This is a genomic window from Duodenibacillus massiliensis (genome assembly GCF_900128485.1).
In the GTDB taxonomy this organism is placed as follows: domain Bacteria; phylum Pseudomonadota; class Gammaproteobacteria; order Burkholderiales; family Burkholderiaceae_F; genus Duodenibacillus; species Duodenibacillus massiliensis.
On sequence record NZ_LT635861.1, the window covers coordinates 1 to 114,873 of the forward strand.

99 protein-coding genes and 3 pseudogenes (1 of these 102 only partly in view) are annotated in these 114,873 nt (G+C 56.5%); 59 read left to right on the forward strand and 43 right to left on the reverse strand.

Going from position 1 to position 114,873, the window contains the following annotated elements; translation table 11 throughout:
• Together BQ7486_RS07435 and BQ7486_RS07440 are read right to left on the reverse strand one after the other, a co-directional pair.
• Positions 1-459 (reverse strand): transposase (locus tag BQ7486_RS07435; RefSeq protein ID WP_420865555.1); only part of this gene is annotated, 459 nt, incomplete at its 3' end.
• Positions 460-619: 160 nt separating this feature from the next.
• Positions 620-1,858 carry an MFS transporter gene (locus tag BQ7486_RS07440; RefSeq protein WP_084765807.1) on the reverse strand — a complete coding sequence of 413 codons (1,239 nt, stop codon included), beginning with the start codon at positions 1,856-1,858 and terminating at the stop codon, positions 620-622.
• A 397-nt stretch (positions 1,859-2,255) separates the two neighbouring features.
• Between BQ7486_RS07440 and sstT the strand changes: the two genes are divergently transcribed.
• A complete protein-coding gene (gene sstT / locus BQ7486_RS07450; RefSeq protein ID WP_022372367.1) occupies positions 2,256-3,515 on the forward strand; it encodes a serine/threonine transporter SstT in 1,260 nt (419 codons plus the stop codon).
• A 172-nt stretch (positions 3,516-3,687) separates the two neighbouring features.
• Entirely contained in the window at positions 3,688-5,526 is a 1,839-nt protein-coding gene (gene recQ, locus BQ7486_RS07455) for a DNA helicase RecQ (RefSeq protein WP_074009577.1), read from the forward strand.
• A gap of 1 nt (position 5,527) precedes the next feature.
• Here recQ and BQ7486_RS07460 read toward each other — a convergent pair whose 3' ends face one another.
• On the reverse strand, positions 5,528-6,088 hold the full coding sequence (locus tag BQ7486_RS07460; RefSeq protein ID WP_074009578.1) for an NAD(P)H-dependent oxidoreductase: 561 nt from the start codon (positions 6,086-6,088) through the stop codon (positions 5,528-5,530).
• Between the two features lie 180 nt (positions 6,089-6,268).
• Between BQ7486_RS07460 and BQ7486_RS07465 the strand changes: the two genes are divergently transcribed.
• The 3 genes from BQ7486_RS07465 (at position 6,269) to BQ7486_RS07475 (ending at position 7,525) form a co-directional block, all read left to right on the forward strand.
• Entirely contained in the window at positions 6,269-6,520 is a 252-nt protein-coding gene (locus tag BQ7486_RS07465) for a helix-turn-helix domain-containing protein (protein ID WP_074009579.1), read from the forward strand.
• Positions 6,521-6,612: 92 nt separating this feature from the next.
• Complete coding sequence (locus BQ7486_RS07470; protein ID WP_074009580.1) at positions 6,613-7,071, forward strand: hypothetical protein; 459 nt, start codon at positions 6,613-6,615, stop codon at positions 7,069-7,071.
• A gap of 166 nt (positions 7,072-7,237) precedes the next feature.
• A complete protein-coding gene (locus BQ7486_RS07475) occupies positions 7,238-7,525 on the forward strand; it encodes a hypothetical protein (RefSeq protein WP_074009581.1) in 288 nt (95 codons plus the stop codon).
• 98 nt (positions 7,526-7,623) lie between these two features.
• Here the strand turns inward: BQ7486_RS07475 and BQ7486_RS07480 are convergent, their stop codons facing one another.
• Together BQ7486_RS07480 and BQ7486_RS07485 are read right to left on the reverse strand one after the other, a co-directional pair.
• Positions 7,624-8,184 carry a superoxide dismutase family protein gene (locus BQ7486_RS07480; RefSeq protein ID WP_074009582.1) on the reverse strand — a complete coding sequence of 187 codons (561 nt, stop codon included), beginning with the start codon at positions 8,182-8,184 and terminating at the stop codon, positions 7,624-7,626.
• Between the two features lie 350 nt (positions 8,185-8,534).
• The gene (locus tag BQ7486_RS07485; RefSeq protein ID WP_074009583.1) at positions 8,535-10,346 is read right to left on the reverse strand and encodes an aryl-sulfate sulfotransferase; all 1,812 of its coding nucleotides are present in this window, start codon (positions 10,344-10,346) and stop codon (positions 8,535-8,537) included.
• A 149-nt stretch (positions 10,347-10,495) separates the two neighbouring features.
• Here BQ7486_RS07485 and BQ7486_RS07490 point away from each other — a divergent pair, with 149 nt between their 5' ends.
• Positions 10,496-11,422 carry a LysR family transcriptional regulator gene (locus tag BQ7486_RS07490; protein ID WP_022372361.1) on the forward strand — a complete coding sequence of 309 codons (927 nt, stop codon included), beginning with the start codon at positions 10,496-10,498 and terminating at the stop codon, positions 11,420-11,422.
• A gap of 3 nt (positions 11,423-11,425) precedes the next feature.
• Positions 11,426-11,881 (forward strand): GNAT family N-acetyltransferase, encoded by a 456-nt coding sequence (locus tag BQ7486_RS07495; protein ID WP_143183110.1) that lies wholly within the window; start codon positions 11,426-11,428, stop codon positions 11,879-11,881.
• 59 nt (positions 11,882-11,940) lie between these two features.
• On the opposite strand, the gene BQ7486_RS07500 is transcribed toward BQ7486_RS07495, so the two are convergent.
• Positions 11,941-13,764 (reverse strand): aryl-sulfate sulfotransferase, encoded by a 1,824-nt coding sequence (locus tag BQ7486_RS07500; protein WP_074009584.1) that lies wholly within the window; start codon positions 13,762-13,764, stop codon positions 11,941-11,943.
• A gap of 159 nt (positions 13,765-13,923) precedes the next feature.
• On the opposite strand from BQ7486_RS07500, the gene BQ7486_RS07505 reads away from it, so the two are divergent.
• On the forward strand, positions 13,924-15,180 hold the full coding sequence (locus BQ7486_RS07505; protein ID WP_074009585.1) for a LysR family transcriptional regulator: 1,257 nt from the start codon (positions 13,924-13,926) through the stop codon (positions 15,178-15,180).
• Positions 15,181-16,600: 1,420 nt separating this feature from the next.
• Here BQ7486_RS07505 and BQ7486_RS11940 read toward each other — a convergent pair.
• Positions 16,601-16,765, reverse strand: coding sequence for a hypothetical protein (locus tag BQ7486_RS11940; RefSeq protein ID WP_154666316.1), 165 nt, complete (start codon positions 16,763-16,765; stop codon positions 16,601-16,603).
• A gap of 127 nt (positions 16,766-16,892) precedes the next feature.
• On the opposite strand from BQ7486_RS11940, the gene BQ7486_RS12385 reads away from it, so the two are divergent.
• The 6 genes from BQ7486_RS12385 to BQ7486_RS07540 all read left to right on the forward strand — a co-directional run bounded on the left by BQ7486_RS12385 (position 16,893) and on the right by BQ7486_RS07540 (position 21,265).
• On the forward strand, positions 16,893-17,021 hold the full coding sequence (locus BQ7486_RS12385) for a hypothetical protein (RefSeq protein ID WP_268874086.1): 129 nt from the start codon (positions 16,893-16,895) through the stop codon (positions 17,019-17,021).
• Positions 17,022-17,266: 245 nt separating this feature from the next.
• Positions 17,267-17,929, forward strand: a complete 663-nt coding sequence (locus tag BQ7486_RS07520; protein ID WP_074009588.1) for a thiol:disulfide interchange protein DsbA/DsbL — start codon at positions 17,267-17,269, stop codon at positions 17,927-17,929.
• Positions 17,930-17,954: 25 nt separating this feature from the next.
• Entirely contained in the window at positions 17,955-18,626 is a 672-nt protein-coding gene (dsbI, locus tag BQ7486_RS07525) for a protein-disulfide oxidoreductase DsbI (RefSeq protein WP_074009589.1), read from the forward strand.
• 304 nt (positions 18,627-18,930) lie between these two features.
• Complete coding sequence (gene metC / locus BQ7486_RS07530; protein WP_074009590.1) at positions 18,931-20,118, forward strand: cystathionine beta-lyase; 1,188 nt, start codon at positions 18,931-18,933, stop codon at positions 20,116-20,118.
• 241 nt (positions 20,119-20,359) lie between these two features.
• On the forward strand, positions 20,360-20,809 hold the full coding sequence (locus BQ7486_RS07535; protein ID WP_143183112.1) for a MarR family winged helix-turn-helix transcriptional regulator: 450 nt from the start codon (positions 20,360-20,362) through the stop codon (positions 20,807-20,809).
• Between the two features lie 75 nt (positions 20,810-20,884).
• Entirely contained in the window at positions 20,885-21,265 is a 381-nt protein-coding gene (locus BQ7486_RS07540) for a cupin domain-containing protein (RefSeq protein ID WP_074009591.1), read from the forward strand.
• Positions 21,266-21,311: 46 nt separating this feature from the next.
• Here the strand turns inward: BQ7486_RS07540 and ade are convergent, their stop codons facing one another.
• Positions 21,312-23,072 carry an adenine deaminase gene (gene ade, locus BQ7486_RS07545; RefSeq protein ID WP_074009592.1) on the reverse strand — a complete coding sequence of 587 codons (1,761 nt, stop codon included), beginning with the start codon at positions 23,070-23,072 and terminating at the stop codon, positions 21,312-21,314.
• A 161-nt stretch (positions 23,073-23,233) separates the two neighbouring features.
• Between ade and BQ7486_RS07550 the strand changes: the two genes are divergently transcribed.
• Positions 23,234-23,803 carry a substrate-binding domain-containing protein gene (locus tag BQ7486_RS07550; RefSeq protein ID WP_074009593.1) on the forward strand — a complete coding sequence of 190 codons (570 nt, stop codon included), beginning with the start codon at positions 23,234-23,236 and terminating at the stop codon, positions 23,801-23,803.
• Between the two features lie 248 nt (positions 23,804-24,051).
• Positions 24,052-25,341, forward strand: coding sequence for an ATP-binding protein (locus BQ7486_RS07555; protein ID WP_204207008.1), 1,290 nt, complete (start codon positions 24,052-24,054; stop codon positions 25,339-25,341).
• A gap of 7 nt (positions 25,342-25,348) precedes the next feature.
• Here BQ7486_RS07555 and BQ7486_RS07560 read toward each other — a convergent pair whose 3' ends face one another.
• Complete coding sequence (locus BQ7486_RS07560; RefSeq protein WP_074009595.1) at positions 25,349-26,431, reverse strand: hypothetical protein; 1,083 nt, start codon at positions 26,429-26,431, stop codon at positions 25,349-25,351.
• Positions 26,432-26,734: 303 nt separating this feature from the next.
• Between BQ7486_RS07560 and BQ7486_RS07565 the strand changes: the two genes are divergently transcribed.
• Positions 26,735-28,126 (forward strand): RNA-binding domain-containing protein, encoded by a 1,392-nt coding sequence (locus tag BQ7486_RS07565; protein WP_143183113.1) that lies wholly within the window; start codon positions 26,735-26,737, stop codon positions 28,124-28,126.
• Between the two features lie 88 nt (positions 28,127-28,214).
• Here the strand turns inward: BQ7486_RS07565 and BQ7486_RS07570 are convergent, their stop codons facing one another.
• Positions 28,215-31,970: an SNF2-related protein gene (locus tag BQ7486_RS07570; protein WP_074009597.1), complete on the reverse strand. Its 3,756-nt coding sequence runs from the start codon at positions 31,968-31,970 to the stop codon at positions 28,215-28,217.
• Between the two features lie 243 nt (positions 31,971-32,213).
• Complete coding sequence (locus BQ7486_RS07575; RefSeq protein ID WP_074009598.1) at positions 32,214-32,678, reverse strand: hypothetical protein; 465 nt, start codon at positions 32,676-32,678, stop codon at positions 32,214-32,216.
• 117 nt (positions 32,679-32,795) lie between these two features.
• On the opposite strand from BQ7486_RS07575, the gene BQ7486_RS07580 reads away from it, so the two are divergent.
• Positions 32,796-33,098: an ATP-binding domain-containing protein gene (locus tag BQ7486_RS07580; protein WP_084765815.1), complete on the forward strand. Its 303-nt coding sequence runs from the start codon at positions 32,796-32,798 to the stop codon at positions 33,096-33,098.
• Positions 33,099-33,153: 55 nt separating this feature from the next.
• Here the strand turns inward: BQ7486_RS07580 and BQ7486_RS07585 are convergent, their stop codons facing one another.
• Complete coding sequence (locus tag BQ7486_RS07585) at positions 33,154-34,596, reverse strand: aspartate ammonia-lyase (protein WP_074009599.1); 1,443 nt, start codon at positions 34,594-34,596, stop codon at positions 33,154-33,156.
• A gap of 136 nt (positions 34,597-34,732) precedes the next feature.
• On the opposite strand from BQ7486_RS07585, the gene BQ7486_RS07590 reads away from it, so the two are divergent.
• Positions 34,733-35,695 (forward strand): LysR family transcriptional regulator, encoded by a 963-nt coding sequence (locus BQ7486_RS07590; protein WP_074009600.1) that lies wholly within the window; start codon positions 34,733-34,735, stop codon positions 35,693-35,695.
• A gap of 89 nt (positions 35,696-35,784) precedes the next feature.
• On the opposite strand, the gene rbr is transcribed toward BQ7486_RS07590, so the two are convergent.
• Positions 35,785-36,327, reverse strand: coding sequence for a rubrerythrin (gene rbr / locus BQ7486_RS07595; protein WP_074009601.1), 543 nt, complete (start codon positions 36,325-36,327; stop codon positions 35,785-35,787).
• Positions 36,328-36,692: 365 nt separating this feature from the next.
• Between rbr and BQ7486_RS07600 the strand changes: the two genes are divergently transcribed.
• Positions 36,693-37,727, forward strand: coding sequence for a type II asparaginase (locus tag BQ7486_RS07600; protein ID WP_416336984.1), 1,035 nt, complete (start codon positions 36,693-36,695; stop codon positions 37,725-37,727).
• Between the two features lie 116 nt (positions 37,728-37,843).
• Here the strand turns inward: BQ7486_RS07600 and eutH are convergent, their stop codons facing one another.
• Entirely contained in the window at positions 37,844-38,944 is a 1,101-nt protein-coding gene (gene eutH / locus BQ7486_RS07605; protein WP_022373229.1) for an ethanolamine utilization protein EutH, read from the reverse strand.
• Positions 38,945-39,017: 73 nt separating this feature from the next.
• Complete coding sequence (gene argH / locus BQ7486_RS07610; RefSeq protein WP_074009603.1) at positions 39,018-40,529, reverse strand: argininosuccinate lyase; 1,512 nt, start codon at positions 40,527-40,529, stop codon at positions 39,018-39,020.
• Between the two features lie 136 nt (positions 40,530-40,665).
• Between argH (BQ7486_RS07610) and BQ7486_RS07615 the strand changes: the two genes are divergently transcribed.
• The 4 genes from BQ7486_RS07615 (at position 40,666) to BQ7486_RS07630 (ending at position 45,305) form a co-directional block, all read left to right on the forward strand.
• Complete coding sequence (locus BQ7486_RS07615; protein WP_084765817.1) at positions 40,666-41,688, forward strand: LysR family transcriptional regulator; 1,023 nt, start codon at positions 40,666-40,668, stop codon at positions 41,686-41,688.
• Positions 41,689-41,811: 123 nt separating this feature from the next.
• Complete coding sequence (argH, locus tag BQ7486_RS07620) at positions 41,812-43,317, forward strand: argininosuccinate lyase (protein ID WP_074009605.1); 1,506 nt, start codon at positions 41,812-41,814, stop codon at positions 43,315-43,317.
• A gap of 222 nt (positions 43,318-43,539) precedes the next feature.
• Complete coding sequence (locus tag BQ7486_RS07625; RefSeq protein WP_022372811.1) at positions 43,540-44,502, forward strand: agmatinase; 963 nt, start codon at positions 43,540-43,542, stop codon at positions 44,500-44,502.
• Between the two features lie 515 nt (positions 44,503-45,017).
• Positions 45,018-45,305: a hypothetical protein gene (locus BQ7486_RS07630; RefSeq protein WP_204207009.1), complete on the forward strand. Its 288-nt coding sequence runs from the start codon at positions 45,018-45,020 to the stop codon at positions 45,303-45,305.
• Positions 45,306-45,441: 136 nt separating this feature from the next.
• Here the strand turns inward: BQ7486_RS07630 and BQ7486_RS07635 are convergent, their stop codons facing one another.
• Positions 45,442-46,482, reverse strand: a complete 1,041-nt coding sequence (locus tag BQ7486_RS07635) for a threonine aldolase family protein (RefSeq protein WP_074009606.1) — start codon at positions 46,480-46,482, stop codon at positions 45,442-45,444.
• A gap of 211 nt (positions 46,483-46,693) precedes the next feature.
• Here BQ7486_RS07635 and BQ7486_RS07640 point away from each other — a divergent pair, with 211 nt between their 5' ends.
• Both BQ7486_RS07640 and BQ7486_RS07645 read left to right on the forward strand, forming a co-directional pair.
• Positions 46,694-48,853 carry a flavocytochrome c gene (locus tag BQ7486_RS07640; RefSeq protein ID WP_074009607.1) on the forward strand — a complete coding sequence of 720 codons (2,160 nt, stop codon included), beginning with the start codon at positions 46,694-46,696 and terminating at the stop codon, positions 48,851-48,853.
• A gap of 195 nt (positions 48,854-49,048) precedes the next feature.
• A complete protein-coding gene (locus BQ7486_RS07645) occupies positions 49,049-49,441 on the forward strand; it encodes a nucleotide pyrophosphohydrolase (RefSeq protein ID WP_204207010.1) in 393 nt (130 codons plus the stop codon).
• Positions 49,442-49,634: 193 nt separating this feature from the next.
• Here the strand turns inward: BQ7486_RS07645 and BQ7486_RS12390 are convergent, their stop codons facing one another.
• The 4 genes from BQ7486_RS12390 to BQ7486_RS07665 form a co-directional block, all read right to left on the reverse strand.
• Complete coding sequence (locus BQ7486_RS12390) at positions 49,635-49,769, reverse strand: hypothetical protein (protein ID WP_268874087.1); 135 nt, start codon at positions 49,767-49,769, stop codon at positions 49,635-49,637.
• A gap of 313 nt (positions 49,770-50,082) precedes the next feature.
• The gene (locus BQ7486_RS07655; RefSeq protein WP_022373767.1) at positions 50,083-50,322 is read right to left on the reverse strand and encodes a hypothetical protein; all 240 of its coding nucleotides are present in this window, start codon (positions 50,320-50,322) and stop codon (positions 50,083-50,085) included.
• Positions 50,323-50,370: 48 nt separating this feature from the next.
• Positions 50,371-51,843: a cardiolipin synthase gene (cls, locus tag BQ7486_RS07660; protein ID WP_074009609.1), complete on the reverse strand. Its 1,473-nt coding sequence runs from the start codon at positions 51,841-51,843 to the stop codon at positions 50,371-50,373.
• On the reverse strand, positions 51,840-53,693 hold the full coding sequence (locus BQ7486_RS07665) for an ATP-binding cassette domain-containing protein (RefSeq protein WP_022373765.1): 1,854 nt from the start codon (positions 53,691-53,693) through the stop codon (positions 51,840-51,842). Before BQ7486_RS07665 ends, cls begins: the two co-directional genes overlap by 4 nt.
• Before the next feature lie 271 nt (positions 53,694-53,964).
• Here BQ7486_RS07665 and BQ7486_RS07670 point away from each other — a divergent pair, with 271 nt between their 5' ends.
• The 6 genes and pseudogenes from BQ7486_RS07670 to BQ7486_RS11730 form a co-directional block, all read left to right on the forward strand.
• Positions 53,965-54,555, forward strand: coding sequence for an ATP-binding protein (locus BQ7486_RS07670; protein ID WP_268874099.1), 591 nt, complete (start codon positions 53,965-53,967; stop codon positions 54,553-54,555).
• A 538-nt stretch (positions 54,556-55,093) separates the two neighbouring features.
• Positions 55,094-59,461 carry an autotransporter domain-containing protein gene (locus tag BQ7486_RS07675; RefSeq protein WP_074009611.1) on the forward strand — a complete coding sequence of 1,456 codons (4,368 nt, stop codon included), beginning with the start codon at positions 55,094-55,096 and terminating at the stop codon, positions 59,459-59,461.
• 313 nt (positions 59,462-59,774) lie between these two features.
• Positions 59,775-60,149, forward strand: coding sequence for a COG3415 family protein (locus BQ7486_RS07680; protein WP_074010084.1), 375 nt, complete (start codon positions 59,775-59,777; stop codon positions 60,147-60,149).
• Between the two features lie 673 nt (positions 60,150-60,822).
• The gene (locus tag BQ7486_RS07690) at positions 60,823-65,253 is read left to right on the forward strand and encodes an autotransporter domain-containing protein (RefSeq protein WP_074009613.1); all 4,431 of its coding nucleotides are present in this window, start codon (positions 60,823-60,825) and stop codon (positions 65,251-65,253) included.
• 310 nt (positions 65,254-65,563) lie between these two features.
• The gene (locus tag BQ7486_RS07695) at positions 65,564-65,926 is read left to right on the forward strand and encodes a helix-turn-helix domain-containing protein (RefSeq protein ID WP_074009614.1); all 363 of its coding nucleotides are present in this window, start codon (positions 65,564-65,566) and stop codon (positions 65,924-65,926) included.
• An 88-nt stretch (positions 65,927-66,014) separates the two neighbouring features.
• Positions 66,015-66,257 (forward strand): annotated as a pseudogene (locus tag BQ7486_RS11730) (IS256 family transposase); the annotation flags it as partial.
• Between the two features lie 297 nt (positions 66,258-66,554).
• Here BQ7486_RS11730 and BQ7486_RS07705 read toward each other — a convergent pair.
• Positions 66,555-68,408: a type 1 periplasmic-binding domain-containing protein gene (locus tag BQ7486_RS07705; RefSeq protein ID WP_074009616.1), complete on the reverse strand. Its 1,854-nt coding sequence runs from the start codon at positions 68,406-68,408 to the stop codon at positions 66,555-66,557.
• Here BQ7486_RS07705 and rsmI point away from each other — a divergent pair.
• Positions 68,407-69,366, forward strand: a complete 960-nt coding sequence (gene rsmI, locus BQ7486_RS07710; protein WP_084765822.1) for a 16S rRNA (cytidine(1402)-2'-O)-methyltransferase — start codon at positions 68,407-68,409, stop codon at positions 69,364-69,366. The genes BQ7486_RS07705 and rsmI overlap by 2 nt on opposite strands.
• Here the strand turns inward: rsmI and BQ7486_RS07715 are convergent.
• On the reverse strand, positions 69,363-69,728 hold the full coding sequence (locus BQ7486_RS07715; protein ID WP_074009617.1) for a hypothetical protein: 366 nt from the start codon (positions 69,726-69,728) through the stop codon (positions 69,363-69,365). The two genes, rsmI and BQ7486_RS07715, sit on opposite strands and share 4 nt — an antisense overlap.
• 277 nt (positions 69,729-70,005) lie before the next feature.
• A complete protein-coding gene (locus tag BQ7486_RS07725) occupies positions 70,006-70,518 on the reverse strand; it encodes a Fur family transcriptional regulator (RefSeq protein WP_074009619.1) in 513 nt (170 codons plus the stop codon).
• 74 nt (positions 70,519-70,592) lie between these two features.
• On the opposite strand from BQ7486_RS07725, the gene BQ7486_RS07730 reads away from it, so the two are divergent.
• Entirely contained in the window at positions 70,593-71,483 is an 891-nt protein-coding gene (locus tag BQ7486_RS07730; RefSeq protein ID WP_074009620.1) for a metal ABC transporter solute-binding protein, Zn/Mn family, read from the forward strand.
• 541 nt (positions 71,484-72,024) lie between these two features.
• On the opposite strand, the gene BQ7486_RS07735 is transcribed toward BQ7486_RS07730, so the two are convergent.
• The 5 genes from BQ7486_RS07735 to folE2 form a co-directional block, all read right to left on the reverse strand.
• A complete protein-coding gene (locus BQ7486_RS07735; protein ID WP_022372430.1) occupies positions 72,025-72,786 on the reverse strand; it encodes an SDR family oxidoreductase in 762 nt (253 codons plus the stop codon).
• Positions 72,787-72,809: 23 nt separating this feature from the next.
• Positions 72,810-73,454: a thiol:disulfide interchange protein DsbA/DsbL gene (locus tag BQ7486_RS07740; protein ID WP_022372431.1), complete on the reverse strand. Its 645-nt coding sequence runs from the start codon at positions 73,452-73,454 to the stop codon at positions 72,810-72,812.
• A 30-nt stretch (positions 73,455-73,484) separates the two neighbouring features.
• Complete coding sequence (locus BQ7486_RS07745; RefSeq protein ID WP_022372432.1) at positions 73,485-74,066, reverse strand: SPOR domain-containing protein; 582 nt, start codon at positions 74,064-74,066, stop codon at positions 73,485-73,487.
• Between the two features lie 15 nt (positions 74,067-74,081).
• Entirely contained in the window at positions 74,082-75,812 is a 1,731-nt protein-coding gene (gene argS, locus BQ7486_RS07750; RefSeq protein ID WP_074010086.1) for an arginine--tRNA ligase, read from the reverse strand.
• A gap of 255 nt (positions 75,813-76,067) precedes the next feature.
• On the reverse strand, positions 76,068-76,871 hold the full coding sequence (folE2, locus tag BQ7486_RS07755) for a GTP cyclohydrolase FolE2 (protein WP_022372434.1): 804 nt from the start codon (positions 76,869-76,871) through the stop codon (positions 76,068-76,070).
• Positions 76,872-77,199: 328 nt separating this feature from the next.
• Here folE2 and BQ7486_RS07760 point away from each other — a divergent pair, with 328 nt between their 5' ends.
• The 10 genes and pseudogenes from BQ7486_RS07760 (at position 77,200) to BQ7486_RS07800 (ending at position 86,523) form a co-directional block, all read left to right on the forward strand.
• Positions 77,200-77,595, forward strand: a complete 396-nt coding sequence (locus BQ7486_RS07760) for a hypothetical protein (protein WP_022372435.1) — start codon at positions 77,200-77,202, stop codon at positions 77,593-77,595.
• A 251-nt stretch (positions 77,596-77,846) separates the two neighbouring features.
• Entirely contained in the window at positions 77,847-78,011 is a 165-nt protein-coding gene (locus BQ7486_RS11945; protein WP_154666317.1) for a hypothetical protein, read from the forward strand.
• A gap of 15 nt (positions 78,012-78,026) precedes the next feature.
• Positions 78,027-79,448: a hypothetical protein gene (locus BQ7486_RS07765; protein WP_074009621.1), complete on the forward strand. Its 1,422-nt coding sequence runs from the start codon at positions 78,027-78,029 to the stop codon at positions 79,446-79,448.
• Complete coding sequence (locus tag BQ7486_RS12505; protein ID WP_074009622.1) at positions 79,449-79,670, forward strand: MerR family DNA-binding transcriptional regulator; 222 nt, start codon at positions 79,449-79,451, stop codon at positions 79,668-79,670. It begins immediately after the preceding gene.
• Positions 79,671-79,868 (forward strand): annotated as a pseudogene (locus BQ7486_RS12510) (hypothetical protein); the annotation flags it as partial.
• 276 nt (positions 79,869-80,144) lie between these two features.
• Positions 80,145-81,122, forward strand: a complete 978-nt coding sequence (locus BQ7486_RS07780) for an HlyD family secretion protein (protein WP_074009623.1) — start codon at positions 80,145-80,147, stop codon at positions 81,120-81,122.
• Between the two features lie 2 nt (positions 81,123-81,124).
• Positions 81,125-82,828 carry an ATP-binding cassette domain-containing protein gene (locus BQ7486_RS07785; RefSeq protein WP_074009624.1) on the forward strand — a complete coding sequence of 568 codons (1,704 nt, stop codon included), beginning with the start codon at positions 81,125-81,127 and terminating at the stop codon, positions 82,826-82,828.
• Positions 82,825-83,916, forward strand: a complete 1,092-nt coding sequence (locus BQ7486_RS07790; RefSeq protein ID WP_074009625.1) for an ABC transporter permease — start codon at positions 82,825-82,827, stop codon at positions 83,914-83,916. Before BQ7486_RS07785 ends, BQ7486_RS07790 begins: the two co-directional genes overlap by 4 nt.
• Positions 83,913-85,013 carry an ABC transporter permease gene (locus BQ7486_RS07795; RefSeq protein ID WP_074010087.1) on the forward strand — a complete coding sequence of 367 codons (1,101 nt, stop codon included), beginning with the start codon at positions 83,913-83,915 and terminating at the stop codon, positions 85,011-85,013. The genes BQ7486_RS07790 and BQ7486_RS07795 overlap by 4 nt, the downstream gene beginning before the upstream one ends.
• Before the next feature lie 172 nt (positions 85,014-85,185).
• On the forward strand, positions 85,186-86,523 hold the full coding sequence (locus tag BQ7486_RS07800; protein ID WP_074009626.1) for an ATP-binding protein: 1,338 nt from the start codon (positions 85,186-85,188) through the stop codon (positions 86,521-86,523).
• An 87-nt stretch (positions 86,524-86,610) separates the two neighbouring features.
• Here the strand turns inward: BQ7486_RS07800 and BQ7486_RS07805 are convergent.
• Positions 86,611-87,168, reverse strand: a pseudogene (locus tag BQ7486_RS07805) (DUF4143 domain-containing protein); the annotation flags it as partial.
• Between the two features lie 314 nt (positions 87,169-87,482).
• Here BQ7486_RS07805 and BQ7486_RS07810 point away from each other — a divergent pair.
• The 5 genes from BQ7486_RS07810 (at position 87,483) to BQ7486_RS07830 (ending at position 91,173) form a co-directional block, all read left to right on the forward strand.
• Positions 87,483-87,956 (forward strand): nitrous oxide reductase accessory protein NosL, encoded by a 474-nt coding sequence (locus BQ7486_RS07810; RefSeq protein WP_074009628.1) that lies wholly within the window; start codon positions 87,483-87,485, stop codon positions 87,954-87,956.
• A 33-nt stretch (positions 87,957-87,989) separates the two neighbouring features.
• Positions 87,990-88,490: a nitrous oxide reductase accessory protein NosL gene (locus BQ7486_RS07815; protein WP_235836771.1), complete on the forward strand. Its 501-nt coding sequence runs from the start codon at positions 87,990-87,992 to the stop codon at positions 88,488-88,490.
• Positions 88,490-89,398, forward strand: coding sequence for an ABC transporter ATP-binding protein (locus BQ7486_RS07820; protein ID WP_074009630.1), 909 nt, complete (start codon positions 88,490-88,492; stop codon positions 89,396-89,398). The genes BQ7486_RS07815 and BQ7486_RS07820 overlap by 1 nt, the downstream gene beginning before the upstream one ends.
• Complete coding sequence (locus tag BQ7486_RS07825) at positions 89,385-90,206, forward strand: ABC transporter permease (protein ID WP_074009631.1); 822 nt, start codon at positions 89,385-89,387, stop codon at positions 90,204-90,206. The genes BQ7486_RS07820 and BQ7486_RS07825 overlap by 14 nt, the downstream gene beginning before the upstream one ends.
• Positions 90,207-90,342: 136 nt before the next feature.
• Positions 90,343-91,173 carry a MetQ/NlpA family ABC transporter substrate-binding protein gene (locus BQ7486_RS07830; protein ID WP_204207011.1) on the forward strand — a complete coding sequence of 277 codons (831 nt, stop codon included), beginning with the start codon at positions 90,343-90,345 and terminating at the stop codon, positions 91,171-91,173.
• Positions 91,174-91,267: 94 nt separating this feature from the next.
• Here BQ7486_RS07830 and BQ7486_RS07835 read toward each other — a convergent pair whose 3' ends face one another.
• Entirely contained in the window at positions 91,268-91,807 is a 540-nt protein-coding gene (locus BQ7486_RS07835) for a hypothetical protein (RefSeq protein WP_074009632.1), read from the reverse strand.
• Between the two features lie 86 nt (positions 91,808-91,893).
• Entirely contained in the window at positions 91,894-92,079 is a 186-nt protein-coding gene (locus BQ7486_RS07840) for a hypothetical protein (RefSeq protein WP_074009633.1), read from the reverse strand.
• A 128-nt stretch (positions 92,080-92,207) separates the two neighbouring features.
• On the opposite strand from BQ7486_RS07840, the gene BQ7486_RS07845 reads away from it, so the two are divergent.
• Entirely contained in the window at positions 92,208-93,809 is a 1,602-nt protein-coding gene (locus BQ7486_RS07845) for a zinc ribbon domain-containing protein (RefSeq protein WP_074009634.1), read from the forward strand.
• Here the strand turns inward: BQ7486_RS07845 and BQ7486_RS07850 are convergent.
• Both BQ7486_RS07850 and BQ7486_RS07855 read right to left on the reverse strand, forming a co-directional pair.
• Positions 93,735-93,971 carry an AAA family ATPase gene (locus BQ7486_RS07850; RefSeq protein WP_084765825.1) on the reverse strand — a complete coding sequence of 79 codons (237 nt, stop codon included), beginning with the start codon at positions 93,969-93,971 and terminating at the stop codon, positions 93,735-93,737. The genes BQ7486_RS07845 and BQ7486_RS07850 overlap by 75 nt on opposite strands.
• A 111-nt stretch (positions 93,972-94,082) precedes the next feature.
• The gene (locus BQ7486_RS07855; RefSeq protein WP_143183118.1) at positions 94,083-96,593 is read right to left on the reverse strand and encodes an AsmA family protein; all 2,511 of its coding nucleotides are present in this window, start codon (positions 96,591-96,593) and stop codon (positions 94,083-94,085) included.
• A gap of 412 nt (positions 96,594-97,005) precedes the next feature.
• Here BQ7486_RS07855 and BQ7486_RS07860 point away from each other — a divergent pair, with 412 nt between their 5' ends.
• The 7 genes from BQ7486_RS07860 (at position 97,006) to BQ7486_RS07890 (ending at position 102,275) form a co-directional block, all read left to right on the forward strand.
• A complete protein-coding gene (locus BQ7486_RS07860) occupies positions 97,006-97,335 on the forward strand; it encodes a DUF6110 family protein (protein ID WP_074009636.1) in 330 nt (109 codons plus the stop codon).
• Positions 97,336-97,464: 129 nt separating this feature from the next.
• Entirely contained in the window at positions 97,465-99,819 is a 2,355-nt protein-coding gene (locus tag BQ7486_RS07865) for a heavy metal translocating P-type ATPase (RefSeq protein ID WP_074009637.1), read from the forward strand.
• A 20-nt stretch (positions 99,820-99,839) separates the two neighbouring features.
• Entirely contained in the window at positions 99,840-100,364 is a 525-nt protein-coding gene (locus BQ7486_RS07870) for an HMA2 domain-containing protein (protein ID WP_022372703.1), read from the forward strand.
• A gap of 234 nt (positions 100,365-100,598) precedes the next feature.
• A complete protein-coding gene (locus BQ7486_RS07875; RefSeq protein WP_235836800.1) occupies positions 100,599-100,778 on the forward strand; it encodes a transposase in 180 nt (59 codons plus the stop codon).
• The gene (locus BQ7486_RS07880; RefSeq protein ID WP_074009639.1) at positions 100,696-101,331 is read left to right on the forward strand and encodes an RNA-guided endonuclease InsQ/TnpB family protein; all 636 of its coding nucleotides are present in this window, start codon (positions 100,696-100,698) and stop codon (positions 101,329-101,331) included. The genes BQ7486_RS07875 and BQ7486_RS07880 overlap by 83 nt, the downstream gene beginning before the upstream one ends.
• Positions 101,332-101,427: 96 nt before the next feature.
• The gene (locus BQ7486_RS07885) at positions 101,428-101,832 is read left to right on the forward strand and encodes a hypothetical protein (protein WP_074009640.1); all 405 of its coding nucleotides are present in this window, start codon (positions 101,428-101,430) and stop codon (positions 101,830-101,832) included.
• A gap of 149 nt (positions 101,833-101,981) precedes the next feature.
• A complete protein-coding gene (locus BQ7486_RS07890) occupies positions 101,982-102,275 on the forward strand; it encodes an ATP-binding protein (RefSeq protein WP_074009641.1) in 294 nt (97 codons plus the stop codon).
• Positions 102,276-102,406: 131 nt separating this feature from the next.
• On the opposite strand, the gene BQ7486_RS07895 is transcribed toward BQ7486_RS07890, so the two are convergent.
• The 3 genes from BQ7486_RS07895 to aspS all read right to left on the reverse strand — a co-directional run bounded on the left by BQ7486_RS07895 (position 102,407) and on the right by aspS (position 105,729).
• Complete coding sequence (locus BQ7486_RS07895) at positions 102,407-102,784, reverse strand: helix-turn-helix domain-containing protein (RefSeq protein ID WP_022372701.1); 378 nt, start codon at positions 102,782-102,784, stop codon at positions 102,407-102,409.
• Between the two features lie 131 nt (positions 102,785-102,915).
• The gene (locus tag BQ7486_RS07900) at positions 102,916-103,824 is read right to left on the reverse strand and encodes a radical SAM protein (RefSeq protein WP_074010089.1); all 909 of its coding nucleotides are present in this window, start codon (positions 103,822-103,824) and stop codon (positions 102,916-102,918) included.
• Positions 103,825-103,926: 102 nt separating this feature from the next.
• Positions 103,927-105,729 carry an aspartate--tRNA ligase gene (gene aspS / locus BQ7486_RS07905; protein WP_022372699.1) on the reverse strand — a complete coding sequence of 601 codons (1,803 nt, stop codon included), beginning with the start codon at positions 105,727-105,729 and terminating at the stop codon, positions 103,927-103,929.
• A gap of 481 nt (positions 105,730-106,210) precedes the next feature.
• Here aspS and BQ7486_RS07910 point away from each other — a divergent pair, with 481 nt between their 5' ends.
• A complete protein-coding gene (locus tag BQ7486_RS07910; RefSeq protein ID WP_084765827.1) occupies positions 106,211-107,593 on the forward strand; it encodes a phosphomannomutase/phosphoglucomutase in 1,383 nt (460 codons plus the stop codon).
• A 314-nt stretch (positions 107,594-107,907) separates the two neighbouring features.
• Here BQ7486_RS07910 and larE read toward each other — a convergent pair whose 3' ends face one another.
• The 5 genes from larE to aroD form a co-directional block, all read right to left on the reverse strand.
• Positions 107,908-108,738 carry an ATP-dependent sacrificial sulfur transferase LarE gene (larE, locus tag BQ7486_RS07920; protein ID WP_074009643.1) on the reverse strand — a complete coding sequence of 277 codons (831 nt, stop codon included), beginning with the start codon at positions 108,736-108,738 and terminating at the stop codon, positions 107,908-107,910.
• Positions 108,735-109,487: a nickel pincer cofactor biosynthesis protein LarC gene (gene larC / locus BQ7486_RS07925; RefSeq protein WP_074009644.1), complete on the reverse strand. Its 753-nt coding sequence runs from the start codon at positions 109,485-109,487 to the stop codon at positions 108,735-108,737. The genes larE and larC overlap by 4 nt, the downstream gene beginning before the upstream one ends.
• Positions 109,488-109,512: 25 nt before the next feature.
• Positions 109,513-110,193, reverse strand: a complete 681-nt coding sequence (gene larB, locus BQ7486_RS07930; RefSeq protein ID WP_074009645.1) for a nickel pincer cofactor biosynthesis protein LarB — start codon at positions 110,191-110,193, stop codon at positions 109,513-109,515.
• 138 nt (positions 110,194-110,331) lie between these two features.
• Positions 110,332-111,612, reverse strand: a complete 1,281-nt coding sequence (locus BQ7486_RS07935; protein WP_022372693.1) for a nickel-dependent lactate racemase family protein — start codon at positions 111,610-111,612, stop codon at positions 110,332-110,334.
• A gap of 202 nt (positions 111,613-111,814) precedes the next feature.
• Entirely contained in the window at positions 111,815-112,597 is a 783-nt protein-coding gene (gene aroD / locus BQ7486_RS07940; RefSeq protein ID WP_022372692.1) for a type I 3-dehydroquinate dehydratase, read from the reverse strand.
• A gap of 176 nt (positions 112,598-112,773) precedes the next feature.
• On the opposite strand from aroD, the gene BQ7486_RS07945 reads away from it, so the two are divergent.
• The gene (locus BQ7486_RS07945) at positions 112,774-113,172 is read left to right on the forward strand and encodes an RNA-binding S4 domain-containing protein (RefSeq protein WP_204207012.1); all 399 of its coding nucleotides are present in this window, start codon (positions 112,774-112,776) and stop codon (positions 113,170-113,172) included.
• 58 nt (positions 113,173-113,230) lie between these two features.
• On the opposite strand, the gene BQ7486_RS07950 is transcribed toward BQ7486_RS07945, so the two are convergent.
• Positions 113,231-114,535: a tryptophan--tRNA ligase gene (locus BQ7486_RS07950; protein ID WP_074009646.1), complete on the reverse strand. Its 1,305-nt coding sequence runs from the start codon at positions 114,533-114,535 to the stop codon at positions 113,231-113,233.
• Between the two features lie 96 nt (positions 114,536-114,631).
• Positions 114,632-114,873, reverse strand: the 3' portion of a protein-coding gene (gene pstB / locus BQ7486_RS07955) for a phosphate ABC transporter ATP-binding protein PstB (RefSeq protein ID WP_022372689.1). 541 nt of this gene lie beyond the right edge of the window; only the last 242 of its 783 coding nucleotides appear in the window; its start codon lies beyond the right edge, outside the window; it ends in the stop codon at positions 114,632-114,634.

Sequence of the window (114,873 nt, forward strand, 5' to 3'; positions counted from 1 at the left end):
GGCACTCACTTCAACGTGGTACTGACTTCTGATGAACTCAGAGATTTCACGGGTAGACAATCCGCGTCCATATAAATCGATGATGGCGTCATCGAAGTCATTGAAATGCCGTGAGTGCTTGGGTACCAGGCGGGGAACATAAGTCCCCTTGCGATCGCGGGGAACCTGGATTTCTATATCGCCTTGATTGCCGTGAAGCGTTTTCTTGCTGTACCCATTGCGTTTGTTTTCAACGCGCTCAGCCGACGATTCCTCTTCGTTGAGATTTTCGTCTTCCTGTGTCAAATGGTGCTCCAGTTCCCCTTGCAGGGCGGCGTTGATGAAGCGTTGGGCTACGATCTTCATCGCTTCGTTGAAATGAGCCTGCGTTAAGGCCGTTAAGCCGCCGGCTTCCATCAGTTGCTCTGCAGCATCGTTCAGAATGGCCTGCTGGTCGGTAAATTTTACGGTGTCGTTTATTTTGGGTGTACGGTGTGCCACGGTGATTCCTTTCGCGCCCTACGGGAGCGCTATTATCGCTTGGACACAAAAAACATTACATCCTCGAAAAACCGGAGAAAGACGAAAAACCCGAGAAGGCTGAAAAGGCCGAAGAACCGGCGAAAAAAGACGCCGCGTCTTAATCGGTTTCCCCCGTATCGTCACCGGCGTACGGGGGTATTTCTTCGGTGTCTTTCACAGCCGCCGCAGCAATGAGCGAAAGGCCCATAAAAAGCGCACAGGCAAAGTAGGGCATGCCCGCCGTAAAAGCAGCGGGGGCGTTTGCGGGAAACATCAGTAACGGCGTGCCGATTGCGGGCGCCACGGCCCCCGTGAGGGAATTGAGTGAACTCACGGCGCCGATCGTTGTGCCCTGATGTTCCGGCGCGGTTCTGCGGCTGATATCCCCGGTGATCATGGGGCCTGCGGCGCCTGAGACCGCGTACAGGCAGCAAAAAAGCGCCGCCACAAAGCCGTTACCGGTGAGTGCCACCACGGCTAAGGCTGCGGTCCCTGTGGCAAGCGCCGTAAAAACGATTTTGCGGGGTGTAAGCCGGATCACAAGGCGCGGCAGGAGCCACCCCTGCACAAAGGAGATGCTCAACCCAAGAGCAAAGACCGAAAGGCCGATTAATAACGGCGTAAAGCCGTAGCGGTACTCGGTGTAAAGCGCCCACGTGCACTGCAAGACGCCGGTCGCAAGGCTTGAAAGCGTGAGAACGGTGACAAGAAGCCGGTTTTGCGGCATCCGGATTAAGGCCCAGACCGCCGCAAAGGGGTTGTTGCGTTTAAGGGAGAGAGGTGCCGTGTCGCGGGTTTTAAGGGATTCCGGCAGGACAAAGGCGCCGTAAAGGAAGTTGGCAAGGCAAATCACGGCCGCGCACATAAAGGGAAAGCGCACATCAAACTGTCCGAGTACGCCCCCGAGAGCGGGCCCCAGCACAAAGCCGATACCGAAAACCGCACCGATTTTCCCAAAGCCTGAAAAGCGCTGAACGCCCACCGTGACGTCGGCGATATAGGCCTGCGCGACCGTCATATTGGCGGAGAGCATCCCGCCCAAAATGCGGCTTCCTAAAATAAGCCAGAGCGACGTGGAAAACGCGGGCACCGCAAACATGAGCCCGAGCCCCAGAATGCCGCCCAAGAGCACAGGGCGCCTTCCGATGCGGTCTGAAAGGGCTCCGAGTAACGGTGCACTTAAAAACTGCATCACGCCGTAACTCAACATAATCGCGCCGTACCACGTCGTCTGCAGATCGCGCGTGACGGCAAGCTCTCCGATTAACCGCGGCAGCACCGGCACAATAAGGCCGATACCGAGGGCATCCAAAAAGATGCACACGAGAATAAAGCCGATACGCGGTGTGACGGGCATGGATTAACGGGACAATGAAGCGGTCGCAATGCGCCTGATGATAAGAGCTTTCGGGATGAAAAGAAAAGCGGACGGATTTGCCGCGGCCCTGTGTCCCGAACGGTCCCGGAAAACACGCGAAAAGCGCGTATTTTCTAGGTCAGAGTGCCTATTTTGCGCGTGTTTTGTTGCTTTTGTCTGTTGTAGTGACGTATTCTCCCTGCATTGAAACAATTTTTAAGCACGCAGGTGATCCTGCCGGCAGTTGTTGCAGGTGCGCTCTTGAAAAGGAGGGCCTGCACTCTGACGGCGGGCGGCGTTGGTTTATGCCGAAGACGGTGCACGGGGTGTCAGATTCTCATTCCGCGGCCGGCTTTTTCCCTGAGACGTGCGGTTTTACCTCTGACGGAAAATAAAAATGAGTGAAGTCAACAGAAAAACCCTGATGCACCGCGCCATGCCGCTAATCTTGGGAGGGTCGCTCGTCAAGCAGATCCTCGTTGCTTTGGTGCTCGGTGCCCTCACAGCCTACTTTGCCCCGCAGGCCGCCGTGAGTCTCGGGTTTCTTGGTACCGTGTTTGTCTCGGCCTTAAAGGCTGTGGCGCCGGTTCTGGTGTTTGTGCTCGTGGTGGCCGCTGTCGCGAACCAGGACGTGCACGATGAAACGCATATGCGTCCGATCGTGGTGATTTACCTGGTCGGCACTTTTGCCGCCGCCGTCACAGCGGTTGTGGCAAGTTTCCTTTTCCCGGTCACAATTGAACTTGTGACCGAAGGCGCGAAGGCCTCTGCGCCGGGCGGCATTCTCGAGGTGCTCCGCAACCTCGTGATGAGTATTGTTGATAACCCCGTGCACGCCCTTTTAAACGGCAACTACATCGGCATTCTTGCCTGGGCCCTCGGTATGGGTATCGCCCTTCGTAAGGCTAGTAACCGCTCGCGCGAGATGGTTAACGACATCTCCGACGGCGTGGAATTCATCGTGCGCGTCGTGATCCGCTTTGCGCCTGTCGGTATTTACGGGTTGGTTTCCAACACCTTTGCCACGGCCGGTTTTGCCGCGCTGGTGGGCTATGTGCAGTTGCTCCTCGTTCTCATCGGCTGCATGCTCTTTGTGGCACTGGTCCTGAACCCCCTCATCGTCTGGTTCTGTACGCGCCGCAATCCCTATCCCCTCACTTGGATGACCCTGCGTGAGTCCGGTGTGACCGCGTTCTTTACGCGTTCTTCGGCCGCGAACATCCCGGTGAACCTGAACCTCTGCCGTAAGCTCGGGTTACCGGAAAGCACGTTCGGTGTGTCGATTCCCCTGGGTGCCACGATCAACATGGCCGGTGCCGCCATCACGATTACGGTTTTGGCGTTGGCTGCCTGTCACAGCCTCAACATTCAGGTGGATGTGTTCACTGCTATTCTTCTCTCGGCGGTCGCGGCGCTCTGCGCCTGCGGTGCGGCGGGTGTGCCGGGCGGGTCGCTTATGCTCATCCCCTTGGCCTGCAGCCTCTTTGGCATTGATAACGGTACCGCCATGCAGGTTGTGGCCGTGGGCTTCATTATCGGTGTGCTGCAGGACTCCGCGGAAACGGGGCTCAATTCTTCTTCGGACGTTCTCTTTACGGCGGCAGCCTGCTTAAGAGCCAAGCGCCTGCAGGAAGAAGCGGCCAAAAAGCCTCTGTAACTTGCTGAAGTGTCTCCCCTGACGGGAGGCCGGACCGGCACGGTTTTTCCGAAAATTTTCGGGTGAACGTGCCGGTTTTCTTTTTCTGTCTTAAGACGGCAACGGGGGCGGCGCAGGTACAATCCCGTCCGTCATCGTTGGGGACCCACGGCCCCTGTTTTCGGAGAGCAAATTGGCGCAGACGGCGCAGGACATTCTGGAATCGGTTTTCGGCCTCACGGCGTTTCGCGGCTTTCAAAAAGACGTCATCGAAACGGTGGCCGCGGGCGGCGACGCGCTCGTACTCATGCCCACCGGGGGCGGCAAAAGCCTCTGCTACCAGATTCCGGCGCTGATGCGCTCCGGGATGGCTGTGGTGGTCTCGCCCTTAATTGCGCTCATGGCCGATCAGGTAAGGGCCCTCTCCGACGCCGGTGTCAAAGCCGCCTACATCAATTCCACGCTTGCCTGGCCTGAGGTTGCCGACATCAAGCGCCGTGCTGCTGCCGGTGACGTCGATATCCTTTACGTTGCGCCCGAGCGATTGGTGCTCGAAAGCACGCTGCAGTTTTTAAGTACGGTTAGGCTTTCGCTTTTTGCAATCGATGAAGCGCACTGCGTGAGTATGTGGGGGCATGATTTTCGCCCGGAATATGCGCAGCTTTCGGTGTTAAGGCAGCGGTGGCCCGAGGTGCCCCGCGTTGCGCTAACCGCCACCGCAGACCTCGCGACCCGGGAAGAAATCTGTGAGCGGCTTTTGGTCAATCCCAAACGCTTTGTCGCAAGCTTTGACCGCCCCAACATCCGCTACCGGATTGTCGAAAAAGATCATGCGCAGCACCAGCTCACGCACTTTATTGAAGATGAGCACCGGGGCGAAAGCGGCATTGTCTACTGTCTGTCGCGCGCCAAAGCTGAGAGCACGGCCGAAAAACTCGTGGCCCGCGGGATTAATGCCCGGGCGTATCACGCCGGAATGGACAGTCAGATGCGCCACGACAATCAGGCGTGGTTTATCAATACGCCCGGCGCCGTGATCTGCGCAACGATTGCTTTCGGTATGGGTATTGACAAACCCGACGTGCGGTTTGTCGCACACATCGATATGCCCAAAAGCATTGAAAACTACTTCCAGGAAACGGGGCGGGCGGGCCGCGACGGCAAACCCGCGCAAGCCTGGATGTGCTACGGGCTCGCTGATGTCGTAAACCAAATGCGCTTAATCGAGATGAGTGACGCGGACGATCTCTACAAACGCCGCTCGTCCATTAAGCTTGACGCGATGTTGGCGCTGGCCGAAACCGTGCACTGCCGCAGAAAGCTGCTTCTCAATTATTTCGGCGAAGAAGCGCCGGAGACCTGCGGCAACTGCGACAACTGCCTCGAGCCCCCTGAGATTATCGATGCAACGGTCGCCGCTCAGAAACTCGTGAGCTGCATCTGGCGTTGCAATAAACTGAGCGGCCACACCTTCGGCGCGCGGCATATCGTGGATGTACTGCTGGGTAATCCCACCGAAAAAGTGTTCGCCGAAGGGCATGACAAGCTTTCCACTTTCGGTATCGGCAAAGACTTGGATCCGGATCAGTGGAGGCGTCTTATCCGCCAACTCATTGTCCTGCGCATTCTTACGGTGGATGCGGAGCGCTACAGTGCCCTTGCGCTTGCAGGCGGCCGGGCCTCCGAGCTTCTCAAAGGAAAAATCCGCGTGACGATGCGCAAAAACGGCCTGACGGCAACGAAAGCCAAGTCAGGCCGGCGCGGGAACAAAGAAGAATGGAACCCGTCCGAAGAGACGCGCCTTCTTTTTGAGGCACTGCGTGCCTGGCGGCTTGAAGAGGCCCGCCGGCTCGAGCAGCCCGCGTACTGCATTTTCTGGGACTCGGCGCTCAAAGCAATTGCGCAGGCTAAGCCCGGGACAATCGAAGAGATGCGCCGTATCGACAGGATCGGAAACGGCCGGATCGAAAAATACGGCGAGGCCCTGCTTGAGGTCATCAAAGTCTTTGAAGCCGACGACACCCGCCTGTGATTTACGCCGCTTTCGTAAGAAGCGCGGCGAGTGCCTCACTGTGCGCTTGAGCGCGCGCTTTGATGCCCTTTAAGTCGTCTTCTGTGGAGACGCCTTCGATAAACATCATGCCGCCCGAAAAGACCGGATCGGTGTTTCGCATCCTGCAGTAGTGGGCCGTGAGAAAAAGCGGCGCGCACATAGCCTTGACGGGAGTGCCGTCAATCACGGGGTTCTCAGAAGAAATGTCTTCGCCTGCGGTAAAGGAAAAGACGGCCAGTTTGTCTTTTAACGCCGTGCCGCTCGTGCCGTAGGCAAAGCCGTGGGTGAGCACGTCGTCAAACCACTGTTTGAGAAGCCCCGGCACCGAGAACCAATAGAGCGGGAACTGAAAGACGATGATGTCGTGATCGGTGAGAAGTTTGTGCTCAAGCGCGAGGTCAAAGGCTCCGTTACGGCAGCTGTCCGCAATGTTGTGTACGTTGATCTCAGGGAGGCGCCGCGTGACTTCTGCGATGATGGCGTTGTTCGCGACAGACTTTGCGGGATTCGGGTGGGCGTTAATGAGCAGAATCTTGGACATTTCTGTTTTTTGGGTTGTGTTTGTAATGGAACGTATTGTGCCTTGTTCCAAGGTTTTGCCGCCGCCTGATCTTGGCAAAAGTGTCTGCGTTTCTGCCGGAATTCAAAATATCACTATGAGTAATATTTTCAAAATGTTCGTTATAGTGATAAACAGAGTTTTCGGAAAGAGGTTATCCGTATGCCGCTGCCCGTTATTGTTCGCCTCCCGAACCAGATGTCCGTGCTTTTGAGGGCGCGGAGAAAGTACCTGAGAATTACTCAAAAAGATGTTGCTTTCAGGTTGGGTATCACGCAGCCTCGGGTTTCCTACCTTGAACATCACCCGCAGGCAATCAGTCTTGAGCAGCTGATGCGCTGGCTTTGGCTGCTCGACATAGATTTGGCGCTTTGGCCGCGCGAGAGGCAAGAACACGTGGAGACGGAGCGGTGAGTGTCAAGTGAGCTTTCGCCGATTTTGTTCCTAAAAAGTAGGTTGTAGTCTGAGCTCGGTGAGGGCTTTGCCCTCTCGGCCACCGCACGAGCATGTACTGGGGTGCGCATCTCGGGACCTGCTACGACCTGCAGATGGCTGACGTGAGAACCCGCGCCTTTGTGTCCTACTTCTTTGACGCGCGTGACAAAGAAGACTACGAGCAGGCTCAGGGCACGGCGTCTGCCCCCCGCTTTGACTACGACGGCTTAAACAGCCACCGTATCCAGATCGGTGGCTTTGCCGAATGCGCGCTTTCTGACGCCTTCCGCCCCTATGTGGGTCTTACCTTCGAACAGATTCTTTCTGCTGAAGCCAAGAGCAGCGCAACGGACGCTCAGGGAAGCCTTGCTCTCCGGGGCTCCGACATGGAAGGTAGCACCGGTATTGTTTCTCTCGGCTGGACCACAGGTAACGCTGCGGACGGATTCTCCTTTGAAGCCGGTCTTAACGGCTGCTTCGGCGAACGGCGCGGTGTGACCGGTCCGGTGCAGGCGAACCGGAGGTTCTGACCGACAATTTCTCCTTGATCAAACTCTGAAATACACTCGGTTCGGGCACACGGGGCACATAAAACCTGTGTGCCCGAATTGTTTCTGTTGTGTTGCGGCGTTATGCCGGGCGTTGCGGCGGCTGTGATTTCGTAGAATCAGCAAAGAGATACCGCAAGGACACGCGATGGCAGAACCCGCTCAGAAAAACAGCAACAGCAGCAGAGACGCTCAGTGCGCAGCAGGCGGCTTTTGCACGGCGCTTTCAGTGGTTTTTCGTCCGTTGGTGTGGCTCATTAAAGGACTCCTTTCCGTGCTGGCCGCCGTCTCTCACGTGCGGGATTTTCTTGTCTTTGTTGCCCAAGTGAGTTCTCTGCCGGTCCGGATGGCCGTCTACTGCGGGATGAGTGCCGTCATCGTGTTTTTCTTCTGGACGGCGGTGAAGTGGGGCCTGACGGCCGCGGGCATTCTTTAACCACGGATGAAAATCGTCCTTCCATGAAAAAAGAGCTCTGACTTCACAAAAAATCAGAGCTCTTTGACTGCCGGCACAAAGACCGGTACAGGCAGCGGTTACTTGATGATGCCGCAGGCCATGCGGGCGCCGCCACCGCCGAGCTTGGCGGGATGGTCGTGGTAGTTGTCACCGCCCACATGAATCATGAGAGAGTGGCCCTTCAATTCATTAACGCTCTTGAGTTTCGGGGCAAGAACCGGCGTCACAGCCGTGCCGTCCGCGGCAACAAAGAGACCGGGAAGGTCACCCTTGTGGCCGTTCTTATCCCACGGGAAGGAGTGCACGCCCTTCTTTTCCGGATCCCAGTGGCCGCCCGCCTTCATCCCAAGACCGTCGTCCGTCATGCCGCAGTCCGGATTTTGGTGCACGTGAAAGCCGTGCATGCCGGGGGTGAGGCCTTTCAAATTCGGGTAAAGCGCCACACCGAAGGGGGTGTTTACAGCCACCACGCGGCCCACGGCGGTGTTGCCGTCTTTGCCGAGAAGGTCAATGTTGATCACAACCTTTTCCTTGGCCGTCATCGGGTCGTAGAGCTTGGTCTGATCAGCGTCAGCAAGCGCTGCGGTTGAGGCCGCAAGTGCCGAGCAGAGCGCGAGTGTCTTGAGTGCGTTTTTCATTGTTTTTCCTCATTTGTCTTCGCAGTACCGGAACTTCCGGCGGGGGAGGCAGCTGCACTGCTTTTCTTGAAAAAATTAAAACAGAGGAAACTGAAATGAAACTTAAAAAAAGCGGAGACAATGGCGGATATTGGCTGAGCCGATCGGCCGCAAACCCAGTCTCATCAAGCCTTGGATGGGGGTTCGTCCGTGATGCGGGACCCTTAAGGTATCAATGTGTAAGATGCAGAAAAAAGATCAATCTGCGATCCGGATGTATTTGCCGAAAAAATCCCGCCGCGGTTAAAAAACCGGGCGGGCAAAAAGAGGAGAAAGTGACGGCGGGGCCCCTTGAGAGCCCCGGGGGTTTCTTACTGGTTAAAGGCCTTCTTCACATCAACCGGAAGCGCGCGGTAACCCATCGTGCTCTTTAACTGAATTTCAACAGAAGGTTCCTTAGCACCCCACTTGAATTCATTGATGATGGGGTTAGGCGCCTCCGTGGCGAAGTTCTTGAAGTTAAGACCGGCGGTCGCGGAGTACACAAAGACCGAGTTCTTGTCCTTTTCGTACTGCGTCACAGAGGTAATCGGGCTGTACCACTCAAAGCCGCGGTCCTTGCCGTATTCCCAGACTTGCTGAATCGTCATCTTCTTCTGATCGATCTTGTAGATGACGGCACGGCTGTACTTCATTTCAGGAAGCGGCGGCTGCTCCATGCCGCGGGCGTCACCGTTGTCAAACACCGAGAGATAGAAGGTGTTCTTGTCCGACATCTCGTCGATACGCCAGCCGGTGTGCTGAGTCCACGTCCAGTCAAAGCCCTGTTCGCATTTGCTGCCTTCGCACTTAATGGGATTACCCTTGGCGTCAACCGGTGTCAGAAGCTTATCCTGATAAGGTTTCTTCCAGCCTTCATGGGACGCCACGATCCACTTCACCTTCTTGTCGCGGCCGATCTTCACAAGCGCTGACTGATGGCGGGAAGAAATAATGATGGAGTCGTCGCTCGGGTCGTAGTCAACGGAATTGACGTGCGCCCAGTTGCGGCCCGCACCCACACCCGCGATATCGCCGAAGTTGTTGTTCTTATCCATCGCAACGAGTTCTTCCGCGGAAAGCGTCTTACCTTCCTTCGTGGCGTCAATATTTAAGCACACGGCACCCTGGTCCATCGCCTTAATGACGTTGTCGCGGTAGGGATCGAGAATCTCAAAGAGACGGAATTCATCGACGGCGTTACCGTCCTTGTCGACTTCCAGAATCACGTCGCGCACGGTGTGCACGCGCTTACCGTCGGGGCGCCGGTAGTCAGCTGAGGAAACACGCAGGAAGTAGTGGCCGTTTTGTGCGGGATCCATGGCGTGCGAGAAGTCCGCGTAACCCGCAGGAAGCCTGCGGTTAAAGACTTCGCGGCCGAGAAGGTCGTACTTGGCGTAGCGCTGGCCGTAGCCGAAGGTAAGCATCCCGTCCGCGGTCTGATGAAAGCCCATCATGATGCCCGCCTTGTAGATATTTTCCGGGTCGTAAATGGGATCGACGTACATGTACCAGCGGACTTCGCCCTTGGTGTCAATGATGGCGTTTTGCGGATAGTAGTTCCATTCGAGAGCGCCGCCCATCGGGTTATTCCAGACGACACGGGCGAGTTTCCCGCCCGTGGAAAGGAAGTTATTGATGAAGTAGAGGCGGTCGGAGAATTCCGGCGCGACCTTCTTTACTTCGGTCTCAAACATATTCTTGTGCTGCGCCTGAGAGCCGTTGATTTCGGTGTAGACCGCGGGAGCGTAGGTGCGGTAGACCTCTTTTTCAACGCGCTTCGTTTTCTTGCCGTCAACAATGGTGTAGGAGACTTCGATGGTGTTCACGTAGTCCGGATACAGACCGAAAACGGGAATGCCGGCGTGGGTGCGAAGCGCCGTGTCGCTTACGTGATACTTGATTTCCTGACCGCCCTTTTTGGGAACGATGCGCACCGTGGCGTCCTTTAAAACATAGCCGCCGTTTTTAATGACGGCTGTCAAGGGCGCAATTTTGTAGGGGTTGCCGATCAGTTCGCCGATCTGGCCCTGGGTGACATAGTGCACCGTGGGGCCGCTCGAACCCCCGCCCGCGAGCGTAACGGCGGGTGCGAGAAAGGCAGCTGAAACAAGCGCTGCAGCGGCTTTAACGGAAAAGGACATACGGGACATGGGTTGTCTCCTCATGAGTCTTTCTTTGGTGATGTGCGTGGGCTTAATGCCTGGGTGTTAGGTTAGATATCGCCCTGATACTCTGCTATTGTGAATTTCCGCGTCCGAACAATCAGAATCGGAATTGGCCCGTTTCTTCCATGAAAAAAGAGAATCTTGACCGCGAGGCGCTTTTGCTCCTGAAAGCCCTTGTTGAAACCCAAAACCTCGTGCGCGCGGCGCAGTCGCTTGATATGCCCGCAGCAACCGCTTCAAGAACGCTCGCAAGACTCAGAGATCTTTTCGGCGACACGCTCTTTACCCGCTGTGCCGGGGGCCTTACGCCCACCGCGCGGGCCCTGGAACTCGCGGCAAAAGCACAGGCTGTGCTCTCTGACATGGAAAAGCTTCTGGAACCCGCCGTTTTTGATCCGGCAAGCCTCAAGCGGAGTTTCCGGATTGCCTGTGTGGATCACGGGGTTTTCTTTGTGGCGCCCGCCGCGGCACAGACGGCGCGGCTGGCGCCGGGCGTGGAACTTGAGATTGTGGAATTTGCCAATAACTGGGCTTCCGACCTTCAAAACGGAGAGCTTGATTTTGCGATTTCCCCGGTGGATGAGATCCCCGCGGACTGCATGAGTCTCACGCTCGAGCACTGCCGTTCGGTTCTTTTGATGAGGAAAGACCATCCCCTGGCGTTGGCCTGCCGCGCAGCGGGCAAAGGCCCGAGCCTTGAAGACATTCTGAAGTTTCGTTTTGTGGAGCTTGTCTTTCGGCCGACGTGGCTCTACCGGCGCATGATGACCATGGGGCCTGAAGCCTGGCGTGAGCGCTCGGTTGCCGTCAGGACTCCGTACTTTTTCAGTGCCGTTGAGATGGTGAAGCATTCGGACCTTCTTTTGAAGGCTTCCGAAATGCTTGCTGACACCGTTTTGCCCGGAGGGTCCCTGGCCGCTGTGCCGGTTCCTGACGTCCTGCACGCCGACTTTGAACCCAAACTCATCTGGAACCGGCGTACGCACACGGACCCGGCAGCGCAGTGGCTGAGGTCCCTCATTGCCGGATCCGTCAGCCACAAAACGTCATAAGCCATGCACGCGACCGATATCACAGTCCGGGAAGTCACTGAACGCAAGAACAAACTCATTGCTGAACTCACCGCCCCTTGGGAGGCTTCCGTAAGAGCCACTCATACCTTCCTGACGCCCGAAGGCATCGCCGAAATCAGGGGCTTTGTGCCTCAGGCTTTCCGGGCCGTGGCGCATTTGGTTGTCGCAGAACGCTGGGGCCGCGTGCTCGGGTTTGCCGGGGTTGAGGGAGAGCGCCTTGAGATGCTCTTTTTGCTCCCTGAGTTGCGGGGTGAGGGCCTGGGACGGGTGCTTTTGACGTTTGTCGCTGAAACGTACAGCGTGAACGAACTCACCGTGAACGAAGATAACCACGAGGCCGTGGGCTTTTACGAGCACATGGGGTTTAAAACGTATAAGCGCACAGACACGGATGAAGAAGGGAGGCCCTATCCGCTTCTTTACATGCGGCGGGCATGAAAAATCCCCTGCAGGGCTCACCGGCAGGGGATTTCAGGTGTCAGGTCATTGACGCAGGATTACTGCGAGAAAGCCTTTTTCAGATCCACGGGCATAGCCTGATAGCCCGAGGTGTTTTTGAGCTGGATTTCGACGGACGGCTCTTTTGCACCCCACTTGAATTCATCGATGTAGGGGTTCGGAGCCGACTCAAAGGCACCTGTCTTAAAGTTAAAGTTTGCACCTGCGGTGGCTGAATACACAAAGACCGAGTTCTTGTCGGGCATGTATTCGGTAAGCGACGTCACCGGGCTGTACCAGGCGTGGCCGCGCTCTTCACCGTACTGCCAGATCTGCTCAACCGTCATCTTCTTCTGGTTGATCTTGTAGATCACGGCGCGGCTGTACTTCATATCCGGCAGCGGTGGCTGTTCCATCCCGCGGGCGTCGCCGTTATCAAAGACTGAGAGCGTAAAGATATTCTTGTCGGACTTACTGTCCACTCTCCAGCCGGTGTGCTGCGTCCACGTCCAGTCAAAGCCTCCTTCGCATTTGCTGCCTTCGCACTTGATGGGGGTACCCTTGCTGTCAACGGGCTTAAGAACCTTATCGGCAAAGGTCTTCTTCCAGCCTTCCGACGACCCCATGATCCACTTCACCTTCTTGTCGCGGCCGATCTTGATGAGCGCCGACTGATGGCGCGAAGAAATGATGATGGAGTCATCTGTCGGGTCGTAGTCAACGGAATTGACGTGCACCCAGTTGCGGCCCGCACCGGATCCCACGATGTCACCGAACTTGTCGCTCTTATCCTGTTCGGCCAGCTGCTCGGCAGACAAGGTCTTGCCGGCCTGGCTTGCGTCGATATTGAGACACACCGCACCCTGATCAAGGACCTTGAGAACGTTGTCGCGGTAGGGATCGAGAATGTCAAAGAGGCGCCATTCGTCAACGACGTTACCGTTCTGATCGACTTCGATGATGACGTCGCGCACCGTGCGCACGTGCTTGCCGTCAGCGCGGACGTGATCAGAGGATGCAACACGCACGAGGTAGTGCCCGTTTTGCATCGCGTCCATAGCGTGGGAGAAGTCGTTGTAGCCGTCAGGGAGTCTGCGGTTAAAGATCTCGCGGCCCATAAGGTCGTACTTCACGTATCTCTGGCCGTAGCCCCAGGTAAAGGCGCCGTCCTTATTCTGACGGAACCCCATCATGATGCCGGCACGGTAGATGTCGTTGTTGTTGTAGATCGAAGAAGGCTCCATGTACCAGCGGATTTCGCCCTTGGTGTCATAGATCGCGTTTAAGGGATAGCGGTTCCATTCCAGAGCCCCGCCCATGGGGTTGTTCCACACCGCGCGGGTGGAATCCGGTGTTGCCGCGATCATGTTGTTCACAAGGTAGAGGCGGTCGGAAAAGGCCGGATCCATCTTTTTGACTTCGGCCTTGGGGAAAGCCGAGTCAACGCCCGCGTAGCCTGCCGTGCGGAGGTTTGCGGGGCCCGCGTAGATGTGGTACTTCTCGTTGGTGACCTTTTCGCTCTTGCCGTTCGCGAACTTCGTGTAGGAGACTTCAACGGTGTTGCGGTAGTCGGGATAAAGACCGAAAACCGGAATGCCGCCGTGGGTGCGCACCTGGGTGTCGCTCACCTTGTACTTGATTTCCTGGCCGCCCTGCTTGGGGACGATGCGCACAGTGACGTCGGTTAAGGTGTAGCCGCCGTTACGGATCACGGCTGTTAAGGGCGCAATGCCGTAAGGATTCATGTTCACCGCGCCGATTTTGCCGGTGGTGGGATAGGTGACGTGGGGGCCTGAGGCGCCGCCGATAGCAAAGGCGCCGGAACTCACGGTTAAGGTCGCAACGGCACAGGCTGCGCTCAGAAATGTCTTTTTGACCTGCATGGAGATTGTCTCCTTTGGTTGGAAGTGAAGTGCTTTAAAGCCGCCAGAGACCGGGGGAAGGGAAATCGGTCGGATCAGCGCGCCTTAAATGTTGAAAACGAGTCTAAAAGTGAGTGCCCGGCGTTACTATCGAGAGATACGGCATCACTCTTGCAAAAAATGACGAACCAATTTTTAGAAAATGAAAAGCTCGGGGCCTTAACGCTTGAAGACCTCGTCTTTTTCGTGACGCTCTGCGAGGAGCTCTCGCTCTCGGAAACCGCCAAACGCTGCTCGCTGAGCCTTTCAGGCGCCTCGCGCACGATGAAAAAACTCCGGGAGGTTTTTGACGACAAACTCTTTCTGCGCTCGATGCCGGATTCGATCGCCACAGAGCGCGCTCTGGAGCTCTATCCCTTGGTGAGCGACATCGTGGAAAGGGCCGGGGCGCTTACGCACTCCGCCGTGTTTGATCCCGTGAAACTTACGAAGACCTTCCGGATCGGAGCGGTGGATAACGCGCTTTTTGCGGTGATGCCGGAAGTGGTGAGGGTGTTTTTCAAGGAGGCCCCGCACGCAAGGCTTGAGGTCGCGCAGGTGGGCTCCAACCTTCTGGCTGAACTTGAAAACGGGCATCTCGATTGTGCTGTGTTCCCTTCAACGCTCACGCTGCCGCACGGCTACGGGTCTTTGCGGCTTTATCCCGTGAAGTACGCGCTCTGTGTGAGAGAAGGCCATCCGCTTCAAGCGCTTTATGAAGAAAAAGGGAAGGTGACGACAGACGACATCGCAAAGTACCGCAAAGTGAGAATCTCCAACGAGTCCGCTTCACAGACCTCGTTTTATTCGTTGGACGAGCGCACCTACCTCGGGGAAGACGTGCAGGACTGCGCGGTGGTGGTGCCGTACTTTCTGTCAGTGCCGACAATTCTGCAGGAAACAGATTTCACCGCAACGCTTCCGATGCAGACAGCGCTCAGAATGCAGCAGACGATTAAAAGCCCCTCGAAGGTTATTACGCATTCCGGTGTGACCGTTGTGCTCGTAAAAAACCGCCCATACAACAATTGGTTGCTGAGCGGCTATCGGAACGAGACAACGGGTGACACCGTGCCGGCCTTTGACGTCCACGGAGCTACTGACTCTCGCCCTACACCTGGCCGAACGAGAGGAGGAGCCGTTGCTGATTCCTATGAGACAATTTTAGGGGCCACGGTTCTCACCGTCAAACGTTCCGAAGACGGTTCTATCCAAGGTGTTTTCGATCCGGCAAGCGGTAAGTCTTACCTTATTGTGGTGATTCCGGCCGAAGTTCCTTTGGACAACACCAAGGGGAGGGAGTTCTTTTACACGCAGTTGATCTGGCACGAGCGCGTCGCGCGCGATCCGGCCATGCAGTGGTTCAGAGGGCTTTTTGCGGCCTACGCCACTGCTTAGCAGCAGTGACGGGCTAACGCCGGACAAAATGTTCCTGCCGGGGTGGGTCAGGTTTTATGTCGTTTTTGGGATCAGCTTCTGTGTCGCTTGACAGGTTGAGACGAAAAAAACACAGGCAGGAAAGGCAAAAACCGGGGATCGGCCGGTATGGCTGAGGTTTTAAAGCAGAAAAACGTGCGGCGCCGGTCCGGACTGGGCCCGGCGGCCCGAAAAAATTATTTGCTTGTTGTCTTCCGGCTGCCCCGACTCAAAAAAGAGTCCGCCGTCTTTCGTCTTTTTGTCATGGATCCGTCAGAGCCCTGCCATTGGGCTGACACAGCAGCATCGCACAATGCAGCACACACAGGCAGAAGATCCCAATACAACCGGTGTGCCGCCGAAAGGACAACGCCTCTGCCCGCTGCCGCGGTGTTTCGGCACGGCGTATCCGGTTTAAGCATCAAACCCAAAAAATGAAACGTCGTCTTTTTATCCAGTCTGCGCTCGGCGCCTTCTTTATTCCCGCGGCCGCTAAACAACTCGCGCTTGAAAGCGCGGGGTTTCCTGACACGGTGCAGGCTTTCCCGTAACAGGCAAGGTTTTTGAGGCCTTGTCTGCCCGGGCGTCCCCTGCACCACAGGAACATTTAAAACGCAACCGCTCTACGGCTACGGGCTTCATCAGCTCGATCCGTCGGTTCCGGCGAAGGACTGCTNTAGACAATCTTTTTTCCGGCGGCTTTAACGGTGCCGTCCGCGTTGCAGCACTCCCGATTCGTGTCTCTGCGGGAGCGGTCCATGGCACGTAAAAGACGCGCAATCTCCTTTTCCTGAGAGACAGTGCCCGCGCTTACCAAAATCTTTTGCTGCCACTCGGGGCTGTAAAAAGTCATGGTCCTCGGGCCCGGATCAACAGCCACCTTGAGATCCTTGGGAGCATAAACGTGCTTGACGGGCGGTACGCCTTCGACAATGAGCTGAACAAAGTAGCGCATACGGCCGCGGATCATCCGCCGGACAAGACGGCAGTATTTGACACGCTTAAAACCGGACGGATCTGTTGCTGAAAGAAGAGCTTCTTTCTGCCAGGCATCCGGCGCTTCAGCCTTTATCACCAGATCCAGAACCTCGAGCGTCCACGTCTTAGCCTTCCAACGCAACCCTGTTTTGTTTGATTTTCCCTCAACGCTGTGCAAGCCCCGTTTAGCACTCTTAAACCGCGGCTGACCGCCCTGATGAAGCAGCCAGCGCTCAATGCCCTGCCAGACACGTGTGGCAATTTTCTGCGCTTCGTTGATGCCGATGCGCTTTGTAAAGCCGCCCTTGGCACGGTGCTCTTTCACGACATCATGCAGGGCATACTCGGAAAGGCGGGCGGACTTCTGAATTTCCTTAAACCGCTTGTTGCGGTCTTTGCCCTTGGGCATCGCGGCCGTGAGCTTTCATGCTTCAGTGCTTTTTATGGCGCGCACGCGTTTCTTTGCTGTTCCAAGAACAGCATTGAAGAGCTGGCGTGCATCGGAGAAGTAGGTCTCCAGTGCACTTTCCTGATCCTCTCCGATTTTCAGGCCCAGCTCGATGACAAAGGACGGTGTGCGCGATTTCATAGCGGCTGAATATACCTTAAGCGAAAACTATGTGCATGGTTTGGCTGCGTTTGCTCCAAGATTAAAAAATTTCGAAAGCCCGCATTCCTCCCGGGGCTCAAGCCCCGGGCTTCCTGCGGGAAATTCAGTGAACCAAGGCATGGTGGAGCGGTCGCTCCCGCACAATGTGCTCGGCATCGTGAGCGTGGACCGCGATCACAATGTGTACGTTCAGGGTATTTACGACGAGAGAAGTCACGTCTGCAAAAAGGCCTGAGCGGGTTGAGTGCGGCTGATGTGCTGCGCACACGGGCACTTACGCTTTAGCGCGTGATTATCAAAAAAGAGGCGGCTTCGGTCGCTTTTTTCATTTTTTGAATAATCGTGTTTCGGTTTGCGGATGTTGCTCGCTGTAATCGTCAATTTCGCAAAACGGGTCCTGCACCTAAACTGCCCGTACATAAAAGCACACAGCGTAAGCCTGTGTGCGGTAACCGACATACTTCAAAGGATAAGCACATCATGCAGCGCAGAACTCTCGTGGCCGCCGCGGCCGCTTTCGGACTGACTTCCACCGCACTTTCGGCCTTCGCCGCCGAAAAGGGCACCCAGTATGTGGTGCTCGATAAACCGCTCCCGAACGCCGAAGGCACGCTCATTAAGGTCTTCTCCTACGACTGCCCGTTCTGCTACAAGTACGACGTGGGTGTTGATCCGCGGGTGCTGCCGCGCATCGAAAAAGAGGTGGGCTTGAAATTTAAGCCGATGCACCTCGAAACCAAGGGAACCTACGGCCGCTGCGCAAGCGTGTTTCTTGCGATGTGCATGCTCCGGGACGAAAAAGCCGGTGTTTCCATTGAAGACAAGAATTCGCTCTTTAAGAAAGCCAAGGACGCGATCTACAACGCCTACCACCGTAAGCAGGAGCGGTGGACGGCCGGCGAATCGGCGTTTTTGAAGACCATGACCGACGCCACGGGCCTCACCGCCGCCGACTACGAAGCCGCGAAAAAGGATGCTGCCGTGACGGCCTTGGCCGACAGCTGGAAGGTCACCTATGACGTCGCGAAGATCCAGGGTATTCCCGCTTACGTTGTCAACGGCAAGTACCTGATTATGACCAAGAGCATCCGTAACTTTGACGGCATGGTCTCGCTTGTGAAAGAACTCGCGGCCATGAAGTAAGCCGGTGGCGCAAAGGAGAAAAACTATGCAATGCATGTCTTGGTCGGGGCGCCTTAAGGCCGATCCCGTCGGAGAAATTGCCCGTTGGTCAGACATGCGCTGGCCGTGGTTACTCATTATCTTTTTAAGCTGCGCCCTCGTTGTGATTGCGCACAACGTGTTTCAGGTGTGGCTCTACATGAAGCCCTGCGAGCAGTGCGTCTACATCCGCTTTGGGTTCCTGGTGGTTGCTTTGGGCGCTTTGATTACCGTCATTAATCCCAAAAACCTCATTCTGAAGCTCGTCGGGCTCGTGGTGAGCGTTTACGGGGCGGTCTACGGCCTCATGTGCTCCTTTAAGCTCTCGGCCATTCATCACGCGATTCACGGTGACGATATGGAGGCGGTCTTCGGGATGCAGGGGTGCTCTCTGGAACCGAAGTATCCCTTCGGGCTTGCGTTGGAAAAGTGGGCGCCGGACTGGTTTTTGCCCACCGGTGACTGCGGCTACGACACGGCGGTGGTGCCTGACGGTACGGTGCTTTCTTCCGCGCAGCAGTTTTTGATCAACATGTATAACAGCGCCGACAGCTGGTATCTGATTCCGGCCTGGAAGTTCATGAGCATGGCGCAGTGCTGCATCCTCGCTTTCGGTGTGGCGCTCGTGATGGTCGTGGTTTTAACGGGCTCTTCGTTCTGGAAACGCTTTAAGGCCTGAAGACCGCATTACGGACGTAAAGCTTCTCAGCGCCGCTTTCCTTTGCCGGGAGCGGCGTTTTTGTCGCCGGCTGATGCGTAATCTGTCGAATCTAACGTTAGAAACGTTAGATTAGGCCGTTTTTTGTCAGATTAGGCGTTAGAAAAACCAGCCGTGACCGGTTTGTGAAATGGGTCGGATCATTGTGAAAGAGATCGGGCAGCATGGTAAAGACGCAGTCTCGCGGTAATGCCTCAAAAGTGCTCAGGCGCCGCCGTTACATTTGGCTGTATCCTTTCCGGACTTGTGTCGTAAGGAACTTTTCATGACCAACAAAACGCCGGGCGACAAAACGTTGCTCACGCACGCAGGGCGCCCTTTTAATCCGGCTTTTCCGTACGTCAATCCCCCGGTGGTGAGAGCTTCCACCGTGCTTTTTGAGTCCGTGCACCGCATGCACGAGTGCGAAGCGCACCGCAATACCGGCATCAAGGACTCCCCCACTTACGGGATCTGGGGCACACCCACGCATGAAGCGTTTTATGAGGCTTTAAAAGCCCTTGAGGGCCCTGAAGCCGTCGGCGCCTGGGCGTTTTCAACGGGGCTTGCGGCCTGCACAGTGCCTCTGATGGCTTTTGTGAGCGCCGGAGACCATGCGCTCTTTGCCGACACGGTCTACGGCCCCACGCGCGACTTTGCCGAAAACGTGCTCACGCGCTTTGGGGTGGAGGTGGAGTTTTACGAACCCAGAATCGGCGCCGGGATTGAAAAGCTCATCCGCGCAAACACCAAACTCGTGATGATGGAAACGGTGGGTACGCACAGTTTTGAGCTGCAGGACGTGCCCGCGATTGCCGCCGTGTGCCGTAAGCACAACGTCATATCCGTCATTGACAACACGTGGGCAACGCCTCTGTACTTTAAGCCCTTGGATCACGGCGTTGACATGGTTATCCACGCAGCAACGAAGTACATTGCGGGGGCTTCTGACCTGATGATGGGCGTGGTGATCTGCAACAAAAAAGCCTGGAAGCCCGTCTTTCAGCTTGTGGCCGACACCGGTCAGGCAACGCCTTCGGACGACGTTTATCTCGCGTATCGGGGACTGCACAGCATGGCCGCGCGCATGAAGGCCGCGGAAGATGGCGCCGCTCAGGTTATCGCCTGGTTTAAGGCGCAGCCTGAAGTCGAAGCCATTCTCTGGCCCGCAGACCCCGATAGCCCCGACTATGCGCTCTGGAAGCGGGACTATAAGGGAGCGTCACCCCTGTTCGGTGTGCGCTTTAAGCCCGAGTGGGCGGGGAAACTGGAACCCATGGTGGACGCCTTAAAACTCATCGGCCGCGGGTACTCCTGGGGCGGCTACGAGAGTCTTCTCGTGATGAGTTACGGAAAGCGCACGACCGGGAAGGTTCCCTTTGACCGGATGATCCGCATGGCGGTGGGCCTGGAAGATCCGGCGGATCTCATTGCGGATCTCGAGCAGGCGTTTGCAGCGTTAAGGAACCACTGATTTCCAACGGCCGCAGAACACGTAAGCCGCTGTGTCGGGTGACTGACAGAGCGGCTTTTGCTCTCCTCAGAGGATTTTCGCGGGAGCGGGTTAGCGCCGACTCTTACCAACTTATCCGCGGTTATCCGAGAAATCCATAAAAACCCCGGCAAACCCGCTGAATTCCGTGCTGATTTCCATTGAGCTGTCGGTCAGTCAGGCGAACTTTGCGGTTTTTCTTTGCTTCCGCTATATTGTTCGTATGCGAACAAATAAACATACACCGTCACCGGCCCAAGAGCTGCCGCGAAAGATCGCCCGTCTGCATGCTTTGACGCGCGCCCGTATCGAAGCGCTTTTGGCCCAACACGGCATCACCGATATTGAGCCCTGCCACGGGGATATTTTTACGGTGCTTTTTGCCGAGAAGAGCCTGCCGCTTACGGAACTCGCGGCAAAAACGCACCGCTGCAAGTCAACGGTTTCGGTGATGGTGGGGCGCCTGGTGAAAGCAGGGTGGCTTCAAAAAACAGCTGATCCCGAGGATGCGAGGCGCATAACGGTCGCTTTAACCGAGAAGGGCCGAAAGATTGAGGGCATTTTTGAAGCGGTGTCTGAGGCGCTTATCAAAGACCTTTCCGCCGGTTTTACCGAAGAAGAGCTTCGGGTCTTCGAGGGGCTCATGGACCGGATGTCGGGTAACTTTTCCTGAAAACCAATTTTTTTCTTTAACTACATTGTCTGCGGTCATTTTGTTCGCAGACGAACAATTTAGGAGACCATCAAAGTGACAAACAACAACTTTGCACTGCTGCACACGGGTGATGCAGCCCGTCAGGAACTGCATGACGCGCTGGGACTTACGGGCTGCGAGGTATCGGTGAATACGCTGCCCGCGGGCGCCGGCATTCCTTTTGTGCACGCGCACACCAAAAACGAAGAGGTTTACGGCGTGTTGGCCGGAAGCGGTGAACTCTGGCTTGACGGGGAGACGCATCCCGTCATGAAGGGCGATTGGTTTCGGATTTCGCCTGCTGGTAAACGCGCTTTAAAAGCGGGAGCGGAAGGCATGAGCTACATCTGCATTCAGGCTAAGGCCGGAAGTCTTGAGGGCTTTACTGCTACGGACGGCGTGCTTTGCGAGGAAAAGGCTCCCTGGATGAAGTAAGGCCGGGTGAGGTTAAGAGCGGGGAGCCTGGATGCTCCCGTTTTTGTCAGACCTCAACCGTGGTAAACGCAAAGCGCGTCACATCAAAAAGTCCCATATCGGTGAGCCTGACGGCCGGAATGACGGGTAAGGCGGTAAAAGCCATCGTCATCACCGGGTCAATGCCTTCGGCAAAGTCAAAAAGAGAACGCAGTTTCGCGTAAAACGCCGCTTGTTTTTCAATAAAGACTTCGGCTGTCTCCGTTGTCATGAGACCGGCAACGGGAAGCGCGAGCAGCGCTTCAACGTGCCCCTTTTTCACCAAAACCATGCCGCCTCCGGTACAGCGAAGTGCTTCAGCCGCCGTGAGCATATCCGCATCGCTGCCGCCCGCGATGATGAGGTTGTGGCTGTCGTGGGCGACGGTGACCGCAACGGCGCCGTCCATGCGTGCATCTTCCCGGATGTAACCCGAAAGGATTGCAAGACCGCGGTTTCCTGTGGCGTGATGCCGTTCAATGACGGCAAGCTTCACCAGGCCCGGATTGCGGGCGGCGTCAAAACGGCCGTCTGAGGTCACCACGGGCCGGATGTCTTCTTCGGTGAGAAGATCGTTTGGCACAAGCCGGATCACACGCGCCTGCCTGCCGGTGAGCGGGAGTGCAAAGGTCTTTTCTGAGAGCGGCCCGGTATTGACGCGCGAGAGCACGGTGTCGGGAATTGTTTTGACGGGGGCTTTCCAAATGATCTGGCCCTCTTGTGCGGCAAGGCGGCCTTTTAAAAACACGTCCGTTACGTTGAAGTCCGTGAGGTCGTCGACCACCGCAAGATCAGCGCGCCAGCCCGGTGCCACGGCTCCGACTTCTTTCAGACCGTAGTGCCGTGCGGCGTTAATCGTCGCCATACGTACGGCTTCCATGGCGGGAAGTCCTTCCTCAACCGCGATTCTGAGGTGCTTTTGCATGTGCCCGCGTGCCTTGACATCGCAGGCGTGCGCGTCGTCGTTACAGAAAAGGCAGGATGCGGCGTTCTCCGGCGTGACGGCTTTCAGCAGCGTTCTGAGCGTGCGTGCTGAAGACCCTTCGCGCAAGTTAACGGCCATGCCGCAGGCAATGCGCTCTCTTACCTCCTCAGGCGTGGAACACTCGTGATCGCTTGTGATGCCGGCCGCGGCAAAGCGTTGCAGATTAATGCCTTTGACGCCCGGCGCGTGACCGTCCACAGGCCGCCCCAAAGACCGGGCAAGCGCAATCTTTTTGAGTAGTTTTTCGTCGCCCGCCAACACCCCGGGTACGTTCATGACTTCGGCCAGGCCCAGTACCGTGGGATCGTTAAAAAAGGGGGCAAGATCGTCGGCTTCAAGCACGGCGCCAGCGTGCTCAAAGGGCGTTGCAGGTACGCAGGAAGGCAGCATGAAGCGGATGTCAAGCGGGCAGCCTTCGGCGTTTTCGATCATGAAACGGATGCCCTCGGTTCCCAGTACATTGGCAATCTCATGGGGATCGGCAACGACGGTCCCCGTGCCTTCCGGGACAACGAGATCGCTGAAATGCGCCGGCGTGAGCATCGAGCTTTCGATATGCACGTGCGAGTCAATAAACGCAGGAAGAATGGTTTTTCCGGTGAGATCGACGATTTCTCTGGCTTTGACGCTGCCCGTGGGAACAAGTCCCGTGATGCGGTCACCAGTTATGAGCACGTCGACTCCCGTAAGCCACACGCCGTTAAAAACATCGGCCGCGACGGCCCCGGTGAGACAAAGATCCGGCAAGCTGGCGGCAAGGCGCGCTTGGAGGTTGCGGACGGCGGGGGTGAGGGTGTCGGGCATGGCGGAGTCCTTGGGGAGGCCGGGGCGGACGCCGGCGGATGGTTTTTTTGCTGGTGTGGCAGAGGTTGTCGCCTTAAAAACAGGCGGCTGCCGATGCTGATGAGAGTATATGCAGTCTGAGCCTCAACTGACGCAGGCCTGACCGATAAGAAGCGCAATCCGTGAAAAACCTTCTGCCGCTTGTGAGCGGCATCACCGCGACGACCAGTACGTCACCGCAGCTGCTGGAAAGTCTGCAGAAGCGCGAAATCGATCTTGCCTTTGTGACGGGCGCGTTTTCTGAGGTGCAGGGTGTTGCCAGAGCGCTCATTTACGAGGATGACGCCGTGATTGTGCTTCCGGCAGACCTGGCAGCACAGAAAAAGGGCCCCTGGAGTTGGGACGATCTGCGCTTTTGCGGTCTGCCCTTAATCCGTTTTGTCCGCGAGGGCGGTGGCGGCCGGCTGAACGAAAGTTTCATCAGCACATTGGGCTTTGATTTTCCTCAGCGCATCGAAGTCGACAACAACAGCACGATGCTTTCGCTGGTGGAAAAAGGGGTGGGGTGGGCGCTTGTTGTCTCCTCTGTCTTCCGGCAGTACCCCGATGACAACGGGCGGCTGTATGTGCAAAGGCTTCCTGACGCACAGTTAAAGCACGCAATCTATCTGATTTCCCGTGAGCGGAAGATGCCCGAGACCGTTGAAGCCGTGGCATCAGAGGCAAGGAAAATTACGCTGAAAGTCGCTTGAAAGAATGTAGAGATAGGATAAAAAGTCCCTTGAAAAAATGTTTATTAGTAGCTGAAAGTCGCTATAAAAAGTGTTTGATTTGTATGAAAACTCCATTGAAAAAATGTAAATTTGATACGAAAAGTCGCTATAAAAAATGTAAGATTAAACAAAAAGTCGCTTGAAAAAATATTAAATACATAGTTAATTTATTGATAATAGACTGTTTTATTCGTATGTCACTGAAGAGAAAGATCTACTCGAAGTTTTTGGAATGGAAAAGCGATCCGAATCGGATGCCGCTGGTTGTCAAAGGGCTGAGGCAGTGCGGAAAAACCTACTCTGTGCTGGATTTTGCGCGCAAAAATTACACTCATGTGGTGTATTTGAATTTTGAAGCCTATCCGCAGTTAGGACAGGCGTTTGAGGGGACGCTGGCGGTTGACCAGATCATGATGATGGTTTCAGCGCAGTTGGGCAAAACTTTAACGCTTGTTCCCGGTAAAACCGTCATCGTCGTGGATGAAATTCAGAAGTGTCCGCAGGCGCGTACTGCACTGAAGTTTTTTAAGATGGACGGGCGTTATGACGTTATTGCCACAGGGTCGCTGCTCGGCGTGAACGGTCATGGTGATGACGCGTCATCGATACCGGTTGGCTATGAGACGACACTGACGATGCGGCCGCTGGATTTCGAGGAATTCCTTTGGGCTAACGGTATTCCTGAAGCAGCGGTCGGAATGCTTAAGAATGCTCTGGTATCTGAAACGCCGGTGCCGGAGCCGTTACACGGACGGATGCATGAGCTCTTGCTTCAGTACGCGGCAATCGGAGGAATGCCGGCTGTTGTGGATGCCTTTATTACAACGCACAACATGAGCCTGGTGCTGCAAAAGCAACGTGATCTGCTTAACTCCTATCGCGGCGATATGACGAAATATGCGCAGGGTTCTGACAAGACGCGCATCAAGGAGTGCTTTGACTCCATTCCGAGGCAACTGGCTAAAGAGAACAAGAAATTTAAGTATTCCGAGGTGAAAAAGGGGGGACGCGCCAGCGAGTACCTCGGCACGCTGCAGTGGCTTGAGGATGCGGGCCTTATCCATCGCTGTCGTAATGTGACCATCACGGAGTTGCCGCTGGAGGTTTTTTCGATGGAGGACTGCTTCAAGGTCTACCTGGCGGATACGGGGCTTTTTATCGGGATGCTTGAAAGGGGTACGGCAGCCGATATTCTGACCGGAAATCTCACGGGCAGTAAGGGGGCTATTTTTGAGAATCTCGCAGCCGATATTCTTACAAAAATGGGCAGAAAAATTTATTACTTCCAAAAGACCTCAGGTCTGGAGGTGGATTTTCTGATCCGGTACAAAGGTAAATGTGTTCCGCTTGAAGTGAAGGCAACGAGCGGTAATGTGAAAAGCACAAAGACGATTCTCAAGCACCCGGAAAAGTATCACGTGGAGAGTGCAATTAAGGTCGGACGCTATAACGTTGGACGAAACGGCAATATTCTGACCATACCTTTTTACATGCTCTTTTTGCTCACGGATTATTGACGCGGCTTCAGCTCGTGAAGGCAAGAACCCAGCGCCTGAAAAACGGATCCGTGAGCTCAAACGCTTCATCGGTTTTCGTGATGTCTTCGGAACGCATGAGTTTGGAAAGTGCACTGTAGGTGGTGCTTGTCGGGCTGCTTCCGTCGTTAACCGGACGCCCGAAAAGCGCAGTATCTCTGATGACGCGGCGGTCAGTCAGCGTGAGGGAAGTCCAGAGCACCAGATAATTCATGTCGTGCCCGGAGACGACTTCAGCCACAGCGGCTTCAAGCGCACCGTCTTGCAGAGTGCGTCCGTAAAGACTGAGTTGATCAAAAAGGGCAGCTCCCAGTATCCGTGTGTAATGCGGGTGGCCGTGCGTGATGTTGAAAAGTTCCTGTGCGGTTTTGCGGGCATCTTCTCCTGCAACGGGGCTGAGTAATTTTGCGAGGCAGACAACGCTGTCTTTCCGCGCGGGGGATTTAAGTGCAACAACGTCAGCCAAGCTGTAAAAGGGGCCTTTGGGCTTAGTGAAGAGATCCGCGGTGAGTGCTTGCGAATACACGCAGAAAACACAGACCGCATGCCTGAGTTTTGAAAGTTCAGAGCTGAGTTTTTCGGTTGGGGCTTTGCCAAAGAGAAGGACTTCGGCAAACTCGTCAAAGATTACGGTGAGGCCCGGTTTTTCGCGGCCGGCGGCGTCTATCAGACGGACGGCGTCTTCTAAAAGCACAGTGCCGTCCGATGTTGCAGGGAAAGTGACGCTGAGCCTTTCCGGGGTGAGCTGAAGTGTGATTTCGGGTATTACGCGAAAGTGCGCGAGAAGCCGGGAAAAGCTGCGGGACTCAACACTTTGCAGTACGGCCTGCACGATGAGTGCTGCAAATGTCTGTGTGCTCACCGCTTTTTGCACACGCACCGTGACGGCGGGCAGTTTGCGGTCGGCGGCGGTTTTTTCAACAACCCTTACTGCACCGAATCCGCGCGGGGCCGTGAGAGCGAGATGCCTTCCGGACACAAGAGCGGCTGAAAGGGCTTTGTGTTCTTTTTCGCGTCCGGGAAACGAGAGGGTTTCAAGAGCGTCATCGGAGCGGAAGGGATTGACGTACATATCGCAATTTTTCGTAACGAACTTCTAAGGGTTAATCCTATCGAAAAATTTCGATATCCGGGATGGTTTGGAAAGAACAAACCCGAGCAAGCTTTCCGGTGTCGGCAGCTGCTTATGACTGCTGTTATGTTTATCTAATCATATATCTAATTGTTATCTCATCACAAGATATTTAAATACTTGTATTAAACAGTTTTGTATGTTGATATAATGGAATAAATATATTGTGATTATCTAATCATAATGTTGTGATTAGATCGTGATTATATTGGTGGTCTGACGGAAGCTCTGGAAGTTGCTCCTTTGGATTTGAAGCTTGGTACTGATATGCGTCGGGAAGATCTGAATACTGAATTTAAGCGGCATTATGTCGATGACATCAAGGCAACGGTTATCGCGTTTGCCAACACGCAAGGAGGATATCTGTATGTCGGTATCGAGGATGACGGGACTGCCTGCGGAGTTTCGGATCCTGACGGTGCCGTTCTTCAGATTCAGAATGCACTGCGGGATTCGATCACGCCGGACGTGATGGCGTGCGTCAATTGCCGCGGAGAAGAAATTGACGGCAAAGATGTTGTTGTCGTTGAGGTCAAACAAGGAAGTCAGAGACCTTACTTTCTCAGGGGCAAGGGACTGCGTCCGGAAGGTGTCTTTGTCAGGCAGGGACCGTCAACTGTTCCGGCAGACGTCAATGCGATCAGGGAAATGCTGATGGAAACCGCAGGAAGAGTTTTTGAGAAAGAGGTTTCCTTTGAGCAGGAGCTCTCCTTTGATTACACATCGAGATACTTTGCTCAGGCCGCGGTTGCCTTCGGGGATCAGCAGAAAAAAACGCTCGGTCTGGTTAATAAAAACGGGCTTTACACAAATCTTGCGCTGCTTTTATCCGATCAGTGTCCGTATTCCCTGAAAGCCGCGGTTTTTCAGGGAACAGACAAGATGATTTTTCGTGACAGAGCCGAATTTGAAGGCTCCGTTTTGGAGCAGTTTGACAAAGCCTTGGCTTTTTTGGAGAAACACCAGTCAAAGCGTTCTGTTTTTCAGGGCGCGAAAAGAATCGATATACCGGACTATCCGATGATGGCCGTCAGAGAAGGACTCACGAATGCTGTTGTGCACCGGGAGTACGCAAGTACCGGGCCGATTCTGATGAGCATTTTCTCTGACAGACTGGAAATTCTGAATCAGGGCGGATTGCTGCCGAACTTCACAATAGATGAAGTTCTCAGAGGGGTATCTGAGCAACGCAACGAAAAGCTGGCAGCCGTGTTTTACCGCCTGGGACTGCTGGAAGGCTACGGGTCCGGTTACAGCAGAATGCTTTCAGCCTATGCCGGCACGGGGAAGAAACCGGAAATTTCCGTCACGCGCTTCAGTTTTATGCTGACTCTGCCCAATGTGAACGGCGGTTTGGAGGATGTAAGCGGACGAGCGGTTATCCGGGAGCAGCCGCAGCAAGTTGTGCCCGCAGTTTCGCTTGAAGATCTCTCCGAACGGGCAAGAGAGCGGATGCAGAAGGTTCTGCAGCGCTGCCGTCAACAGCCTCAGATAACCCGCGCGGAGGCGCAGGATTTGTTGGGCGTTTCGCAGAGTACGGCAACACTGCTGCTTAACGCCATGGTGCAGCGCGGGCTGCTGGTGTCTGTTGGTTCAGGACCAACGAAGGCCTATCGCCCGACTGGCTTGGCTTAAGTACATGCGACAGTCTGTCGGTGGGGGATGACGGAGATGAATCCCGTCAGCTTTCCCACCGGAAACATACCGGACTGAAGGTTGAGGATCAGTGCGTCTGCAGCGTAAAGATTTCCTGCAGTTCGTTCTTGGAGAGATCTCCGATCCAGTTTTCGCCGGTCTCAACCGTCATCTCTGCCAGGGCCTTCTTGGATTCAATCATCGTGTTGATCTTTTCCTCAAAGGTCTCGGCGGAAATAAAGCGGTAGACGTTCACGGAAGACTTCTGCCCGATACGGTAGGCGCGGTCCGTGGCCTGGTTTTCCACGGCCGGGTTCCACCAGAGGTCGTAATGGATGATCGCGGTGGCAGCGGTGAGATTAAGCCCGGTGCCTGCGGCTTTGAGCGACAGGATAAGCACCTTGTCGCTGCGGTTAGTCTGAAAGCTGTCGACAATTGCCTGGCGCTCTTTCTGGGCCACACCCCCGTGAATAAATTTCGGCGTGCTGCCTGTCTTCTCGCCGATCCACTTCTGCAGCAGTTTCCCCATCTCCCGAAACTGCGTGAAGATCAGTACCTTGCGCCCTGCGGCTTCGAGATCCTCGAGAATTCCGAAAAGCCGCTGCATCTTGCCGGAATACTCCGCGGAAGCGTAAGAGCCGTCCTTAGCGTACTGCGCGGGGGCATTGCAGATCTGCTTAAGCTTCATCATGAGCGTGAGAACCATCGCACGGCGCTCCATGGGACTCATGCCGTCGTTAATCTGTTCAAGCGACTTTTTAACGACCTTGTCGTAAAGAAGCGCCTGCTCTTTGGTGAGCGTGCAGTATTCATCGGTCGAAATCTTTTGCGGCAGCTCAGGCGCAATCGCCTTGTCGGTTTTGAGCCTTCGCAGAATAAAGGGCGCCGTGACGCGCTTAAACTGCTCGGCCGTTTCTTCATCGTGCTCGATTTCGATGGGCTGCGCGAAGGTGTTCTTAAAGCCCGTTGCGGAGCCGAGAAGCCCTGGGTTGGTGGCTTCCATGATGGACCAGTATTCCATGAGCCGGTTTTCCACGGGCGTGCCGCTCATCGCAACGACCCCGTCAGCCTTGACGGTACGCACGCTCTTAAAAGTGGAGGTGCGGTAGTTTTTGACGGCCTGGGCTTCATCCAAAATGAGAAGCCGCCAGGCGCGCTCCGCAAGCGTGTTGACGGAAGACCTGAGCGTGCCGTAGGTCGTGAGCACTGCGTGCACCGTCTCTTTTTCACCGGGCAGCGCCCGGCCCGGGCCGTAGTAGACGTGCAGTTTAAGTTTCGGCGCAAAGCGCGCGGTTTCTCTCTGCCAGTTGGTGATAAGTGACGTCGGCACCACAATGAGCGCGGGTTTGCCTTTCAATTCCCTGCGGGTGCGTAAACCTTCAAGAAGCGTAATCACCTGCAGCGTTTTTCCGAGCCCCATGTCGTCAGCAAGGATCGAACCGATCCCGATACGGACATTGCGCATCATCCAGCGGTAGCCCCGTTCCTGATAGGGCCTGAGTGTTGCTTTGACGGTTGCGGGAATGGGGGTGTCGGTTTCTTTAAGCAGCCTCTGAAGCGCCGTGCGCACGGCCTCGGTGAGCTGAACCGGGCTTGAATCCATGTCGCCCGTGAGCGCTGCGCGCAGAATCGCCATTTTGGTGAGGCCCTGCTTTTGCGCCTCGATGCGGTTGCGGATGCGGGTAAGTTCCTTTTCATCCACAAACATAAAGCTGTCGTGAAAGCGTACGACGCGTCCGGCCATGGCTGAAAGCGCTTTGAGTTCTTCGCACGAAATCGCTTCGCCGCCCACCGCCACCTTCCAGTCAAAATCCAGCAGGTCCATAAGGCCCATAAAGCCCTGCGACACATCCCAGTTTTCCGCAAGGTCAATCTGCATCGTGGCCTGAGGTGCGAGAAGCTTTCTGAGGCTCTTCGGAAGAATCACCTTGACGCCCAGAAGCCTTAACTGCGGAATCGCTTTAAAGAGAAGGGGCGTCAATTCCTGCATCGTCACAAGCGTCGTCTCCGAGCCCTTTCGCAGAAGGTCGGTGAGTTCCGCACAGTGGTTGCTTAACCTTGCGGCCGTGCGCATCGCGTCAAAGCGGACCGGCTTAAAGGCGGGGTCGGCCAAAATGCGCTTCAAAGTGGCATAACCCGCGCCTACCGCGCCTCCGCTGGAGTTTTCGTCCATCGACAAAAACCCGAGCTCAACCGTGAGGGGCTCTTCAGCGGCCTTATCGGTGTCGTGCGCTTCGCTTCCGTGCCAGGGATCGCGCACCGTGAGAACTGGTTTTAAGTGCACGGCAACAGAGGCCGTACTTTGCGCCAGGGGGCTCAACCACTCGGAAAGCCGCAGGCGCAGCGCCGTGTTTTCGGGGTTTTCGAGCGTATCGGTGTAGTCCGCGGCAAATAGCGCCGTGTTGTCGGGCAGCAGCGTCTCGCCGCGAACCTTTTCAAAGCCCGCGCGCACGAAGCTGTCGATGAAGATCCCCAGAACAATTTCGCCCATGGTGACCGCACTCATCGCGTCCGGGCGCCCGAGGATCTCAAGCCAGGGTTTGTCCACCCGCAGAAAAAGCGCACCGAGTTCCCGGGTGAGCTCCCGGATTTCAGGGGACGTGGTCGCGGGAATCCAGCGCACCGCAAAGCAGCCTTCGGCGGGCTCATAAATCTGCGGCATCGCAGCCTGAACCATCATGAGTTTTGCCGCCAGCACCCAGGCGTCGTAGAAGGCTTCGATTTCCTCGGCTTCGCTGTCAAGTTTCTTCGCGTTTAAAAAGCCCGAGAACATCTCGTGCACGCGCACGGGGCTTCCGTCCGGGCGCATGTCACCGACGCGGCAGGACACAAGTTTCCCGCTTTCGTGGTCAAATTCCTGCCAGTAAAGGGTTTCGGAGGTTCGCACCGCGCCCCAGGTATTGACCGAAATCAGTGCTGCGGGGTGCTCTTCGTCGGACACGAAAACGGGCGGAGTGTGCTCCGAGAGTTTTGTGAGTTGCGCTTTGGCAACCTTGGCCGCTGCCGTGAGCACCTTTCTCACCGTTTCCCGCAAGTTTCCGCCCACGTAGCCCGCGGGCTTTTCTGAGAGGAGCGCGAGCTGCGCGTCCGGTTCAAACGCGGGCGTCTTAAAGGTCAGCGCCGAGAGGCTTCTCAACCAGTCTTCCTTGGTTTCGGCTTCGGTGGGGGCGGACCAGGTGTTGTCGTCATCGATGTAAAGATCGGTGATGTTGCTGTCCTGCATCACCGACGCATCAAACGTGCCGGCCGCATCGGACGGATCGGCGCGCTTGAGAATATCGCGCCAGGCGGGTAGTTCCGAATTGAGTGCCCGCCCGATTTCTACGCCTCTTAACGCCAGTTCTTTTGTGAGGTCAATGCCGCGCAGCGCAAAGAGAATGAAGGGATTGGCATCGATCTCCTGGCTCATCTTGTAAATGACCGCCGCGATGTGTTTGCAGGGCACCGCGCTGTCCGGGCACGAGCACTGCATGTCCATGTCCCGCCAGCTCGCGGGAAACAGGCGGATCCCGATCTTTTCGCATAAGGGGAGGATGTCGGGTGACAGTTCGCGCGCAGAGAGCTTGGCAAGAATGAGGGGCGAGGACGCGACGGCATCAAGCAGCTTTTCGCGCTGCTCGCGGGAGATTTCGGGGAGCTTCAGAGTTACCGTATAAAACGGATCGTAGTGCCCGATAACGCGCGCCTTGACGGCGTGCTGTTCAAAGTCAAGCCGGAAGGATTTGACTTTGCCGGTGTTGGCGTAGGTTTTGCCGCGGGGGATGCGGTTGGCGTAGTCGATGTGCGTGAGGGCGTTGAGCCACTGCTCGCCCCACCAAGTGGTGCCGTATTCGGTGCGTGCCATGAGTCGGAAACCGGTTGTCGAAAGAAGAGGGCTGCACGGGGAAAAGCCGTGCAGGAGAAAGGGAAAGTCGGGGGTATTGTAAGGGGACGGTGGGATGCACGGGAATAAAAACCATGTGCACGGCAGACGGGGCGGACAGACTCGTTTGCGGTAAGAAGAGAAACGGGGCAAGTACGGGAGTTCCAGGCTTCAGGCTGAGGCACCGGTAGATGTCAAGTCTTCTTTCCGCTAATTTACAAATTTTTATATGTGTGAGTTCTGAGGGGCTCTGCCCTCTCCACCTTCGGCGGATTCACCCAGAGTTTTTTGGCCTGTAGAAAAACTTTTGATGCAGCTGTGCAGCACCGTTCGCGCAGCAGAGGTCGTTGCGCGAACGAGCAATGTGACCTTGTCGCCAGCATCCATACCGGTGTGCTCAATTAAATATTTTTCAAGATTGAAATAAAGTCCTTCCGAGGCCGGATCGATGGGGAACGTCGGCTTATCGCCCATGGCGGCCATTTCCTTGGTCGTTTTGAGGATTCTCACAGCAGCATCTCTATCAATAATTCCGGCTCGGGCGCACATGACCACATGAGCTTTGTTCATGTCGAGATAGGTCTGATAAGAATGAGCCACTTCATCGGGGATGCCGGGCTGGTTTATGTACTTGACCATGCTTGCCGCGGGGGCTTTCTTTAGTTTGCCGCGCATGTTGAGCTGTGCCATTTCATCCTCACTTTTTCGGAAACAATCCGATGCGATTAAGGGTTAGAGGCTTTTGGTCTCCTTCTTCGGCATTTCAACAGCATGCTTGGACTTCTTTTCACAGTATGACTAAATATCATGGAGAAGCATTCCACGGTCGAGGAACTCACCGCCAACTTTGACGGGCGGCGGGTTGTTTATCCCTATTCCGAAATCGATGAGCTTGAGCTGTGTTACGCAACGACGATTCATGAGTCACCGGGGAGCGAATACCCGATCGTCGTGATGCTCAAGCGCAACCTGATCTACACGGGTGTGACGCGAGGGAAAAAGCTCGTAGTGATCGTGGGGCAGAAGCGGGCCTTGGCGATGGCTATGCGGGGAAAGCAGACGGTGAAGCGTTTGATGGGCCTATCGCATTGGTTGAGGTGCGGTGAGTAAAGAAAAGCCGCTTTGGATTTTCACCGAAGCGGCTTTGACGTCAGGGCGTGGGTGCTCAGGCAACCGTGCCGATTTCCTTTCTGTACTGCGCGATCACGCGGGCCATGGCGGAGGGATCAGCCATCAGCGCGGGATCAATAAGGACTTCGGCCTGCTCGGCCGTGAGAAGCCCCATGTCAACTACGGCTTTTTTGACCGTGCAGCCGTGTTTCTCGCAGTAGTGTGCCGTGCGCACGCCTTCGGGGTAACCGAAAAGGGCTGCAACGACCGTGGAAAGCGCAATCGAGGTTTCGGCTTCATGACGGCAGCGATCAACGTTGGCGGTGATGCCGTCCACGCAGTGAAGTCTCAGAATCGGCAGTTCCCGTTCCACGAGGTAAAGGCTCTCAAAGAGGCACTTGTAGAAAGTGGCGTCCCAGACGTTGAGGTCAAGTTCGCCTTCGTCGATTGCCATCGAGATGGCTACATCGTTGCCACAGACCTGATGTGCGATCTGAATGGCCATCTCAGGGACCGTCGGATTGATTTTCCCGGGCATGATGGAGGATCCGGGGGAGAGTGCCGGCAGATTGATTTCCATCCAGCCCGCGCGCGGACCGGAACTCATCAGACGCAGGTCCTTGGCGATCTTGGAGAGCGTCACGGCAAGCGTTTTGACGGCTCCGGAGACGGTGAGCATGAAGTCGGAATTCTGAAAGCCGTCAAAGAGGTTGTCCATCGGGCGGACCGGTTCGCCGATGATGGTGGAAATGTGCTTATAAAAAGCCTCGCGGTAGCCGGGCTGTGCTCCGAGACCGGTGCCCACGGCATTGCCGCCCATGATGAGTTCAAAGCAGCCGGTACGCACAGTTTTGAGAGCCTGAGCCTGACGTTTCAGGACAGAGGCAAAACCGGATAATTCCTGACCGAGCGTGACGGGGAGCGCATCCTGCCAGCAGGTGCGGCCGACTTTGACAATGTCCTTAAATTCACGGGCTTTGGCTTCAAAACTCTCTGCAAGTTTTTCGGTTTCGGTGATGAGGGCGGCAAGTCTGGGCGCCGCGGCCAGATGTGTTGCCGACGGAATCGTGTCGTTTGTGGACTGCGCCATGTTGACGTGTGTGTTGGGATGCACGGCGTCCTGCCCTTTGTGTCCGGTGAGAATTTCGTTGGCGAGGTTGCCGAGCACCTCGTTGACGTTCATGTTCACGCACGTGTAGCCGCCGCCCTGCCACATATCGAGCGGAAACTCTTTTTCAAAGCCGCCGGCGATCACACGGTCGCAGGCTTCGGTAATAGCGCGCGCTTTTTCCGGCGCGAGAGCACCAATCTCGGCGTTAGCCAATGCACAGGCTTTCTTAATTTGGCAGAGCGCTTTGTGCATGTCCGGGTAGGTGATCACGGGAAAGCCTGCGGTGCCTGAAACCGCAAGCATGCGGGTGGTCTGAATGCCGTAGTAGCGGTCGTCGGGAATTTCCATCGTGCCGAGACAGTCGCGTTCGGTGCGTTTTTTTTTCATGGTGGTCCTCTTTGTGCGGGTTGTCGGACAACGGTTGCCGGCCGGTATGCGGGCATTGTCGGTTTCTTTTGTATTGAAGCCAAGAAAGCACAGGAATAAACTCGGCCAAGTTAAGTTTTTCTAAACATAGTGCGCTATGTCATCCGATCCGGTTGATCTGCGGCAGCTCAGAATTTTTCTGGCGGCAGCCGAACTTAAAACCTTTGCCAGGGCCGCCAAGATGATCGGCGTGACGCCTTCGGCCGTGTCTCAGACCGTGGCAACACTGGAAAAGGATCTCGGCACGGCGCTTTTTGAGCGTGATGCAAGGCCCCTGAGGCTTACCGCTGCCGGCAGGCGCCTTGCCGCTGACGGTGCGCCGCTCATTAACGCAGCGGCTGCCCTGCGCGAGAGGGTAACCTCCAAAGAGCTTGCCTTTGAGCGCTTAAGGCTCGGGCTCGGTGAGTCGGTCGCAGCCACCGTCGGCCCTTGGTTTGTGCGCCGCATGAATGAGAAGGTGGCGTCCCTGACGGTGTATTCGGAACTCTCCCGCCCCCTGGCGCGAAGACTTGAGGCCGGGGCGCTTGATGTGATTGTCTGCGCGGGGCCGGGGCTTGAGGGGGATGCCTGGCGCAGACTTCCCGCCTACCGTGAGGATTTTCTGCTGGTAACGGCCAAGGGCGTCCGCATGCCCGCAACACGCAACGCATTGCGTGAGCTCGCGCAGACCGTTCCCTTTGTCTGCTACAACACGGAGAGTTCGGATCAGGTGCGCGTGAACCGTATTTTGGCCGCAGCCGACGTCCGGCCCGCACGGCGCATTGCCGTTGCTTCAAGCTACGGCGTTGCGGGACTGATTGCGCAGTGCGCGGGCTTTGGGATTCTGCCGCCCACGAATCTCTGGTGCGGCAGGCAGTTTGTTGAGGGTGTTGCGTTTGCTCCGTTACCTGAAATGCCGGCCGCCGAGCGTGTGATGTGGTGTGTGGGGGCTGTTAATCAGCCGGAGATTCTTGAGGTTGTCCGCGCAGAAGCCGAAGCCGTTATGCGGGACTGCATGATGCCGGAACTTGCAAAGGCTGCGCCAGGGCTTGAAACGCACGTGCGGTTCGGGCAGACCTAGCGCTCCGGCGGATGCCGGGCTGCCGGAGATCAGCCGCACATCCGCCAGGGGACCTTTTCTGAGGCAGACGGCGGCTGATTTCGGAGTGATCAGTAATTTTCAGCGTGAATCTGCTGATAGGACTGCGGGTGCGCACAGATCGGGCAGACCTCTGGCGCTTTTTTCCCGATGACCAGGTGACCGCAGACACGGCACTGCCACATGACCTCTTCGCTCTTTTCAAAGACCTTCTGCATCTGTACGTTCTTTAAAAGCTTGAGGAAACGTTCCTCGTGTGCTTTTTCGATGGCACTGACACCGCGGAATTGAGCGGCCAGTTCAGGAAAGCCTTCTTCCTCCGCTTTTCGGGCAAAGCCCTCATACATATCGGTCCATTCGTAGTTTTCGCCGTCGGCCGCGGATTTGAGGTTGGCAGCCGTGTCACCGATGCCGTTTAAATGCTTGAACCAAAGCTTGGCGTGCTGCTTTTCGTTATCCGCGGTTTCTTCAAAGAGGGCGGCGATCTGGTGATATCCCTCTTTGCGTGCAACCGCTGCAAAGTAGGTGTATTTGTTGCGGGCCTGTGATTCGCCGGAAAAGGCTACCCAGAGATTTTTCTCCGTCTCAGTGCCGGTGAGTTTTTTCGGATCCATGTGTTTCTCCTGTGGTTTTTTAAGCGGCGTTACGCCGGTTGGCCGGACGGCTGTGTTGTTTTTTCTTTGCCGTCAGCGGGGAATTTTCTGGGAATGATCCCGTCTGCGGCAGGCTTTCTGCCACAGAGAGAATGGGGGATTATTGATTTTATAAATATCAATAATGTTACGTGCCTCCGTTGGGGTGTTCCGCACATATTGATGACGTCAGGATGTCTTCGGGTGCTTGAAGCAACCGGGAAATCCGCTGTGTCAGCGTTTCCCTGCGCTGATACTCAAAGACCATCTTTAGGAGCATTTCCATGAAACTCAAGAACGCCCTGGTTGCAACGCTTATGGCAGCAAGTGTCTTTACCCTGGCACCGATGGATATGTCTGCTGTGGCAGCAACCACGCAGAATGTGAAGGCGGAAAAACCGAACGTTTATATCCTCGCTACCGGCGGCACGATCGCCGGTTCTGCCGCGAGCAACACGCAGATGACGGGCTATAAGGCAGGCGCTCTCGGCGTGCAGACGCTGCTCAATGCCGTGCCTGAAATTCAGAAGGTTGCCAACTGCACGGGTGAGCAGATCGCGAGCATCGGCTCTGAGTCGATGACGGTTGAAATCTGGCTCAAACTTGCCAACCGCATCAATGAACTGCTTGCCCGCAAGGACGTTGACGGCATCGTGATCACGCACGGCACGGATACGCTGGAAGAGACGGCTTACTTCCTTAACCTCGTGGTTAAGAGCGATAAGCCAGTAGTGATTGTCGGCGCCATGCGCCCGGCCACGGCTATTTCGGCTGACGGTCCGGTCAACATTCTCAATGCCGTTACGCTCGCAGCTGATGAATCTGCCCGCAACCGCGGCGTGATGATTGCGATGAACGACAACATCAACGGCGCACGTGATGTGCAAAAGAGCAATACGCTGCGCGTAGATACTTTTGTGAGCCCGGAACTCGGCTATCTCGGCTACTTTGAAGGCGGCAAGCCCGCGTTTTATAAGAACACGACCCGCAAGCACACGCTGCAGACCGAGTTCGACATCAAGGGCTTAAAGACGCTGCCCCGTGTGGATATCGTCTACTCACATGTGGAAGACGACGGCAAGATGGTTGAAGCGGCCGTGAAAAACGGTGCCAAGGGCATTATTCATGCCGGCACCGGTAACGGCTCCATCCATGCCAATACGGAACCCGCGCTGTACGCCGCTGCCAAAAAGGGCATCGTGGTTGTCCGCGGCGCCCGAGTGCCCAACGGCCCGACGATCGAATCGCTCGAGGCCTGGGATAAGGCAGGCTTTGTCCACGCCGGAACCCTTAATCCGCAGAAGGCCCGTATTTTGCTGCAGCTCGCGCTGACAAAGACCAATGATCCCAAGGAAATCTCCCGGATCTTTGCGACTTACTAAACGAACACTTCTCGGAGCCCCCGGGGTGCCCCAGGGGGCTTTTTCCCCGGACACAGCAGTTGGGTGTCCGGTTTTTTTTAACCCCGCAACCGTTACCGGCGGCGGGGTTAAGACAATCAGGCTGCGGGGGCTGTTTCCTCCGGAGAGGGCGAGAGAACTTCGAGACCCAAGGCGATGAAGACCGCGGCCACGGCAGCGAGCGCCTTGCCGGCAATCAGGGGTTCAATACCCTGCGGGTAGTAGGCCGCCATAAAGCCCAGATGATCACCCAGCATGCAAAGCACAGGACCGCTGAAGGCGGAGGCAATAACTTTGCCGCGGTTGGTCATGTTTTCAATCATGGCGTACATCGGCAGCGGATTGGCAACGGAAACCAGCATTCCGAGGGCTGCCGTATCGTCAATGCGCATGGTGCGGGCGAACAGATGCAATACCTTTGTTCCGTAACGCTTGATGAAAAGAACCATGGGATAGGCGCCCGCGAGCATGACGCCGATCTGACCGATGATCGTGAGCTGCGGATCAATTTTGGCCATCCCGGGGATGATGGTGATTGAAAAATAATGCTCCAGAGCGGCAGCGGTGAGAAGCAGTGCAAAGATACCGACAAGGACGCGCCCGAAACCGATGAAAAAGCGGATGGTCGGTTCTCTGAACACAATCAGAAAGAATGCGAGCACAACGGCTATGCCGAAGGCCGGAGCCCCGAGGGTGAGCACGGTGAGCGTATCGTAGCCTCTGACCCAGGCAACGCCCAGCATACTGAGGGGCGAAGCGATAATGCCGGCGACAATGCCTTTGGCAATAAAAGGCCGGCTTTTTTGCGTGGCCATGGCAAGGGAAATCGGCAGCGGCATGCAGATGATGCAGGCCAGCGTGCTGCAAAGCCCGATACCGAAGATTTCAACGGCTTCCGGATGTTTGGCCAAGGCCTGCGCCAGAGGAAGTCCCCCGGCGTCCACCCCGAGCAAGATACCGGGGAAAAGCGCGGGGTCGGATCCAATAGAGAGAAAAAAGGACGAGAGCGCAGGCCCGAGCGCCGTACCTAATGCGGGCGACACACACATGATGCCGACCATCACAAGCGCAAGGGGCCCCATGGTGTTGAGCCCGTTTTCAAACTCTTTGCCGTAGCCGAACTTTCCGTCAAACAGCGCTTTGTCAACAGCGCCGATGACCATGAAAAATGCCATGATGCCGACAATGATCTGGTCCATGACGAGGTTCCTTCAGTGAGAAAAAATCCGCGGGCTTGTCTGAAAGTCCGCGGATGAGATCAGCTTTTAACGATTACACGGAGGCAATCAGCGCATCGACTTCGCGGTTCATGGCGTCACGGGCGGCCGTAAGGCGCTCTTCGTGCGCGGTGATTTCCGCTTCGTCACGGGTAAGAGCCGCTTCAATCACAGAGAGCTGGCGGTTGACTTCCTCGGGTGCGGTACCGCCGATCACGGTCTTGGAGTAAGCGTTTTTCACCGGATCCAGCGCTTCCTGAATCTGCGCATCCGTGATGCTGAGCTCTTTGCTGAAGAGTTCACGGCTGATACGGTTAAGCACCGTGGAATCGATGTCTGTTGCCTTTTTATCCGATTCGGTGAGGTAGCCCACAACGTGCGCAACGATTTCGTGAGCGGCCCGGAAGGAGAGCTTTTCATCGCGCACCAGCGTATTGGCAAGTTCCGTGACCGTGCAGAAGTTCGCTGCGGCCGTGCGGCGTGCACGGTCTTTGCGGATTTTGACGTCCTTCATCGAGACGTCCAGAAGCCGGATAACGCCTTCAATGTCCTTAAGGCAGGGCCAGAAGTTGCTGATGAGATCCATGGATTCCATGGTAAAGGCATAAGGAACGCCCTTATACGTCATCCAGGCAGCGTCCTCGTAGCCCTTGATGCGTGCCGTAAAGCTCGCGGAACTTTCAAAGGTCCACGGATTTTTCTTTTGCGGCATGATCGAGGAACAGACGGCAACTTTATCGGCCACTTCCACATAACCGTAGTCCGGCGTTGCCCAGATACGCATGTCGGTAGTCATGCGCACCAGGGTGCTTGCCAGGATGGAAATGTCAGCCATGATTTCCAGCAGGTAATCACGCGAGCAGACGCAGTCCATGGAGTTTTCAACCAACCCTTCAAAACCGAGAAGTTTGGCGGTGTAGTTACGGTCAATATTCCAGGTGGTTGAACCCATGGAGCCGCCGCCCAAGGGATTGAGGTTGGTGCTTTCCCAGGCGTGTGCCAAGCGCTTGTAATCGCGGGTGAGCGCTGCGGAGACTGCGGAAAGGTAGTGAGCAAAGGTGATGGGTTCAGAGGGTTGCAGATGGGTGTAGCCTGACATCACGGCGTCGGTGTTGCGGCGCGCTACCTCAAGCAGCGTACGGCGCAGCTTGTTGATGAGTTTTTCAAGTTTGAGAAGTGCATTACGGGTGACCATACGGTCGACCGTGGCGTGCAGATCGTTGCGGGAGCGGGCCGTGTGCTGCTGGCCGCCAACTTCCATGCCGACGCGGCTGATGAGATAGTTTTCGAGGTTAAAGTACATTTCCTCGAGTGCCGGCGTGATTTCAAACGTGGGCTTGTTGCCCATCGCGGCCATTTCTTTGGCGACCGTCAGGATTTTTGCGGCGACTTCCCGGGTAATGATCCCCTGCTTGGCAAGCATGAGAACGTGCGCCTTGTTGACATCGATGTAGGACTGGTAGGAACGCTCGATTTCCTCATTGGTGAGCGTCGGGGCAACCATGATTTCTGTGACTTCGGGGGCGGGCGGCTCCTTTAAGCGGCCGCGTTCAATCTGCTGAGACATTTTTTACCTCAATTTTTCAGACACGATCTGCTGCAGGATCGTTACAGTGAGCATCTTTGCGGCTCACCCAGCGCTTGTCCAAGGTCATCAGACATTATTATTAACGGGTATTGCATTCGGTTATTCTCTCTTTGCCATGAGTACAGCAACATCGTCACGGTGCTCGTCCGAAGCCGTGGTATTTACACAGAACATCCGGATTTTTTATGCTGTGAGCCTGTGTCACAGCTTTACGGCAGCGGCCCGGCAGCTCGGCATCACACAGTCAGCCGTCAGTCAGGGAATAGCGGCACTGGAAAAGCAGCTTGATCTGGAGCTTTTCGACCGCACGCGAAGGCCCCTTGCTCTGTGCCCGGAAGGACAGCTTCTACGCGACCTTGTGGCACGGCAGATGGGGGAAGCCGATACGGTGATTGACGTCATACGCACACGCAACTTCATCCCGAATACGATCAGAGTCGGCGTGGTGGAGTCGGTGGGACGCCGCATCGCCGTCCGTCTGGTGCAGGAAATGCTTGTGAGAGGCAGAAGAATCGAGATCACGACGGGGTACGCCGATGATCTCTACGAGCAGCTCTTTCAGGACAAACTCGACTGCATCATCGCCAACGGCTTTTTCTTTGATGCACCCAACCTCACGCACCGGTTCCTCTTGTCAGAGCCCTATGTCGTTATGCTTCCGGCTGAAGTCGCCGGAACAAGAACGGAATGGAGTTGGGAGAGCCTCAGTCTATGCGGCGTGCCGCTTGTGCGTTACGCCGGAAGCACCCGTGCCGGTAAGGACGGTGAGGCGGTTTTGCGTCATGCGGACCTTGATCTGCCGCAGCGCTTTTGCGTTGACGATAATCAGACGGTTTTTTCGCTGGTGGCGGCAGGATTGGGTTGGTGCCTTACTAATCCACTGACAGCGCTGCTTGCAGCAGAGTTTCGCGAGGAAGTGAAGCTGTTGCCGGCCCCAGACGCTTCTGAAAAGCGGGAACTGTACGTTGTGAGCAAAAACAGTACGCCGCGGATTTTTGCCGATGACGTTTTTGAGATTGCTGACGGCGTTTTGCGTTCCCTGATGCCTGAAATTGATGAGCAGATGCCTTGGGTAAAGGATGCCGTCCATTTTTCCGCTCACGGGCAGACAGAAGCCGGACAGCATTCCGAGATCTGACAGATCGGTATAAATTTAACTTATCTTGCGTGGGCTTTTCGGTACAACGGTTTCACAATGCGGACATCCAGGCTGAAGCGGTCAATCCGCAACAAACAGCCGATTTTTTGTAAGGAGTAAAAGATGTCCGAAAAAATCCACCGCGGTAAGATTAAGACCCCGCCCGATCCTCTGGTTGTCAAGTATCTGATTGAGCCCGGGATTCAAAACGACATCAAGTACCGTTATCAGGCGTTTTTGGACTGCAATAAGGCGCACGTCTTGATGCTTGCCAAGCAGGGTATCGTCACGCGCGAAACCGCTGCGGCCATTCTGCGCTGCAACGACAAGATGGCACAGATGGGCGACAAGCCTGACTTCCCGGTGGATCCGGGCCGTGAAGACTTCTACTTCAACATTGAAGCGCATCTGATTGAAGAAGTCGGTATCGAAATCGGCGGCCAGCAGCACACTGCCCGTTCGCGCAACGACCTTTACGCGACCTGTGCCCGTCTTGCCGTGCGTAAGGCCTATTTTGAGATCTGCGAGATCTACAACCGCATGCGTCAGGCCGTGATCGAAACGGCACGTAAAAATACCGATGCGGTGTTTGCGGGCTATACGCACATGCAGCCTTCCGAACCGATCACGTTCGCGCATTACTGCTCGGCTGTGTTAAATGCGATGCAGCGCGATTTCCGCCGCATTTCGCTCGCCTTTGAAGGGCTTAACGTCTGCCCCCTGGGCGCTGGTTCCATGGGTTCAACCACCTGGAATATTGACCGTAACTACACCGCCAAGCTCCTGGGCTTTGACGCGCCGATCGACAACTCGATCGACTCCGTGGCTTCGCGTGACTTTGCCACCGATATTTTGTCGGCTCTCTCAATTGCCGCCAACACGCTCTCGCGTTTCTGTCAGGACCTCTATGTCTGGGCTTCGCCCGACTTCGGCTATATTGAAGTTTCCGACAGTTGCGCCGTGTGCTCTTCAATCATGCCGCAGAAGAAGAACCCTTGGGTGCTCGAGCACATCAAGAGTAAGGCTGCGCACGTTGAAGGCTGCTACATGTCGGCGCTTAACGTGATGAAGAATGTGATCTACTCGCACTGCGAAGATATGTGCGGCGAGTCAGCCAATTACCTTTTCCCCGGCATCGAGGAATTTAAGGTGATGTGTGAGCTGATGGAAGTTTCCATCCGCGGTATTTCGGTGAAGAAAGAGCACATGCTTGAAAAGGCCCGCTGCAATTTCTGCACCGTCACGGAACTTGCTAACTACCTCGTGCGTTACGACAAGATCAGTTTCCGCATGGCGCATGACATCGTTGCGGGCGTCGTGGCTTACATGACCGAACATCACAAAAATGCGGATGAAATCGGCACGGCTGAAGTCAACCCGATTTTTGAAAAGCTTTTCGGACGCAAGACTTCAATGACTGACGAGGAAGTCCGCGCGGCTCTGGATCCGGTGAAGATCGCCTACGCCAAGACCTGTATCGGCGGCACGGCTCCGGATGAAGTCAACCGCCAGCTTGACAACCGTCAGGCCGGTCTTGACCGTGATAACAGCGAACTCGCCCTGCGCCGTGAGAAGGTTTGCGCGGCTAAGGCTGAGCTCGAGGCTACGGTCAAAACGCTGATTGCCTAATCAGCCGGAAACGATTTCTAAAGTTCCTTTCCATCAGGTGTTTGCCGGTCTTCAGTGAGAATTCTGAGGACCGGCATTTTTTGAACCCTGATCAATATAAGTGTCGCTTATACATCAGACATAAAGTGCTAATTCTGATTTACCGATTCGGGCGGCGTTTCTACGATGGGACTTGTCAGAAGACAGTGTAGTTTCCGACAAACATTATGAAGGAAAATAATTATGGATCCCCAGGTTTACAACCTTCCGATTACCGGCATCGCCAGTTTCGCGAAGTATCCGATCTGTAACGATCTTTCGCAGCTTGACGCCGACCTTTGCGTCATGGGTATTCCCTTTGATGCAGGTGCTCCGTATCTTTCAGGCTGCAAATTCGGCCCCCGCCGTATCCGCGAGGTTTCCTGCCACTACGGCCGCGGTCCGGCCGGTTTCTGGGATCCGGAACGCCAGACGCAGTATCTGGAAGCTCCGGTTTCCATCGTTGACGGCGGTGACGTTGACGTGCATCCGATGGAATACCGCGAGACTTTTGACCGCATTACGGCAACCGTCGGCAAGATCCTTGATAAGGGCGCAGTGCCCGTGATGATGGGTGGCGATCATTCGATCACGTATCCGATTGCCCGCGCACTGGACCGTTTTGACGATCTCTGTATCGTTCAGTTTGACGCGCACCTTGACTTCGGCAAGCGCCGTTACACCAACGGCAGCCCGATGCGCCTGATTTCCGAGATGCCGCACTTTAAGAAGATGTGTCAGATCGGTATGCGCGGTCTCGGCAGTAACACACGCGAAGACTTTGCGGATGCCGCAGCCTTCGGCTCCGTCGTAATCCCGGCCCGCAAGGCCCTTGCTTTGGGCGCTGAAGCCGTGATCGACATGATTCCTCAGGCGAAGAACTACTATGTGACGATCGATATCGACGGCTACGACATGTGCTACGCCCCCGGTGTCGGTTCTCCCTCGCCCGGCGGCCTGAACTATCTCTTCGAAACCGATGTTCTCGAAGGTATCGCCAAGAAGGGTAACGTTGTGGGCTTTGACCTTGTGGAAGTGGCTCCTCAGTATGACCCGAGCGGTATCACCTGCCGTCTGGGAGCCATGACGATGCTTGCCTTTATGGGCTACATCCTCAAGGAACGCGAAAAGAAGGGCCTTTTGAAGGCTCAGCTTGCCGCTAAGTAATTAGCTTTGTGTTTCCCCTGCCAAACGGCCGGATCTTTAAAAAGTTCCGGCCGTTTTGGTCTTTGTGCGCTCGGCATGAGCGCGTTCTAACGGGTGAAAGTCCCGAGTGCAGGGGGTAGCACCAAGCACATAGCCAAGAGCAAGGGTGTCCGCCGCGAGGCGGGATCTGAAGGAAGCTGGAGGCAAACCACTGACCTGACGTACAGAAACGGCATAAGGCATTCGAAGATGGGTAAGTCTGCAAAACAAGATGAAGCCCGAAGCTACACGGAATCCGAGGTGTAGATGCAGCAGGTGCATGGTGGGAAAGAACGCGTTCTTACCCGAGGAGGACTCACGGACTTCAATGCAACAGCATTGTCGGAGTAAAGCTTGCCGTGAGTAGTCAGCAACGGTCATAGTAAGCAGGGCAGTACCTGACGAAGGACCAAATTTATAGGAGTACGGTGCCGTAGACACAAAGTCGCATGGCGCAGAAAACATAAGAAACCTGTCTGAGTTTTGGTACCCACGGAATGGGAAGAGGAACTCAGGAGGGCGCAACGGCCGTGATGGACATGGAAAACACCGCACATACCCCGCCTGCTTTCACGGGGATCACACTTGAAGCGATACTGAGCACTGAAAACCTGCTCACAGCGCTCAAACGCGTCGAGAGCAACAGAGGTGCTCCCGGTGTCGACGGGATGACGACTGAAGAAATTCGAGCGTATATCTTTGCGCATCCGGGCGAGCTTAGGAGTGCGATTCTGACGGGTAAATACCGCCCTTCTCCCGTGAAACGGGTATCTATACCGAGTTAACGGTATGGGAAGGTAAAACTATGAAAACCGCCGTAAAACACTGCGTGAGCAGTGCCTACCAGATCGGTACGGGCGGTGGTGTGGAAGGACGGCGGGGCCTAGCCCCGCCTCCTATCCGATTGCTGAAGTCGGAACGTTACGCTCGTCGCAGTGTTCCGACATCCGCAATCAGTTCTTCAAGCACTTCCGGCTTTGTCGACCACGCCGTACAGAAGCGCACGATAAGACGTCCATCACCGGTTTTGCCGCAAAGCTCGTAGCGATACTTCTTCGAAAGCACGTCAGCCTGTGCTTTCGTGATTCGCACAAACTGCTGATTCGTGGGGGAGCTGCCTTCCATCTCGCACCCGGCCTCAATAAACGCTTTGCGAAGCCGCATGGCGCCCTCAACCGCTTGCTTTCCAATCTCAAAATAAAGGCCGTCCTTCATCAAGGCGGCAAACTGCACTCCGCCCAAACGGCCCTTCGCAAGCAGCGCTCCGCGCTGGCGCATCAGTGCCGGGAAGTCGCGCTTGAGAGTCGGGTTCTTAATTACGAGGGCTTCACACGCAAGCGTCCCGCACTTGGTACCGCCGAGATAAAACGCGTCAGCCAGTCGCGCAATGTCTTTTAACGTCACATCAGGACTGGCTGCCAGGCCGTACGCGAGACGTGCGCCGTCAATGTAAAAGAAGAGCCCGTACTCGCGGCAGACCGCTGCGAGTTCTTCGAGTTCTGCGAGGCTGTAAATCGTTCCGGTTTCGGTGGGGAAAGAGATATACAACAGTCCCGGCTGAACCAAGAGCACTTTCTCTTCGTTTTCGAAGTAATCCGCGCACAGGCGCCGCAGTGCTTCAGCTGTCACCTTGCCGTCAACTTCAGGGACGGTCATCACCTTGTGGCCAGTCGATTCGATGGCGCCAGTTTCGTGCGCTTCGATGTGGCCGCTTGAAGCAGATACCACTCCCTGGTGGGGGCGCAGCGCCGCGGCAATGAGCGTGAGGTTCGTCTGCGTGCCGCCTGAAAGAAAATGCACGTCCGCATCGATACCGCCGCATGCCGCACGGATCATGTCTGAAGCTTCTTTGCAGAACTTGTCTTCTGCGTACCCTGGGACTTCTTCGAGATTTGTCTCGCACAGCGCTTTTAAAACGGCGGGGTGGCAACCGGCAATGTAGTCGCACTGAAACTGATGCATGCAGAAGTCCTCTCAAAGAAAATGTGCAATTTTCTAATTATGACGCAGGAAGGACTGTGCCTTCAAATATTTAGCGACGGTAAATGACGCTCTCAGTATTGGAACGCACGGGTGCTGGTTCCCTTTGACGGAAAACAAGAGAATTCCTTGATGCCTGGGTTAATACAGGATAAATTCGAATTGTCACAGGCCTTTCAGAGGAGAATCCGCCATGGCAATACGACCGATTGTTTTAGCAGCAACTCTCGCTGTTGCAGCGTTAGGGACAACAACAGTCACGGCTCAGGTCTACAAGGAAACAGTTTCCGGACATAACGGACCCATGACCGTAGAGGTGACGATCGAAAAGGGCGCAGTGAAGACCGTCAAGGTGCTGAAGCATTCCGAGACGGTCGGTATCGGATCGGTTGCTGTGGAAAAGATCCCGGCCGCAATTGTCAAAAGCAATAAGGCAGATGTGGCGGCTGTCACCGGGGCATCGGTGACATCAAAGGCGATTGAACAAGCTGTGGAAGTCGCGCTTGCCAAGGCGACAGGTAAGTCTCTGAAAGCGAAATTTAAGCCCGGTACTTACAAGAGTCAGGCTTACGGCAACAATGGTTACCTTAATGTTGAGGTCACGGTAACAAAAGACAAGATTAAGTCCATCAAGGTTCCGGCCAATCAGGAAACACCGTTCATGGGCGGTATGGCCATCAAGTCCATCTCAGACGATATCGTCAGGTATCAGACACTGAATGTTGATGCCGTCTCCGGAGCAACCGTCACAAGCGCAGCCTTTAAGCAGGCAGTAGGCGCGGCTCTCACACAAAGCGGCGTGAATCTGGCGGCTCTGCAAAAACCGGTGCCTCAGAAGATCAAGAAGTTCAAAGGAACCCGTTCCGAAAGTTATGACCTTGTGATTGTGGGTGCGGGCGGCGCGGGTTTGTCGGCCGCCGTGACGGCCGGACAGGCAGGAAAGTACCGCGTCATCGTGCTTGAAAAGATGCCGGTTATCGGGGGAAACACGCTGCGCTGCGCCAGTGCTTTCAATACAGCCGATCCCGAACGGCAAAAGCTCCTGCCGATGACCGACACGCTGAAAGATGCTGTTGTTAAGGCCATCAGCGAAAAGCCCGTAAGTGAAGAGCATCGTAAGCTCATGGCTGATGTGAAGGCAAAGTACGAGGCTTATCTGGCTTCGGGCTCAAAGACACTCTTTGACTGCCCGGAATGGCATGCTCTGCAGACCTATAACGGCGGCGACAAAGTGGGCCATATTCCGCTTATCCGGACCTATGCCGCCAACACGCTTGATACGCTGCACTGGATGCAAAAGCTCGGTACTCCCGTGCTTGACCGCGTGAGTCAGGGTGCAGGTGCTCTCTGGCAGAGAACGCATCAGGTGGATGCTCCTGCGGGTACCGGTCTTGTAGAGCCGCTTTATAAGGCAGCGGTCAAGGAAGGCACCAAGATCGTGACGGGCATGAAAGCAGAGTCCCTGATCGTGAAAAACGGCCGTGTGGTCGGTGTCCGGGCAAGTGACAAAGTCGGCAACAACTATGCCTTTAACGCAAAGTACGGTGTGATTCTTGCAACCGGCGGCTACAGTCAGAATAAAGTGCTTCGGCATCGCTCGGCTCCGCAGCTTACCGTTGATATGGTTTCAACAAATCAGCCGGGAGCTACCGGTGACGGCATTGTGATGGCCACCAAGATCGGTGCCTATACCACGGGTATGAACTACGTGCAGGTTTATCCGCTTGCAACACCGGGTACCGGTGCTCTGCAGGGACGTGCCCGCAAGATGTCGGGGCTTGACGATGTGATTGACGTCAACAAGAACGGCGAACGGTTTGTGAAGGAAGATGCCCGTCGTGACGAATTCGTAGCCGCTATTAAAAAGCAGCCCGGCGCAGTCTGCTACGACATCAATGATGCGTCGATCGTGAAGGAATTCAATTCCTTTAACGAAAATGTGGAAACCTTGGTCAAGCTCGGGCGTATCTACAAGTCCGATACGCTTGCGGGGCTTGCAAAGCAGCTTGGAATGCCGGCGGAAAACCTGGAAAAGACCGTAGCCGAGTACAACAAGATGGTTGAAGCAAAGAGCGACACGAAGTTCGGGCGCAAGCTTTTCGACCAGAAGATTGAGAAAGCCCCGTTCTATGCAACGCCCAGAGCTCCTTCGATTCACCACACGATGGGCGGCCTGGAGATCAATACCAAGGCGCAGGTTGTTGATGTGCTCGGCAATCCCATCCCGGGGCTCTATGCTGCCGGTGAAGTCACAGGCGGTATCCATGGTTCCAACCGCTTGGGTGGCAACGCCACGGCTGACGTGCTGACATTCGGACGTATTGCGGCGAAGTCTGCGCTCGGAATCAAGTAAAAGAGCAGAGTAGCCGGCAGAGGAGGCTTCCGCAACGATCGCGGGTTCTCCGCTGCCGTGCCCGATGATCAGAGGCACCGATTCTTACGGGAACCGGTGCCTTTTTGCACTGGAAACGTTTTCAGTCTCTGATTTCTCAGAAGGCCGTGCCGTTAAGATTCCCGCACTACAAGTTTTTGAAGCAGGAGCCCGCAAATGTCAGAAACCACAATAGGCGAAAAGCCCGTCATCAGTGCCGAAACGATAAAACGCATCTTGGCTTTCCGCGATGACCGTAACTGGAAGCAGTTTCACAATCCCAAGGACCTCGCGATTTCGATCAGCCTTGAAGCCGCGGAGCTTCTCGAATGCTTTCAGTGGTCCGGTGCGGACACTGAGGTGCGTGCCAAGAAAGCCGCGATGACAGAGGAGTTAAGCGACGTCGTTATCTACGCACTGCTTCTCGCAGACCGCCTCGGTATTGACCTTGATGCGGCAGTCAACGCCAAAGTGGCAAAGAATGCCGCCAAGTATCCGGTAAAAGATTGCTGGGGCAGCTCCGCGAAATACGATGCACTCAAAAAGAAAGCTCGGTCTGAAAGCCGGTAGCGCACCGGTTAAAACAGCATCATCAGAGGTCCCAGACGGGAAGCGCCGTTACATTGTCCGAAAGCTTTTGTGTTTTGCCGCAGAGGCACACAACAGCCCCCGGGCCGCGCCGGGCCGCGCCTCACCAGGAGGCCGCCAAGAACGCTGAAAGGCGCCGTCAGGCGCGCGTCCTGCGTTTCTGTTGCACTGACGGCTACCTGGGCCGGTGTTCGAGTGTTTTGCCGACGGCGCCGAAAAAAGAGGGAAGCAGGTAAAGGATGCCGAGAGCGCCTGCGAGGTTAAGCCGGTCACCGAGCTCATCAGAGTCAAGTCCGGTTTCAGCAAGCATTGTTTGGCTGTCAAATACCTCCGTCGTGTGACGCGCCATTACCCGCAGAAAGACAGTAAACGCTGCCGGATTTTTGAGGCCGGCATCTCTCAGTTCCGGTTCAAGGGACGAGCGGATTAAGTCCCGGCATCGATCCGAACCAGATTCGTTCCCAAACGTCCCCCTGCGGTCATCGCGGGGAGTGTTCCGCGCGTGAGAGTTCCCGTGGGTTTCCAGGGCTTTTGCCCGAGCCCTTGCCCCACGATTTTATAGAGACTCAGCGGGAAATAGATCATAAAACGCAAGACGTCCGGCCAGAGACTCATCAACCGGCTTACGGTAGCCGGGGCGTCGTGAGAAAAGCTTCCGGATCGTCTTGGGCAAGCTGCCGCTCGCGGTTGGTGAGAAGCGACACACACGGGCGGGCGTCAGAAAGTGCGGCAAGCAGTGTGTGTTTCCCCGCTCCGTGCATCCCATTGATGAGGACGCCCTTGAATTGTCCCGAAGCGCGTTTGACGGCGGGCACCAGGGTACGGAGAAGATAAGCCGGATTGTGAGAAGTCTCTGCGGACATGGCAAATGAACCCAATCGATTTCAGAAAGGCGGAAACACGGCGCCCGGTCAGAGGAGCGGCGACAGAAGATAACAGATCCCCTCAAGCAACCTGTCTTTCAGAGGCCTCTTGTGCCAGGTCACCGGATCGACTTCCGAGCACCGCGCTTCATAGCTTCTCAGCAACCGCACCAGATCCGCCACGAACTTGGGGTCAAACACCAGAAGCATCATCTCGAAATTGAGATGCAGGCTCCGGTTATCGAGGTTCACAGTTCCAAAGAGCGCAAAGTCGTCATCGACCGTAATGGCTTTGGTGTGCAGCAACCCCGCATCAAACCGCAGGATCTTAACGCCCGCCGCCATCAGGCCCTCAAAGTAGCGATGCGAAGCCCACTGCACAAACTGCGAGTCGTTTTTCGCGGGCAACAAGAGCCGCACATCCACACCCCGCCACGCTGCGTTTTGCAGCGCCACGGCCATCGCTTCATTGGGCACAAAGTAGGGCGTTGAAATGAGGACACTGCGGCGTGCGCAGTTAATCGCTTCGATGATCACGCGCATGTTGGCGTCATCGGGCGCCGTGGGCCCGGAAGGCACGACCACAATACGGGCGTCGCCTTCCGGCGGCACCGCAGGCACCGGCAGAAACGAAAACTGCTGTCCGGCGTCATCGGGCTGCAGCGCCCAGTCAAAACTGAAGACGAGGTTGAGGTCCGCGACCGCAGCGCCGGTGATTCTGGCCATCGCGTCAATCCATTCGCCGACGTGCTCGTTTTGGTTGAAAAACGCCGGGTCGACCATGTTGAGACTTCCCGTGTAGCCCACGCGGTTGTCGATCACAATGGTCTTGCGGTGCAACCGCAGATCGAGCCGGCCCTGCGTCGGCGCAAAAAAGCGCACAGGCAAAGCTGACAACACATGTACGCCCGCCGCCTGCAGGCGCTTGGGCCAGGCGGACTTAAAAAAGCTGTGCGAGCCGATGTCGTCGAGCAACACCTTACACGCCACACCGCGCCCGGCGGCCGCAATCAGCGATTCAGCCACGGCATCCGCAAGACCCCCGGCGCTCCAGATGTAAAACTCCATCGAAACGCTTGTTTTCGCCGCATCGATGTCAGAAATGATGCGCTTTAGGGCGGCGTCTGTGTCACCAATGAGTTCAATCGTGGATCCCCGGCTCATCGGAATGTCGCCCAACTTTTGCGCGAGCCTTACAAGGCCCTTGTGGCGCTGCCCCGCGGGGAGTTCTCCCACGTAGGCTGCGGGCTTTTGCGAAAGCACCGCTTCCCAGCGGTAAAGCGCCTGGCGCATCCGGAATTCCCGCCAGCGTCCGATGGGCTTTTCCCCGATGAGAAGATAGAGAATGAAGCCCACGTAGGGAAGCGCAAGCGTAAGCACAATCCACGCCAGGGAAGAGGCCGGCGGATGGCGCGTCAGAATCACCCGAAGTACCACGCCCAAGGTGAGTCCTGCCTGAATGACAACCGCAACCGCGCCCCAGAGGGTGACGGTGTTTAGGCTTGCAAGAAGCTCCGTCATACCGTTTTCTTCTGCGCCGCGGCTTCCGACTTGGCGGTGAGCTCTTCCCAACGGGCATACGCGGCTTCAATGAGCGCGGGCAGCGCGTCACTTCTCTCTTTATCCGCCTTTTGCTTTGCAACGTCCGTCTTAAAGTAGTCTGCTGCGCACATCGCGGTCATCAGGTCACTTTGTTCGGTTTCTAGCGCCTCAATTTTGGCGGGGAGCTCCTCGAGTTCCTTGGTTTCCTTAAAGCTCATCCGGATGCGCTGCGGGGGTGCGTTCTTCACGGGGCGCTCTGCCGGGGCTTTCACCTTTTCAGAGGGTTTCGCGGGCATTTCCACCGCGGGCCTCTGTTGCACCCAGTCCTCGTAACCCCCGATAAATTCCATCCAGCGGCCGTCGGGCGCGGGCCAATTGACGGGCGCCAAAACCTGCGTGACGACGTCGTCCAGAAAACGCCGGTCGTGGCTCACGAGAATAATCGTGCCTTTGTAATTTTCGAGTGTTTCTTCGAGCAGTTCGAGCGAATCGATGTCAAGGTCGTTGGTGGGTTCGTCAAGCACCAGAAGGTTTGCAGGAAGCGCAAAAAGGCGAGCCAACAGCAATCGGTTGCGCTCGCCCCCGGAGAGGTTACCCACAGGGACGTTTGCGCGCTGCGGCGAAAAGAGAAAGTCCGCGAGGTAACTCATGATGTGCTTGCGTTCGCCCGCGACTTCCACCCAGTCGCTTCCCGGGCTGATCGTTTCCGCAACGGTCTTTGTGTCGTCCAGCTGTTCGCGCAGCTGATCGAAGTACGCAATCTGCAGGTTGCTGCCGAGCTTCACGGTTCCGCTGTCAGGCGCAAGTTTCCCCAAAAGGAGTTTGATAAGCGTTGATTTTCCCGCGCCGTTGTGGCCCAAGAGCCCGAGCTTGTCACCTCTCATCAGCTTGAAGTTAAGCCCCTTCACAATGGTGCGGTTACCGAACGCTTTCGTGAGGTCTGTGACTTCCGCAACGACTTTGCCGCTTTTTTCACCGGCGTCAATCGTGAGATTGATGCTCCCGATCCGTTCACGGCGTGCGGCACGCTGGCGCCGCAGTTCTTCGAGGCGCTTCACACGGCCTTCGTTACGCGTCCTGCGGGCTTCAATCCCTTTGCGGATCCACACCTCTTCCTGGGCGTGGAATTTGTCAAAGCGGGCACGTTCCAGAGCTTCCGCGGCAAGCTCTTCTTCCTTGCGGGCCTCGTAGGCGGCAAAGTTTCCCGGGTAGGATCTGAGAACCCCGCGGTCCAACTCAATGATGCGCGTGACGGTGTCGTCCAAAAACGCGCGGTCGTGGGTGATCACCATCAGAGACCGCGAATTTTTAAATTCACCCGTCAGAATTGATTCAAGCGTGAGAATCGTTTCGACGTCCAGGTGGTTTGTGGGTTCGTCAAGTAAGAGCAGATCAGGCTTAAGGCTTAACGCGAGTGCTAAAGCCGCGCGCTTTTTTTCGCCCCCGGAGGCCTTTTGGGGATCGGCGTCGCCGGGAAGCGAGAGCTTTTCAAGATACTCATCAAGCCGCGCGTACGCGGTCCACTTTTCCCGGTCGTCGGCAATCGCGTCCAGACCCCCGCGGGCAATGAGGCTTTCGCGGAAGGTGGGGGCAGCAGGCAACGCTGGTTCCTGTTCAACGTACACCGCGCGCAGGCCGTCCTGCATACGAAGCTCCCCTGCGTCCAGCTTTTCTTTTTTGGCAATGACCTGCAGAAGCGAGCTTTTCCCGGTGCCGTTGCGGCCGATGAGGCCCACGCGCTCTCCGGCTTCAAGGCTCATGGCGGCGTGATCCAAAAGCGCCGCATCACCCCAGGCGAGCTGGGCATCCATCAGTGAAAAAATCGACATGACGCGTCTTTATGAGAAACAGTTGTGCGCACTATAACAGCGAAAAATGAGCATTTTTCGGATTCTCCGGGCATATGTGTGGGTAGTTAGTCCCCCCGATTTTGGGCAACGAGAGCCTGTTAACAAATACGGAGAGAGCCCCCGGTAGTCGCGTAGCGAAATACCGCGGATCAGGCCGTGCTGCACATTCTCCGTTTGGAGTGTTTCTACCGGGAAACCCACAAAATTGAGATGAATATGGGGATGGCTAAATTCCCGTCAGAGGGCCAGCATTGGATCTTTCGATTTCTCTTGTTCTCAGCTCGATAAATCGGAGATCTTGTCCTTGGCTAAGTGTGATTGGATCGCCTCGCACGAGAACGTGCTTTTTTACGGCCAGCCCGGGCTTGGGAAAACCCATCTGGCCATAGCCCTTGGGAAAAAAGCCATCGTCGACAAAGCTTACAGCGTGAAATTTATCAGCGCAAATGACCTGATGGCCGAGCTCGAGCAGGCGCGGCAACAAAAGGCCGTGGACGACTACCTGAGACTGATCAACCGCGCCGATCTCATCATCGTGGATGAGTTTGGTTATCCGCTGATGGAAAATCACCCCAGCTACGCCGCCCTGTTTTATGCCTTCATTTCCTCTCGCTACGAAAAAAAGAGCACCATCATCACAACCAACCGCTCAGTCACTGACTGGCCCAGGTATTTGGGCAATGACAAAGAATGCTGCGGCGCAATTCTTGACCGCTTCTTGCACTACTCAATACGCGTATGTTCTAAGGGCCAAAGTTACCGGCAGAGGCAGATGAGGCAAGAGCGATTGTCCGCCAATCCTGACAAAGCCGCATTTGCCAAGAAAATGACAACTGAATAGCGAATTTGCCGCCGCCTCGGCTGAGGCCGGTGCGGCGGCCTGCCCACGCTCAAGAGCGTTAATTTCTGACGCGCCACAGCGTTAGTTTTTACTGCACCTGCTGTGTCTCTTTTTATCAGACAGACGGCATCGTTTTTTAACGCACTTCTGTATCTGCTATTGACGCACTTTTGCATCATTTTTAAGCGCACGTGCGTATCAGCTTTTAACGCCCATTTACCGTCAGAACTGACACAGTTAACGCACCAACTGTGTCAATTCCTCACGCTCCATAACAGGCGTCCCTCAGAACAGAGTGATGCCTTCGTTTTTTGAATCTTTCGGGGGGCGGATTCAGTTTGAAAACCGAGAATTTGTTGTAGAAAAACAACAAAATTTAAAAATATTCGCTGAAAACACCAGTTTTTTATAAGGGAATACCCCCCCCCAGTAGACAAACGGAGAAATTCTTATTCTGCAGGTGTACCGCCTCGATAGGCGGGGATGCACCGGTCACATGACGGGGGCAGAAAAAACGAAAATTTTCGGAGTTTTGTAAATGAACAAGTCTTTTAAGGTCGTCTTCTCCAAGGCGCGCTCCGCGCTGATGGTCGTCAATGAAGCGACTTCTTCCATTCAGGCCAAGGGCACGAAGACAGTGATCGCTGCAGCCGCTGCTGCAATGATCGCAGGCGGTGCTGTGGCTGCTCAGCCGGAAACAGGTGTTGCTGATAATGTTTACATCGGCACCGGTGTCACTCACTCTCTGGTTGGTACGACCACAACATCCAAGGGTAACCAGATCTGGGATGACACCAACAAGGCGTGGAAAACGGCAGAGGAAAACGCAGCGCTTGATGCCCAGAAAACTGTGATTCTCGATGGAACACTCAATGTAGGCGTTAAGCTTGGTTCTGCTGCAGATACCTCAGCAACACTTGCTATTGCCTCTTTAAAGAGCACAGGTGTTGTGAATGTTACGGCTGGTAATGCGGCCGAATCAAGTGCCGCAACCGCAAAAATCACCACAACAGATCATGCTGATCTTATCGGCGGCCAACTCAACTTCTTGGCAAATCCGAATGCCACTACTAAGGCAGCCGCAGCTTCTGCTGATGGTAGCACTCAGGCTAAAACTTATGGTGCTCTGAGCCTGGAATCGACCAATGACGTGACTCTTGGTCAGGCCGCCACACCCGACCAGGCGGCTTCGGTTCTTGCTGTGAAGGTAGACAAGGATATTTCCGCCACCATTAAGGGTGCCAATGTCAACGTGACCAATGCCACGTTTGCTAATGAAGGTGCCCTGACTATTCAGGCTACTGGTTCTACCAACCCGACGGTTAAGTTTGCTTCTGACTACACCAAGGGCGCTGGTAATGATGGGCAGCTTACGGTTAGCGGTGCATCCACATTCTCCGGTAACGTGAATGTTGACTCCGTAAAAGTTGGTGCAAACCGCTCTGATACCAATACCCAAGCCGGTACGGTTGAAGAAACAGTTCTTCTGAATGGTGCTGTGACAGTCAGCAGTACCGATGCTAAGAAGCCTGCTTCGTTTACAACGGGCCTTCTTAATGTAACGGCTAATTCCTTCACTGTTGGTGCCAATGCAACGGCTGATTTGGGCACGGTTACTGTTGGTGGCACGGCTACGGGTCTCACCGTTGCTGCTTCCGGTGCTGCGACTGCCTCCAAGATGACGGTTTCTAACGGCACGCTGACTGTTAACGGTGATCTCACTGTTAACAAGGCGGCTGATACGCCGGCTGTTGCAGCTGCAACGGATCCTGTATATGACCTGACCATTGGTACGGCAAATAATCCTGTCGCAGGCAAGCTGACGGCAGGTACGGTGCTGATTGGTGCGACGACCGCATCTGATCTTGCTGTTACAGGCACAATGCAGGCTGATGCTGTGACCCTGAAGGGCGATGCCGAGGCTAAGCTCACTGTGAACGGTACTGATTCGTCTGCAACGCTCGGAACGCTGACATTCGACAAGAGCGGCACGGTTGAAGTAGGTGCTTCCGGTACGCTCGTTGTCACGGGTGATACAACCTTTACAAAAGATACCGGTAGTCTCGCTGTGAATGCTGCGGGTGCCAAAGCCACTCTGCAGAATGTAACGTTTGCCGTAGGTGCTACGGGCAAGATCGAGGTCACCAATGGCGATGTGATCGTTAACGGCACGCTGACCGCAAACGCCGGCTCTCTGACGGTTAACGGTGCTACTGCTGCCGCAACGGTCAATGGAAAGGTCGTTGCTGCCGGTTTAACTAAGGCTGGCCTCGTTGTTTTGACGGACGGCACGCTGACGCTGGGTTCTGCTGCTGATATCGGCACGGAAGCCGATGTTGTAACCCTCACGAAGGGTACTCTTGAGGCTACGTCTGCTCTGCTGACGGCTAACCTCGCTACGGGTACTGCTGAAGAGCAGAAGACCAAGATCAATAAGGCTCTGAAGATTGCGACGAAGGAGAATGTCTCCGTTACGGTGACTGATGAAAAGCTTTCGTCCGATCAGATCATTGACCTGCAGAAGCGTATTAAAGCTAATGCTTCCGGTGCGGCTTTTGATGTGACGGCTATCACCGACAGCACGGGTAAGGAATACACGGAACTGTTCCTGCGTGATGATAAGGCAACATCTCCGTCGTTCAACATTTCCACGCTCGCCGGCGATGTTCATCTGAAGAACATTGACGCCAAGGTCAATGAAAATCAGAAGACAACTTTGGCTTCTGACCTGACGGTTGGTGGTGCGGCTGGTTTTGCGCATAATCTCGGTGTTCAGTCGTTGATTTTCGAAACAACGGCTCCGTCTACCAGTGCCACGAATGCCAAGGTGACGGTTGATGGCAAGATGCTGACCCTTTACGGCTCTTTGACGGATACTGCCAAGGAACTGATCCAGGCCTATGAATACACGGATACAACCACCAAGAAGGTTGTTCCGACGGCTGTTATGGTTCAAGGCGGTGGTAAGTTCGTGTTGGGTGATGACACTGCCGGTGCAGCACAGCGTTACGGTAACCTCAACGCCGAAGTGACCTTGACCAGTGGTTCGATGACTGTTAATAACGGTGTTTTCACTGTCAAGTCCCTGAAGACGACAGCAAATGGTTCCGCCTCTGTGGCAGAAAATGCCAATCTGACGCTGAAGTCCCTGGGTGGTGAAAGTGGTGCTGTGGCCGTTGCCGGTAACGGTGTATTGACGGTTGAAAGTCTTGCCACCGGCGCTCGGACTGATGTCACGCTTACCGGCTCTCATGTTGACGACAAGAACACCAAGGCTAAGGTTGCCAAGTACTTCCGCCTGGCTGAAGCTACGAGCAAGACTGATGCCGCGACAACACTCGGCAAGGTGACTCGCACCCCTGACACTGCCACGCAGCTGGTTGTGGGTACGACTGACGACTCTGTCCTCACGAAGTTCATGGCAGACAACCAGTACACCTACGACTACGTTGATCACACCGCTGATCCTTTCAGCGATATTAAACATGTCGACTCGGCGACTCTGATTGCCACGAACGTGAATGTAGCAGCTGGTACGGCGGCAATGACCGGGTTGACAGTCTTTGACATGGGTTCCATCGTTGTTGAAAAGGATCAGCTTGGCAACAACAAGGCAATTGTCCGCGGCGGTACTGTCTCCGGCGAAATCGGTCTCGCGAATGTTTCCGGCAAGTCTCTGACGTGGGACGCCAAGACCGGTATCGGTTCTCTGGCTCTGTTTACGGGAGCTCACGAGGAGAACAGACTGACTGTCGGCGACGCTATGCTCGCTGGTAAGGTTGTTAACGGCACGGCTCAGGTGAAGGTTCAGAACGCCGAAGAAGTCATGCCCGGCTTCTTCCTCAACAAGGATATGCAGCGCATCTACGATGAGCATCTCTTTGATGCCGCTTCCTCGGACGCTCAGATCGCCATGCTCACCCAGTTCTCGCAGGCCGTTAACGGCATGACGAGCATGGGTGAATTCAAGGCGGCTTCTCAGGCTCTGGAAGAAGGTTCGAACTCCGCGGTGCTGGGCGGTGCGTATAACGCAGCGCTTGATGCCGGCGAACAGTTCAACAAGGCCCTGGACCGCCGCATGACGGTTGCAAACGGCCTTAACCGTGCCGAAGGCTTCACCCTCTGGGCTGATGTCATCGGTACCTCCAACCAGGCCAAGAAGCTCTACGGCAACTCCGGCTACGACCTCGACCTCTACGGCGGTGTCCTGGGCGGCGACTACACGTTCGCTCAGTACGACGCCACGCTCGGTGCGGCTCTTACGGTCGGTACCGGTTCCGGCGGCTCCAAGGGCACGGCCACTTCGATCGACAACGACGTTGACTTCGTGGGCTTCTCTGTCTACGGCAACAAGCGCTGCCCGATCGTGAACTCCAAGTTCGACCTCGGCTACATGCAGACCAAGAGCGACATCTCCGCCGCCAACAGCATGGGCAACTGGAGCAGCGACGTCAAGGCCAAGGCCTTCACGTTCGGCTTCGGTGTTGAACTGCCGACCACGGTGGGTATCGTCAACGTGACGCCGCACGCCGGCATCCGTTACACGCGTCTTGATGTGGAAGGCCGTGACGGTCTCTTCGGTACGGACGACGATAAGCTCAACGTCTTCCAGGCTCCCTTGGGTGTTACCTTCTCGGGTGCCTTCGAGACGAGCGGCTGGAACCTCGCCCCGACGTTTGACCTCTCTGTGGTCCCCGCCTTCGGCGACAAGGACGCCACGACGAAGTACAACGGTCTGACCACCGAAGTCATCACCCGCGTTGTTGACAGCTCGCCTGTGCAGGCAACCCTGGGCCTTTCTGCTCAGAAGGACGCCTTCACGTTCGGCATCAACTACACGCTCGGTGCCGGCAGCGACGAACGTCAGAACCACTCGTTCAACGCCAACGTCCGCTACACGTTCTAACCGAGAGGTTTGAACGTCAGACCTTCCGGCCGGTTTCTGCGGGAACGAGATTCGGCCGGAAGAGCACCGGTTAGGAGAGGGGAGAAATTCTGACTCACCACGAGGCGGATTCGTCTCCCGTCTCCCGACGGTGCATGAGCAATACAAAGCGGTTTCCTTCACGGAAATCCCCGGTTTTGCTTGAGCCGGTTGATTCGGTCTCCGAGACTTAGAGACCGGATATCAAAACTCCATGTCAGGCAAGTTTCAAACCCCGTTTCCCGGATCGGAAGCGGGGTCTTTTTTAACCGATTTCTTTCTCCGGCATACGGCCATGAGGACAAAAGAAGAAGCAGAGCACAGAAAAGCCACGGAACGAAAACCGGGGTGCGCGAGTGAAGAAAAGCGCCGCTGGGCAGTGGATCTTTTTGAGCACGGTTACGGTTACACGAAGGCCGCCGCGATTCTGGAACTGGCGCCTTACACGGTCCGCGACTGGGCGAGAGCATGGCGCGCAGGGCGTTTTACGGTGGAGATTCCCGCCAACCAGAAGCAGCACCCGAAATACATCCGCCTGCGTGTGCTCACGTTGCGCGCGAAGGGGCTTTCCTGGCGCAAGATTGAGGAAAAGACGGGCGTGAATATGTCCACCTGCCGTAAGTGGGTAGCTAAGCACAGTAACGACGCAGAAGAGAAGAAGGAATCCTGACGGCCCAGGGGTTGAAAACTATCTGTGGTCCGTTTGTGCTGTTTCTTTCTCTTCATCGGTTTTTCTCTTCCTGCCGCTGGTCTTTCGGGCCGCCGGCTCTTGTTGTCACACCAATTTGTCGGGAAAGACACTCCCGCCGCTAGTGGCGCCGGTCCCGGTCGTGCTGACGAAAGTGCTGTGCCGTTAACAGAGGCGACTGTGCCGCTGTCACTGATGAATCGTTTCGTTGTAAGCGTGCGTTGTGCCGCCTTGGGCGTTAAGTGTTTCTCTTTGAAAGACTGTTGTGCCGGCCAGCGCGTGCAGTGTGCCGGAGAGCGGAGGGCACCGTGCCGGTTTCATGATTGCGCACAGATCGGCGTTGAAACCGCTTTTTTTCGGAATTATTTCGGGTGAGTGGTACATGTCACAGAGAAGATCTGTTACCCCGTGTTCTGAGCACCCGTAAAAATTCTTTTTTCCGAAAATCTGAGGTGAAAATCATCCGAATTGTTGCTGAAAAACAACAGAAACCAAAAATTTTGCTCAAAACTGCTGAAAAATATAAGGGAATACCCCCCCCCAGTAGACAAGCGAAGGAATTCTTATTCTGCGGGTGTACCGCCTCGATAGGCGGGGGTGCACGGGGCACACAAAGCGCCGTGCAGAAAAACGAAAATTTTCGGAGTTTTGTTAAATGAACAAGTCTTTTAAGGTCGTCTTCTCCAAGGCGCGTTCTGCGCTGATGGTCGTAAATGAAGCGACTTCTTCCATTCAGGCCAAGGGCACAAAGACGGTGATCGCTGTTGCGGCAGCGATGGTTGCCGGCGGTGCGATGGCTGCGATTCCCACAGGTGCTGTGGAAATCACTGACAGCCAGGCAATGACAACCCCGGCCGGCAAGACGGCTGCGGATCATGCGTCCCTCGTTGTTCGTCCCAGCGTCGAGCAAACCTTCTATTACAGCGAACTCTCCTACGGCAACAGTGCCAAGGTTGACGGTGTGACGCTGTCTTATATGGCGCAGGGTAAGAATGAGGGTGGTCAGCAGCTCCCCAACCAACTCCGTATCATCGGCGGAACGGTTTCCGGCTTTGATGTCTCGCTGAAGGAATCGACGGGCACAGGCAATTTCAACACCGGTTTGGGCGGTTCTGTTTTCGAAGCTACCGCAATCCCTGGAAGTAACACGGCTGCCGCAGGTGGCCTTAATGTGCTTGTTGACGGCGTGACCTTTGCTGACAACCACGCTACCGCCCGCGGTGGTGTTGGTTTTATTTCCGGTGTGGCAGATTTCAAGATTCAGAACTCCATTCATACCGGCAATAAGGTTGATGCTGACGGTGGTGTCTACCAGATCGGTAACCACTCGACTGGCACCATCACTGGCAGCACCTTCTCCGGCAACAGCGCCGAAAAGAGTGGTGGTGCCCTTCGTGTAAGTAACTCCACGGTTACCATTGACAAGTCTGTTTTCGACGGTAATACAGCGAAGGTTGCCGGCGGTGCTATCAAGACTGACAATACGTCTGCTCTGATGATTACCAACAGCTCCTTCACGAACAACGTGGTTGGGGAAGGCAAGACCGGTCACGGTGGTGCTGTTTTTGTGAGCGGTACAAGCCAAGTTAACGTTACTTCTTCCGAATTTGCCGGCAACAAAGCGGGCCACGGCGGCGCCTTCTACATTCAAGGTCAGACGGCAACCTTCACCGATACCGTCTTCACGAACAATGAAGCGTATGAATACGGTGGTGCACTGCGTGTGAACACCGGTAACGTCACGTTTAATGTGACGAAGGGTGACGTTGCCTACACCGGCAACAAGGCTGGCACTGCAACTGATTCTGTTGCTGGTCAGCGTTACAACGGCAAGACGGGCGGCTTCCTCTATCTGCAGTCTGCTGCGAGTGCATCCGGTACGGCTACGTTTGATGTGGCCGACGGCGCAACGCTCACGATCGGTAAGGACGCAACGGCTGACAGCATTGCTTCTTACTCCAAGACGAATGCCGTTTCCACGATTACCAAGACCGGTGCCGGTGACTTGGTTGTCAACGGTGATATGAGCGCCTTTGTGGGCAATCTCACGGTTTCCTCCGGCTCGATGACGATTGCTGGCGGTATCGGTGAGTATGACCTGGCTGTTCAGGAAGCGGTGAACAACCTCGCCAAAGATAGTCAGGCTCCCTCTGTAACCAGCGCTGGTACGTCTGTAACGGTTGATGCCCCTGCGGCATTGACAGTTGGTAATCTCACCGTTAACAACCGTCTGACTGTTGAAGCGAACGGTGACTTTACGGCAGGGAACATCACTGTTGGCAAGACAACCTACAAGGATCTCAAAGTCGGTGCCAGTGAAAAAGCTTATGCTGATGGCCTCACCACCTCCGGTGCCGCAACCGTTACTGTTGCCGATAAGAAGACTGCAAAGGTCGGTGACATCACGGTTGATGCCGGTACTTTCACAAAGTCTGGTTCTGGTTCTCTGACGGCTGGTAACGCGACCGTCAATGCCAACGGTTTGGCAGTTTCCGAAGGTACGCTCACCGTTAAGAATTTCACAACGGGTGCAAGTGGTTCTGCCACAGTTGGTAACACGGGCACGCTCGAAGTCACGGGCACGATTACCGGCGAAAAGCAGAGTCTTAATGTGTCCGGTTCGCTGGCGACCGCTCTCAATAACGTTGTCGATTACGCAAACGGTACTGCTAGCAAAAAGACCAACGCAGTCGTTAACATCACCAATGGTTCCTTTGTTGTCACTGATGAAGGCATGCAGTACACCAAGGCCCAGTGGAACAGCATCAAGACGGCCGCCGGTTCTACAAACCTCAAGATTGCTAACGGTACGCTCGTTGCAGCAGATGCAAAGACGCCTCTGACGCTGGCCGATGTGGTTGCTGTTCAGGGGTATGCCGGTGCTGCGGATATCGTTGAAACAGCAGCGTCAGGCACTTACACGAATGCTGGGCTCACAACACCGACGACCATCGGCAAGCTGACGGTTAACGCCAAGGATGCCAATACCAAGCTCACCAGCGTGACGCTTAATGGTACGGAACAGAATAAGTTCACACTTCGCGGTAACGCCAAGGGTGAAGTTTTTGCTGTTCCGACGGACGTCACGGTTATTGATATCAGCTATGTCCGCTTTGGCGAAAAGGCTGCTGACCATGGTGTTGTGACGAACGCTCTGAAAGTTAAGAAGGATGCTGGTGTTGATGCCGGTTCCTTTGACTTCAAGGGTGACGTCGAACTTAATGGTGCCTTTAGTGTTGCGAAGAATGCAACGGCTCGTTTCCTCGGTGATGTGAAGGACGGTACAACCACCAGCCGCGCCGTTTTGACCATGGGTATCAACAACGAAGGTACCACTGTCGTCGGTACTGTTCCCGCAGCCGATGCAACAGACAAGACGCTGCAGGTGAATGCCTCTACTCAGACGCTCAACGGCGGTCTGACAGTTTTCGGTGCGGAGCATGAAGCCGCTGCCCTGCAGTACAAGGCTGCCGCTGCAGACAACAACGTTATCTACGTCGGCGAACAGACGACTCTGAATAAGAGCCAGCAGTTCGGCGCACTGGATACTACAGCTACGGCACCCGAGAACGTTGTTGCTATTGACCTCGACTCTGTGGCTGCCAATGGTTACACCGCCAAGAGTGGCGCTATTCTGAAGGCGGCTACGGACGTCACCATCACCGATTCTGCGACAAACAATCCCAGCTTCTCCGTGGATCTTCTGAACCTCAACAGCAAGGTTCTCACGATTGCTGAAACCGGTGCAACTCTCAATCTCGGCACGGCTTTTGCTGAGAATACTGCAGTTAAGCTCGGCAATGCCTTCTACAACGACGGCTATGTTGCAGCTGACGGCACGTTCGCTGTCGTGACGGATGAAGAAGCTGTTCTCGAAGTTGAAACTTCTGGTCTGCACACCGCTGGTGCTGTTGTCCAGGCTGTTCGTTCCTACGAAAAGCCGACCAACGGAATCGCTGCCATCGTGTACAACAATTGGGAAGCCTGGAATCAGGAATACAAGAAGTCTTTCTTTGAACAGGCTAAGGCGGCTGGTTTGCTTAACGATCATGTGACACTTGAAGAGTTCAACCCCGAGACATCCGTTGCTGCCGGTAAGCAGGCTGCATTCCTGCAGCTCGGTGAGCAGATCGGTAATGCTCAGTGGACGGCGATCACCAACGCTGAACATGCTGCCACCAATATGGCAGTTCTCGGCGGCGCCTTCACGACGACCCTTGACGTGAACGACCAGGTGACGGCAGTTCTCAACCGCCGTATGAGCCTCGCAAACCTCAACGTTTCCCGTAACGAAGCCGGTGTGACCCCCTGGGTTGACGTCTTCGGCACGATGAACGAAGGTAAGCGCCTCTTCGGTAACGGCATGGGCTACGAAGCCGACATCTACGGTGCGGTCCTCGGCTTTGACTACACCGCCACCTGCGGCAGCGTTCTCGGCCTTGCGATCAACGTCGGTACGTCCGATGGTAACTCCACCGGCAACGGCCAGAAGGTTGACAACGACCAGGACTTCTACGGTGTGTCTGCCTACGCTTCCCGTCAGTTCGGCAGCTTCAACACGAAGCTTGACTTGGGTTACCTCGTCACGAAGAACGATCTGAAGACCGCTTCCTCCTACTTCGGCGCTACGAGCGAGAAGCTGGATGCCAAGGTCTTCACGGTTGGTCTCGGTGCTGAGTTCCTGGCGTCCGCCGGTGCCGTCAACGTTGTGCCGCACGCCGGCATCCGTCTGACGACGATCGACATGGACGAAAGCAACTACGGTGCTGACTACGACAAGATGACGGTTTATCAGCTGCCGTTGGGCGTCACGTTCTCCGGTTCGTTTGACGCGGCCGGCTGGCAGGTTGCTCCGCAGTTTGACCTCTCTGTTGTTCCGACCTTCGGTGACAAGGACGCTGTCGCGACCTACGCCGGCAATGTCAAGGACACGACCCGTGTTGTTGACACCAACCCGGTTCAGGCCACGCTCGGCGTGTCTGCTCAGAACGGTGCGTGGACCTTCGGTCTTAACTACGGTCTCACGGCCGGCGGCGACGACCGCATGAACAACTCGCTCAACGCGAACGTCCGCTACACGTTCTAACCGCAAGGTTTGAACGGCAGGACTTCCGGCCGTCTTCTGCGGGAAACAGAGTCGGCCGGAAGAGCACCGAAGGGGAGAGGGGAAAAAGGAATAACCATTCCGGTGAGATCCTCAATTCCCTTTTCCAGCTGGTGCGATAAGCAGTACGAAGTGGTTTCCTTAACGGAAATCCCAGGTTTTGCTTGAGCCGGTTGATCCGGACTCCGAGACTTAGAGTCCGGGCATCAAAACTCCATGTCAGGCAAATTTCAAACCCCGTTTCCCGTCGGAAGCGGGGTCTTTTTCCTTTTGCGTTCGGAAGAAAAAGGCAATGACAACGCAGACAGTTTCTCAATCTGCCCGTCCGGTGAGAATCCGGCCGGACTTTGCGCCGGACATGAAACGCCGTCACGCGGCGGAATTGTTTGCGCACGGCCTGGGTTACCAGAAAACCGCTGAGATTCTGGGTTTGTCGCCTTATACCGTCCGGGACTGGGCGAGAGCCTATAAGGCCGGGCGATTCGGCACGGTTCTTGCCGCCAATCAGATGCGCTACAGCGAGGAAGAGCGCGAAAAGGTGCTCGCATTGAGGGCGCAGGGTCTATCCTGGCGTGCTATTGCTGAGCAGACCGGTGTGAAAATGGCTACCTGCCGCAAGTGGGTGATGGCCGCTCAGAACCCCAAGACCGAATAGTCGAGGATGTAAGGTTTTTTGTGTCCAGGCGACAATAGCGCTCCCGTAGGGCGCGAAAGGAATCACCGTGGCACACCGTACACCCAAAATAAACGACACCGTAAAATTTACCGACCAGCAGCAGGCTATTCTGAACGATGCCGTAGAGCAACTGATGGAAGCCGGCGGCTTAACGGCCTTAACGCAGGCTCATTTCAACGAAGCGATGAAGATCGTAGCCCAACGCTTCATCAACGCCGCCCTGCAAGGGGAACTGAAGCACCATTTGACACAGGAAGACGAAAATCTCAATCGGCCGCGCTGGACACCGCAACGTGCACCGTCGGGGCGGTTGCTCCTGCTGTCTGCTTTTCAACAACGCGGGAGAGCAGTTGCTTGGCCTCTTCTGACAGAAACGCCGAAGCTCTCGCTTCAAAGGTCGTAAGAAGCGGGAGAAGGGCCGCTTGCGCCCTCGCGGCCGGCTCTTCAAAACCGTCCTGTGCTCCTTTTTTGACGAGATGCGCAAGTTCAATCAGTTCCTTGTCAAACCGGCGGCAGTCCTCAACGGCTGCAAAAAACCGGTGCATGGTTAAAGCACGCACCGGTTCATGACGGGTGAAAGAAGCCCGGAAAGGGCTTCAAGGCCCGGTTATTCCGGAAGTGCCTGGGTTGTGAGATCAAGCGCTTCAGCGGGCGTTTCACTTTCGGGGGCGGTTCCGTTCGTCACGTCCCCCGTTTCAGGAACGAGAGCCGGTGCGTCACCGGGTTTTCTCACCGGTGCGGACTCGGCCTGGCGCTTTAACCTTGAGCCGTGGGTGACGACCTGGAAGGCGATGAGTTCGTCGGCAGGCATCACGTTAATGGCGCCCCCCGTGATCATCGCGGTCTGTCCCCGGCGGTGCACAACCGGGGAATGCTCGAGGTCATAGGTGAGCGTCCCCGTGAGCCCGTCAATCGTTTCGCGGATGCTGCCCTTGGCCATCGTAAGAGCGACAGTCAGGGCATCGGACCCCAAGGCAAAGAGCCGGCGCTCGAGCATCGTTTTGGGCGCCACGGTCTTATATTTTTCTTCAAAGGCCGCGGGGTCAAAGGTAAGGACAAAGGGACTGTCCACAAGTCCCACCTGACGGAGGTCATAGGTGAGGGCCTTGGCGTCTGCGTCATGCGCGGCGTCGCCGGGGTTCACCGCGGACGTCGCCCAAAGGCGCGAGCGCATCGGAAGGCGCGAGCGCACCAAAGAGGCCGTAGGCGACTCAAGCGCTAAGAAAATTGCGTGGTACGGGGGTTCAGCCAAGGCGGCGCGCGCACGCAACGCGGCTTCTTCGCGCCTGAGCCTGATCTGCTGCTGGCGCCACCCCTGGGGGTCGGCTTCCTGGTCAATCAATTCCTCTTCGGGCATTGTCTCATCGCGTTCAACCACGAGCTGGAAGAACTGGTTGACTCTCCGGTAGGCATCAAGGTCCACGGTGAGACGGTCCGGCGCAAAGCCCGCAAGCGTCAAAGACTTTTCAAAAGCCTGCGAGATGCGCTTTTCCAGGGGGCTGTTGCCGTCAATAAGTAGCACTTTGGGGCGCTTACCCGATTCTGTCAGGCGCGGCAGGGCCTTTAAGCCCAGTTCGGTGACATACAGGGCATCTTCTTCCATCGAGAGCCCCAGCATTAAAAACTGGTGCGGAAAGACCTTGGGCTCGTAGCGCACCGACGGGGGCGGGAGGTCTTCGGCGGCGGTAAAGCCGGGGACCGAGATCTTCGCGGCAATGCTGCCGGTACCAAGGAGATCGACTTCCTGAGAGGGTTCTTCGGCCGCAGTGCTTCCCACCACTTCTGTGGTGTCGGCGACATTGAGTTCCCGCTGCGCTTCGTCGGCTAAAAGCGCTGCTTCACGCGCAAGCTGCTGCTCCTTAAGTTCTTCCGGCGTCAAGGGCACTTCCTTATCGATTTCGATCTGGTTCAGTGTCACGATCGGAAGCGGCAGGTAATTGAGTTTGGCCAAAGTTTCCACCGCCGTGCGGTCAATGGGGCCGATCGCGGCAACCGCGCCGGCTTCAGCCGCCTTTTGCGCCTGCTTTACGATGTTTCCTGAGGCGTCCGGGTGCACCAGAAGAATTTCAGCCGGTTTTTCCGCCGCATAATTCGATGCGACAATACCGTTTAAGGCGGACTGTGTGACGCCCGAGAAGACCGAGTCTTTCGAGGGCAGCAGCACCGCGATTTTGACGGGGGGCTCGGCGGGGGCGGTATTTGCATCCGTGTTCGGTGCGTCACCGGCTGTGGCGCCTTCGGACACCGGGGGCGTTGCGGCGGTTGCGTGAGCGGCGGGGGCAACCTCAGACGTCACGGGCGCCTGCGGTGCGGAGGGCAGCGCAGGGGCGGTCTCTGAGGCAGCGGTCGCCACCTGAGGCGTCATTGCAGGTGCGGCAGCCGGGACCGGCGTCTGAGCCGAGGCCGTGAGCGCCGTCAGAGCGGCACAAAAACCAACAAAAAAGGAATGTTTCAGCGTCATGACGTCTGAAAATTTGGAAAACGTTAATTCAGCGGGACCGGAAGGGATTGCGTCCGTGCCGGAACTTTTTTCCGGTACGGCACTGGTGCGCGCCTCCGGGGTGGATGAACAGCTTTTCCCGAAAGCAACGCTTTACATTGTAGGGCTTCCGATCGGTAATGCCGCAGATATTACCGTACGCGCCTTATGGATTCTTAGCGTCGCGGACGCCGTTGCCTGCGAGGATACCCGGGAAACACGTAAGCTTCTGGAGCGCTACGGGATCCGCGCACGAACAATCAGCGTGCACGAGCACAATGAAGCGAAGGCGAGCGAAACCCTTATCCGGGAGTTGGAGAAGGGCGCCCGGATTGCCCTGGTGACGGATGCCGGCACCCCGGCGGTGAGTGACCCCGGCGCCAAGGCCGTGGCGGCTGTGCGGGAAGCGGGTTTCCGCGTCATTCCGGTGCCGGGGTGCTCGGCCGTCATTACCGCACTGAGTGCGGCGGGGCTTAACGCCTACCGATTTACCTTTGCCGGCTTTGTGGCGCCGCAGGCCAAACAGCGCCATGCAGACCTTGCGGTGCTGTGCGGCCGGGGTGAAGCGTTTGTCCTTTACGAGGCGCCGCACCGGGTGAAGGAGTTGCTCACTGACCTCGCCACTCTTTTAGAGCCTGAGCGCACCGTTGTGGTGGGGCGTGAGGTTACCAAGCGCTTTGAAACGTTTGAGCGGGTGAAGGCTTCGGAGATCCCCGCGTGGCTTACGACGCACGAAGCGCGCGGCGAATACGTGATCTGCGTGGATGAGGCGGAAAGGCGTGATGCGGTCCTCACGGATGATGTGATGAAGTGGGCGAGAGCGGCGGCCGCAGAACTGCCTTTGAGCCGCGCTGCAGCGCTTGCGGCCAAGGTTTCGGGGGTGAAGCGCGATCTCATCTATAAGGCGCTTTTGGCGGAGAGCGGGAAGGCGGAGGACTAAACAACCCGCGCTTGAAATCGCGGGGTTTCCTGACACGGTGCAGGCTTTGCCGTAACAGGCAAGGTGTTTGAGGCCTTGTCTGCCCGGGCGTCCCCTGCACCACAGGAACATTTAAAACGCAACCGCTCTACGGGTACGGGCTTCATCAGCTCGATCCGTCGGTTCCGGCGAAGGACTGCTTCGTCTTGCCGATTCGCTGGTTTGTACTGCACTATCGATCCGGCGTTCCCTGAGACTTGTTTGAGCCTCGCAAGCGCTGATTGCTCAGCCTTCAGATCGTAGCTGTCAGTGGCGGGATCCGCGAAATACAGGTTCATGGCGGCCGCAAGGTCGCGGTCCATGTACCAGTCCGTGTCTCCCAACTGATGATTTCATGGCGGCTGAATATACCTTAAGCGAAAACTATGTGCATGGTTTGGCTGCGTTTGGGCCAAGATTAAAAAAATTCGAAAGCCCGCATTCCTCCCGGGGCTCAAGCCCCGGGCTGCCTGCGGGAAATTCTGTGAAGGACAGCCACCGCAAACTCCTTCTGACGCTTGACAACAATCCGGCGGCGGACTGTGACGGCATTGTCTGCCTGAATGCGCTTGACTGGCTTATGGGCCGGTAACGTCCGGGCAGATTGGCCTTGGTGCGGCCTCAGTGGTGGTGTCCGCAGGCACACTGCCCGGTGCTGTGCGCGGGTTTCTGCGTTTTTGTGAGACAGTCACTGCAAAGGCCCTGAATCACCGTGTCCTGCAGGTCAAGCGCCACACCGTGCTCGCCGGACAAATGCGCGGAAAGCGCCTCAGCCATCCGGGCAATTTCGCTGCAGTGCAGGTGAAAAAGTTTCCCGCAGCCCTTGCAGCGCACGTGAAATTCTGCCTGCGCCGGGTTTTCCAGATACTCAAAGACAGCGGGCGACGTTCTGTCCGGAACAAAGCGGCGCACGGTGCCTTCGGAAGCGAGTTTTTCGAGCGCCCGGTAGATCGTGGTAACCCCGACGGGGCTTCCCTTTTTCGTGAGATCCGCCGCGATGTCAGCCACCGACAGATACTGTCCGGCATGCGCTTTGAGACATTCAAGCACCAGCGAGCGCTGGCGCGTGGCATAACCCGGCGTGCGCGGCATAAAGCCCCCCTTCAATTGAAACTGAAAATCATTGTAAGTCATCGTGCGGGCGCCGGAAAACGGTCTATGATTTCAGAAATCGAAAATCATTTTCGTATTTAGGGAGGTACGAAACAATGCAGCGTCGTGTTTTGGCGGCATCAATTGCGGCCGTGGCGGTGGCGCCCGGCGTTTTTGCGGCACCGGCTTCCGGCGGAAAGTTGCGCGTGGCGGTTTCTTTTAATGCGCTCAAGGAGTTTGTTGAAGCTGTGGGCGGTGACAAAGTCTCGGTCTCGGGGCTTATTCCGGCCGACACCGAGCCGCACGGCTTTACGCCCACGATTGCCACGATGGGGCGGCTTAAGGCAAGCGACCTTTTTGTCGTAAACGGCCTCGGGATGGAACCGTGGGCTGAGAAAACGGCCTCGGCTGCGGCACCGGGCCTGAAGGTTGTGACCGCAAGCCGTGGTTTTACGCCGATTAAGCTCACCGATCCCGGCGAAATCCGCGAGCACGGGGATACGGATCCCCATGTGTGGTTAAGTATATCGGGCGCCGTTTACGAGGCTGATGCGATCCGTAAGGCGCTTTCAGCGCTGCGGCCCGCGGACGCTCCTTACTTTAATGCGCGGTTTGCCGCCTTTAAAAAGCCTCTTGAGGCCCTTGCCGCGACTTACGCCGCGCGCTTTAAGAGCGCAAAGCGCCGGGTGTTTGTGACAAGCCATGCGGCCTTTGCCTATCTGTGCCGGGATTTCGGGCTTACGCAGTTAAGTGTTGAAGACACTTTTGCCGAGGGCGAACCCACGATCCGGAAACTTGCGGACCTTGCCAAACTCTGCCGCAGGGAAGGTGTGAAGACGATTTTTACCGAGGAAATGGTGAGTCCCGCCGTGGCGCGGACTTTGGCCAAGGAAGCCGGCGCCAAAGTGAAGGTGATCTACACGATGGAGACGGCTGAAGGCGGCAAAACCTATGCTGAGCGCATGAAGGCCAATCTTGAGGCAATTGCGCTGGCGTTAAACGAATAGGGCCGCACTTTTTAAAGCTGATGCCGGTCGTTGCGGGGCTTTTGATGAGACCTATAGAAAAGCGGGTTTTAATAGAAATCGAACTTGTTGCAAAATGGAACAAGTTCGATCCGGGCCTGAATGAGTCAGGTCTGAGACGGCCGTAAGCCGCTTTTACCGCGGGCGTACCCGCAAAAATGCCGCAGCCTTTTTTGGACTGCGGCTTACTTTTAAGTGCCTTTAAAGCCAGGTCGGCGACGGCCGCGAAGGCGGTATGACATCTAATGGTTGTTCCCAGGTACCGGTCTAAGACACTCACAGGAGCAGCCACTATATGGTCTCTGTAAATGCGAAACAGAATTGCGGTACCGTTACGAAAAATCCTCGCTGTACCGAGGTTTTTTACTCGAAAATTCGTCGTTACACTGAGGGATTTTATACAGTGGCTAATAGATCAGACGACTTTTTTTATTGGTACCGGGCTCTTGGTCCATTGAAATAAGGACAGAAAAAAGGCACATCCGGAGACGTGCCTTTCTCCGCGTTTTTTCCGGGGCTTTTCTCAGAGGTCCTTGGCGCGCGGCTTTTCCCCGCGCCCGGCGACCGCCTTATCAAAGACGGCATTGGGAAGCAAACGCAGGATTTTGCTCAGCACCCCCATCTGCCACGGAATCGTGCGGTAGGAGACGTGCGCGTCAATGGCTTTGACGGCACGGCGCGCAAACTCATCGGCTTCGAGTAAAAACGGCATCTTGTACGGGTTTTTGGCCGTAAGAGGGGTTTTTACAAACCCCGGAGAGATCGTTGTCACATCAATCCCGTAGGGGCGCACGTCGTTACGCAGGCTCTCAAGGTAGCTGATGACGGCGGCTTTGCTTGAGCAATAGGCTTCGCTTCCGGGAAGCCCCCGGATACCGGCTACCGACCCCGTTCCCACAAAGTGCCCGCGGCCTCTGCGGCGCATGGGATCAATAAAGGCGTGGAAGGTACAGGCCATCGCAAAGACGTTGGTGCGGTAGATTCTCTCGAGCACGTCGAGATCTTCGTAGTACTCGGTTTTAACGCCGATCGAAATCCCGGCGTTCGCAATCACCGTGTCCGTGGGGCCGTGGGCTTCAAAGTCCGCGGCCGCGTCAATCAATGCCTTGCGGTCGGTGACGTCAAGCGCGTAGAGGCGGTGCTCTCCCGCGGGCAGGGCGGCGAGAACACTCTCGAGCTTCTCTTCACTTCGGCCCACCAGGCCCACGGTGTCGCCTCTGGCGGCAAAGATCTTGGCCATTTCCGCGCCGATGCCGCTTGAGGCCCCTGTGATAAAGATTCGCATGACGTCACACTGTCCGGTGAGAATTAAGCCTTTTTCGCGAGATCCACGAGGAACTTGATCGTTTCAATCGTGGCGCGGCGCGTGCCGGTGAGGTGAGGCGCCGTGAGCCAGCGGCCCGCCACACCCACGCTCGGGGTGGAATCCACGCCGTAACTCTGCCAGGTCGAAAAGGCCGTACGGGACTTGGCAACCACGGAGAAGGACTTCACGGCACCGGTGAAGTCGCTCTCAGAAATACCGTTCTTGGTAAACCACTTCGTGACGTCGGCGTTCATGCCTTCGACGTCCTTCCAGTCGTGCTCTTCCTTGATGACCCATTCCCAAAACGGCATATGAAGCGCGTCAAACTTACCTAAAGCTTCGAGAGCAAAGTACGTGCGCGGAAAGATCTCGTACTGCGCGTTCCAGGCAACGGGCACAGGAATCACCTTAACCGACCCGTCCTTGGGAAGGCTCTTGATGTACTCATCCATCATGGGCGCAAACGCGAGGCAGTGCGGGCACGTGTAGGCAAAGAAGTCATGAATGATGACGGGCTTGGCGGCAACGGGCACCGCGGGGCGCACGACAAGGTAGTCTTTGCCCGCTACGGGCGCGGCATTCGCGGTCAACGATACGGGAAGGGTGAGAGCGCCAGCGGCCCCCAAAAGCACTCTGCGTGAAATCATGTTGGTTTCGTCCCTGTAAAAGTTGTTTTTTTAATCCTGAAGTTTGATGAGGTTACCCTGAATGGCGTTGTCGGCGAGGCTCTGGCGGATTTCCTCGGCCTGCGCTTCGGTGTCAAAAGGCCCCACGCGCACGCGGTAGAGCCTCTGTCCGCCTTCGTTACGGTAGCTGATCTGGGCGTCAAGCCCGATAAAAGCGATGCGGGCGCGCATGCTCTCGGCGTCCGCACTCTGACTGAAGGCCCCGGCCTGCACCCAGTAGCGGTGGGTGTCAAGCGTTTCGCCCTCACTTGTCCCCTGAGCTGCGGCGGAGCCGGGCAGAGCCGTTGCAGACTTGCCGTCGGCTGTGACCGCAGCCACAGCCCCCGGTTGCGCGGCCTGCTGCACCTCACCCTGACCTTCGGCGTAAAGCTTCTTGTTGGGGTCAAGGCGGCCGTCCAAAAGCTCTTCGTTTACGGCCACCGCGCTTTGGTCGACTTTATTCACAAAGGGCACGGGTGCGTTGTTGATAAACATAAAAACGGCCGCCGCCACCGCCAGTGCCGCGGTGACGCCCAGGGCAAAGGACCAGAAAAGCGCGGTCCAGCCGAAACCTGATTTTGTTCTTGCGGGCATCGTGTGTCGTTCCGTTTACATGTGTTCGGGCGCGGAAATCCCGAGCACGTTAAGACCGTTACGCAAAACCTGACGTGCGGCCAAAAGAAGTGCCAGCCGCGCCGTACGCACCGCGGCATCGTCCACGAGAATCCGGTCGGCGTTGTAGTAGGCGTGAAAGTCCGCAGCGAGCTCTTTGAGGTACACGCAGATTAAGTGCGGTGCGAGATCGCGCGCTGCTACGGCCAGGGTGTTGCCGTAATCAGCCATCTTGGCAACAAGGGCCTTGGCCTGCGGGGAGTCAAGAAGCGTCAGATCGCACGCGGCGGCTTCTTGAGCGGTGGGCACCTTAAAGCCCTTTTCCTCGGCCTGCGTTAGCACCGAGCAGATGCGCGCATGCGCGTACTGCAGGTAGTAAACCGGGTTTTCGTCGCTCTTTTTAACGGCAAGGTCAATGTCAAAGACAAACTCGGCGTCGCTCTTTCGGGACACCAGGAAGTAGCGGGCCGCGTCGCGCCCGACCCAGTCAACGAGGTCTCTGAGCGTCACATAGGTGCCGGCGCGCTTACTCATCTTCACTTCTTCGCCCCCCTTCATCACCAGAAGCATCTTGTGCAGGAGATACTCGGGGAAGGTGTCCGGAATCGTGATGCCGAGGGTTTTGCTTGCGGCCTGAAGGCCGATACGCACGCGGGCCGTGGTGCCGTGATGGTCCGATCCCTGGATGTTGATTGCGCGCGTAAAGCCCCTTTCAAACTTCGCAAGGTGGTAGGCAACGTCGGGCACAAAGTACGTGAAGTGCCCGTCCTTTTTGCGCATCACGCGGTCTTTGTCGTCCTTAAAGCGCGCAAAGTCAGGGTCGGTGGTTCTGAGCCACAGCGCCCCCTCGGCTTCATACGTGTAGCCCGCCTTTTCAATGGCTTCAACGGCTTTTTGAACGCGCCCGGAGGTGTAAAGCGAACTTTCAAGGTAGAAGTTGTCAAAGGCAACCCCGAGGGCCTTAAGGTCGCTGTCTTGTTCGTTACGAAGGTACGCCACTGCATAGCGGCGGATGTTTTCCTTGTTGTCCGGGCACCCGCAGGCTTCAACCGTTTCACCGGTGGTCGTCACCACCGGTTTTTTCGCAAGGTAATCCCGGGCGATATCCATGATGTAGTCGCCGTGGTAACCGTTTTCGGGGAAGTCCTCGGGTTTGGCTTCGCCCTTAATTTCCTTGGCGCGCGCGGCAACGGAAAGCGTGAGGTTATCAATCTGCACGCCCGCGTCGTTGTAGTAGAACTCGCGCATCACCTTGTAGCCCTGGGTGGCCATCACACGCGAAAGAACGTCACCCAAAGCTCCCTGACGGGCGTGCCCCAGATGCAGGGGCCCTGTGGGATTGGCGGACACATATTCGAGCAAAACGCTTTGGCCCGCAAAGGCGGTGCTTTTACCGAAGTCCTCGCCCTTGGTGAGAACGTCCTTGACGGCGGAAAGCGCCGCTTCTTTATTGAGCGTCAGATTGATGAACCCGGGCCCCGCGATTTCAATGGCCGCCAAAAGCGCCTTACCGCGGGGATCGTTGTTAAGGGACGCCACGAGGAGTTGCGCCACTTCGCGGGGGTTTTTCTTCAGAATCTTGGCGCACTGCAGCGCCGTGGTGCACGCAAAGTCGCCGTGGGCGGCGTCCTTGGGGCGCTCCAGGCGCGCGGTGACGCCCTCGATACCGTTGGCTTTGAGGGCATCGTTTAAAAGCGCCGTAAGCGCGAGTTTCTGTTCTTCAATCATGACGGAAATCCGGATAGGGGCCGAGCTTAAGGGCCCGCGCAGAGTGCCTTTTTTGGCCTTCTGCAGCGTGAGTTTCGAAACAATATCAGGCAATCGCAAAGGAGAACGTAAAGTCGCCCGCGCGATCGGTAAACAAACTTAACAGGAAAAGAAAAAGCCGCCTTCCGTCGGGGAACACCCGAAACGGATAAGCGGCTTCGTTTTTCCGCTGCGCCCGTTATTTTAAAAGAAGCGGGCGGGCCGTGAGCAAAAGCCTCAGACGCGGCGCTTGTCGCGGCTGATTTCGGCGTAGGCCGAGTGATTGTGAATCGACTCGAAGTTTTCGGCGGTGACGTGGTAGCTCACCACGCGGCTGTCGGCGTTTAACTGACCGGCCATGTCGCGCACGATGTCTTCCACAAACTTCGGATGGTCGTAGGCAAATTCCGTAACGTACTTTTCGTCGCTGCGCTTTAAGCGGCTCCAGAGTTCGCAGGAGGCGGACGTTTCCGCAATGCGGATCTGGTCTTCAAGCGACATGTCGGAAGCCAGTTCCAGCGACACCGTCAGGATCGAGCGCTGATTGTGCGCGCCGTAGTCGCTGATTTCGCGGCTGCAGGGGCAAAGGCTCGTTACGGGGGCCTTAATTTCCTGCAGAACCTTCGTCACACCGTCCTTTTTCTCGGCGATGTAGCGGATTTCGTAGTTCATGAGGCTCTTAAGACCGGAAACCGGGCTTGCCTTCATCACAAAGAACGGCGCACTGATTTCGATGTAGCCGTTTTCGGCTTCCAGAAGTTCGAGCATGCGCGCAAGAAGGTTGCGCATCATGGGCTCGGACAAGGGTTCCTTGTTTTCGTAGATGAGCGCCACAAAGCGGGACATGTGCGTGCCCTTGTGCTCGGCCGGAAGGCTCACGTACATACTGGCCTTGGCAACCGTAGGCTGCGCGCCGTCAACGCTTTGGACGGTCATCGGAACCGTAAGACCCCTCACGCCCACGCGGTCAATGGCGATGCGGCGTGTGTCAATCGAGCTCTGCACATCGGGCAGAGGCTGTTTGCAAGTCGTTGTAGTCATATGCTTAGTCGATAAGTAGCTGCCTTATGGGCAGGGCGGCAGGCGACGGGCGCGGCCGCTGAACGGATGTCGATAATTTTCGTCCATCGTTCGACAAAAGTCGATAGTTTTCGTTGATGATACTCGGAAACGGGTGCGCGAATGATAAAGGATTTCATTCACGCGCACGCCGTCCGGGGCGCCGCGTGCGGGTATTTCTTGAGGAGAAGGACCTCAAAACAGAGGAAAATGCGTACAAACGGATGCGTTTGTTTACATTTGCAGGGGCCCGCCCTGCTGCAAAATACCGGTTACGTAATTCTTCTTACAAAGGTTTGTACACACCGCCATGGCGCTTTACATCAACGGCCGTCCCGTCAATCCCATTGTTCAGTTTCTTGTCTCCGCCGTGGTGCTTGCGGCGGTCGTGGGGATCGGCATATTGCTTCTGCCCGTGATCGGCGGCATTTTGCTTTTTGTGCTGATCTGCGTGGCGGCGCTTGCGCTTTACGGCGTCTACTGGCGCTGGCGGCACGGCGATCCGCTGGAAAACTTACGTAAGCGCATGCAGGAAGAGATGCGCGCTCAGGAAGACGCTGAAGACCGCGTGGCTGAAGCCCGTGCCCCTGAAGAGGGGCTCAAGCCCGGCGACAAGGCCCAGGCCGGCGTCAAACGCACCACGGTGGTGGAAGACGCGGTGGTTGTGGAAGAGATTAAGCGGATTCCGCGGGACACGCAGCAGTAAGCGCTCTGAACGCAGAAAGTCCGCCCTTCGGGCTTTGCTAGTCGAGAAAAAATCTCCCAAATCTACCATCATGCTGCTGTAAGGTTAAACGGCGTTTTTTGAACCGCAGGAAAGGAGGCTCACAGAATTTCCCGCAGGAAGCCCGGGGCTTGAGCCCCGGGAGGAATGCGGGCTTTCGAAATTTTTTTAATCTTGGCCCAAACGCAGCCAAACCATGCACATAGTTTTCGCTTAAGGTATATTCAGCCGCTATGAAATCGCGCACACCGTCCCTTGTCATCGAGCTGGGCCTGAAAATCGGAGAGGATCAGGAAAGTGCACTGGAGACCTACTTCTCCGATGCACGCCAGCTCTTCAATGCTGTTCTCGGAACGGCAAAGAAACGCGTGCGCGCCATGAAAAGCACTGAAGCATGAAAGCTCACGGCCGCGATGCCCAAGGGCAAAGACCGCAACAAGCGGTTTAAGGAAATTCAGAAGTCCGCCCTCCTTTCCGAGTATGCCCTGCATGATGTCGTGAAAGAGTACCGTGCCAAGGGCGGCTTTACAAAGCGCATCGGCATCAACGAAGCGCAGAAAATTGCCACACGTGTCTGGCAGGGCATTGAGCGCTGGCTGCTTCATCAGGGAGGTCAGCCGCGGTTTAAGAGTGCTAAACGGGGCTTGCACAGCGTTGAGGGAAAATCAAACAAAGCGGGGCTTCGTTGGAAGGCCAAGACGTGGACGCTCGAGGTTCTGGATCTGGTGATAAAGGCTGAAGCGCCGGATGCCTGGCAGAAAGAAGCTCTTCTTTCAGCAACAGATCCGTCCGGTTTTAAGCGTGTCAAATACTGCCGTCTTGTCCGGCGGATGATCCGCGGCCGTATGCGCTACTTTGTTCAGCTCATTGTCGAAGGCGTACCGCCCGTCAAGCACGTTTATGCTCCCAAGGATCTCAAGGTGGCTGTTGATCCGGGCCCGAGGACCATGACTTTTTACAGCCCCGAGTGGCAGCAAAAAATTTTGGTGAGCGCGGGCACTGTCTCTCAGGAAAAGGAGATTGCGCGTCTTTTACGTGCCATGGACCGCTCCCGCAGAGACACGAATCGGGAGTGCTACAACGCGGACGGCACCGTTAAAGCCGCCGGAAAAAAGATTGTCTGGAAGGAATCCAAGACCTATAAGGCAACAAAGGCAAAACTTGCGGATCTGTACCGCCGCCAGGCGGAAACCCGCCGTTGCCTGCACGGCGAAGTGATTAACCAGGTGTTCGGCAGGGCCGGCACCGTCATTGTGGAGAAGAACTCATACAAAGCATTTCAGAGAGCCGGATACGGCAAGAGTTTGGGCAAAAGCGGTATTGCAGGATTGATAACCCGGATGACAAGTAAGGCTGAAAGCGCCGGCTGTTGTGTGGTGAAAGTCAGTCCCCGGAAACTGCGCCCGAGTCAGCACGATCCCGAAACGGGAACGTACCGTAAGAAGGCTCTTTGGGAGAGAAGTCATCAGTTGGGAGACACGGACTGGTACATGGACCGCGATGTCGCGGCCGCCATGGACCTGTATTTTGCGGATCCAGCCACTGACAGCTACGATCTGAAGGCTGAGCAATCAGCGCTTGCGAGGCTCAAACAAGTCTCAGGGAACGCCGGATCGATAGTGCAGTACAAACCAGAGAATCGGCAAGACGAAGCAGTCCTTCGCCGGAACCGACGGATCGAGCTGATGAAGCCCGTACCCGTAGAGCGGTTGCGTTTTAAATGTTCCTGTGGTGCAGGGGACGCCCGGGCAGACAAGGCCTCAAAAACCTTGCCTGTTGCGGGAAAGCCTGCACTGTGTCAGGAAACCCTGCGCTTTCAAGCGCGGGTTGTTTAGATGACATTGGTCTCCATAGGCCTCGTTGCCAAACAGTACGACGTCTCTGTAAGCACCATCCGTCGCAGGGTTGCGAAGGGCCTGCTCAGTTGCTCCCGTACTTTCGGCGGGCACCGCCGGTTTGTCCAAAATGATGATTCGCCTGAAGAACAGAATGACCGCCGTGATGTCGGTTACGCCAGGGTGTCGTCTCATGATCAGAAAGAAGACCTTGGGCGGTAGATTGAGGCTCTCAACCGTGGCGTTCGGAAGGTAATCAAAACTCGAACCATGTTTGCGCATGAAGAATCCGCCAAGAAGCTGATTTACTTGGCACTTCAGCGCATTATGGAAATCCAGCAGCCGTACCAGTCGTGGTTTCCGGGCACAAAAATCGTTTCTTTGAAGTGTTCCGAGCACCAGTCCCAAAACGCGTCGTAGCGCTCGAGGTGTTGGATTTTGGCAATGTCACCCGCAAGCCCAAAGACGTCACCCTCGGGCTTGATGCTCCCCTGAAAGGACATATTGGAAATTGCGGCCGAAAGTGAGGTGCAGGTCAGAAGCGTACTGGATGCGCATGGCGGTGTCGGAGAACAAACGACGATCGTATTAGAAAGTATTGCGCAAACTGTAACGGCGTGCATGCCTTTGGGTTGAACACAAAAGAAAACGCTGATATACCTGCAATATTGAGAACAAAAACATACGGGGCCAGACATGGCAAAGATAATCCTTGCTGCCGCAGCGGTGGTTGTGTGTCTCGCGGCGGCAGCCGTTGCGGTGTACACCGGTGTTTTTAAGACCGAAGAAGGTGCGCTCAAAATTTACGGGAGCGTCGATATGAGGACCGTCAGCCCCGCCTTTGAAGAGGGTGGCAGGCTCGCCTCCGTTGCGCTCGAAGAAGGCGACACGGTGAAAAAGGGTGAGGTGATCGCGCAACTTGACGACACCCGTTACCGCATTACCCTGGATGCGGCCCGCGCAGCGCAAACCGTTGCGCAGAAAAACCTTGATTTGCTTTTGGCCGGCAGCCGCACCGAACAGATTGACGCCGCACGCGCCCGTGTGGCGGCGTCAGAGGCCGCCCTGCAGCTTTCCCGCCGCACCTGTGAGCGTGAGAAAAAACTCGGCACGGCCACAAGCCCCTTAAGGATTGATCAGGTCTGCTCGCAGCAGAAAGTGGACCTGGCGCAGCGCAATGCGGCACAAAAAGAACTCGATCTGCTTTTAGCCGGCACCCGCGCTGAAGAACTCGAGGTCGCAAGAGCTCGGCTCGCATCAGCGCGCGTGCAGACGGCTGACGCCGAACGGATGCTTAAAAACTGCACCCTCACGGCTCCGGCGGACGCCGTCGTGCGCGAGCGCTTTTTAGAAGCCGGGAGCATGGTTTCAGCGGCAACGCCCGTCTTTGAACTCGCGCTCACCGACCCCCTGTGGGTGAGGGCCTACATCGATGAAGTGAACCTCGGGCGTATCCGTACCGGGCAAAAGGTTGCGGTTTTTACCGACAGCGCGCCGGGTAAGGCCTTTGAAGGCACCGTGGGCTTTATTTCCACGGTCGCGGAATTTACGCCCAAAACCGTGCAGACCGAAGAGCTGAGAACCAGCCTTGTGTACGAGGTGCGCATCACGGTGGCTGATCCCGACGGTGCGCTGCGGCTCGGGATGCCCGTGACGGTTTCGCTGGGGAAATAGTTATGGCCGAGGCCCTCACAGTCACCCGTGTGAGCCGCTTTGAAAAAGGTGCGGTTAAGCCCCTGATTGACGACATCACGCTCACAATCAAAGCGGGGTCGCTCACGGCGCTAGCGGGCGCTGACGGCGCAGGCAAAACCACGCTCATGCGCGTGATGGCGGGCGTGCTGCGGCCGCAAAAAGGCTCGGTGACGGTCTTGGGGGAAGCGCTTTACCCGGAAAACGCGGGCGTTAAAACGCGGATCGGCTACATGCCGCAGAAGTTCGGGCTCTATGAAGACCTTTCCGTCATGGAAAATTTCCTTCTCTACGCCGACCTTTTCGGTATTGACGGTAAAGAGAGGGAGGAGAGAATCGCAAGGCTTCTTGCGATGACGCAGCTCACCGCTTTTACCGCGCGCCCCGCGGGGAAACTTTCGGGCGGCATGAAGCAAAAGCTGGGTTTGGCCTGTGCGCTTTTAAACCGCCCGGACGTGTTGCTTCTGGATGAACCCACGGTGGGGGTGGACCCCTTATCTAAAAAGGAACTTTTTGAGATTCTCAAAGCCGAAAGCGGCGCCGGGAAGATGACGGTCGTCATTGCGACGACCTACATGGACGAGGCCGCGCAGTGTGATCAGGTGGCGCTTCTTGAAGGGGGCCGCCTGCAGCTTACCGGCACTCCCGCTGAAGTCACCGCGCATGCCGCAGGCCGCACGGTGCAGGTCGCGGGCTACACCGGGCGCGTACGGGACGTGCAGGCTGAGCTTTCTGACTCTGCTTTGGTGCTTGACGCCCTGCCGCTTGCCGGAGGCGTGCATGTGCTTTTAAGGGACGGCGTCACGGCGGCAGAGCTTACCGCGGCTTTTCCGGCGCTCACCGTCACGGAGGCCACCGCGCGCCTGGAAGACGGGTATCTTGCGTGGCGGGAAAAGGTCCTGGGCCTTACGCAGACCGGCAATGCACTTACCGTTAAAGGGCGGGCCGCGGTCTCTGACCCCGTTATCCGCGCGCAGGACATCGTGCGGCGGTTCGGGGCTTTTACGGCGGTGGATAAAACGTCGTTCGTGGTGCACCCCGGGGAAATCTTCGGGCTTTTGGGGCCCAACGGCGCGGGGAAAACCACGACCTTCCGGATGATTTGCGGCCTGCTGGAGGTAAGCGGCGGCGACCTCGAAGTCGCGGGCGTCAACGTCCGCGCCTCAAGAAACCTCGCGCGCTCACGCTTAGGCTACATGTCGCAGAAATTTTCGCTTTACGGCAACCTCACGGTGCGGGAAAACCTGCGGTTTTTTGCAGGGGCCTATGGACTGACGAAAAAAGTGGCGGACGCGCGCATTGTGGAGCTCACGGCGTCGCTGGCGTTAACCGACGTCTTGGATAAAACCGCGGGGGAGTTGCCGGGCGGCATGAAGCAGCGCCTGGCGATGGCGGCGGCTTTGATTCACGAACCCTCGGTTCTCTTTCTTGATGAACCCACAAGCGGCGCAGACGTCATGGCACGGCGCCGTTTCTGGCGGTGGATGACGGAACTTTCGGCCGCAGGCGTCACGATTATCGTCACCACGCACTTCATGGAAGAGGCGCAGTATTGCGACCGGCTTCTCATTCAGGATGCGGGCCGCACGATTGCGGCCGGTACCCCTGAAGCAATCCGCGGCGACGCCCCTACGATGGAAGCGGCCTTTATCCGGGTGGTACAGGCGGGGCGAGGAGAGGCGTCATGAGCTTTGCGGACTTTTGGCGCCACACGGCGGCGCTCACCTTGAAGGAAACCCGGCAGATCATGCGGGATAAGAGCGCCTTTTTGCTCGGGATCGTGATGCCTGTGGTGCTCATTATTTTGTTTGGTTACGGGTTAAGTTTTGACATCCGCGACGTGCGCCTCGGGATTGCGCAGGAAGCCAAAACCGGGGAAGCGCAGGCGCTCACAACCGCTTTTACCCATAACCCCGTCTTTAAAACCACGGTTTTCACCTCGCGCGCCGAAGGGGAAAAGGCTTTGAAAGCCTTTGACGTTGAGGCGCTGCTGGTGCTTGAAACCCGGCGGGGTGCGACCGCAGCGCAGCTTTTGATTGACGGCATTGACGCGCCGAGGGCGGTGATGATCGGTAACGCCGTGACGGCTGCGGCGATGATTGCGCGCGTGAAAAACTCACAGGCAGCGGGCGCCGCGACGGTGCCCCGCATCTGGTTTAACGAGAGCGCGGAGAGCCGCAGGTATCTCGTGCCGGGACTGATGGTCATTGTGCTCACGATGACCGGGATGATGCTAACGGGCCTTGTGCTTGCGCGTGAATGGGAGAGGGGCACGATGGAAGCCTTGATTGCAACGCCGGCCTCACCCCTGGCAATTCTCATATCCAAGGTGCTTCCGTACTTTGTGCTGGGGCTCGTCGGCTGGGGGCTCTGTCTTTTAGCCGCGCTTTTTCTCTACGACGTGCCGGTGCGGAGGAGTCTTACGGTGATTACGGTCTCATCCGCCCTCTACCTTTTGATTGGGCTCGGGCTCGGACTCTTTGTTTCGGGCGTGACGCGCTCACAGTTTCTTGCAAGCCAAATCACGATCCTCTCGGGCTTTTTGCCGGCCGTGATTCTTTCGGGCTTTATCTTTGACTTGCGAAGCGCCCCGGTCTGGGCCGACTGGCTTGCGCACGCCTTTCCGCCGGTCTACTACATGGAGCTACTGCGGCTCGGCTTTTTAACGGGCGGGATGCCGGAACTCACGATCCGGGACTTTGCCGTGCTCACGGCCTTTGCCGTATTGTTTCTTACGCTAGCGTACGGGCAGTGCGCCAAGAGGATCCGGAAATGAGAGCGTTTTTCTCCGTGGCGCACACAGCGCTCGTTAAAAAAGAGTTTCTCTCGGTCTTAAAGGACCGCACAAGCCGCATGATTCTTGTGGCGCCCATCATTCTTTACATCATTCTCTTCGGGTATATCGCAAGTTTTAACCTTGAGCGCATCCCTTACGCGGTCTGTGATTTGGCGAAAACTGAGCTTTCCTCCGAGCTCATACGACGCATTGAAGCGGGCGGGATTTTTCAGCGGGTGGCAACGCTTACCAACACTGCGCAGGTAAGGCGCGCGGTTGATGAAACCGACGCGCTTGTGGTGGCGGTGATTGCGCCCGACTTTTCTTCGCGCTTTTATTCGGGCCGCACCGCGCCCGTGCAGGTCGTGGTGGACGGCCGCAACTCCACGACCGCGCAGTTGGCGGCAGGCTACCTGCAGACGATTGTGAGTGACTTTTCGGCCGAAAAAAGCGGCGTCACGGCGGGCGTGGCGATGCGCCTTTTTTATAACCCCAACAACATCACGCAGTGGTTCATCATGCCCGGGCTCATCGTCATGCTTTCGATGCTGCAGACCGTGGTGCTCGCAGCCCTGTCGGTGGCGCGTGAGCGGGAGCAGGGGACGTTTGAGCAACTCTCCGTCACGCCCGTCACAACCGGGCAGATTCTTTTTGCCAAGGCCTTTGTGCCGATGGTGGTGGGACTCATGCAGGCGTGCCTTATTCTCGCGGCGGACTTGTGGTGGTTCCGGATTCCGCTTGCGGGGAGTTTTGCTCAGATTCTTACGATTCTTCTCATTTTTATCGCGGCGGTCGTGGGGCTGGGGCTTGCGATTTCAGCCTACAGCAAGAACATGCAGCAGGCGCTTCTTCTGGTTGTCGTCAACCTCGTGCCGATGGTGCTTCTTTCCGGGCTTTTTACGCCGGTCGCGAATATGGCGGAGTGGGTGCAGGCACTCACGTGGCTCGATCCCCTGCGCTTTGCACTTCTTGCAATGCGGCGCGTGTACCTTGCGGGCTGCACGTGGGGCGAGATGTTTGCGGTGCTCTGGCCTGCGGCAGTGGTGGCAGGGGCGTCATTGCCCCTGGCGTATGTGTTTTTCCGGCGCAAGGTGTGAGTGGCGGGCTGTGTCTCTTGGTTCTTTTAGTGCATGAGATTTGCGCAATTGTGGAAAAATACCAAATGATGGTTGTAGCAATTGTGGAAATATGATGAAAAAGATTTGGCGCAATTGTGAAAAATACTCATAAAATATCTGGCGCAATTGTGAAAATTCATCGGATACCCCAATGTTTGAACGAAAAATTTACCAAGAGATGTTGCGCTGGAAGCATGACTACGCTCCGAAGTACGCCTTGTTTTTAAAAGGAGCACGTCGTGTGGGAAAAACCACGCTGGCTAAGAAGCTTGGCGAAGAGGCATATAAGTCACATATTCTGATCAGGTTTGATCAGGTAACAGATGATGTCCGCAATCTCTTCGTAAACGGGTTACTTGACCTTGATACCCTCTTTGAGACGCTGCAACTGATTTACAAAACAAAACTCTTTCGGGGTGAATCGCTCATTATCCTGGATGAGGTTCAGCTCTTTCCTGCAGCCCGGCAGGCATTGAAGACTCTGCTGGAAGACGGTCGATATCACTACCTTGAAACGGGGTCTTTGGCAGGAATTACTAAAAAAAGCAAGGATATTCTGATTCCGTCGGAGGAGTACTCGCTCGATGTTCTGCCGATGGATTTTGAAGAATTCCTTTGGGCTCAGGATGATCATGTGACAATTCCGATGATCCGCAGTCGTGTCGAGGCGAGAAAGCCTTTCGGAGCCATGCATCAGAGCATCATGAACCGCTTCCGGGAGTACATGCTTGTGGGAGGAATGCCGCAGGTTGTTTCAGCATTTTTACCGGACAAAAATTTTGAGAAAGCTGACTTCGTCAAGCATGAAATTCTCAGGCTCTACAAGCAGGATATGCAGGAACAAAACGAAGAGAAATCCGAGTATGTCGGTAATTTCTTTGAGCAGATTCCGTCAGAACTGTCCAAGCGCGACAAGCGGTTTGTGATCTCGCATATTGATCCGCAGGCCCGGTTGCGCGAATACCGTGGGCCGGTACGTTGGCTTGATGAAGCCATGGTTGTCAACCTTGCATTTAATGTGGAAGACCCGAGCGTTGCTTTTAATCTCGGCATCACGGACTCGTCTTTTAAGTGCTATCTGACGGATACGGGGTTGCTGGTGACTTTGGCCTTTTACGACGGGACATACATGGATAATGACCTCTACAAGGCCGTTCTTCTCGACCGTCTGCAGGTTAATGAAGGAATGCTCGTGGAAAATGTTGTGGCCCAGTGTCTGAGATCCGGCGGGCATAAGGCCTACTTCTACGCAAAACGCGATGCCAAAACGCGTAAAACTGTGATGGAAATTGACTTTCTGATGCGGAAGGGAAAAAAGGTTGTTCCTTTGGAAGTAAAGTCCGGTAAGTCATTGAGTATCAAGTCACTTGAACGTATTAAAGCCACTTACGGCAGCCGTATAGGAGACGGCATTGTTCTTCACCACGGTGAGGTGAAAGAGCAAGACGGCATTTTGTTCTTGCCGTACTACGCGGCTGCGGTTCTGTAGGTGCTGTCTTAATAAGCACTGTTTTCAGTGAGGCCGATGAGTTTGGCCGTCCAGTCCGCCAGCGGCAGCGGAATTGTCATCACGCCGTCAGTAAAACTCAGGTTGTCGTGTGAAAACCGTACGGCAAAGGGCATCTTCTGCCGCACGGCAAAGCGTTTGACGGTGCTCTTTCGGCGGCTGGGATTTAGAGCAAGTTCCGCCGGGATGAGGTCGGTGCAGAAAGTCCGCCGACATCCGGCCGTTTGTCTCGAAGTAGGCCGGTCTTGCCTTAAGCTGCGCCGTGAGACTCTGCGTCAGCGCATTGCGGTTCAGTGCAGCCCGCACGGCAGCAGCCTCGGGCGTTTGACTTTGCAGCGCGTCAGGCGAAATTCCGGCTGCCGCGCGCAAAAGGCCGGTGTCAAAAAGGCTCACCTTGTAAGCGTCGAAATTGCAGTCAGCCGAAAGCGGAAGTGCGGGCTTTCGGGCACGGTAAATCCGTGTGATGAGCCCGGCTTCTTCAAGCCAAAAGACAGCCGACCGGTACTCGCGGGCGCGGGCATCGGTGCTCACCTTTGAGAGGAAAAAGTTCGATGCGCTGGCTACGAGCTGCTGGGGCACCGACTGCCACACGTTTCCGATGCGCCGGGTTTCGGCGCCTTGGGCGTTGGCGGAAAAGTCGCCCCGTAAGGCCTAGAGGTACTGCGCCAAAACGTGATCAGCAGCTGCGATGTCCCGCGCAGACAGAAACGCTGCCGCCGCTTCCGGGGGCCATCCCACGGTAAGGTAGGTCTGCCACACGGAAAAGAGTTCGGTGAGTACCGGAGGAGAAGTTCATTGTTTTTGCACGGGTTTGATGCATATCAATGAGGCTTGAAGATTCCGTCTATGCGTGTCAACGCAAGAAACCGGTTTTTGACTTTCCCTCCGGTACGGTTCTCGCGTAATCTCGGTATCCGTACCGGCAAAAAAAGGAGTGATGGATGGTCGGACTTTGGTTAAGAGCGGGCCTTACTGCCGCGGTGATTTTGACCGTGGGTGCCGCTGCGGCGCAGACACCCGTGATTCACGCGGGCGAGCGCTGTGCTTCCTGCGGCATGGAAATCCTCCGCTATCCCGGTCCCAAGGGCGTAATCGTCATGCCTGACGGCACACAGAAGGCCTTTTGTTCGGCGAGAGCTTTGGCCTGTGAACTCACCAAAGCCGGTGACGTCAAAGGTGCCTACGTGCACGACGCCGGCAAAACCGGCTGGACGCATCCCGATGATGCCGCCATGATTGATGCCCGCAGTGCTTGGTACGTTTACGGCTCCGAAATGAAGGCCGTGATGGGCCCGAGCCTTGCGCCTTTTGCCGATAAGGCCTCCGCAGAAAAATTTCAGGCGGAAAAGGGCGGCAAACTCTTAAGCGCCGAAGAACTCACGGCTCAGGTTTTGGGCTGCCGCGCGCATAATTAAGAAATCCCCACGCCAAACCCAAGGAGAACGCCCGTGAATTCCACCGGACATTACCGCCGCATGCTCTGCGCCGCAGGCGCTGCCGGTCTGGTTTTAACGCTGACCGGTTGCTCGGAAAAAAGTGAGGTCCCGGTTAAACCTGTTGCGCTTGGAGCGCACGACCGGTGCGCGCTTTGCGGTATGGTGATCACAAACTACGAGGGCCCCAAGGCCGAGCTCTTTTTAAAGGGCGTGGCAGAGCCCGTGAAGTTTTGCTCCGGGCGTGATGCCTTTACCTTTGCCCTGCAGCCCGAGAACGCGCGGCGCCTGACAGGCTTTTTCGTGCAGAGCGCGGACACCGACCCCAAGGCCCCTGTGACCGCGGAGAGTTTTCTTGATGCCCGCAAGGCTTTCTTTGTGGTGGACGGGCGCTTTGAAGGCGTGATGGGGGCGGAGCCCGCCGCTTTTGCCGACAAAACGGCGGCGGAGAAATTCATCCAAGCCTGGGGCGGGCGCATCGTGCGCTTTGAAGAAGTGACGCTGGAGGCGCTCTGATGACGGCTTCAGGCACCGCAGAAGCCCGTGTTGCGGGCGATGCTCTTACGTTTGAGCGATCGGGGCGCCGCATTCTCACGGACATCACTTTCCGCGTGAAAGCCGGCCGCATCACCGGGCTTTTGGGCACAAACGGCGCGGGGAAATCCACGCTTATCAAGCTTATCCTCGGGCTCATAAAACCCACGGCAGGAACGCTCACGGTTTTAGGGGGAGCGCCGGGAGAGGCGCCGCTAAAAATCGGGTATTTGCCTGAAAACGTGAGTTTTTACGATCAGATGACGGTTGCCGAGCACCTGCGCTTTTTCGGGCGCCTGAAGCGCGTGGACACAGCGCGTGTTGCGGCGGTCGGAGAAAAACTGAGGCTCACGGAATTTGCCCGCAGAACACCGAAGGAATGCTCCAAGGGGCAGAGACAGAGGCTGGGCCTAGCGCAGGCACTTCTCACCGAACCTGAGCTCCTGCTTTTAGACGAACCCACGACGGGACTTGATCCCCAGACCACCGAAGCGCTGTACGCGGAACTCGTGCAGATGAAGGAAAAGGGTTGCGCGGTTCTCATCTGCACGCATGAACTCGCGCTTGCGGAAAATTTTCTTGACTGCGTTCTCATGATTAAGGAAGGGCGGATTGCCGCGCAGGCCGAGACGCTTGACGCGCTGCGCGCGAAGGCAAACCTTCCGGTGCGCGTGACATTGACGCCTGCGGCAGCGCAGAAAGCGCGCGCGGGACTGCCGGCCGGGCGCCTCACGGGAACGGCGATTGATGTCGCTCCGGGCGAAGTGCAGGCCGTGCTCGCGTTTCTCACGCAAACCTGCGGCATCTGGGACTTTGAGGTGCGGCATCCGGATTTAAGAAGTCTTTACGCATACTTTAACGGTACGGAGACAACGCATGGCGCTTCATGATTTTCAAAGCGAAGTGCGCGCCTTCGGCGTGATTGTCGGGAAAGAATTTCTCGAGGCGGCCCGCAACCGGTGGCTTTTTTCCGGAGCGCTTCTTTTTGCCGTTTTGGCGCTTGCCGTGATTTTCGGCACGGCCGCAATCGGCGGAAGCCTCGAATTCCGGGACCTCACGACAGTCATGAATTCCTTTGTGAGTCTGACGGTCTACGTGCTGCCGCTTTTGGCGGTCATGACAGTAAGCGAAGCCTTTGCAAGCGAATCCGAGCACGGCACATTGGCTTTGATGCTCACCTATCCCTTGTCGCGCACCACCTGGGTGCTCGGGAAAATCACGGGCTTTGCGGCGGCGCTTTTCGTGGCCTTTTCCTTTGCGGTAGCAACCGTCATTGCTGCGCGCGGGGTGCTGCCGGTTACCTGGTCCTGGTCTGAGACGCTTGTGGCGTCCGTGAAGCTTCTTGTGACGGGGTGGCTCTATGGGCTCGCGTACATTGCGCTCGGCTGCTGGGTGAGTCTGCTCGTGAAAACGAAGGCCCAGGCCCTTGCCGTCCTTGTGATGCTCTGGTTTTTCCTCGTCTTTCTCTACGACGTGCTCCTTTTGACGGCGGCGGTGGCGTCCGACGGGGCGATGAGCCGCACGGTGCTCACAACACTGATGAGCCTAAACTGTGCCGACGCCTTCCGCCTTATCAATACCGTGCCGGAGAAGGGGGACTTTACGGCAGGCGCCGGGCTTTTGACGCTGGTGCTGATCGGCTGGAGCGCGGCAGGAACCGCCATGGCACTTTTTTCCGTGCGGCGCATCAGGCTGTGACTGCGGTAATACCGCACAAACCGTGTGCGCAGCCGGCCCGGGAGCTGTCGGCTGCGCTTTCAGCCGATATACTCTCCGGACCTACTGTACGACCGGCCTCTTCCCGTGGGCCGGCGTTTCTTGCGAGAACAGAGAAATGATTAAAAATCTCAAACCTTTTGCCGCGCTCTGCGTTGCGGCGGGGCTTGCCTTCGGCCTTGCGGGCTGCGGCGACAAGAAGACGGAAACGGCGCCTGCGGCGAAAGCGGATAAAACGCTCGTGATCGGCGTCTCCCCGGTGCCGGGCGGCGATATGATGAACTTCTTAAAGCCTAAGTTCGCGGAAAAAGGCGTGAACCTCAAGGTCGTGGAATTTTCCGACTACGTGCAGCCCAATATGGCGCTCTCAGATAAGTCGCTGGACGCCAACTTCTTTCAGCACAAGCCCTATCTTGATGACTTCGTGAAGCAGCATAACCTGAAGCTTGTGAGCTACGTGCCGGTCTTTATTGCGCCGATTGCGATCTACTCAAAGACACTGAAAAAGCCCTCTGACATTGCCGAGGGTGCCACGGTGAGCATTCCCAACGATCCCACCAACGGCGGCCGTGCGCTCATTCTTCTGCATCAGCAGGGCTTGATTAAGCTTGATAACCCCAAGAACCTCTTTGTGACGCCCGCCAACATCGTTGAGAACCCGAAAAAACTCAAGATCGTGGAAGTGGAGGCCGCGCAGCTGCCGCGGTCTCTGGACGACGTCGCGCTTGCCGTCATCAACTGCAACTTCGCGCTGGGTGCGGGTTTAAATCCCGTGAAGGATTCAATTGCGATTGAAGCCAAGGACTCGCCCTACGCCAACATCGTGGCAATCCGCGCCGGGGACGAAAACAGTCCGGAACTCAAGGTTTTAAAGGACCTCATCACTTCGCCGGAGATGAGGCAGTTTATTAACGAGAAGTTTAAGGGGAGCCTTGTGCCTGTCTTTTAAGCCGGACGCTTTTTCTTAAACCGAAAGAGCCCTGCGCTTTTGCAGATCGTTTTGTCTGCGGCGGCAGGGCTTTCTTTTTGCATAGTGCTGGAAATCAGTCTTTAGGCGCCGCTACAAGCCTCAGAAGCCAAAGCAGGTCTTCAGCCTTTTCGCAGCCGCTTTTCTGCGCGAGTTCGGCAATGCTTGTGATGTGCCAGAGAAAGGGCGTGGCCGAACTCACAAGGCCAAGTGCAGGACGCGCCGTATTGCGCCAGGGTGCGGTAAGAATCTTCGTGCAGGCAATGTAGCCGCAGACCGTTAGAAGCTGCTCGCGTTTGGTGAGCGTCAGAAACAGCGACTCGCTGCAGCGCATGATGGTGTCGATGCGCGCGGCGGCATAGGTGGCTTCGGCTAAGCCCACGGGAAGGCGCAGAGCAGCGTCGGTCACTTCTGCGCCAAGCGCCGCCCGGTACGCGGCAATCCGCTCCTTGGGTCTTAAGCGTAGGGCGACAGCGAGCGCTGCCGTGCGGGCAGCGTCCTCCGTGAGGCCGCAGGCAAAGACTTCAGCGGCCGTTAAAAGGGCGGCTTCTGAAACCGGTACCTGCGGGTCTTCGGCGTCGGTGCGCGCCAAAAAAGCGAGAAAAGAATCGTCCATGTTTTTTTCAGCAAGAGAAACAAGGTGTTCATTGAAAATACACGGGCATGCGGCAGATTGTGACGCATGCCGCATCAGCCCCTTTCTCAGAACCAGATTTTGTGTCCACGGGCTTCTTTTTCGGCCTTGAGCTCACAGTCAGCCTTAAGCCGCGCATGGAAGTCTTCAGCCGTTGCAGCAGCCGCAAATTTCGACTGCCGGGCAACGGCCGCGAAGTCCCCGGGCGTGACGTTATCGAGCGCTCCGACTTTCGCAAGCGTCGCTTCCGTCACAGAATTTCCCGCAGGAAGCCCGGGGCTTGAGCCCCGGGAGGAATGCGGGCTTTCGAAATTTTTTTAATCTTGGCCCAAACGCAGCCAAACCATGCACATAGTTTTCGCTTAAGGTATATTCAGCCGCTATGAAATCGCGCACACCGTCCTTTGTCATCGAGCTGGGCCTGAAAATCGGAGAGGATCAGGAAAGTGCACTGGAGACCTACTTCTCCGATGCACGCCAGCTCTTCAATGCTGTTCTCGGAACGGCAAAGAAACGCGTGCGCGCCATGAAAAGCACTGAAGCATGGAAGCTGACGGCCGCGATGCCCAAAGGCAAAGACCGCAACAAGCGATTTAAGGAAATTCAGAAGTCCGCCCACCTTTCCGAGTATGCCCTGCATGATGTCGTGAAAGAGCACCGTGCCAAGGGCGGCTTTACAAAGCGCATCGGCATCAACGAAGCGCAGAAAATTGCCACACGTGTCTGGCAGGGCATTGAGCGCTGGCTGCTTCATCAGGGCGGTCAGCCGCGGTTTAAGAGTGCTAAACGGGGCTTGCACAGCGTTGAGGGAAAATCAAACAAAACAGGGTTGCGTTGGAAGGACAAGACGTGGACGCTCGAGGTTCTGGATCTGGTGATAAAGGCTGAAGCGCCGGATGCCTGGCAGAAAGAAGCTCTTCTTTCAGCAACAGATCCGTCCGGTTTTAAGCGTGTCAAATACTGCCGTCTTCTCTGGCGGATGATCCGCGGCCGTATGCGCTACTTTGTTCAGCTCATTGTCGAAGGCGTACCGCCCGTCAAGCACGTTTATGCTCCCAAGGATCTCAAGGTGGCTGTTGACCCGGGCCCGAGGACCATGACTTTTTACAGCCCCGAGTGGCAGCAGAAGATTTTGGTGAGCGCGGGCACTGTCTCTCAGGAAAAGGAGATTGCGCGTCTTTTACGTGCCATGGACCGCTCCCGCAGAGACACGAATCGGGAGTGCTACAACGCGGACGGCACCGTTAAAGCCGCCGGAAAAAAGATTGTCTGGAAGGAATCCAAGACCTATAAGGCAACAAAGGCAAAACTTGCGGATCTGTACCGCCGCCAGGCGGAAACCCGCCGTTGCCTGCACGGCGAAGTGATTAACCAGGTGTTCGGCAGGGCCGGCACCGTCATTGTGGAGAAGAACTCATACAAAGCATTTCAGAGAGCCGGATACGGCAAGAGTTTGGGCAAAAGCGGTATTGCAGGATTGATAACCCGGATGACAAGTAAGGCTGAAAGCGCCGGCTGTTGTGTAGTGGAAGTCAGTCCCCGGAAACTGCGCCCGAGTCAGCACGATCCCGAAACGGGAACGTACCGGAAGAAAGCTCTTTGGGAGAGAAGTCATCAGTTGGGAGATACGGGCTGGTACATGGACCGCGATGTCGCGGCCGCCATGAACCTGTATTTTGCGGATCCCGCCACTGACAGCTACGATCTGAAGGCTGAGCAATCAGCGCTTGCGAGGCTCAAACAAGTCTCAGGGAACGCCGGATCGATAGTGCAGTACAAACCAGCGAATCGGCAAGACGAAGCAGTCCTTCGCCGGAACCGACGGATCGAGCTGATGAAGCCCGTACCCGTAGAGCGGTTGCGTTTTAAATGTTCCTGTGGTGCAGGGGACGCCCGGGCAGACAAGGCCTCAAAAACCTTGGCTGTTACGGGAAAGCCTGCACCGTGTCAGGAAACCCCGCGCTTTCAAGCGCGGGTTGTTTAGCTCCCAGCTGTGCCCGGCGCCGCGCCTATCCTGCAGAAACGAATCGGCTTCATCGATTAAAAGAACGGCATCGTCCTTGCGGGCTTCTTCAAAGGCACGGGCGATGTTTTGTTCCGTTGCGCCCACCCAACAACTTAAAAGGTCGGAGGCGCGCCGCACCATCAGAGGTTTATGAGGACTGGATGGCAAACCTTCCGCTTTACGCGGTCTCGGCGCTTGATTTTGATGCTTGGCCACAACTCCGGATGAAGAACCAAAAGGCCTGAGAAAACGTCAGAAGGCAAAGAAATCCTTCACGCTCTGCCAGATGCTGCGCTCAGAGCCGTTTTGCGGATGGCGATTTGCGCCCGTGCCGCGCCCCTGGGCTCTGAGGAGGTTTTTGCGGGACTCATCCCAGGCAAAGGTCCAGACGGGAGAAGCCGCTTTGCCGGAGAGCTCCGCATTGATGCGCACCGCGGGAATCCCGTTACCCGGTGCAAACATCGTGAGCGCCTTACCCGTGATGGTGCCGGCGGCAATATCCACGCTGAAGTCGGCGTTGGTGCGGGCAAAAACAGAGCGCGACACAAAGTTGGAGGCTTCAATCACGTGGTCTTTGAGTGCAAGGGAGCATCCTGCCTCGTCAATCGCGGTCTTGGCGTCCGGAGCCGTCACGGCAGCTTCTTTAACGCGTCCTGCAACGACATCCCTCACGGAGCGGGCGCTTATGCCGTTATAGCTCCCCCGCAGAAGGCGCACCTGCGAGGTTCCTTCATAAGTCTCGGTGTCAAGCCCGACGCCCTTCACTTCAAACGTACCGTTCACAATACCGGTTAAGACGGGCTTGCCGCCCACGCTTGTAAAGAGTTTTTCAAGGTTCAGGCCGTCAAGTTTGCCGGCCATCACCCAGTCGGCTTCACTTGTGAGTTTGGCCTCTCCGAGAAGCCGGCCGTCGGCGGCATTCACAATGACGCGGGAGAGGTGCACGACGCCTTCGGTGAGGTTAAGCCGGCTGTGAAGCTGCGACGCCGTGAAACCCCCTGCGGCAATCTGTCCGATTCTCAGTTCTCCGTCAAAGTCGGCGAGATTTAACCACGCCAGTGACTGAAAGCGCGGCACGGCCTTAAGCTCAATGTTGCCGAGCATCAGCTCACCCTTAAAGCGCGGGTGCGTGATGCCCGTTGCCGTACCGTTAAAGGAGAAGGGGGCTCCTGCAAAGGTGCCTGAGAGCCCGGCCTGTGCGCTGTCAGCCGGAATATCCACGTTCATGAAGCCTGAAACCTGGGCGGAGAAGTCCGCGGGAAGCGCCGCATCCCCTGTGACCGTAATGCGGGCCGTGAGGTTTTCAAGCTGCGCTTTTTTCGTGAGAAGCTCGGCGTCAACGGAAGAGGACACCTCGTAGGCGGTGATTTTTTCACCGGCGGCTTCGGTGTAGGAAGCGCGCATCTCGGGGCTTACAAGGCGCGCTGCGGCAAGCTTAAATTCCACGGCGCCCACGTGAATGTCGCCGGTTTCGTCCTCAGGGCGCGAAAGCGCCGCGCTCACGTTCACGCCGCTTGTTTCTTCGGGCGTAAAGCGCAGTTTGTCGGCAGCGGCGGAAACGCCCCAGGTTTTGTTTTCCTGTGTGAGATCCGCGGAAAACTTAAAGGCATCAAAACTAAGCGTCTGATCGGCAACCGAGAGATTGACCTTGCCTGAAGCACTGAAACTGCCTGTGATGCCGGTTAAGGCCTCTGCCGTGAGGCGCGCAAGCGCAAGGCGCTGTTCCCCGGCCGACGTGACGGCGGGTTCTGCCGCATGCGCAGGCCAAACAAAGCGCAGCCAGGCCGAGACTTCCTTGTAGGCCGCAGGCGTTGCGGGCGCGTCGGGAAGCGCAGGAATAGGGGTTGACTCAGCGGGTGCCGCGGGTTTCTGCGGCGTGTCGGCGGCCGGCGCGTCAGACGCAGGGGCTTCAGGCGCAGCGGCAGGCGCCGGGGTTTCTTGCGGCGCGCTCTGCGGCGTTTCTTCCGGAGCCGGCGTTTCAGCCGGCGTCTGAGGCGCCGCCGTCACGGGCGCGGGTTCGGCCGGTGTCTGAAGAACTTCAGCAGCCGGCACTTCCTTTTCTTGAGGCACATTGTCCGCGGAATTTGTCTCGGCTGCCGGCGTCTGAGGGGCTGTTTCGGCGTGCGCTGCGGGGGAGGATTCCTGTGCCGGAACTTCGGCCTTCACGGGACTTTCAGCAGAAGCCGTGATGCGGCCGTTCACGGTAAAGGGAACGGCGGAGAGTTCCGGAGAAAGCGTCTCAAGCGTGAGATCAAGATCGGCGGCATCCCAGTGGCGCAACGTTTCGTTATCTGCGGCGGTAAAGCGGATCGAACCGTTTGTGAGGTGAAGTTTCCCGACCTTGACGTCTTCGGGGAAGGTCCCTTGAGAAGCGGCTTCAAAAAAGGCGGTAAGCGACGGTTCGCGGGCGGTGACGGTGGTTTTGAGTCCCGCGATTTCCGCGTCCGACACACGCACGGCACCTAAAGCCAAAGACCAGAGCGAAGCGGAAAAACTGGCCGAATCAAATCGCGCCGTTTCGTGCCCGTCCGTTTTGCTGGCAAGACGCGCCGCGGGCAGCGTCACTTCGAGCGCCGGAAAGCGCTTGACGGTGATCTCGCCTGTCAGATGGAGGTCGGATGCGAGGTTGTCGGCTGCGTAAGCCGTCAGCCGCTCTTTGACCGCCTCAGCCGACAGACTCGCGTACAGGTACGCTGCCATGGCCGCAACGGCAATGACAACAAGTAAAACGACGCACAAAAGTATCCGGGTAAGGCGGGACATGATTCTGAAAAAAGCGGCTCTCCGATGAGTGTCCTCAGTTTGCCACAAAGGAAGTAAAAAAGCCCTCAAAAAGAAAGGCTTTGAGCAGTTTGTCGTGCCGGTTGTGTATTTGTACAACAGGGGCGGGCTTTTTTGAGAATTTTGCGATACAGCGCTGTGATGCCTTTGTATAATGTGGATACCTCAAAAAAGCGCCGTGTCTGCGGGCTATTTTCCGCGTTCGGAGCTTTTTCGTGGTGTGCGGTTCTGAGCGGTTGCGCCCGGTGCCGTACGGTTCATCTGCTCATACAGAAACCTGATTTGAGCCTTGCGGCTGCCGGCCGTTTCGGCCGGGCGGTCTGTTTCGGCATGAGCTTTTTCGGTTGCGCTCCTTTGGCGGCAGCCGTTTCTAAATGCATGAAGGATATTAAAAATGCTGACTCAGACAACGAAATGCGGTCTTTTTTTCCTGGGCGGTGTGGCGCTCGGTGCCTTGGGCGCCGTGGTGCTCACCAAGGGTGATCTGAAGGTTAAGCCCCTGGCGTCCGAACTTTTAAGCGGCGGCATTGATTTGAAGGATAAGCTTCTTGCCTCCGTCGAGGGCGTCAAGGAAGACCTCGCCGACGTCGTTGCCGAAGCGCAGGTGAAGTCGCAGGAACGCCGCGAAGCCAAGGAAGTGGCCGATGCCGCTCCCAAGGCTGCCGTGAAGGCCAAGACCACCCGCAAGCCCCGCGCCCGTAAGACGGCTGCGGTTGCCGCTTAATTTTTTCGGGCAGTTTTGATGCGCCCGGCCGATTGACAAGGTCGGCTGCGGGCGCTTTGCGTCAGAAGGGAGCGGTGAGGCGAGCCGCTCCTTTGTCGTTTTGTTTCGTCTGTTTTTGGTGGATTTCCAATGAAGTTTTATCTCGTGCACTCTGTCGGCAACCGCATGCGCTTCAGAACCGACAGCGTGATGAGTAATGCCACGGCGCGCCTTATTTTTGATGAGGTGGGTGCCATTGACGGTATTACGGGTGTAAAGGTTAATCCCCTGACGGGCTCGGTTCTCGTGACCTTTGCCACAGCCGAGGCCCGCACGCGGATCACAAATTACCTTGCTGACCTTGAGACGAATCCGCCGGCCAAACGCAGCCTCGCGCACCGCATGAGCCGTAAGGCGAGTGTTGTCGCCGTGCGTGAGACGATTGCCGAGCGGGTGGAAGCCGCCGAAGACAATCCCCTCTTAAAGGGATTTTCACACCTCATGAGCCGTGCGGTCACCGAAATGCCGGTGCTGAAGACCGCGGCGGCTCCTTTCCGGGGTAAGCTCGGTGAAGACGCCGCAGACCTTGATTTGTCCCCTGTGGCGCGCTGGCTTGTGCTGCGGCCGGTGCTGCCGATGCTTGTCAATATCGCGAACGTTTTCCTGGGCGCAATTCCCTATTTCTTCCGCGGGGTGGGAAACCTCCTTCGCGGGAAGCTTAACGTCGAAGTGCTTGACGCCGCCGCCATTGCCGTGTCGCTTCTGCTGCGAGACTTTAAGACCGCGGGCCTTGTGATACTGCTTTTGGGTATGGGCGAGATGCTCGAGCGCTATACGCGCAAAAAGTCTCTGGCAAGCCTCGCGGACCAGTTGGCATTGAAGGTCGATCAGGTCTGGGTGCGGCGCGGTAGCGAAGTGGTTGCCATGCCCTTAGAGGATGTGACCGCAAAGGACCGCATCGTTGTGCGCACGGGCGCAAAGATCCCTGTGGACGGTAAGGTGGTTGCGGGTAACGCCGAGGTGAATCAGGCCACGATGACCGGCGAACCCCTGCCGGTGCACCGCGAAGCGGGCGGCACGGTCTTTGCCGGAACCGTTGTTGAAGACGGTGAAATCGATATTGTCCTCACGAAAAAAGGCGGTGAGACGCGTCTTAATGAGATCGTGCGTTTCATTGAAACGAGCGAAAAGAGTAAAGCCGGCATTCAGGGGAAGGCCGAGCATTTAGCCGACGCGGTCGTCCCCTTTAACTTTGCCCTCGCGGGCCTTGTGTACCTCTTTACCCGTAACCTCACGCGGATGGCCTCAGTCCTGATGGTCGACTACTCCTGTGCGCTGAAACTTGCCACACCCCTGGCAATTCTCACCGCCATGAAGACCGGCACCAAAAACGGCGTGCTCATCAAGGGCGGCCGCTACATTGAGGCTTTGAGCGAAATCGATACGGTTGTGTTTGACAAGACCGGAAGCCTTACGCAGGCTTCTCCGAAACTTTCTGACGTCGTGAGCCTTGACGCGAAGAAGTCGCAGAAAGAAATTTTGGGGCTTGCCGCCTGCCTGGAAGAGCACTTCCCGCATCCGGTGTCGCGCGCCGTTGTGCGTGCTGCGGAAGAAGCCGGCGCGGACCACTTTAAGGAAGAGCACGACAGCGAAGTGCGCTACATTGTGGCGCACGGCATCTGTTCGTCGGTTGACGGTGAAAAGGTCGTTATCGGCTCGCGCCACTTCATCGAAGAAGACGAAGGGGTGGACGTGACGCCGGGGCTTAAGCACGTCGAGCGCCTTGCCGCTGAAGGCAAGTCCGTTCTTTATATGGCAAAGGGCGGCAAACTCATCGGGATTCTCGGAATCGTTGATCCGCTCCGCCCGGAAGCCAAGGACGTCATCACCGCTTTGAGAGCGCGCGGCGTCAAACGCATCGTGATGCTCACGGGCGATGATGAACGTACCGCCAAAAACGTCTGCGCGCAGCTCGGAATCACCGAGTACCGTGCGCAGGTGCTGCCGACCGATAAAGCCAAACACGTTGCGGAACTTAAAGCCGAAGGCTGCCGCGTGCTGATGTTGGGAGACGGTGTGAACGACAGCCCGGCCTTATCAAGCGCCGACGTGGGTGTGACGCTTAAAGAAGGAAGCGACATCGCGCAGGAAGTGGCCGACGTTGTATTGACGCGCAATTCGCTTTCTGACCTTCCGTTTGCCGTGGATCTTGCGCGCGCCACCATGAAGCGCATCAAGACAAACTTCACGGTCTCGGTGGGCCTTAACACCGGCTTTATGGCGGGCGGCCTCTTTGGCTTCCTGATGCCTGCCGTAAGCGCCGTACTGCATAACCTCACCACGATCGGCGTGTGCCTTAACGCCATGCGTCCGGCAATCGGTGAACCCGAGGATCCGGGCTCGCTGATGCGGGAACTTATTGCCATTCTGAGCGCTCCGGCAAACACCAAAAAGACGAGCGGCGAAGCCGCCGCCGAGCGCCTTGTGGCAGCTGATGATGACTGACCGGCAAAGGAGAAAACACCATGAATGAAGACTACAAACAATACATCCGCTCCTTTGTGCCGGGGCGTCTGAGACTGCGTCATCCCGGTTTAAAGGGGCTCGATGGCGAGACGGTTGCAACGGTGGTTGAGACTGTGACGGCCGCTGAAGGCATCACGGGCTGCACGATCAACCCCCGTGTCGGAAGCCTCGTTCTCACCTGGGACGCCAAGCGCCTTACAACCGATGACCTCATGGGGTACCTCGCCTTCTGGCAGGCCTTTATCCCGGAAGTTGACGACGTGAAGGAAGAGACCTCCTGCGGCCTGGTGGATACGGCGCGCTCGGCGGCCGCCGGTGCCCTTGACGGCCTCGCGGCCGTCATTGCGCCCAAACATAAAGGGACAAGCAATGCCCCGCGTGTTGTGCAGAACCGCCTGATGCTCGGGCTCTGTGCGGCTACGGTCGGCACAGCCTACCTCTATAAGGGCCTGCACGCGGCACTGGGCTGGGTCTTTGTGGCCTTTATCCTCTCGCACTCACTGCAGCGCCGCAAGGCACTCTGAGAGAGCGCGCCTGATAAGGCTCCGCCGGCGGAACCGGTTTTTCGGTTTCCTCCGCGGAGCCTTTTGTTTTGCGGAAAAATGCGGGACAATTTCTTCATAGAATTTCCGCGAGGAAACCTGCGGCTTGAGCCGCAGGAGGAATCGCGGCTGTTTTTATTTTAAAAAATTGGTACCATACGCACTATGCTAAACATCGTTCACAGCAGAAACTGCGTCTATCAGACAGCTTACCATATGGTATGGTGCCCCCGGTACAGGAAATCCGTTCTCAGGGGTGGTGTTGCGCAGTCTCTGCGTGAGTTGCTTGAAAGCATATGCGCTGAAAGAAAGTATGAGATTCTTTCTTTGGAGATTCAGCNGTTCGGGCGAAGAGCATTTAAAGAATCTGAAAGCCGACGAGATCATGGGTATTGATGTCGGCGAGAACAATATTGCGGCCGTCAGCACGGGCCGTATTTGGAAAGCAGGAGCATTAAAGGATAAAAGAGACCGATATATGAGTCAGAGAAAGCGTCTTCAGCGCAACGGCTCTCAGAGTGCCAGACAGCACCTGAAAAAAGCCTCAGGCCGAGAAAGACGCCATGTGACGCATGTCAATAACGTTGTAAGCAAAGAGATTGTGCAGGAAGCCGCAAAGCGGGGTATCAAGTTAATCGCCCTGGAAGACCTGACGCATATCCGGGATCACATCAAGGCCGGGAAACGCATCAGAAGCCGACTGCACCGCTGGTCTTTCCGTGAGTTGCAGGAGATGATTGTTTACAAAGCGGCAGCCGCTGGAATCCGGTGTGTTTTCCTGGATCCGCGCTATACAAGCCAGACATGCTCACAGTGCGGGGCACCGGGCAAACGCCATAAGCACGGGTTCCGATGCAGCCAATGTGGTCACCTTGCGCACAGCGACTTGAATGCGAGCCGCAACCTGCAGGGTCTGTGCCGACAGCTGTCAGCACAGGGGCTGATGTAAACCAGCCTTATGTTGGGCCGTGTGATGCGGTTACAATAAAGCCCCCGTCTTCAGACGGGGTGTTGTTTACGAAAAATTTCGGGTTATGAGGACAACATGAGCGAAGGAAACTGGGGCACGCGCCTTATCAAAATCATTGTGCTCGCGGTGGCGGCGCTCACCGCCGGTGCCGTTTTAAGTTTTGCCGTGGCGGTCGTGGCCGGTCTTGTTGCCGTGTGCCTCATCGCTTTTCTAACGGCCTACGCGGTGAGTCCCCAGGATGTGCGCGCGATTTTGAAACTTGTCACCGACCGCATTGATGCGGGTTTTGAAAAGGTGAAGGAGATCCTGGCGGCCATGCAGGCGATTGTGAAGACCGCAGCTGACGGCGCCCGGGCTGCTGCCGGCATGTCTGAAGCTGATGCGGCTCCTGAGAGGCAGGAGGCCGGGGAGCAGGATAAGCCCGCCGTGAAGGCGGCCGGGAAGGCGCGCAAGTCAGTAGCCCAAGATGACGGTGCCTAAAAAGTCATACTTTTTAAATACAAAGTACATCAAAGGCAATACCTGATGGCGTTTTTCGGGCGCGAAGAGGAGTTGCTGAGCCTGCGCGGGTGGCTTGAGACCCGCAGCGCGCCGGGCGACATCGCAGATGCTCGCCGTCACAGGCCGGCATGGCCCGCGAGTGGCTTGAAGCTGTGTGCCGGGCCTACAACCTGCCGACTCCCGCTTTGGTCGGCCGCGTGGCGGAAGTGCTGCGTTTTGCCGCCCACTGCCCCCACGAAAAGCCGTGTGTGCTCATCATCGATGAGTGCGAAAAACTTGACGGGTTGGTGGTGAACCTCAGGGGCCGGCTGCAGGCCTTCTGGGACCTTAATAAAGACGGCACGCGCATGCTTCTTGTCTTTTCGGCGCAGATCTCGCCCTGGGGGATTCCTACAACAAAAAGGTCATGTTTGCCGGGGTAAGTCTCGATTCGCGGCCGTGTGATACGGCAAAATTAACGCGTGCTGCTGCGGCGTTTTGCCGGAAGTACCCGGAAACGGCCGGGTGGGAGAAGCGCTTTGGCAGTCTGTCGCGTGCGGATGCGTAGTGGAGCTCAATCTCCGCTTTTCCACTTATCCCTAAGCGTTTTACGGATGTTGGGAGCGAGGCGCTCTAAGGCGTCAAGCGTCATAAAGATGGAACTTCTGCCTTTCAGAGACAACTCACGAAAGCGCCGTAAGAGCTCGTTTTCTTCCTGCACGGGCTTAATGCGTTCGCCCGTGATGACAAACTGCACGTCAAAGCCGCAGGCCGAGAGTCTGGGCATGCAGAAAATCCCGGGGTCGGCTTCCCCGAGTTCATACGTGACGTAAATTTCCGGCGTCACGCCGATTAACTGAGCGATCTGCTGCGCGGTGTAGTTGAGTCGCTCGCGCTCGGTACGCAACCGCCCGCCGATCTCTTTGCGCTGCTTGGTCGTGGTCAGAGCCATGATACTTCTTGTGTCCTGCCGTTTCGGTCGTTTGTCTCCTTGTATGACGGCAGTATAGCGGCAGAGCGCGTATTAAACGCGTCAAAATCGCCGGCAATCCGAAAGGAAGTGTTGCACCGGGCAGGCGCCTCTTAAGAGCCCGCGGCCACGTGCTCGCCGTTAAAGTGCGGAATGAATTTGGCTTCGCTGGTGACGCCTACCTGCATGTAGACCTTGGTCATGCCGAGGCTTTCTGCGTGCCGTAGCACCTTTTGGTACTCAAGCGTTGTGAGCTTACGGTTGATTTCGGGATGCCGGCCCGCTTTAAAAATCGGCATGTATTGGTTCATCACGGAAACCGTCACATCGTCGCCGAAGTGCTCATGAATCCATGTCAGGCACGCGCAGCTGTCCCGCCAGTGACTGGGCAATACCAGGTGCCGGATAATGAGCCCCTTTTTCATGAGGCCGTCGTTTCCGATCACAACGGGCCCGACCATCTCAAACATCGTTTCAATCGCCTTTGAGGCATACTCAAAGTAGTGCGGCACCCCCGAATACTTTTCCCCGAGCCGGGAGTCAAAGTACTTGAGATCCGGCATAAAGATGTCAACAAGGCCCGTGAGCCGCCTTAAGGTCTCAGGGAGCTCATAAGCGTTTGAGTTATACGCAACGGGAATCGTAAGGCCCCGGGCTTTGGCGTTGGTGAGCGCCGTGATGATTTCTTCGGTGTAGTGCCCCGGGGTGACGAGTTCCAGGCAGGTTGCGCCGCGTTCCTGCTGCTCAAGAAAGATGTCGGTCAGACGCTTAACCGTCACGGGCCAGCCGCGGCCTTCGGCGCTGATCTCGTGGTTCTGGCAGAAGCAGCATTTGAGATTGCAGTGCGAGAAAAAGACGGTGCCCGCACCGGTTTTGCCGCTGATCACGGGCTCTTCCCAGGCGTGCAGACTCACCAGCGCAATTTCCACGGTGTCGGTGCCGCGGCAGATACTGCGCTTGATTTCAACGGGACTGGAGCGGTCGGCATTACAGCGCCGGGGACAGAGATTGCAGCGGGACATGATGTTGGTCGGGATAAAGAAAACCCCGGCCGTGAAACCGGGGTTTGACTGCGCCGGCAACTTTGAAAAGCTGCCGGCACTTAACGTCAGTTGCAGCGAACCTTAGTCGTTCTTGTGTTCGTTGCGCAGACGGATGTGCAGTTCGCGCAGCTGCTTTTCATCAACCGGGCTCGGAGCACCGGTGAGCAGGCACTGAGCGCGCTGCGTCTTCGGGAAGGCGATCACGTCGCGGATGGACGGAGCACCTGTCATCATCGTGACGATACGGTCAAGCCCGAAGGCGATACCGCCGTGAGGAGGCGCACCGTACTGCAGGGCATCCAGCAGGAACCCGAACTTCAGGCGGGCTTCTTCCGGACCGATCTTCAGAGCCGAGAACACCTTACTCTGCACACCGGCATCGTGAATACGGACGGAGCCGCCGCCGATTTCCCAGCCGTTTAAGACCATATCGTAGGCCTTGGCGTGGCAGTGTTCCGGATCCGATTCGAGCTTGTCGACGTCGCAGTCGTGCGGCATCGTGAAGGGGTGGTGGCAGCTCATCCAGCGGCCTTCCTCTTCGGAGTACTCAAACATCGGGAAGTCAACGATCCACAGGGGCTTCCAGCCGGCTTCAAAGAGGCCGTTCTTCTTGCCGAATTCGCTGTGGCCGATCTTCAGACGCAGGGCACCCAAGCTGTCGTAGACGATCTTCGCCTTATCCGCACCGAAGAAGATGATGTCGCCGGTCTTGGCGCCCGTGACTTCGAGGAGCTTTTCAAGGATTTCGTCGGAGAGGTTTTTGACGATCGGGCTCTGCAGGCCTTCGCGGCCGCCGTCGCGGTCGTTCACCTTAATGTAGGCAAGCCCCTTGGCGCCGTAGATCTTCACAAATTCCGTGTAGCCGTCGATTTCAGAGCGCGGCATCGTGCAGGCGTTGGGGACCTTAAGGGCCACAACCTTGCCGTTATGCAGGTTCTTCACCGAGGAGAAGACCTTGAATTCGCTGTTGGCGACGATGTCGGTCACTTCAACGAGTTCGAGCTTCACGCGCAGATCGGGCTTATCGGACCCGAAGCGCGCCATGGCTTCGTCGTAGGGCATGATGGGGAAGCGCGCTTCGGGAGCGACGAGATCCACATCGAGGCACTTCTTAAAGACCGAGCGGATGAGGTTTTCCATCATCTCGCGGATTTCGATTTCTTCCAGGAACGACGTTTCAATATCGATCTGGGTGAATTCGGGCTGGCGGTCGGCACGCAGGTCTTCGTCGCGGAAGCACTTGACGATCTGATAGTAGCGGTCAAAGCCCGCGATCATCAGCATCTGCTTAAAGAGCTGCGGAGACTGCGGCAGCGCGTAGAACATACCGTCCTGAACGCGGGAAGGAACGAGGTAGTCGCGGGCGCCTTCGGGGGTGGACTTCGTGAGAACCGGCGTTTCAACGTCGATAAAGCCGTGGTCATCCAAGAAGTGGCGCACGGCCTGCGTCACCTTAAAGCGCAGCTTCAGGTTTTTCTGCATCTGCGGACGGCGCAGATCGAGCACGCGGTAGGTAAGACGCGCGGATTCGCTCACAGTGTCGTCGTCGAGCTGGAACGGAGGCGGCAGCGAGGGATTGAGAATTTCAAGGTCGTGGCAGAGCACTTCCACGCCGCCCGAAATCAGGGCATCGTTTTTCGTGCCTTCCGGACGGGCACGCACAAGACCGACCACCTTCAGGCAGTATTCATTGCGGACCTTGTCGGCGGTGGCAAAGACTTCCGGACGATCCGGATCGCAGACAACCTGCACGAGACCTTCGCGGTCACGCAGGTCGATAAAGATCACACCGCCGTGGTCACGGCGGCGGTGAGCCCACCCGTAGAGGGTAACGGTCTGGCCGATGAACTTTTCATCAACCAAGCCACTGTAAACGGTACGCATAAAAGGTACTCCGGTCTTTCTTCTTTTGGGCTGCACTGTGTGCTGACACAGCGCGGCCGTTTATCACAGTCGGGGAAAAAGGCCAGCGGGCCGGTTTTTCCCTTCTTTTCCAATAAAGCTGAGAGTTTAACGCGCGGATTTCGACTTAAAAAGGTTTTGCCTTGTAAATCCGCCTTTTTTTCAAGGCTTGTAACAAGTCGGCAACCGAAGTGAGCAGAACTGCTCAGAATCGGCAGGGGTCGGCATCGCCTGAACGCCGGTTCAGAAAATGTCGGCAATTTGTAAGAAAAGCGCTTCCCGGCAACGTGTTTTTACCGAGAGGTGCGGTTTTCGGCACCGCCTTCGTTTACGATAGCGTCTGTCAAAGGAGAGCCCGCCCGTCAGTGGGGCCGCGTAATTTCCTCAAACTCCGAAAGACTTGAGCCGCTTTGCGTGTAACGAAGCGGCTCTTGCCGTATTTTTAATGATGGTAGTAAATACTATGACGCCCGAAAAGAGCATTTTCAAAGCCTACGATATCCGCGGCATTGTCGGTAAGACACTCACTCCTGAAGTCACCTATGCCGTGGGGCTGGTGTTGGGGTCGATGGCACGCGATGCGGGTATTGACTCCCTTTGCGTGGGCCGGGACGGCCGCGTTTCGGGGCCCGAACTCTCTGAGAGCCTCATGAAGGGCATTGCCGCCGCGGGTACGAAAGTGATTGATATCGGCCGCGTTCCGACGCCGGTTTTGTACTTTGCCGCGCACTACTTTAAAAACGGCTCGGGTGTGGCGGTCACGGGCTCCCACAATCCCCCGGAATATAACGGCCTCAAGATGATGCTCGGGGGCAAAACCCTCTTTGGCGAAGGCATCCAGGACATTTACCGCGCGATCTGCGAAAACCGTTATAAGCCCGCCGAGACGCCCGCCGCGATTGAACGCGTGAGCGTCATTGACGCCTACGTGAAGAAAATCATCTCGGACGTAAAGCTCGCGCGCCACATGAAAATTGCCTTTGACTGCGGTAACGGCGTCGCCGGCCCCGTGGTGCGGCGCGTCTTTTCCGAACTCGGCTGCCGCATGACGGAGCTCTTTTTCGATGTGGACGGCAACTTCCCGCATCACCATCCCGATCCGAGTAAACCCGCAAACCTCCAGGACCTGATCCGTACCGTCAAAGAGGGCGACGCGGAACTGGGGCTTGCGTTTGACGGCGACGCCGACCGCCTGGGCGTTGTGACAAAGTCCGGTGAGATCATTTTCCCGGACCGCCAGATGATGCTTTTTGCCGAAGATATTCTGAAGTCGCATCCGGGTGCTTCGATTATTTATGACGTGAAGTGCACGCGCTGCCTTGTGCCCTGGATTAAGGATAGAGGCGGCAAACCCGTCATCAGTTGCACGGGGCATTCCCTTGTGAAGGCAAAACTGCGCGAAACCGGCGCTCCCTTTGCCGGTGAAATGAGCGGGCACCTTTTCTTTAACGACGGTCGCTGGCCCGGATTTGATGACGGCATCTACGCGGGGGCGCGCTTGCTTGAGATCGTGAGCCGCGCGGAAAACGCGTCTGCTGTTCTGGAAGCTCTGCCGACTGCGGTTAACACCCCCGAACTGCAGATTCCGATGGCAGAAGGCGCGAACAAAGCCTTTATCGAAAAACTGCAGAAGGCCGCCAAGTTTGATGACGCCGAAGACGTGATTCTGATTGACGGTGTGCGCGTGGAATTTAAGGACGGCTTTGCGCTTGCGCGCTCTTCCAACACCACGCCTGTTGTGGTGCTCAGAGTGGAAGGCGAAACACCTGAGGCCCTTGAGCGCATCAAAAAGCGTTTCGGTGATTTTCTTTTAAGCGTTGATCCGGAGCTCAAACTCCCGTTCTGACGGAAGCGCCTTTAAGAATTATCCGTGCGCCGGTTGTTATAAAGCAGCCGGCGCTTAATTTTGGGCCCAAAGCGCGGAGAAAGGCACGGCATAACAGCCGTTTCCAAAGTGAGCCGCAGAAGCGATGATTTTCCGGTACACGGCAGTCCTTTGAGGATCTTGATGAGGCCGTCCGTGTAAAACGGGCGGATTTGTTCAAGCAGCGACAGTCGATCAATAAGCACGGCGGCAGAGTTCAGGCTGGTTTCGTCATATCATCGATTGTATTCGATGATATGACGCAGTTCGTGCTTATTGTCGACTATGGTCGATGGTCAGTTGGCCCGGTCGTAAAACCCCGAGAGCTTCACCATCACCCGCACCGTGAGATCGTTAAGGTCCGGAGCAAAACGGGCTTTGAGGCGCTCAGCCACCGCCTCCACCGTTGCTTTTGAAAGCCCTTCAAGGCTTTTTTCCTCCACATGGAGTTCTGCGTGGTAAGGCCGTGCGGGATCGGGAAACCTGAGGCGAAATCTCAGATGTGCGCATTCGGGCTGCGCCTCGAGCCAGTCTTCGGCGGCAGCCGTGAGTTTGAGCGTCGCCTCATCGGGCATCACGCCGTAGGGAAAGCGCGTCAGAAGACAGGGGCGCGCGGCCTGATCGGGCCGGGGCATCTCGAGTTTTGCTGCCGTTGCACGGATTTCTTTTTTCCCGAACCCGGCTTTGGCCAGAGGCGAATAAATCCCGAGCTCCTCCAAGGCCTTTCGCCCGGGGCGGTAGACGCTGAGGTCGTCCTTGTTGGTGCCGTCGCAGAGCTTTTTGTCGGTGGTGCGGGCGAGAAGCTCCGTAAAGACATGGTGCTTACAGACGTAGCAGCGGTTTTTGCCGGCGCTGGCAAGGTCTGTGATCCCCAGGGGATTGGCCATGATCAGTTCCGGTTCAATCCCCATGGCGCGGGCGTCAGCAACCGCCTGTGCGGTCTCTGAGGGTGCCATGTGCGGCCCTGCGACGTGCAAAAGCCGCACGCGGTAGCCGAGGAACTTGCTCACAAACGCAAGAAACCGGCTGTCAAGCCCGCCGGAGTAGGCAATCGAGACCGTATGGTCCGCGCCCGCGGCATCGGCTACGGCGTCCTGAAGGGCCTGCGGAATCAGAGTATCCGTCACGCTTTTTCACCTAGAGCAAACAAAAGGCCGTTGGCACAATAAGCAAAAACCTTGTCTGGGGCATAGGCCGTGACGTGGCGCTTGACGGTCATCTCGGGCCACGCTCCGAACGTGGCTCCGAGGCCCAGAAGTACCGCCAGGCCCGTGGGCGTCACGGCTTCGCCGATACCGGTAAAGCCCCTGACGGCGACATTGTCGAGCATCGAAAAAAGCGCGGGAGCGGGGTTGGGGACAGCGCCGTGAGCGCAGTTAACGGACCCGTCGCCGAGCGGCACGGCGCTTGCGAAAAAGCCTTCGGGATTAAGCGTTGTAAAAAGTTCGGCGATAAGACCGATGGCCACGACGTTTGCGGTGCGGCCGACTTCGTGAAAGTGCACTTTGTCGGGGCTGGCGCCGTGTACCGACGCTTCGGCTTTGGCGAGCACCTGCCAGACGGCATCGGCCTTTTCGCGGGCGGCAGCTGAGAGCGTACTTTCATCCATCATGCGCGCGATGTCGGCAACCGACCGGTGCACGTGCCCGGCGGGCGCGGGGCAGGCGATGCGGCAGGTGACGCCCGCGATGCCGTTCACGTGCGAATCGACAAGTTCAACGTCGGACGTGAGCGCAGGAAACTTCTCCCGGGCAAGTTCAGTGAGTGAAAAAAAGGGACTGCGTATGAGACCGGCAAGCCCCGCGAGTACGGAAGCGGCGTTAAGCCCCGCGTGAATGCGGACGGTGAGAACCGGATGGTTTAAAAGAAGCGACATTTTGAAAGCTACCAGAAAGGTTGCATTAAGACTTCGTAAGCGCCCTGAAGACGCGGCTTACCGCACAAGCAGCCCCGTAGCCGTTATCAATGTTCATGACCGCAACGCCCGGCGCGCAGGAGGCGAGCATGCTCGACATCGCAGTCATTCCGCCTTGCGCCACGCCGTAACCGACGGATGTGGGCACCGCAAAAATCGGCTTATCGGTGAGTCCCCCGAGAACACTCGCAAGGGCCGCATCAAGCCCGGCAATGACGACCACTGCGTCGCACGCGTTGATTGCAGGAAGCGCTTGCGTAATGCGCCAGAGCCCCGCGACACCGCAGTCTTCAAAGCGCTCTGACTTCCAGCCCATGTAGGTGAGGCTTCGCGTGACTTCTCGCGCGACAAAACCGTCAGCGGTCCCCGCGGACACCACCGCGGCTTTGAGCCCGGGGTTTTTCGCGGGCATCGTTTTAAACCAGGCGGTGCGCGATAAGGGGTCGTAATTGCAGGCTTCGCGCACCGTGTCCGCAACGGGGAGGCGCTCAAAGACGGATTCTGAGAGCCGCGTAAAAAGAATCGGCTTTTCCGCGGGGTCACTGAAACGCGTCAGCAGCGTCACGAGCGCCCTTTCGGGTTTGCCTTCGCAGAAAACCGCTTCGGCAATGCCGATGCGCGTGTCGCGGTCAATGTCAAAACGGATGCAGGGAGCGCCGGAAGTCATGGATGAAAAATGCGAAAAAACAGGATTGCCTGATACTTTAAGGCGCACCGGCCTCGAGGTCAGTGCGCCATGGGCTTTTTGCCCGTATTGGAGACAAGACCGGGACAAACGGACAGGCGCGTCCCGGAATGTGTCTGATTATTTCGCAACGCGCGGGACGGTGAGGCTCCCTTCAGGCATCAAAATGATGCTCGGCGTCTCGCCCACGTACTGCTTGGCAAGCGCGAGCGCCTCTTCCACGGTATCCACGGCCGCCGTAAAGAGCATGTCTTTGGCAAGGGTCTTATCCAGAGCCGTCACAAGGATGAAGCGTGCTTTGGAAATCGGACGCGTCACGGCAAAGGCCTTGTTGGCGCCGATTCTGAAGTCCTTTTCGAGCTCGGCCTTGATGGCGCAGGGAGTCTTGAGCCTCTTAAAGGTTTCTTCAAGAACCTTGGACCCGGAGCCTTCCTCGCATTCGGCAAGAAGAATCACAACGCCGCCTTCGCGCACGGCGCAGGCCGCGTTATCCATCGTCTTTTGCATCTGGTAGACGTTGATGTCCTTGGGGTAGCCGCCGCAGCTTGCGATAACGAGGTCGGCTTCCTTCGGGATGACGCAGCCGTAGACCTCGTCCACAAACTTGCAGGCTTCCTTGTGCGCGGCGATGTAGTCGCCCGCGAACATTCTGAGGAACTGGTGCTTGGCGTTGAGAATCGCGTTAAAGAGAAAGAGCGAGCGGCCCTTGGCGAAAAGCGCCACGCCTTCCATCTGGTCTTCGTAGCAGGGGTTGCCGGTGGTAAGCCCGAGGCCTGCGTGCTTGTCGAGCATAAAGCTGTGATTGACGCGTACCGTTTCCATCGCGGCGCACCCGGGGAGAATGGCCTTTCTGCCGCCGCCGTAACCGGAGAAGTAGTGGTGCACGATGGTGCCGGTGAGGATCACGTGATCGACGTGGCAGATGTGTTTGTTAAGCCACACCGGGGTGCCGCGCGAGGTGGTGCCGAAGTACTCGAAGTCTTCCTGCTTGGTGCAGGTGCTGTTGTACATCTTGAGGCGCGAGGAAACGTCCTTGCCCACGGCTTCGACCATTTCTTCGTGCGTCATGTCGCGGTGGGTGCCGAGCGAAAAGACGATGTGCATGTCTTCGTCTTTGACACCCAGCTTATTCAATTCGTTGACCAAAACCGGCATGAAGTCAAAGCTGTTGGCAACGCGGGTGGGGTCGTTGCAGATAAAGGCGACGGTATCCCCGGGCTTGATGATTTCGTTGATGGGCTTACAGCCGATCGGGTGGTAGATCGCGTCAAGGATGCCCTGCTTGACGTCGGTCATCGGCGGGAATTCTTCGGTGCGCACTTCTTTGAGAATGTGCGCGTCATCAATGGAAAACTGCTTGCGGCCGTGGCCGTAGGCGAAGTCAAAGGTCTTGACGGTCATGAAAACTCCCTCTCGATTGGTTTAAGGGCCCGGTTGGTTTCGGACGGGCTCCTTTGTGTTTTTTGTCCGGCGCGTTACGCAAAATCACGCATACCGGCTGCGGCGGAAATTATAGGGAGACGCGCTGGCGGCGCTCAGAAAAAACGCCTGCTGCCTGATGCAGGGCAGAGGCGTTGAGGGTGCTTTGCAAAAGGCAGAAACGTCAGGCGGCAGTAAAAGGATCAAAAAGCGGGAGGAGCTTGGTGGACTCTTCGGCGCTTAGCTGACCGGGCGCGGAGGCCTCGGTCCCCGCGACAAACGTTGCGTCGGCGCCGAAAAGGCGCCCTGCGGCGCGGGTAACCGCCCCCATCGGGCCCATGGCGATCGAAATGATGGGGAGCCCGTGCTTTTTGCGCGCGGCAAGTGTCTCCTGCATTAAAAGAAGCACGTCTTCGGGCTTTTTGGGTATCACGGCGATTTTGAGGATATCCGCGCCCGCGGCCGCCATCTCGGCAAAAAGCTCACGGATTTCTTTCGCAGGGGGCGTTTTTTCAAAGTTGTGAAAACTCATGATGACGGGCATGCCCGCGTCGTGCGCAGCCTTAGCGGCAGCCTGGGCTTCCCCGCGGCGGATTTCGTAGTCCATGGCGTCCAAAAACTTGGTGCCCGCAAAAAAGACCGCAAGATCCCGGTAGTTTTCGTCCGAAATCTCGCAGGCGCCGCCTTCGTTTATCGTGCGCAGGGTCCCCAGAATCGGCTTATTGGCGTGCGCTCTCAGGGACATCGCCGCCGAAATAAGCGACTGCTTGGTGATCTGCTCGAAATGATCGAGCCGCCACTCGAGAATGTCGACGGGCAGTTCCCCGAGGGTGTGCTGCTCTTCAAGTAACCCGCTTTCAGTCGATGAGGTCAGACTCGCAAGGGTTCGCACCGGCCCGTTTCCCACGGTAACGTCGCCAATGACGGCGGGTTTGACCGGATACGGAGTAAATGTAGAGTCGCTCATGAGTGAAAGTGTTTTTGAAAAAAGGATGTGAGGCATTGTAGCGGGTTGCCGGTAACGGTCCGCGGTAATACCGGAAAGACGGGCTGAGTTTTTTTGCAGATCAGTGCCGGAAGGACGCTGCCCGCGTTTTGCCTTAGTATCGCGTTCTGAAACGGTTTTTGAACGGAACGTGCGGCATGGCAGCAGAGTTGGAAAGTATTCGTATCGACAAATGGCTTTGGGCGGCGCGCTTTTTTAAAACACGGTCGATTGCGCAGGAAGCCGTGGAGCTCGGGCGCGTCAGGCTCAATGACCAGCGCTTGAAACCCTCCCGGGAAGTCAAACCCGGTGACCGTCTGACGGTGGAAAGAGGGGACGAGCGGTTCGACATCTTTGTGGAAAAGATTTCGGCTGTGCGGGGGCCTGCGCCGGTGGCACAGACCCTGTACCGCGAGACGGATGAGTCCAAAGAAAAACGCCTGCGGGTTAGCGAAATGCGAAAGATTGCGATGGAACCGGCGTCCACCATCGCCAAGGGCCGTCCCACCAAGCGCGATGCGCGTCTGATCCGGCGCGTAAAGGCAAGCTGGGGCTAAACCTGCGGACAACAAAATCCCGGCAAGCAGCCGGGATTTTTGTGAGCGTCTGTGAGGCTTACTTTTCTTCAGCCGCGGCTTTGAGCTGCGCAAGCGCCGTCTTCACCGCGTCAACCGTTGCGCCTTCTGCGTAAGACGCCGTTTCAAGCACCGAGAGGTCGCCCTTTTTGAGGGCCCCGATTGCCATCCCGGCGCTCTTGCCGTCGTCAAACGCGGCGGAGGTGACAAGAAGCGTCCCGTCAGCTGCAGTGAGCTTAAAGTAGAACTTCCCGTCCTTTTCACGGTACTGCTTAAAGACCGGGAGCTGCGCCTTTTTGGCAGCCGCCTTCTTTTCCACCGGTTTAACGGCATGAAAGCGTCTGAGACCCACGGCTTCCCGTAAGTTTTCCATAAAGGGCGTTGAAATCCTGCGGGCCTTCGCAGCCCCGGCCTGCAGGATCTCCTCGAGGATATCGGGGTGGCTTGTGTAGTAGGCGTACTTCTCGCGCATCGGGCCGATTTCAGACTCAATGCGGTCGGCAACGTAATTTTTCGCGTCGCCCCAGCCCATGCCGGAGGTAAGAAGGTTGCGGAAGACTTCGCGCTCACCGGCGTCGGCAAAAGCGTCATAGATTTGGGTAAGCGCCGTGCCTGCCGGGTCCTTGGGTTCTCCGGGCATCTTGCTGTCGGTGACAACACGGCTTAACGCTTCACGCAACGCTTTTTCGCCGCCTTCAAAAAGCGGGATCACGTTGTTGTAGCTCTTACTCATCTTGCGGCCGTCAAGACCGGGCAGAACCGGAATGTCTTTTTCAACCTGCTCAAACGGCATCACAAAGAAGTCGTGCCCGAGCCCATAGAGGTTGTTAAAGCGCGTGGCGATATCGCGCGCCATCTCCAGGTGCTGAATCTGGTCTTTGCCGACGGGGACGCGGTTCGCGTTAAACATCAGGATGTCTGCGGCCATTAAAACGGGATAGCAGAAAAGGCCCATCGAGACACCGACGTCCGGGTCTTCCTGCTGGGTGCCGTTAGCCTCCACCACGGCCTTATAGGCGTGCGCGCGGTTCATGAGACCCTTGGGGCAGACGCAGTTAAACATCCAGTTTAAAAGCGGAATTTCCGGGATATCGCTCTGGCGGTAGAAGGTGACTTTTTCGGGATCAAGACCCGCGGCAAGCCAGCTTGCCGCAATCTGCATGCGGCTTGTTTCGATACGGGAGGGATCCTGGCACTTGATGAGTGCGTGGAGGTCCGCCATAAAGAAAAAGCTCTCAACGCCCTCGGTGTGAGAAGCGCGGATACAGGGGCGGATGGCGCCACAGTAGTTGCCGAGATGAAGCGTACCGGTCGTGTTGATGCCGGTTAAGACGCGGATGGTCATATATCCCGAACCTTTCTTTGTAAAGATAAAACGGAAAGGAAACACTCTAGCAAAGTTTTCGCGGCCTGCACGGTTGTTTGCCGGCCGCAGAAGTACTTAACCGAAGTGGCCGTTCACATAGTCGCGGGTCTTTTCGAGCTTCGGGTGGTTAAAGATCGTGTCGGTGGCGTCAAATTCAATCAACTGCCCCATAAAGAAGAACGCGGTCTTATCCGACACACGCGCCGCCTGCTGCATGTTGTGCGTCACGATGATGATAGAGAGCGACTCCTTGAGTTCAAGGATGCTTTCCTCAAGGCGCTGCGTTGCAATCGGATCCAAAGCACTGCAGGGCTCAT

Bases quoted from the DNA above. Each gene is read 5' to 3' on its own strand.
- BQ7486_RS07440 (WP_084765807.1), bottom strand. From the start codon at position 1,858: ATGCCCGTCACACCGCGTATCGGCTTTATTCTCGTGTGCATCTTTTTG.
- sstT (WP_022372367.1), top strand. From the start codon at position 2,256: ATGAGTGAAGTCAACAGAAAAACCCTGATGCACCGCGCCATGCCGCTA.
- BQ7486_RS07460 (WP_074009578.1), bottom strand. From the start codon at position 6,088: ATGTCCAAGATTCTGCTCATTAACGCCCACCCGAATCCCGCAAAGTCT.
- BQ7486_RS07465 (WP_074009579.1), top strand. From the start codon at position 6,269: ATGCCGCTGCCCGTTATTGTTCGCCTCCCGAACCAGATGTCCGTGCTT.
- BQ7486_RS07470 (WP_074009580.1), top strand. From the start codon at position 6,613: ATGTACTGGGGTGCGCATCTCGGGACCTGCTACGACCTGCAGATGGCT.
- BQ7486_RS07475 (WP_074009581.1), top strand. From the start codon at position 7,238: ATGGCAGAACCCGCTCAGAAAAACAGCAACAGCAGCAGAGACGCTCAG.
- BQ7486_RS07480 (WP_074009582.1), bottom strand. From the start codon at position 8,184: ATGAAAAACGCACTCAAGACACTCGCGCTCTGCTCGGCACTTGCGGCC.
- BQ7486_RS07485 (WP_074009583.1), bottom strand. From the start codon at position 10,346: ATGTCCTTTTCCGTTAAAGCCGCTGCAGCGCTTGTTTCAGCTGCCTTT.
- BQ7486_RS07490 (WP_022372361.1), top strand. From the start codon at position 10,496: ATGAAAAAAGAGAATCTTGACCGCGAGGCGCTTTTGCTCCTGAAAGCC.
- BQ7486_RS07495 (WP_143183110.1), top strand. From the start codon at position 11,426: ATGCACGCGACCGATATCACAGTCCGGGAAGTCACTGAACGCAAGAAC.
- BQ7486_RS07500 (WP_074009584.1), bottom strand. From the start codon at position 13,764: ATGCAGGTCAAAAAGACATTTCTGAGCGCAGCCTGTGCCGTTGCGACC.
- BQ7486_RS07505 (WP_074009585.1), top strand. From the start codon at position 13,924: ATGACGAACCAATTTTTAGAAAATGAAAAGCTCGGGGCCTTAACGCTT.
- BQ7486_RS11940 (WP_154666316.1), bottom strand. From the start codon at position 16,765: ATGAAATCGCGCACACCGTCCTTTGTCATCGAGCTGGGCCTGAAAATC.
- BQ7486_RS07520 (WP_074009588.1), top strand. From the start codon at position 17,267: ATGCAGCGCAGAACTCTCGTGGCCGCCGCGGCCGCTTTCGGACTGACT.
- dsbI (WP_074009589.1), top strand. From the start codon at position 17,955: ATGCAATGCATGTCTTGGTCGGGGCGCCTTAAGGCCGATCCCGTCGGA.
- metC (WP_074009590.1), top strand. From the start codon at position 18,931: ATGACCAACAAAACGCCGGGCGACAAAACGTTGCTCACGCACGCAGGG.
- BQ7486_RS07535 (WP_143183112.1), top strand. From the start codon at position 20,360: ATGCGAACAAATAAACATACACCGTCACCGGCCCAAGAGCTGCCGCGA.
- ade (WP_074009592.1), bottom strand. From the start codon at position 23,072: ATGCCCGACACCCTCACCCCCGCCGTCCGCAACCTCCAAGCGCGCCTT.
- BQ7486_RS07560 (WP_074009595.1), bottom strand. From the start codon at position 26,431: ATGTACGTCAATCCCTTCCGCTCCGATGACGCTCTTGAAACCCTCTCG.
- BQ7486_RS07570 (WP_074009597.1), bottom strand. From the start codon at position 31,970: ATGGCACGCACCGAATACGGCACCACTTGGTGGGGCGAGCAGTGGCTC.
- BQ7486_RS07575 (WP_074009598.1), bottom strand. From the start codon at position 32,678: ATGGCACAGCTCAACATGCGCGGCAAACTAAAGAAAGCCCCCGCGGCA.
- BQ7486_RS07580 (WP_084765815.1), top strand. From the start codon at position 32,796: ATGGAGAAGCATTCCACGGTCGAGGAACTCACCGCCAACTTTGACGGG.
- BQ7486_RS07585 (WP_074009599.1), bottom strand. From the start codon at position 34,596: ATGAAAAAAAAACGCACCGAACGCGACTGTCTCGGCACGATGGAAATT.
- BQ7486_RS07590 (WP_074009600.1), top strand. From the start codon at position 34,733: ATGTCATCCGATCCGGTTGATCTGCGGCAGCTCAGAATTTTTCTGGCG.
- rbr (WP_074009601.1), bottom strand. From the start codon at position 36,327: ATGGATCCGAAAAAACTCACCGGCACTGAGACGGAGAAAAATCTCTGG.
- BQ7486_RS07600 (WP_416336984.1), top strand. From the start codon at position 36,693: ATGGATATGTCTGCTGTGGCAGCAACCACGCAGAATGTGAAGGCGGAA.
- eutH (WP_022373229.1), bottom strand. From the start codon at position 38,944: ATGGACCAGATCATTGTCGGCATCATGGCATTTTTCATGGTCATCGGC.
- argH (WP_074009603.1), bottom strand. From the start codon at position 40,529: ATGTCTCAGCAGATTGAACGCGGCCGCTTAAAGGAGCCGCCCGCCCCC.
- BQ7486_RS07615 (WP_084765817.1), top strand. From the start codon at position 40,666: ATGAGTACAGCAACATCGTCACGGTGCTCGTCCGAAGCCGTGGTATTT.
- argH (WP_074009605.1), top strand. From the start codon at position 41,812: ATGTCCGAAAAAATCCACCGCGGTAAGATTAAGACCCCGCCCGATCCT.
- BQ7486_RS07625 (WP_022372811.1), top strand. From the start codon at position 43,540: ATGGATCCCCAGGTTTACAACCTTCCGATTACCGGCATCGCCAGTTTC.
- BQ7486_RS07630 (WP_204207009.1), top strand. From the start codon at position 45,018: ATGGGAAGAGGAACTCAGGAGGGCGCAACGGCCGTGATGGACATGGAA.
- BQ7486_RS07635 (WP_074009606.1), bottom strand. From the start codon at position 46,482: ATGCATCAGTTTCAGTGCGACTACATTGCCGGTTGCCACCCCGCCGTT.
- BQ7486_RS07640 (WP_074009607.1), top strand. From the start codon at position 46,694: ATGGCAATACGACCGATTGTTTTAGCAGCAACTCTCGCTGTTGCAGCG.
- BQ7486_RS07645 (WP_204207010.1), top strand. From the start codon at position 49,049: ATGTCAGAAACCACAATAGGCGAAAAGCCCGTCATCAGTGCCGAAACG.
- BQ7486_RS12390 (WP_268874087.1), bottom strand. From the start codon at position 49,769: ATGCTTGCTGAAACCGGACTTGACTCTGATGAGCTCGGTGACCGGCTT.
- BQ7486_RS07655 (WP_022373767.1), bottom strand. From the start codon at position 50,322: ATGTCCGCAGAGACTTCTCACAATCCGGCTTATCTTCTCCGTACCCTG.
- cls (WP_074009609.1), bottom strand. From the start codon at position 51,843: ATGACGGAGCTTCTTGCAAGCCTAAACACCGTCACCCTCTGGGGCGCG.
- BQ7486_RS07665 (WP_022373765.1), bottom strand. From the start codon at position 53,693: ATGTCGATTTTTTCACTGATGGATGCCCAGCTCGCCTGGGGTGATGCG.
- BQ7486_RS07675 (WP_074009611.1), top strand. From the start codon at position 55,094: ATGAACAAGTCTTTTAAGGTCGTCTTCTCCAAGGCGCGCTCCGCGCTG.
- BQ7486_RS07680 (WP_074010084.1), top strand. From the start codon at position 59,775: ATGAGGACAAAAGAAGAAGCAGAGCACAGAAAAGCCACGGAACGAAAA.
- BQ7486_RS07690 (WP_074009613.1), top strand. From the start codon at position 60,823: ATGAACAAGTCTTTTAAGGTCGTCTTCTCCAAGGCGCGTTCTGCGCTG.
- BQ7486_RS07695 (WP_074009614.1), top strand. From the start codon at position 65,564: ATGACAACGCAGACAGTTTCTCAATCTGCCCGTCCGGTGAGAATCCGG.
- rsmI (WP_084765822.1), top strand. From the start codon at position 68,407: ATGACGTCTGAAAATTTGGAAAACGTTAATTCAGCGGGACCGGAAGGG.
- BQ7486_RS07705 (WP_074009616.1), bottom strand. From the start codon at position 68,408: ATGACGCTGAAACATTCCTTTTTTGTTGGTTTTTGTGCCGCTCTGACG.
- BQ7486_RS07725 (WP_074009619.1), bottom strand. From the start codon at position 70,518: ATGACTTACAATGATTTTCAGTTTCAATTGAAGGGGGGCTTTATGCCG.
- BQ7486_RS07730 (WP_074009620.1), top strand. From the start codon at position 70,593: ATGCAGCGTCGTGTTTTGGCGGCATCAATTGCGGCCGTGGCGGTGGCG.
- BQ7486_RS07735 (WP_022372430.1), bottom strand. From the start codon at position 72,786: ATGCGAATCTTTATCACAGGGGCCTCAAGCGGCATCGGCGCGGAAATG.
- BQ7486_RS07740 (WP_022372431.1), bottom strand. From the start codon at position 73,454: ATGATTTCACGCAGAGTGCTTTTGGGGGCCGCTGGCGCTCTCACCCTT.
- BQ7486_RS07745 (WP_022372432.1), bottom strand. From the start codon at position 74,066: ATGCCCGCAAGAACAAAATCAGGTTTCGGCTGGACCGCGCTTTTCTGG.
- argS (WP_074010086.1), bottom strand. From the start codon at position 75,812: ATGATTGAAGAACAGAAACTCGCGCTTACGGCGCTTTTAAACGATGCC.
- folE2 (WP_022372434.1), bottom strand. From the start codon at position 76,871: ATGACTACAACGACTTGCAAACAGCCTCTGCCCGATGTGCAGAGCTCG.
- BQ7486_RS07760 (WP_022372435.1), top strand. From the start codon at position 77,200: ATGGCGCTTTACATCAACGGCCGTCCCGTCAATCCCATTGTTCAGTTT.
- BQ7486_RS11945 (WP_154666317.1), top strand. From the start codon at position 77,847: ATGAAATCGCGCACACCGTCCCTTGTCATCGAGCTGGGCCTGAAAATC.
- BQ7486_RS07765 (WP_074009621.1), top strand. From the start codon at position 78,027: ATGCCCAAGGGCAAAGACCGCAACAAGCGGTTTAAGGAAATTCAGAAG.
- BQ7486_RS12505 (WP_074009622.1), top strand. From the start codon at position 79,449: ATGACATTGGTCTCCATAGGCCTCGTTGCCAAACAGTACGACGTCTCT.
- BQ7486_RS07780 (WP_074009623.1), top strand. From the start codon at position 80,145: ATGGCAAAGATAATCCTTGCTGCCGCAGCGGTGGTTGTGTGTCTCGCG.
- BQ7486_RS07785 (WP_074009624.1), top strand. From the start codon at position 81,125: ATGGCCGAGGCCCTCACAGTCACCCGTGTGAGCCGCTTTGAAAAAGGT.
- BQ7486_RS07790 (WP_074009625.1), top strand. From the start codon at position 82,825: ATGAGCTTTGCGGACTTTTGGCGCCACACGGCGGCGCTCACCTTGAAG.
- BQ7486_RS07795 (WP_074010087.1), top strand. From the start codon at position 83,913: ATGAGAGCGTTTTTCTCCGTGGCGCACACAGCGCTCGTTAAAAAAGAG.
- BQ7486_RS07800 (WP_074009626.1), top strand. From the start codon at position 85,186: ATGTTTGAACGAAAAATTTACCAAGAGATGTTGCGCTGGAAGCATGAC.
- BQ7486_RS07810 (WP_074009628.1), top strand. From the start codon at position 87,483: ATGGTCGGACTTTGGTTAAGAGCGGGCCTTACTGCCGCGGTGATTTTG.
- BQ7486_RS07820 (WP_074009630.1), top strand. From the start codon at position 88,490: ATGACGGCTTCAGGCACCGCAGAAGCCCGTGTTGCGGGCGATGCTCTT.
- BQ7486_RS07825 (WP_074009631.1), top strand. From the start codon at position 89,385: ATGGCGCTTCATGATTTTCAAAGCGAAGTGCGCGCCTTCGGCGTGATT.
- BQ7486_RS07830 (WP_204207011.1), top strand. From the start codon at position 90,343: ATGATTAAAAATCTCAAACCTTTTGCCGCGCTCTGCGTTGCGGCGGGG.
- BQ7486_RS07835 (WP_074009632.1), bottom strand. From the start codon at position 91,807: ATGGACGATTCTTTTCTCGCTTTTTTGGCGCGCACCGACGCCGAAGAC.
- BQ7486_RS07845 (WP_074009634.1), top strand. From the start codon at position 92,208: ATGAAATCGCGCACACCGTCCTTTGTCATCGAGCTGGGCCTGAAAATC.
- BQ7486_RS07850 (WP_084765825.1), bottom strand. From the start codon at position 93,971: ATGGTGCGGCGCGCCTCCGACCTTTTAAGTTGTTGGGTGGGCGCAACG.
- BQ7486_RS07855 (WP_143183118.1), bottom strand. From the start codon at position 96,593: ATGTCCCGCCTTACCCGGATACTTTTGTGCGTCGTTTTACTTGTTGTC.
- BQ7486_RS07860 (WP_074009636.1), top strand. From the start codon at position 97,006: ATGCTGACTCAGACAACGAAATGCGGTCTTTTTTTCCTGGGCGGTGTG.
- BQ7486_RS07865 (WP_074009637.1), top strand. From the start codon at position 97,465: ATGAAGTTTTATCTCGTGCACTCTGTCGGCAACCGCATGCGCTTCAGA.
- BQ7486_RS07870 (WP_022372703.1), top strand. From the start codon at position 99,840: ATGAATGAAGACTACAAACAATACATCCGCTCCTTTGTGCCGGGGCGT.
- BQ7486_RS07885 (WP_074009640.1), top strand. From the start codon at position 101,428: ATGAGCGAAGGAAACTGGGGCACGCGCCTTATCAAAATCATTGTGCTC.
- BQ7486_RS07890 (WP_074009641.1), top strand. From the start codon at position 101,982: ATGGCCCGCGAGTGGCTTGAAGCTGTGTGCCGGGCCTACAACCTGCCG.
- BQ7486_RS07895 (WP_022372701.1), bottom strand. From the start codon at position 102,784: ATGGCTCTGACCACGACCAAGCAGCGCAAAGAGATCGGCGGGCGGTTG.
- BQ7486_RS07900 (WP_074010089.1), bottom strand. From the start codon at position 103,824: ATGTCCCGCTGCAATCTCTGTCCCCGGCGCTGTAATGCCGACCGCTCC.
- aspS (WP_022372699.1), bottom strand. From the start codon at position 105,729: ATGCGTACCGTTTACAGTGGCTTGGTTGATGAAAAGTTCATCGGCCAG.
- BQ7486_RS07910 (WP_084765827.1), top strand. From the start codon at position 106,211: ATGACGCCCGAAAAGAGCATTTTCAAAGCCTACGATATCCGCGGCATT.
- larC (WP_074009644.1), bottom strand. From the start codon at position 109,487: ATGTCGCTTCTTTTAAACCATCCGGTTCTCACCGTCCGCATTCACGCG.
- larB (WP_074009645.1), bottom strand. From the start codon at position 110,193: ATGACTTCCGGCGCTCCCTGCATCCGTTTTGACATTGACCGCGACACG.
- BQ7486_RS07935 (WP_022372693.1), bottom strand. From the start codon at position 111,612: ATGACCGTCAAGACCTTTGACTTCGCCTACGGCCACGGCCGCAAGCAG.
- aroD (WP_022372692.1), bottom strand. From the start codon at position 112,597: ATGAGCGACTCTACATTTACTCCGTATCCGGTCAAACCCGCCGTCATT.
- BQ7486_RS07945 (WP_204207012.1), top strand. From the start codon at position 112,774: ATGGCAGCAGAGTTGGAAAGTATTCGTATCGACAAATGGCTTTGGGCG.
- BQ7486_RS07950 (WP_074009646.1), bottom strand. From the start codon at position 114,535: ATGACCATCCGCGTCTTAACCGGCATCAACACGACCGGTACGCTTCAT.